General features: G+C 42.2%; 108 protein-coding genes, 1 tRNA gene, 1 other RNA gene and 2 riboswitches (1 of these 112 running past the window's edge). Of the genes, 88 read left to right on the top strand and 22 right to left on the bottom strand.

The annotated features are described in order from the left end of the window. Positions 1-317: 317 nt before the first annotated feature. The 5 genes from flgM (at position 318) to sinI (ending at position 2,735) form a co-directional block, all read left to right on the top strand. The gene (flgM, locus tag ACFX4H_RS17675) at positions 318-581 is read left to right on the top strand and encodes a flagellar biosynthesis anti-sigma factor FlgM (RefSeq protein WP_377435951.1); all 264 of its coding nucleotides are present in this window, start codon (positions 318-320) and stop codon (positions 579-581) included. 80 nt (positions 582-661) lie between these two features. Continuing rightward, positions 662-1,060, top strand: coding sequence for a flagellar protein FlgN (locus ACFX4H_RS17680; protein WP_377435952.1), 399 nt, complete (start codon positions 662-664; stop codon positions 1,058-1,060). A gap of 338 nt (positions 1,061-1,398) precedes the next feature. Beyond that, positions 1,399-1,956: a ribosome hibernation-promoting factor, HPF/YfiA family gene (gene hpf, locus ACFX4H_RS17685; protein ID WP_048684017.1), complete on the top strand. Its 558-nt coding sequence runs from the start codon at positions 1,399-1,401 to the stop codon at positions 1,954-1,956. A gap of 181 nt (positions 1,957-2,137) precedes the next feature. After that, the gene (locus tag ACFX4H_RS17690) at positions 2,138-2,320 is read left to right on the top strand and encodes a hypothetical protein (RefSeq protein ID WP_377435953.1); all 183 of its coding nucleotides are present in this window, start codon (positions 2,138-2,140) and stop codon (positions 2,318-2,320) included. A gap of 158 nt (positions 2,321-2,478) precedes the next feature. Next, a riboswitch (cyclic di-GMP riboswitch) is annotated at positions 2,479-2,564 on the top strand. Between the two features lie 30 nt (positions 2,565-2,594). Next, positions 2,595-2,735 (top strand): DNA-binding anti-repressor SinI, encoded by a 141-nt coding sequence (gene sinI / locus ACFX4H_RS17695; protein ID WP_377435954.1) that lies wholly within the window; start codon positions 2,595-2,597, stop codon positions 2,733-2,735. A gap of 131 nt (positions 2,736-2,866) precedes the next feature. Here the strand turns inward: sinI and ACFX4H_RS17700 are convergent, their stop codons facing one another. Continuing rightward, positions 2,867-3,190 (bottom strand): helix-turn-helix domain-containing protein, encoded by a 324-nt coding sequence (locus tag ACFX4H_RS17700; RefSeq protein ID WP_057278132.1) that lies wholly within the window; start codon positions 3,188-3,190, stop codon positions 2,867-2,869. A 419-nt stretch (positions 3,191-3,609) separates the two neighbouring features. Here ACFX4H_RS17700 and secA point away from each other — a divergent pair, with 419 nt between their 5' ends. The 9 genes from secA to ACFX4H_RS17745 all read left to right on the top strand — a co-directional run bounded on the left by secA (position 3,610) and on the right by ACFX4H_RS17745 (position 15,085). Beyond that, positions 3,610-6,123 carry a preprotein translocase subunit SecA gene (gene secA / locus ACFX4H_RS17705; RefSeq protein ID WP_034309885.1) on the top strand — a complete coding sequence of 838 codons (2,514 nt, stop codon included), beginning with the start codon at positions 3,610-3,612 and terminating at the stop codon, positions 6,121-6,123. A gap of 151 nt (positions 6,124-6,274) precedes the next feature. Then, positions 6,275-7,373, top strand: a protein-coding gene (gene prfB, locus ACFX4H_RS17710) for a peptide chain release factor 2 (RefSeq protein WP_223255851.1) whose coding sequence is annotated in 2 segments (ribosomal slippage) — positions 6,275-6,337 and positions 6,339-7,373 — 1,098 coding nt in all. Because the reading frame shifts where the segments join, the coding sequence is not laid out codon by codon here. 157 nt (positions 7,374-7,530) lie between these two features. Continuing rightward, positions 7,531-8,394, top strand: coding sequence for a YitT family protein (locus tag ACFX4H_RS17715; RefSeq protein WP_249598023.1), 864 nt, complete (start codon positions 7,531-7,533; stop codon positions 8,392-8,394). A 49-nt stretch (positions 8,395-8,443) separates the two neighbouring features. Continuing rightward, positions 8,444-8,785, top strand: coding sequence for a cytochrome c551 (cccB, locus tag ACFX4H_RS17720; RefSeq protein WP_249598022.1), 342 nt, complete (start codon positions 8,444-8,446; stop codon positions 8,783-8,785). 293 nt (positions 8,786-9,078) lie between these two features. After that, entirely contained in the window at positions 9,079-9,765 is a 687-nt protein-coding gene (ftsE, locus tag ACFX4H_RS17725) for a cell division ATP-binding protein FtsE (protein WP_034309898.1), read from the top strand. Further along, the gene (gene ftsX / locus ACFX4H_RS17730) at positions 9,755-10,648 is read left to right on the top strand and encodes a permease-like cell division protein FtsX (protein WP_034309901.1); all 894 of its coding nucleotides are present in this window, start codon (positions 9,755-9,757) and stop codon (positions 10,646-10,648) included. The genes ftsE and ftsX overlap by 11 nt, the downstream gene beginning before the upstream one ends. A gap of 93 nt (positions 10,649-10,741) precedes the next feature. After that, entirely contained in the window at positions 10,742-12,133 is a 1,392-nt protein-coding gene (locus ACFX4H_RS17735; RefSeq protein ID WP_241636571.1) for a murein hydrolase activator EnvC family protein, read from the top strand. Positions 12,134-12,274: 141 nt separating this feature from the next. After that, positions 12,275-13,699, top strand: a complete 1,425-nt coding sequence (locus tag ACFX4H_RS17740; protein WP_063589706.1) for a S41 family peptidase — start codon at positions 12,275-12,277, stop codon at positions 13,697-13,699. Positions 13,700-13,891: 192 nt separating this feature from the next. Then, positions 13,892-15,085, top strand: coding sequence for a PDZ domain-containing protein (locus tag ACFX4H_RS17745; protein ID WP_084738155.1), 1,194 nt, complete (start codon positions 13,892-13,894; stop codon positions 15,083-15,085). Between the two features lie 66 nt (positions 15,086-15,151). Here ACFX4H_RS17745 and ACFX4H_RS17750 read toward each other — a convergent pair whose 3' ends face one another. Continuing rightward, positions 15,152-16,141, bottom strand: a complete 990-nt coding sequence (locus tag ACFX4H_RS17750; RefSeq protein WP_034309908.1) for an ABC transporter substrate-binding protein — start codon at positions 16,139-16,141, stop codon at positions 15,152-15,154. A 190-nt stretch (positions 16,142-16,331) separates the two neighbouring features. Between ACFX4H_RS17750 and ACFX4H_RS17755 the strand changes: the two genes are divergently transcribed. Together ACFX4H_RS17755 and ACFX4H_RS17760 are read left to right on the top strand one after the other, a co-directional pair. Further along, complete coding sequence (locus ACFX4H_RS17755) at positions 16,332-17,336, top strand: FecCD family ABC transporter permease (protein ID WP_063589707.1); 1,005 nt, start codon at positions 16,332-16,334, stop codon at positions 17,334-17,336. Next, entirely contained in the window at positions 17,333-18,388 is a 1,056-nt protein-coding gene (locus tag ACFX4H_RS17760) for a FecCD family ABC transporter permease (protein ID WP_241636566.1), read from the top strand. The genes ACFX4H_RS17755 and ACFX4H_RS17760 overlap by 4 nt, the downstream gene beginning before the upstream one ends. Before the next feature lie 56 nt (positions 18,389-18,444). Here ACFX4H_RS17760 and ACFX4H_RS17765 read toward each other — a convergent pair whose 3' ends face one another. Together ACFX4H_RS17765 and ACFX4H_RS17770 are read right to left on the bottom strand one after the other, a co-directional pair. Next, entirely contained in the window at positions 18,445-18,978 is a 534-nt protein-coding gene (locus ACFX4H_RS17765; RefSeq protein ID WP_377435955.1) for a YceI family protein, read from the bottom strand. A 714-nt stretch (positions 18,979-19,692) separates the two neighbouring features. Beyond that, the gene (locus ACFX4H_RS17770) at positions 19,693-21,915 is read right to left on the bottom strand and encodes an MMPL family transporter (protein WP_483878268.1); all 2,223 of its coding nucleotides are present in this window, start codon (positions 21,913-21,915) and stop codon (positions 19,693-19,695) included. 255 nt (positions 21,916-22,170) lie between these two features. On the opposite strand from ACFX4H_RS17770, the gene ACFX4H_RS17775 reads away from it, so the two are divergent. From ACFX4H_RS17775 to ACFX4H_RS17820, 10 genes are all read left to right on the top strand, one after another. Continuing rightward, a complete protein-coding gene (locus ACFX4H_RS17775) occupies positions 22,171-23,754 on the top strand; it encodes a catalase (protein ID WP_142953137.1) in 1,584 nt (527 codons plus the stop codon). A 189-nt stretch (positions 23,755-23,943) separates the two neighbouring features. Continuing rightward, positions 23,944-24,174 carry a CsbA family protein gene (locus ACFX4H_RS17780; RefSeq protein ID WP_034309928.1) on the top strand — a complete coding sequence of 77 codons (231 nt, stop codon included), beginning with the start codon at positions 23,944-23,946 and terminating at the stop codon, positions 24,172-24,174. A gap of 219 nt (positions 24,175-24,393) precedes the next feature. Continuing rightward, positions 24,394-26,379 (top strand): excinuclease ABC subunit UvrB, encoded by a 1,986-nt coding sequence (gene uvrB / locus ACFX4H_RS17785; protein WP_034311616.1) that lies wholly within the window; start codon positions 24,394-24,396, stop codon positions 26,377-26,379. Positions 26,380-26,385: 6 nt separating this feature from the next. Next, complete coding sequence (uvrA, locus tag ACFX4H_RS17790) at positions 26,386-29,265, top strand: excinuclease ABC subunit UvrA (protein ID WP_377435956.1); 2,880 nt, start codon at positions 26,386-26,388, stop codon at positions 29,263-29,265. Positions 29,266-29,800: 535 nt separating this feature from the next. Beyond that, entirely contained in the window at positions 29,801-30,901 is a 1,101-nt protein-coding gene (locus ACFX4H_RS17795) for a DUF4097 family beta strand repeat-containing protein (protein WP_377435957.1), read from the top strand. 533 nt (positions 30,902-31,434) lie between these two features. Further along, positions 31,435-32,370 (top strand): HPr(Ser) kinase/phosphatase, encoded by a 936-nt coding sequence (gene hprK / locus ACFX4H_RS17800; protein ID WP_034309933.1) that lies wholly within the window; start codon positions 31,435-31,437, stop codon positions 32,368-32,370. A gap of 26 nt (positions 32,371-32,396) precedes the next feature. Further along, on the top strand, positions 32,397-33,209 hold the full coding sequence (lgt, locus tag ACFX4H_RS17805; protein WP_034309934.1) for a prolipoprotein diacylglyceryl transferase: 813 nt from the start codon (positions 32,397-32,399) through the stop codon (positions 33,207-33,209). 27 nt (positions 33,210-33,236) lie between these two features. Next, positions 33,237-34,181, top strand: a complete 945-nt coding sequence (locus ACFX4H_RS17810; protein WP_034309936.1) for a nucleoside recognition domain-containing protein — start codon at positions 33,237-33,239, stop codon at positions 34,179-34,181. Next, positions 34,171-34,842 carry a pyrophosphatase PpaX gene (gene ppaX, locus ACFX4H_RS17815; RefSeq protein ID WP_377435958.1) on the top strand — a complete coding sequence of 224 codons (672 nt, stop codon included), beginning with the start codon at positions 34,171-34,173 and terminating at the stop codon, positions 34,840-34,842. Before ACFX4H_RS17810 ends, ppaX begins: the two co-directional genes overlap by 11 nt. Beyond that, positions 34,839-35,357: an acyltransferase gene (locus ACFX4H_RS17820; protein ID WP_034309938.1), complete on the top strand. Its 519-nt coding sequence runs from the start codon at positions 34,839-34,841 to the stop codon at positions 35,355-35,357. Before ppaX ends, ACFX4H_RS17820 begins: the two co-directional genes overlap by 4 nt. A gap of 40 nt (positions 35,358-35,397) precedes the next feature. Here the strand turns inward: ACFX4H_RS17820 and ACFX4H_RS17825 are convergent, their stop codons facing one another. The 3 genes from ACFX4H_RS17825 to ACFX4H_RS17835 all read right to left on the bottom strand — a co-directional run bounded on the left by ACFX4H_RS17825 (position 35,398) and on the right by ACFX4H_RS17835 (position 37,312). Next, positions 35,398-35,541: a YwzD family small protein gene (locus tag ACFX4H_RS17825; RefSeq protein ID WP_161784862.1), complete on the bottom strand. Its 144-nt coding sequence runs from the start codon at positions 35,539-35,541 to the stop codon at positions 35,398-35,400. A 78-nt stretch (positions 35,542-35,619) separates the two neighbouring features. Then, on the bottom strand, positions 35,620-36,258 hold the full coding sequence (locus ACFX4H_RS17830; RefSeq protein WP_063589715.1) for a class D sortase: 639 nt from the start codon (positions 36,256-36,258) through the stop codon (positions 35,620-35,622). Continuing rightward, positions 36,254-37,312: a processed acidic surface protein gene (locus ACFX4H_RS17835; protein ID WP_377435959.1), complete on the bottom strand. Its 1,059-nt coding sequence runs from the start codon at positions 37,310-37,312 to the stop codon at positions 36,254-36,256. Before ACFX4H_RS17835 ends, ACFX4H_RS17830 begins: the two co-directional genes overlap by 5 nt. 470 nt (positions 37,313-37,782) lie before the next feature. Between ACFX4H_RS17835 and ACFX4H_RS17840 the strand changes: the two genes are divergently transcribed. From ACFX4H_RS17840 to ACFX4H_RS17915, 16 genes are all read left to right on the top strand, one after another. Further along, positions 37,783-38,967: an ATP phosphoribosyltransferase regulatory subunit gene (locus ACFX4H_RS17840; RefSeq protein WP_377435960.1), complete on the top strand. Its 1,185-nt coding sequence runs from the start codon at positions 37,783-37,785 to the stop codon at positions 38,965-38,967. Next, entirely contained in the window at positions 38,960-39,589 is a 630-nt protein-coding gene (hisG, locus tag ACFX4H_RS17845; protein WP_034311625.1) for an ATP phosphoribosyltransferase, read from the top strand. The genes ACFX4H_RS17840 and hisG overlap by 8 nt, the downstream gene beginning before the upstream one ends. A gap of 26 nt (positions 39,590-39,615) precedes the next feature. Continuing rightward, entirely contained in the window at positions 39,616-40,905 is a 1,290-nt protein-coding gene (gene hisD / locus ACFX4H_RS17850; protein ID WP_377435961.1) for a histidinol dehydrogenase, read from the top strand. 89 nt (positions 40,906-40,994) lie between these two features. Further along, a complete protein-coding gene (gene hisB / locus ACFX4H_RS17855; RefSeq protein WP_048688005.1) occupies positions 40,995-41,582 on the top strand; it encodes an imidazoleglycerol-phosphate dehydratase HisB in 588 nt (195 codons plus the stop codon). Continuing rightward, positions 41,583-42,215 (top strand): imidazole glycerol phosphate synthase subunit HisH, encoded by a 633-nt coding sequence (gene hisH, locus ACFX4H_RS17860; RefSeq protein WP_054398702.1) that lies wholly within the window; start codon positions 41,583-41,585, stop codon positions 42,213-42,215. It abuts the gene before it with no gap. Continuing rightward, on the top strand, positions 42,212-42,946 hold the full coding sequence (hisA, locus tag ACFX4H_RS17865; RefSeq protein ID WP_034309946.1) for a 1-(5-phosphoribosyl)-5-[(5-phosphoribosylamino)methylideneamino]imidazole-4-carboxamide isomerase: 735 nt from the start codon (positions 42,212-42,214) through the stop codon (positions 42,944-42,946). Before hisH ends, hisA begins: the two co-directional genes overlap by 4 nt. Next, complete coding sequence (hisF, locus tag ACFX4H_RS17870; protein WP_034309948.1) at positions 42,947-43,705, top strand: imidazole glycerol phosphate synthase subunit HisF; 759 nt, start codon at positions 42,947-42,949, stop codon at positions 43,703-43,705. Then, positions 43,702-44,358: a bifunctional phosphoribosyl-AMP cyclohydrolase/phosphoribosyl-ATP diphosphatase HisIE gene (gene hisIE, locus ACFX4H_RS17875; RefSeq protein WP_034309952.1), complete on the top strand. Its 657-nt coding sequence runs from the start codon at positions 43,702-43,704 to the stop codon at positions 44,356-44,358. The genes hisF and hisIE overlap by 4 nt, the downstream gene beginning before the upstream one ends. 39 nt (positions 44,359-44,397) lie before the next feature. After that, a complete protein-coding gene (locus tag ACFX4H_RS17880) occupies positions 44,398-44,577 on the top strand; it encodes a hypothetical protein (RefSeq protein ID WP_063589719.1) in 180 nt (59 codons plus the stop codon). Then, positions 44,570-46,072, top strand: a complete 1,503-nt coding sequence (locus ACFX4H_RS17885; RefSeq protein ID WP_034309958.1) for a tetratricopeptide repeat protein — start codon at positions 44,570-44,572, stop codon at positions 46,070-46,072. Before ACFX4H_RS17880 ends, ACFX4H_RS17885 begins: the two co-directional genes overlap by 8 nt. A 103-nt stretch (positions 46,073-46,175) precedes the next feature. After that, positions 46,176-47,123: a thioredoxin-disulfide reductase gene (gene trxB / locus ACFX4H_RS17890; RefSeq protein WP_034309960.1), complete on the top strand. Its 948-nt coding sequence runs from the start codon at positions 46,176-46,178 to the stop codon at positions 47,121-47,123. 558 nt (positions 47,124-47,681) lie between these two features. After that, positions 47,682-48,140, top strand: coding sequence for an NUDIX hydrolase (locus ACFX4H_RS17895; RefSeq protein WP_034309963.1), 459 nt, complete (start codon positions 47,682-47,684; stop codon positions 48,138-48,140). Positions 48,141-48,185: 45 nt separating this feature from the next. Then, a complete protein-coding gene (rapZ, locus tag ACFX4H_RS17900) occupies positions 48,186-49,085 on the top strand; it encodes an RNase adapter RapZ (RefSeq protein WP_034309965.1) in 900 nt (299 codons plus the stop codon). Beyond that, the gene (locus ACFX4H_RS17905; protein ID WP_034309967.1) at positions 49,075-50,061 is read left to right on the top strand and encodes a gluconeogenesis factor YvcK family protein; all 987 of its coding nucleotides are present in this window, start codon (positions 49,075-49,077) and stop codon (positions 50,059-50,061) included. The genes rapZ and ACFX4H_RS17905 overlap by 11 nt, the downstream gene beginning before the upstream one ends. Before the next feature lie 67 nt (positions 50,062-50,128). Beyond that, a complete protein-coding gene (gene whiA, locus ACFX4H_RS17910; RefSeq protein WP_034309971.1) occupies positions 50,129-51,082 on the top strand; it encodes a DNA-binding protein WhiA in 954 nt (317 codons plus the stop codon). 20 nt (positions 51,083-51,102) lie between these two features. Then, complete coding sequence (locus tag ACFX4H_RS17915) at positions 51,103-51,360, top strand: HPr family phosphocarrier protein (RefSeq protein ID WP_034309974.1); 258 nt, start codon at positions 51,103-51,105, stop codon at positions 51,358-51,360. A 101-nt stretch (positions 51,361-51,461) separates the two neighbouring features. On the opposite strand, the gene clpP is transcribed toward ACFX4H_RS17915, so the two are convergent. After that, positions 51,462-52,067: an ATP-dependent Clp endopeptidase proteolytic subunit ClpP gene (clpP, locus tag ACFX4H_RS17920; protein WP_034309977.1), complete on the bottom strand. Its 606-nt coding sequence runs from the start codon at positions 52,065-52,067 to the stop codon at positions 51,462-51,464. 289 nt (positions 52,068-52,356) lie between these two features. Here clpP and ACFX4H_RS17925 point away from each other — a divergent pair. The 9 genes from ACFX4H_RS17925 (at position 52,357) to eno (ending at position 61,647) form a co-directional block, all read left to right on the top strand. Beyond that, positions 52,357-52,428, top strand: a tRNA-Arg gene (locus tag ACFX4H_RS17925). A gap of 315 nt (positions 52,429-52,743) precedes the next feature. Then, positions 52,744-54,081 carry an RNA polymerase factor sigma-54 gene (gene rpoN, locus ACFX4H_RS17930; protein ID WP_222620024.1) on the top strand — a complete coding sequence of 446 codons (1,338 nt, stop codon included), beginning with the start codon at positions 52,744-52,746 and terminating at the stop codon, positions 54,079-54,081. 15 nt (positions 54,082-54,096) lie between these two features. Continuing rightward, the gene (locus ACFX4H_RS17935) at positions 54,097-54,339 is read left to right on the top strand and encodes a glutaredoxin family protein (RefSeq protein ID WP_241636559.1); all 243 of its coding nucleotides are present in this window, start codon (positions 54,097-54,099) and stop codon (positions 54,337-54,339) included. 139 nt (positions 54,340-54,478) lie between these two features. Continuing rightward, positions 54,479-55,513 carry a sugar-binding transcriptional regulator gene (locus ACFX4H_RS17940; RefSeq protein WP_034309980.1) on the top strand — a complete coding sequence of 345 codons (1,035 nt, stop codon included), beginning with the start codon at positions 54,479-54,481 and terminating at the stop codon, positions 55,511-55,513. 32 nt (positions 55,514-55,545) lie between these two features. Continuing rightward, positions 55,546-56,553: a type I glyceraldehyde-3-phosphate dehydrogenase gene (gene gap, locus ACFX4H_RS17945; RefSeq protein WP_034309982.1), complete on the top strand. Its 1,008-nt coding sequence runs from the start codon at positions 55,546-55,548 to the stop codon at positions 56,551-56,553. 247 nt (positions 56,554-56,800) lie between these two features. Beyond that, complete coding sequence (locus ACFX4H_RS17950) at positions 56,801-57,985, top strand: phosphoglycerate kinase (protein ID WP_098185503.1); 1,185 nt, start codon at positions 56,801-56,803, stop codon at positions 57,983-57,985. Positions 57,986-58,031: 46 nt separating this feature from the next. Continuing rightward, positions 58,032-58,793 carry a triose-phosphate isomerase gene (gene tpiA / locus ACFX4H_RS17955; RefSeq protein ID WP_048688041.1) on the top strand — a complete coding sequence of 254 codons (762 nt, stop codon included), beginning with the start codon at positions 58,032-58,034 and terminating at the stop codon, positions 58,791-58,793. Further along, the gene (gene gpmI, locus ACFX4H_RS17960; protein ID WP_377435962.1) at positions 58,786-60,321 is read left to right on the top strand and encodes a 2,3-bisphosphoglycerate-independent phosphoglycerate mutase; all 1,536 of its coding nucleotides are present in this window, start codon (positions 58,786-58,788) and stop codon (positions 60,319-60,321) included. Before tpiA ends, gpmI begins: the two co-directional genes overlap by 8 nt. A 30-nt stretch (positions 60,322-60,351) precedes the next feature. Next, a complete protein-coding gene (gene eno, locus ACFX4H_RS17965; protein ID WP_034309992.1) occupies positions 60,352-61,647 on the top strand; it encodes a phosphopyruvate hydratase in 1,296 nt (431 codons plus the stop codon). Between the two features lie 151 nt (positions 61,648-61,798). On the opposite strand, the gene ACFX4H_RS17970 is transcribed toward eno, so the two are convergent. Both ACFX4H_RS17970 and ACFX4H_RS17975 read right to left on the bottom strand, forming a co-directional pair. After that, positions 61,799-62,629 (bottom strand): M15 family metallopeptidase, encoded by an 831-nt coding sequence (locus ACFX4H_RS17970; RefSeq protein WP_063589722.1) that lies wholly within the window; start codon positions 62,627-62,629, stop codon positions 61,799-61,801. 54 nt (positions 62,630-62,683) lie between these two features. Continuing rightward, positions 62,684-63,226 (bottom strand): hypothetical protein, encoded by a 543-nt coding sequence (locus ACFX4H_RS17975; RefSeq protein ID WP_364278222.1) that lies wholly within the window; start codon positions 63,224-63,226, stop codon positions 62,684-62,686. A 176-nt stretch (positions 63,227-63,402) separates the two neighbouring features. On the opposite strand from ACFX4H_RS17975, the gene secG reads away from it, so the two are divergent. The 6 genes from secG to ACFX4H_RS18005 all read left to right on the top strand — a co-directional run bounded on the left by secG (position 63,403) and on the right by ACFX4H_RS18005 (position 69,105). Beyond that, positions 63,403-63,636: a preprotein translocase subunit SecG gene (gene secG, locus ACFX4H_RS17980; protein ID WP_034309999.1), complete on the top strand. Its 234-nt coding sequence runs from the start codon at positions 63,403-63,405 to the stop codon at positions 63,634-63,636. A gap of 141 nt (positions 63,637-63,777) precedes the next feature. Further along, positions 63,778-64,524 carry an alpha/beta hydrolase gene (locus ACFX4H_RS17985; protein ID WP_034310002.1) on the top strand — a complete coding sequence of 249 codons (747 nt, stop codon included), beginning with the start codon at positions 63,778-63,780 and terminating at the stop codon, positions 64,522-64,524. Between the two features lie 30 nt (positions 64,525-64,554). Next, entirely contained in the window at positions 64,555-66,912 is a 2,358-nt protein-coding gene (gene rnr, locus ACFX4H_RS17990) for a ribonuclease R (protein WP_241636556.1), read from the top strand. A gap of 67 nt (positions 66,913-66,979) precedes the next feature. Continuing rightward, positions 66,980-67,447 (top strand): SsrA-binding protein SmpB, encoded by a 468-nt coding sequence (gene smpB, locus ACFX4H_RS17995; RefSeq protein WP_034310006.1) that lies wholly within the window; start codon positions 66,980-66,982, stop codon positions 67,445-67,447. Positions 67,448-67,570: 123 nt separating this feature from the next. Continuing rightward, positions 67,571-67,932: a transfer-messenger RNA gene (gene ssrA, locus ACFX4H_RS18000) on the top strand. A 198-nt stretch (positions 67,933-68,130) separates the two neighbouring features. Beyond that, a complete protein-coding gene (locus tag ACFX4H_RS18005) occupies positions 68,131-69,105 on the top strand; it encodes a nuclease-related domain-containing protein (protein ID WP_377435963.1) in 975 nt (324 codons plus the stop codon). Between the two features lie 216 nt (positions 69,106-69,321). On the opposite strand, the gene ACFX4H_RS18010 is transcribed toward ACFX4H_RS18005, so the two are convergent. Both ACFX4H_RS18010 and fdhF read right to left on the bottom strand, forming a co-directional pair. Beyond that, a complete protein-coding gene (locus tag ACFX4H_RS18010; RefSeq protein ID WP_034310010.1) occupies positions 69,322-69,798 on the bottom strand; it encodes a helical membrane plugin domain-containing protein in 477 nt (158 codons plus the stop codon). Positions 69,799-69,816: 18 nt separating this feature from the next. Next, the gene (fdhF, locus tag ACFX4H_RS18015; RefSeq protein ID WP_377435964.1) at positions 69,817-72,756 is read right to left on the bottom strand and encodes a formate dehydrogenase subunit alpha; all 2,940 of its coding nucleotides are present in this window, start codon (positions 72,754-72,756) and stop codon (positions 69,817-69,819) included. 334 nt (positions 72,757-73,090) lie between these two features. On the opposite strand from fdhF, the gene ACFX4H_RS18020 reads away from it, so the two are divergent. From ACFX4H_RS18020 to ACFX4H_RS18100, 17 genes are all read left to right on the top strand, one after another. Then, complete coding sequence (locus ACFX4H_RS18020; protein WP_377435965.1) at positions 73,091-73,453, top strand: Na-translocating system protein MpsC family protein; 363 nt, start codon at positions 73,091-73,093, stop codon at positions 73,451-73,453. Positions 73,454-73,507: 54 nt separating this feature from the next. After that, positions 73,508-74,305, top strand: coding sequence for a formate dehydrogenase accessory sulfurtransferase FdhD (gene fdhD, locus ACFX4H_RS18025; RefSeq protein ID WP_377435966.1), 798 nt, complete (start codon positions 73,508-73,510; stop codon positions 74,303-74,305). A 145-nt stretch (positions 74,306-74,450) separates the two neighbouring features. Then, a complete protein-coding gene (locus tag ACFX4H_RS18030) occupies positions 74,451-75,323 on the top strand; it encodes a LysR family transcriptional regulator (RefSeq protein ID WP_249598397.1) in 873 nt (290 codons plus the stop codon). Positions 75,324-75,476: 153 nt separating this feature from the next. Next, entirely contained in the window at positions 75,477-76,403 is a 927-nt protein-coding gene (locus tag ACFX4H_RS18035) for an AEC family transporter (RefSeq protein WP_328137761.1), read from the top strand. 321 nt (positions 76,404-76,724) lie between these two features. Next, positions 76,725-77,747 (top strand): tripartite tricarboxylate transporter substrate binding protein, encoded by a 1,023-nt coding sequence (locus ACFX4H_RS18040; RefSeq protein WP_034310025.1) that lies wholly within the window; start codon positions 76,725-76,727, stop codon positions 77,745-77,747. A gap of 57 nt (positions 77,748-77,804) precedes the next feature. Beyond that, positions 77,805-78,260, top strand: coding sequence for a tripartite tricarboxylate transporter TctB family protein (locus ACFX4H_RS18045; protein ID WP_377435967.1), 456 nt, complete (start codon positions 77,805-77,807; stop codon positions 78,258-78,260). Between the two features lie 18 nt (positions 78,261-78,278). Further along, positions 78,279-79,805: a tripartite tricarboxylate transporter permease gene (locus tag ACFX4H_RS18050; protein ID WP_377435968.1), complete on the top strand. Its 1,527-nt coding sequence runs from the start codon at positions 78,279-78,281 to the stop codon at positions 79,803-79,805. Between the two features lie 79 nt (positions 79,806-79,884). Next, positions 79,885-81,477 carry an ATP-binding protein gene (locus ACFX4H_RS18055; protein WP_241636547.1) on the top strand — a complete coding sequence of 531 codons (1,593 nt, stop codon included), beginning with the start codon at positions 79,885-79,887 and terminating at the stop codon, positions 81,475-81,477. Continuing rightward, positions 81,474-82,181, top strand: a complete 708-nt coding sequence (locus tag ACFX4H_RS18060) for a response regulator (RefSeq protein ID WP_084737336.1) — start codon at positions 81,474-81,476, stop codon at positions 82,179-82,181. The genes ACFX4H_RS18055 and ACFX4H_RS18060 overlap by 4 nt, the downstream gene beginning before the upstream one ends. A 282-nt stretch (positions 82,182-82,463) precedes the next feature. Continuing rightward, entirely contained in the window at positions 82,464-83,516 is a 1,053-nt protein-coding gene (desA, locus tag ACFX4H_RS18065; RefSeq protein WP_063595801.1) for a Delta(5) desaturase DesA, read from the top strand. A 94-nt stretch (positions 83,517-83,610) separates the two neighbouring features. Continuing rightward, the gene (locus ACFX4H_RS18070) at positions 83,611-84,732 is read left to right on the top strand and encodes a sensor histidine kinase (RefSeq protein ID WP_377435969.1); all 1,122 of its coding nucleotides are present in this window, start codon (positions 83,611-83,613) and stop codon (positions 84,730-84,732) included. Positions 84,733-84,744: 12 nt separating this feature from the next. Then, positions 84,745-85,353 carry a response regulator transcription factor gene (locus tag ACFX4H_RS18075; RefSeq protein WP_249598394.1) on the top strand — a complete coding sequence of 203 codons (609 nt, stop codon included), beginning with the start codon at positions 84,745-84,747 and terminating at the stop codon, positions 85,351-85,353. A 104-nt stretch (positions 85,354-85,457) separates the two neighbouring features. After that, positions 85,458-85,979 (top strand): peptide-methionine (S)-S-oxide reductase MsrA, encoded by a 522-nt coding sequence (gene msrA, locus ACFX4H_RS18080; RefSeq protein WP_377435970.1) that lies wholly within the window; start codon positions 85,458-85,460, stop codon positions 85,977-85,979. Between the two features lie 158 nt (positions 85,980-86,137). Then, positions 86,138-86,833: a response regulator transcription factor gene (locus tag ACFX4H_RS18085; RefSeq protein ID WP_377435971.1), complete on the top strand. Its 696-nt coding sequence runs from the start codon at positions 86,138-86,140 to the stop codon at positions 86,831-86,833. Then, positions 86,830-88,185 (top strand): sensor histidine kinase, encoded by a 1,356-nt coding sequence (locus tag ACFX4H_RS18090; protein WP_377435972.1) that lies wholly within the window; start codon positions 86,830-86,832, stop codon positions 88,183-88,185. Before ACFX4H_RS18085 ends, ACFX4H_RS18090 begins: the two co-directional genes overlap by 4 nt. 64 nt (positions 88,186-88,249) lie before the next feature. Next, positions 88,250-88,798, top strand: coding sequence for a PepSY domain-containing protein (locus ACFX4H_RS18095; RefSeq protein ID WP_048688116.1), 549 nt, complete (start codon positions 88,250-88,252; stop codon positions 88,796-88,798). A gap of 249 nt (positions 88,799-89,047) precedes the next feature. After that, a complete protein-coding gene (locus ACFX4H_RS18100; protein ID WP_377435973.1) occupies positions 89,048-89,530 on the top strand; it encodes a tetratricopeptide repeat protein in 483 nt (160 codons plus the stop codon). Between the two features lie 227 nt (positions 89,531-89,757). Here ACFX4H_RS18100 and shc read toward each other — a convergent pair whose 3' ends face one another. The 7 genes from shc to ACFX4H_RS18135 form a co-directional block, all read right to left on the bottom strand. Continuing rightward, on the bottom strand, positions 89,758-91,653 hold the full coding sequence (shc, locus tag ACFX4H_RS18105; protein WP_377435974.1) for a squalene--hopene cyclase: 1,896 nt from the start codon (positions 91,651-91,653) through the stop codon (positions 89,758-89,760). 280 nt (positions 91,654-91,933) lie between these two features. Further along, positions 91,934-93,472, bottom strand: a complete 1,539-nt coding sequence (locus ACFX4H_RS18110) for an AcpB/EbpR/MafR family transcriptional regulator (protein ID WP_377435975.1) — start codon at positions 93,470-93,472, stop codon at positions 91,934-91,936. 413 nt (positions 93,473-93,885) lie between these two features. After that, a complete protein-coding gene (locus ACFX4H_RS18115) occupies positions 93,886-94,569 on the bottom strand; it encodes a response regulator transcription factor (RefSeq protein WP_328130388.1) in 684 nt (227 codons plus the stop codon). 186 nt (positions 94,570-94,755) lie between these two features. Next, on the bottom strand, positions 94,756-97,080 hold the full coding sequence (locus tag ACFX4H_RS18120) for an L-type lectin-domain containing protein (protein ID WP_377435976.1): 2,325 nt from the start codon (positions 97,078-97,080) through the stop codon (positions 94,756-94,758). Continuing rightward, positions 97,067-98,092 (bottom strand): WxLIP family cell surface protein, encoded by a 1,026-nt coding sequence (locus ACFX4H_RS18125; protein ID WP_377435977.1) that lies wholly within the window; start codon positions 98,090-98,092, stop codon positions 97,067-97,069. Before ACFX4H_RS18125 ends, ACFX4H_RS18120 begins: the two co-directional genes overlap by 14 nt. A 95-nt stretch (positions 98,093-98,187) precedes the next feature. Next, positions 98,188-98,883 (bottom strand): WxL domain-containing protein, encoded by a 696-nt coding sequence (locus tag ACFX4H_RS18130; RefSeq protein ID WP_377435978.1) that lies wholly within the window; start codon positions 98,881-98,883, stop codon positions 98,188-98,190. Between the two features lie 28 nt (positions 98,884-98,911). After that, positions 98,912-99,601 (bottom strand): WxL domain-containing protein, encoded by a 690-nt coding sequence (locus tag ACFX4H_RS18135; RefSeq protein WP_241636536.1) that lies wholly within the window; start codon positions 99,599-99,601, stop codon positions 98,912-98,914. A gap of 609 nt (positions 99,602-100,210) precedes the next feature. Between ACFX4H_RS18135 and ACFX4H_RS18140 the strand changes: the two genes are divergently transcribed. The 3 genes from ACFX4H_RS18140 (at position 100,211) to ACFX4H_RS18150 (ending at position 101,568) form a co-directional block, all read left to right on the top strand. Then, positions 100,211-100,405 (top strand): hypothetical protein, encoded by a 195-nt coding sequence (locus ACFX4H_RS18140; RefSeq protein ID WP_377435979.1) that lies wholly within the window; start codon positions 100,211-100,213, stop codon positions 100,403-100,405. Positions 100,406-101,041: 636 nt separating this feature from the next. Continuing rightward, positions 101,042-101,287, top strand: coding sequence for an HD-GYP domain-containing protein (locus tag ACFX4H_RS18145; protein WP_377435980.1), 246 nt, complete (start codon positions 101,042-101,044; stop codon positions 101,285-101,287). A gap of 29 nt (positions 101,288-101,316) precedes the next feature. Then, positions 101,317-101,568 (top strand): hypothetical protein, encoded by a 252-nt coding sequence (locus tag ACFX4H_RS18150; RefSeq protein WP_249598381.1) that lies wholly within the window; start codon positions 101,317-101,319, stop codon positions 101,566-101,568. A gap of 409 nt (positions 101,569-101,977) precedes the next feature. On the opposite strand, the gene ACFX4H_RS18155 is transcribed toward ACFX4H_RS18150, so the two are convergent. Then, positions 101,978-102,319 carry a DUF1450 domain-containing protein gene (locus ACFX4H_RS18155; protein WP_323602455.1) on the bottom strand — a complete coding sequence of 114 codons (342 nt, stop codon included), beginning with the start codon at positions 102,317-102,319 and terminating at the stop codon, positions 101,978-101,980. Positions 102,320-102,584: 265 nt separating this feature from the next. Here ACFX4H_RS18155 and ACFX4H_RS18160 point away from each other — a divergent pair, with 265 nt between their 5' ends. The 5 genes from ACFX4H_RS18160 to ltaS all read left to right on the top strand — a co-directional run bounded on the left by ACFX4H_RS18160 (position 102,585) and on the right by ltaS (position 109,434). Then, positions 102,585-103,535 (top strand): ABC transporter permease, encoded by a 951-nt coding sequence (locus ACFX4H_RS18160; RefSeq protein WP_377435981.1) that lies wholly within the window; start codon positions 102,585-102,587, stop codon positions 103,533-103,535. Beyond that, positions 103,528-104,475 (top strand): iron chelate uptake ABC transporter family permease subunit, encoded by a 948-nt coding sequence (locus tag ACFX4H_RS18165; protein WP_034310068.1) that lies wholly within the window; start codon positions 103,528-103,530, stop codon positions 104,473-104,475. The genes ACFX4H_RS18160 and ACFX4H_RS18165 overlap by 8 nt, the downstream gene beginning before the upstream one ends. Beyond that, on the top strand, positions 104,469-105,227 hold the full coding sequence (locus ACFX4H_RS18170; RefSeq protein WP_034310071.1) for an iron ABC transporter ATP-binding protein: 759 nt from the start codon (positions 104,469-104,471) through the stop codon (positions 105,225-105,227). The genes ACFX4H_RS18165 and ACFX4H_RS18170 overlap by 7 nt, the downstream gene beginning before the upstream one ends. 214 nt (positions 105,228-105,441) lie before the next feature. Further along, positions 105,442-106,386 carry a siderophore ABC transporter substrate-binding protein gene (locus tag ACFX4H_RS18175; protein WP_483878269.1) on the top strand — a complete coding sequence of 315 codons (945 nt, stop codon included), beginning with the start codon at positions 105,442-105,444 and terminating at the stop codon, positions 106,384-106,386. Positions 106,387-107,466: 1,080 nt separating this feature from the next. Then, the gene (gene ltaS, locus ACFX4H_RS18180; protein WP_072272276.1) at positions 107,467-109,434 is read left to right on the top strand and encodes a lipoteichoic acid synthase; all 1,968 of its coding nucleotides are present in this window, start codon (positions 107,467-107,469) and stop codon (positions 109,432-109,434) included. 54 nt (positions 109,435-109,488) lie between these two features. Here the strand turns inward: ltaS and ACFX4H_RS18185 are convergent, their stop codons facing one another. Beyond that, positions 109,489-110,109 (bottom strand): RraA family protein, encoded by a 621-nt coding sequence (locus ACFX4H_RS18185; RefSeq protein WP_377435983.1) that lies wholly within the window; start codon positions 110,107-110,109, stop codon positions 109,489-109,491. A 203-nt stretch (positions 110,110-110,312) separates the two neighbouring features. Here ACFX4H_RS18185 and ACFX4H_RS18190 point away from each other — a divergent pair, with 203 nt between their 5' ends. Beyond that, positions 110,313-110,537, top strand: a complete 225-nt coding sequence (locus ACFX4H_RS18190; RefSeq protein WP_072272278.1) for a hypothetical protein — start codon at positions 110,313-110,315, stop codon at positions 110,535-110,537. A gap of 659 nt (positions 110,538-111,196) precedes the next feature. Here ACFX4H_RS18190 and ACFX4H_RS18195 read toward each other — a convergent pair. After that, entirely contained in the window at positions 111,197-111,376 is a 180-nt protein-coding gene (locus ACFX4H_RS18195; protein ID WP_034310080.1) for a hypothetical protein, read from the bottom strand. A gap of 118 nt (positions 111,377-111,494) precedes the next feature. Between ACFX4H_RS18195 and ACFX4H_RS18200 the strand changes: the two genes are divergently transcribed. From ACFX4H_RS18200 to ACFX4H_RS18220, 5 genes are all read left to right on the top strand, one after another. Next, positions 111,495-111,824, top strand: a complete 330-nt coding sequence (locus ACFX4H_RS18200) for a DUF948 domain-containing protein (protein ID WP_063574734.1) — start codon at positions 111,495-111,497, stop codon at positions 111,822-111,824. Positions 111,825-111,864: 40 nt separating this feature from the next. Beyond that, positions 111,865-111,963, top strand: a riboswitch (guanidine-I (ykkC/yxkD leader). Between the two features lie 48 nt (positions 111,964-112,011). After that, complete coding sequence (gene sugE, locus ACFX4H_RS18205) at positions 112,012-112,332, top strand: quaternary ammonium compound efflux SMR transporter SugE (protein ID WP_034310082.1); 321 nt, start codon at positions 112,012-112,014, stop codon at positions 112,330-112,332. Between the two features lie 54 nt (positions 112,333-112,386). Beyond that, positions 112,387-112,920 (top strand): YhcN/YlaJ family sporulation lipoprotein, encoded by a 534-nt coding sequence (locus ACFX4H_RS18210; protein WP_377435984.1) that lies wholly within the window; start codon positions 112,387-112,389, stop codon positions 112,918-112,920. A gap of 143 nt (positions 112,921-113,063) precedes the next feature. After that, on the top strand, positions 113,064-114,575 hold the full coding sequence (locus ACFX4H_RS18215; RefSeq protein WP_048688155.1) for a spore germination protein: 1,512 nt from the start codon (positions 113,064-113,066) through the stop codon (positions 114,573-114,575). 24 nt (positions 114,576-114,599) lie between these two features. Then, positions 114,600-115,343: the 5' portion of a GerAB/ArcD/ProY family transporter gene (locus ACFX4H_RS18220; RefSeq protein ID WP_377435985.1), read on the top strand. It continues 357 nt past the right edge of the window; the window shows 744 of its 1,101 coding nt (coding positions 1-744); the start codon lies at positions 114,600-114,602; its stop codon lies off the right edge, out of view.

The following is a 115,343-nucleotide window of genomic DNA, read 5'->3' on the forward strand; positions in this document are numbered from 1 at the left end:
CAGGCATTTGAAAATGAAGAAATGCGCCTGACTGAAATTCAAGGAAATGATAAAAAAAATACGTACTACATGAAGGATGAGCAAAAAGGGTAATTCATTCATGGAAACATGATGACGTTTTTGTTAAAATATTCGATATTGAGAACAATGTTCGACAATGGGTATCGAAGGAATGATTACAGCAAACAATTAAAGAAATCCGTTCCTTGTCGATAATAAAGATAGGGAGAATAACACAGTCCAGAGCCATTTTCATGTGTTAAGGATTCGAAACATAATGGGATTTATAAAATCGACCGAAGGAGAGGATCTGGAATATGAAAATCAATAACGTTGGTATGGCAGGTGTTAACCCTTATAATCTTCAAGCCAATAAAACGGGGAATATCAAAGAATCCAATGTCAAATCCTCGGATAAAGTTGAAATTTCTTCAGCGGCAAAAGAAATGCAGCAATCATCTCCGATTCTTGCTGCAAGACAAGCAAAAGTGGATGAACTGAAAATCCAGGTTGAAAAAGGAAATTATAAATTGAATGCACAAGCAACGGCTAAGGGTCTCATCGATTTTTACCGGAAATGAATTTTCCATGAAAAAGAAGCTTGAATGAAGTGGACTGAGCCAGTTTCCGTCCTTCATTTATGAGCGGAGGAGGCAACGAAATGACTGCACGGAACATCATCGGATCGCTTGAAAAATTGTTCAAGCTTCATAAAAGCTTCAATCAATTGGCGATAAGAAAAACGGCCATTTTGAAAGCGAATGATACCGAGGCGAATACTGCCCTGCTGATTTCGGAACAAAAGCATATTAAAGCGATCAGTCAGACGGATAAGGAAAGAGAAAGGGCAGTCGAGGAATTTCTTGCAGCCAATGGAACGGCGGGACAGCCTGCCTCCATCGATACCGTGACGGAACTGACAGGACCAGAAGAAACGGAAGTCCTTGAAATGCTAAAAGCGGCATTGATCGGTGAAGTGGCAAAGCTGAAGGAGCGGAACGGTTTAAATCAGCAATTGATCTATCAGTCCCTTCAATTCATCTGGATATCCAGGAAATAAATAAGAAGAAAAAATCTTCCAATAAATACACGAATCCGTATGAAAGTCTATCAGTGGATGGTGTGTTCTATGATAAAAGAAATTGATTTCCTTACCTTTTGGAGTCCAAACGGTTTTTATGTTAAATGTTTTTAAATTTTCTGTAAATAAAATAGGCTTAATTTTTTCTTTCTAGCATAGCATTTGATATAATGAAGCTAGGGCAGACATCAACCCTTTCCAAACCTCCCGATAATTGTTTCATTATTTCGACATATTTCATGATGTGTTTCTAAAAGGAACCGGAGGGGTATTGTAGAATCTAACTGTATAGTCTTAATTTAAGGAGGACTCACTTTATGAATTACAACGTACGCGGTGAAAACATTGAGGTAACTCCAGCAATTCGAGAATACGTCGAAAAGAAAATTGGCAAGTTAGAACGATATTTTAACAATACACCAGATGCAAATGTGTTAGTCAATTTAAAAGTGAACAATAATACATCAAAGGTCGAAGTGACGATTCCCATGCAGAATTTGGTTCTTCGCGCTGAAGAGGAAAATGCGGATATGTATGCTGCCATTGACTTGATCAATGATAAGCTTGAACGCCAAATTCGTAAACATAAAACGAAGGTCAATCGCAAGTTCCGAAACAATCTATCGACTACACCCGATGCATTCGCCTTCAATACGGAAGCTGACGAAGTGGTGGATGAATTCGAAGACGATAATGATATTGAAGTAGTCCGCAATAAACGCTTTGATTTAAAGCCAATGGACAGTGAAGAAGCGATTTTACAAATGAATATGCTTGGTCACAGTTTCTTCGTTTACACGAATGCGGATACTAATACAACAAACGTAGTGTACCGCCGAAAGGATGGACGCTATGGATTGATTGAACCTAGTTAATTATTATTCTAATATCAAAAGCACAGCCCAGCCTCTGGGTTGTGCTTTTTTGCATGAGTTAATTTCACCTATTCAAATACCTATATCTTTTGCACTACACTCGAATTGTCAGTTCTTTAAAAAGAACAATGAATTATTTGTAGAAAACAATTTGATCAAGGTGCAGAGGGGGTTGGATTATTTGTATCGAAAGAATTGCCATACATGCCAAAGGGCTTCTTTTAGCAGTGCGGAATATGGAAAGTGGCTATGTCCTACCTGCGGTGAGGACTTAACTTCGCAAAAAGCCCACGATGCACTTACAATCGAGAGAATCAATACACCCCAAAGAAATTTTAAGAAGAGTAAAACGAAATTGAATTAGTCTATGAAAAATCACCTGAACTTCAAATTTTCTTAATATTGTAATATTTTGTCGGATGAAAGTTTTTGCATTTATGTGGATTACCGACATAAAATAGCAATATATGGAGTGCGTATCCGTTATAATATGATTATAGGTAATGTATTTGGTAATAAATACCACGACAAAGGCAAACTCCTTGAAAAATGAGGGCGCAAAGGCACAGGTCTAAGGTCCTTGTGACTATGATGGCTGGTCTGCCTGAAATACAAGAGTATTTTAGGAGGTAGAAGAGGTGGCTAATGTGGAAATGGATCAAGAATGGGTGAAATTGATTTCTGAAGCAAGAAGCTTGGGTTTCAAAAAAGAGGAAATCATTGCTTTTTTTAAACGGGAAAGCCCTGAGGCAATATTTGAGGAGAGCGATGGAAAATAGGTTCCGAACAAATTCGAGAACATCCCTATAAACAGTGGTTCGATTCATTGGCTGTTTATAGGGTTTATTCTTCCTTGGGACTCTTGTGAGTCTAGCTTAGGATTATGTAGGTAAACTAGTGCACTACCACTCTACTCTTCTTTATCTTTTCTCCATTTATTAAACTCGATGAATTCCCTGAATTGTTGTTTTGAGACACCCGAATTCATGGCTTCCTCAACGATTCTCATCCAGTCATTGTCCAAGGTTTCCTTATTTGGTGCATCGTAAAGCAGGGCATCAACAGGGATGTTAAGTACGGAGGAGATTTTTTCAAGAAATTGAATAGAAGGATTCGTTTGTAAGTTCCGCTCGAGCGAACTTAAATAAGACTTTGCAACGCCTGCTTTATCGGCAAGTTCAGTCATCGACATTTTCTTTTCTTCTCGCAGTTTTTTTACACGTTCACCAATCATCAATACCACCTCGAAACATGTTCTATTTATCTTCCGCTAATAAGTTTCGGCAGCCCACCTTATCATTCAAAACATGACGCCTGTAAGGTTGGATTACCTTGACATGCTATCTCTAGAGAGGACACAGCATCTAGTGATGGAAGGTTGTGGATAATTCACATTTGCATATGGAATAGTGGGGAGTTTGCAACATATTTTTTATACTTCCTCCTATTTTAACAGTTTTCCTCCTCATTTATCCATTGTTTTTCGCAAGAATTGCATTCAGGTCTATACCAGCGAAGTGACATGAAGTTGTACCTCTATGATAGAAGTGGTAAAATTAAGCGTGCATTAGTAATAATAGAAGGTGTGTTTCTTCTTACTTATATGAATTTTGTCATTGAACGATCATTACCATAATAGAGGAGCGTTATTGAATGCTTAATATATTAAATAAAGTTTTTGATCCGAATAAGCGAGAAATCAAACGTTTAGAAAAAATCGCCGATCAGGTCGAAGCGCTGGCTGATGAGACTGCTGCGTTATCGGATGAACAGTTGCGTGCCAAAACGGAAGAGTTTAAAGAGCGTTATCAAAATGGGGAAACCGTTGATGATTTGCTTGTCGAGGCTTTTGCGGTTGCGCGTGAAGGGGCAAAGCGTGCTCTGGGCTTATATCCTTACCGTGTTCAAATCATGGGTGGGGCATCCCTTCATGATGGAAATATCTCCGAGATGAAAACAGGGGAAGGTAAAACCTTAACATCCACGATGCCGGTTTATTTAAACGCGCTTACCGGTAAAGGTGTACATGTCGTTACCGTCAATGAATACTTGGCACACCGTGATGCCACCGAAATGGGTGTTTTGTATGATTTCCTCGGTTTGACCGTCGGGTTGAATTTGAACAGTCATTCTAAAGAAGAAAAGCAGGCAGCGTATAATGCTGATATTACGTACAGTACGAATAATGAGTTAGGTTTTGATTATCTTCGTGACAATATGGTGTTATATAAAGAACAAATGGTACAGCGTCCGCTGCACTTCGCTGTCATCGATGAGGTCGATTCGATTTTGATTGATGAGGCGAGAACGCCATTGATCATTTCCGGTTCGGCACAGAAATCGGCTCAGCTCTATATCCAGGCCAATGCGTTTGTAAGAACCTTAAAGAAAGATACGGACTACACATATGATGAAAAGACAAAAGGTGTTCAGCTGACGGAAGATGGGATGAATCGAGCTGAAAAAGCGTTTAATATCGATAATTTATTCGATATTAGTCACGTTACTTTGAATCATCATATCAATCAGGCGTTAAAGGCTCATGTTTCCATGCATTTGGATGTGGATTATGTCGTCCAGGAAGGCGAGATAGTCATCGTTGACCAATTCACTGGCCGTTTGATGAAAGGCCGCCGTTACAGTGAAGGTCTCCACCAGGCGATCGAAGCGAAAGAAGGACTCGAAATTCAAAATGAAAGCATGACTCTTGCGACGATTACATTCCAGAACTATTTCAGGATGTATGAAAAACTTTCAGGTATGACCGGTACAGCCAAAACGGAAGAAGAGGAATTCCGTAATATTTATAATATGAATGTCATTGCGATCCCGACAAACAGGAATATCATCAGGGATGACAGGGCAGATCTTATATATGCGACAACTGATGGGAAATTCAAGGCTGTTGTGGAAGATATCGCCGAACGTTATACAAAGGGTCAGCCTGTGCTTGTCGGTACGGTTGCCATCGAAACATCTGAGGTCATATCTGCCTATTTATCCAAAAAAGGCATCCCTCACGATGTTTTGAATGCAAAGAACCATGAGCGTGAAGCGGAAATCATTGCGAATGCGGGTAATCAAGGCTCAGTTACGATCGCTACTAACATGGCAGGTCGCGGTACGGATATCAAGCTTGGTGAAGGTGTCAAGGAGCTTGGGGGCCTTGCTGTCATCGGCACGGAACGTCATGAAAGCAGGCGTATAGATAACCAGCTGCGTGGCCGGTCCGGCCGTCAGGGAGATCCAGGGGTCACTCAATTCTATTTATCAATGGAAGATGAATTGATGCGACGCTTCGGTTCGGATAACATGAAAAACATGATGGCACGCCTAGGTATGGATGATTCCCAGCCAATTCAAAGTAAAATGGTGACAAGGGCCGTTGAATCCGCACAGAAACGGGTCGAAGGCAATAACTTCGATTCACGTAAGCAATTACTGCAGTATGATGATGTTCTCCGTCAACAACGGGAAATTATCTATAAACAGCGTTTCGATGTCATGGAAAGTGAAAACTTACGTGAAATCGTCGAAACGATGATCACGGCATCCATCCAGCGAAATGTTGTCGCGTTTGCACCAATGGGCGATGAGGAAGGCTGGAATTTACAAGGCCTTGTCGACTATCTGAATGGTAACCTATTCAATGAAGGTTCAATCACTGTGGCTGATTTGGAAGGAAAAAACGAATCGGAATTGGTTGAGTTCATTTTAGCAAAAGTGAAAGAAGGCTATGACCAAAAAGAAGAAGAGCTATCTGAAGAACAAATGCGTGAATTCGAAAAAGTAATCGTTCTTCGTGCAGTCGATAGTAAGTGGATGGACCATATTGATGCAATGGAGCAGCTGCGACAAGGGATCCACCTTCGTGCTTATGGCCAAATCGATCCGCTTCGTGAATATCAATCTGAAGGTTTTGCAATGTTTGAAGCGATGATTGCTTCAATGGAAGATGAAGTCGCGAAATACATCATGAAGGCTGAAATCCGCAACAATTTGGAACGCAAGGAAGTCATAAAAGGACAAGCGGTCAATCCGAAGGAAGAAGACGGGGGAAAAGTGAAAAAAGCCCCAGCCCGTAAAAAGGAAGACGTTGGAAGAAACGCGTTATGCCCATGCGGCAGCGGTAAAAAATATAAGAATTGCCATGGCAATTTAGGCTAAAGTTAGGTGTATAATGAAGATGAGACGGTTAAGTCCAAGGCTAGCCGCCTCTTTTCATGTTTAGTTTGCATATAGTTTAAAGAGGTTTATTGTAATGAAGGGAATCCCTCTTCAGGGATTTTTTTTAACATACTTAATGAGGTGAAGAGAAATGGAATTAGCAGAAATAAGAAATGAACTTGAACGGACAGCGCAGCGATTAACGGACTTTAGGGGGTCTCTTTGACTTAGATGAAAAAGAGGCACGAATCGCACAGCTAGAAAATGAGATGACACATCCCGATTTTTGGAATGATCAGCAAAAAGCACAAACTGTCATCAATGAAACGAATGCTTTGAAAGAACAAGTCAATCAATTGTCCGACCTGAATGAATCATATGAAAATCTGGATTTGACATATGAATTAGTGAAAGAGGAGAATGATCAAGAACTTTTAGCTGAGCTGGAAGAAGAAATCACGGTTCTTGCACAAAAGATGAATGACTTTGAACTTCAACTTTTATTAAGTGAAGAATATGACTCGAAAAATGCCATTCTTGAACTGCATCCTGGTGCAGGCGGTACCGAGTCCCAGGATTGGGGTTCCATGCTGTTGCGCATGTATACAAGATGGGGTGAAAAAAGAGGCTTTAAAGTGGAAACCCTTGATTACCTACCAGGTGATGAAGCTGGGATCAAGAGTGTCACTTTAATTTTCAAAGGCCATAACGCCTATGGTTATTTGAAAGCGGAAAAAGGGGTACACCGTCTTGTCCGTATTTCTCCTTTCGATTCCTCAGGACGACGCCACACTTCATTCGTTTCATGTGAAGTCATGCCGGAATTCGATGAGACGATCAATATAGAAGTACGAACGGAAGATTTGAAAATCGATACGTACCGGGCAAGTGGTGCAGGTGGTCAGCATATCAATACAACGGACTCTGCGGTCCGGATCACCCATTTACCTACGAACACCGTGGTGACGTGCCAAAACGAGAGATCTCAAATCAAAAACAAGGCCCAGGCCATGAATATGCTGAAAGCCAAATTGTATCAACGTGAAATTGAACAGCAACAAGCTGAATTGGATGAAATCCGCGGGGAGCAAAAGGAAATTGGCTGGGGAAGCCAAATTCGTTCTTATGTTTTCCATCCGTATTCCATGGTTAAAGATCACCGTACTAGTGCGGAGACCGGAAACTTGGGAGCTGTCATGGATGGGGATATCGATATGTTCATTGATGCGTACTTGCGTTCAAAATTATAAGATCAGCCAGTCGGACCGGTTTCCCCGGTCCGGCCTTTTTTTATGGTTTCCCTTTTTAATGAATCTTCTGGCTGACATTTACAGGATTGAAAAGGGATGCTCTACCTCGTTCGGCCAATACTAGATAATAATGATGGTTCGAGGAGACTTATGCAAAATGAAGAGAAGATACAGGGAGCGGAGGCACCCTTTCGTTCAAAAGTTAACGGAGTATGGATTGGTGATTGTCGGTTCGTCCATAATTGCCATTGGTTTTAATGTGTTTTTACTGCCTAACCAGGTCGCATCCGGAGGGGTCAGCGGGATTAGCACGATTCTCGATTCAACTCTCGGTTGGGAGCCGGCTTATGTTCTTTGGGGTTTTAATATCCCTTTGTTCATTGCGGGGCTTATTATCCTCGGAAGGCATTTCGGAGCCAAAAGCCTGATTGGAACCTTGTTTCTGCCTTTAGTGGTATTTCTGACAAATGATTGGGAAGCATGGACGAATGATGCATTGCTTGGTTCGATTTGCGGGGGGATGATGGTCGGGCTTGGGCTGGGGATCGTCTTTCGCGGCAAGGGTTCCACTGGGGGGACCGATTTGGCGGCACAGATTTTCCATAAATATACCCATCTGTCATTGGGGACCTGTGTGGCTGTCATTGATGGAATCATCGTTTTAAGTGCTGCCATCGTTTTTGATATTGAAAAAGGCCTTTATGCATTGATTGGACTATATGTGACAAGCAAGACGATCGACCTTGTCCAGATTGGATTGAACCGTTCGAAGATGTCACTGATCATCACGAATAAAGAAATGGAAGTAAGGGATGCTATCATACATGAGCTGGACCGGGGTGTAACAGGCATATCCGGGTATGGCGGCTATACGGATGATACTCGTCCAATTTTGATGTGTGTAATAGACCAGTCGGAATTCACCAAATTGAAACAATTGGTGAAACTCGTTGACCCTAAAGCGTTTGTAATTGTAATGGACGCATCGGAGGTACTTGGGGAGGGTTTTAAACTGGATTGAAATTGGTATAATGTTCTTGTGCTGGTATAAATCAGAGGGGGTAAGTTCAATGAAAATGAAGTGGTTAGCCTTAATTCTGGGTACTTCTTTGGCCTTGGCTGCATGCGGTGGGAACGATGATGCTGCAGATAAAGAGCCTGCAAGTGAAAATAGCGAAACGTCTACGGCAGGTGCCGGTGATGCCGCAAAAATTTATGAAAACAAATGTTCAAGCTGCCATGCAGTGAATCTTGAAGGCGGCGTGGGACCGAACTTGACGAAGGTAGGTTCCAAGCTATCAAAAGAAGACATTGAAAAAGTCATTGCGAATGGTCAAGGCGGAATGCCAAAAGGTATAATCAAGGGCAAGGAAGCGAGCATGGTCGCTGAATGGCTTGCTGGACATAAATAATGATTAATGAAACGTTCTGCTTAGCGGGACGTTTCATTTAGCCTCCATTAAACCCTCAAAATAACTCGCGAATCAACCACTTATCAAGCAATCAAATCCTGGAATTATTACATAGATGTTGATATATGTCTAACTGAAATGAAACTGTAATATTTTTTATGCTTAATTTGACAAAATATGATGTTATAATGTTTCTGTGCTCAAGTAAGGAAGATTCCTGTCAGATTTCAGTGAAAATTGTCGAAAAGCTGTAGATACATAGTGATAATCCAAGCAAATTAGGTGGTTTTAGAATGATAGAAATGATAGATGTGAAAAAGACATACCCAAATGGCGTAATTGCCATTAATGGAATCAATGTGAAAATAAAGCCAGGCGAATTCGTTTATGTAGTGGGTCCGAGCGGTGCCGGAAAATCGACCTTCATCAAAATGATGTATAGGGAAGAAAAGCCTACAAGCGGTAATATTTTGGTCAATGGCGTAAGCCTGCCAAGTATCCGCAATTCGAAAGTTCCTCTATTCCGCCGTAATATCGGTATGGTATTCCAAGATTTTAAACTCCTTCAAACATTCACTGCATATGAAAATGTTGCTTTTGCCATGGAAGTTATTGAAAAGGAACCAGAAGAAATCAAAAAGAGAGTCATGGAAGTTCTTGATCTGGTTGGCATTAAACATAAAGCGAGAATGCTTCCTTCCGAGTTATCTGGCGGGGAACAGCAAAGGGTTGCAATAGCCCGTTCGATCGTCAATGATCCCAAGGTAGTCATAGCCGACGAGCCTACAGGTAATCTTGATCCCGAAACATCATGGGAAATCATGAACATATTCGAAGAAATTAATAAACGCGGAACTACACTGGTCATGGCTACACATAATAGGGACATCGTCAACAATATTAAACGACGTGTCATTGCCATTGAAAGTGGAAAAATAGTTCGCGATGAACATCGAGGTGATTACGGATATGAAATTTAGAACATTGCTCCGTCACTTCCGTGAAAGTTTTAAAAATATTGGCCGTAATGGATGGATGACGTTTGCTTCAGTCAGTGCAGTAACGGTCACTCTAACTTTGGTTGGCGTCTTTTTAGTGCTCATGATGAATTTAAATCATATCGCGGGAAATGTGGAGAAAGATGTCGAAGTTCGTGCACATATTGATAATGCGGCGAATGATGACGATATAAAAGCTATCGGTAAGCAAATTACGGAGATAAACGGTATCGAATCAGTGATTTTCTCTCCAAAAGATGAAGAGCTTACTAATTTAATAGATGATTTAGGAGATAATGGTGAGGCTTTTAAACCATTTGAACAGGATAACCCATTAAGGGACGTTTATGTTATCAAAACGAAATCTCCGCAAGATGTCATCAAGGTGGCAAAGAAAATCGAAGGTATGGAATATATCCAAAGTGTTAAATATGGACAAGGCTACGTCGAGAAACTATTCAGCTTTGTTAATATTGCTAGAAACATAGGGATCGTTCTTATTGTAGGCTTACTATTTACTGCAATGTTCCTGATTTCGAATACGATTAAAATTACCATTGTAGCCAGAAGAAAAGAAATTGAGATCATGAGATTGGTAGGAGCGACGAATACATTCATCCGTTGGCCATTCTTCTTGGAAGGACTTTGGTTGGGAGTCCTCGGTTCCATCATTCCGATAGGACTGATTGCAGTACTCTACTATAATCTTTATAAATATGCAGCACCGCAGATTACGTTCAAATTCATAGATTTCCTGCCTGCAAATCCGTTTATTTATCAAGTATCGGCCATCCTCATCGTAATTGGTGCGGTTATCGGAATATGGGGCAGCTTGATGTCCGTCAGGAAGTTCTTGAAAGTTTAAATTGTATCTTTACTCGAAAGCCAAAAGTAGCCAGACATAAATAGAGAGACGTTACAAGGCAAGGATGTAACGGGTTGAAAGGGGAAATGAAACGTGAAAAAAAATATCATTGCCATGAATGCCTCCATCATGATCGGGTTGGGAAGCATTCTAGCGGCACCTTCGGTTTATGCTGAGTCTATATCGGATTTAGAGAAACAGAAAGAATCCATCCAGGAAAAACGTTCAGGTGTTGAATCGAATATTTCCGAGACGGAAAAGAAAATCGATAGCCTGCAGGATAAGCAAATGACAGCAGAAGACCAAATCGCTGCCATTGAAGCGAAAATCGAAGAGTCCGCAAAAAAAATCGATGCTAAAAATGCTGAAATTACACAAACGAAAAAAGAAATCGAGGCATTGAAAGAAGAGATTAAAGTATTAAAAGAGCGGATCGCGAAACGTAATGAAGTATTGAAGGAAAGGGCACTTTCTTTCCAGGAGACTGGCGGGGACGTGAACTACCTTGAAGTATTATTCGGATCATCAAGTTTTGGGGATTTAGTTGACCGTGTCGGAGCTGTAGCGACAATCGCTGAAGCCGACCGCGATATTTTAAAGCAGCATGAGCTGGATAAAAAAGATCTCGAAGAAAAGCAAAAAGCCGTTGAAACGAAGCTTGCCAGTTTAGAAGTGGCAAAAGCTGAACTATTGGAAATTCAAAAGCAACAAAAAAAGCAGAAGCAAGAAAAGGATGCATTGGTTAAAAAATTAAAGCAACAAACTGAAAAGCATGAACATGAGAAGATGGGTCTAGAGGAAGAAAAAGCGAATCTTGCTGCTCAAGAAAGAGCCATCAAATCAGCCATCAGCTTGGAACATCAACGTCTTGCCGAATTGGAAGCAGCTCGTAAAAAAGCGGCAGCCGAAGCGAAAAAACGTGCAGAGCAAGAAGCTGCACAAGCGGCTGCACAAGCAGCATCACAAGCATCACAGGCAACCGAAACAAAAAAACAATCCACTTCTTCAGGATATAGTGCAAAAAGCAACAGTTCATCATCATCTTCACCCGCTTCGTCTAATGTAAGTCAAGCGCCAGCCGTATCATCGGGTACTTTCACTAGACCTAGTGCAGGATATGTATCTTCAACAATGGGTGAACGCTGGAATAAACAGCATGCCGGCATCGATATAGCTGCTAGTGGAACGGTTCCGGTTGTAGCGGCAGCCGACGGGGTCGTAAGCCGTTCTTACTTCTCAAGTACATACGGTAACGTCGTCTTCGTTACCCACTCGATCAGCGGTCAGCAATGGACTACTGTGTATGCACACTTAAGTTCTAGACAAGTAGGCGAAGGTGCTGTAGTTGCCAAAGGTCAACAAGTGGGCATCATGGGTAACACAGGACATTCATATGGTCAGCATTTACACTTTGAGCTACATAAAGGCTCATGGAATTATAGCAAGTCAAATGCTGTTAATCCATTAAACTATATACCTAATTAATACCCAATATATCAAATGAAAAACAGACCAGGATAAATTCCTTGTCTGTTTTTTTATGTGGTGTCATCATTTTCTATAAGCATATTCTTTTCATTCCCCTCATATAGTGAAATACATATCAGGTCAGAAATGGGGATAAATATGGTCAAAAAATGGGTACTTCCTCTAGCAATCATCATGTCACTAGCCATTGGAGCAGTGGGGGGCATATATTGGACAAGCCTTCCGGCCAAGAATGAAGCAAAGGATGAAAGCCAAGAAATATCGAAGGATAAGGAATGGGCAAAAGTGGAACAAGCTTACGGCTTAATCGTAAGTCAGTATGTAGAGCAGGTGGACGGCTCCAACCTGGTGGAGGGTGCCATCCAAGGCATGCTGTCAGCACTGAAAGATCCTTATTCCGTATATATGGACAAGGAGACCGCTAAGCAATTCAATGAAACCCTGGACTCCTCTTTTGAAGGGATCGGGACTGAAATCGGAATGGAAGATGGTAAGGTCATAATTGTTTCTCCTTACAAAGACTCACCTGCAGAAAAAGCTGGATTAAAGCCGAAAGATCAAATCCTCAAGGTGAATGGTGAAAGTGTAGAAGGGCTGGATCTGTATGAAACACGCCTGAAAATCCGCGGCGAAAAAGGGTCACCCGTCAAAATGGAAATAAAGCGGGCAGGGATTGATAATCCACTTGAATTCAATATGGTGCGCGCCGAAATTCCATTGGATACCGTATTTTCATCAATTAAGGAAGTCGGCGGAGAACAAATCGGTTATATCGAGTTGACCACATTCTCGGAAAATACTGCAAGTGATTTCAAAAAGCAGATTAAGAAGCTGGAAAAGACGGGAATCAAGGGCTTGGTCATAGATGTACGCGGCAATCCAGGCGGCCTTCTTTCCAGTGTGGAAACGATTCTTGGCGAGTTCATCACAAAAGACAAGCCCTATTTGCAAATTGCAGAAAGAACGGGGGAAACACAATCGTTTTTCACAAGCCTTAAGAAAGCGAAAAGTTATCCCATTGCCGTCTTGACGGATAAAGGGAGCGCATCTGCCTCGGAAATCCTGGCTGGCGCCATGCAAGAGGCGGGAGGCTATCCATTGGTTGGCGAGAAGACTTTCGGTAAAGGCACAGTACAGCAAGCTGTACCAATGGGTGATGGCAGTAAGATTAAACTTACGTTATATAAGTGGCTGACTCCTTCAGGGAACTGGATCCATAAAAAAGGGATCGAACCGACGATCAAAGTCAAGCAACCGGAGTATTTTGATGCCCATCAGCTGGCGATTGAGAAGGTGTTGGAGCGGGATATGAATGATGAACAAATCCAGTATGCCCAAAGCATTCTGAAAGGACTCGGATTTGAACCGGGGCGTGAGGATGGATATTATGATTGGAGTACAGAAATCGCAGTAAAGGCATTCCAAAAACAATTCGGCCTGGAAGTGACCGGTAAGCTGGATGCTAAAACCGCAGCGCATCTGGAATCCGCCATTCTGGAAAAGATCCAGGATGAAGATAATGATATCCAGTTACGCACGGCTTTGAATTATTTAGTGAAGTAACTTGATGGCATCGTTCCCCTTGGAGCGGTGCCTCTTTTGCATTTAATCGTTCCTTGCCTGCTAACTTGAGATAAACCTAATTTTTCTGCATCTTAATAGGCATGGAGGCTACATTTTTGATAGAATAGGAGGTAACTGACCAGAACGAAGTTTGACAAAATTTTGATTACTTTTGAGGATGGTGGAAAGAAATTGACAACGGATTGGCTGATTGCATGCTTAATGGGATTAGGAAAACTTTTCCTTCACCCTTTGCTTTATGTTTCGATTGCCTATTGCTTATTCATCGGCTATCTTCGCGTTAAACGGGAACGCCATGATTTTAATACGAAGATCTACAGTTTTTCCATGGAGCTGCGTTCCATGCTGCCTCAAGGATTGATAGGGGGATTGATCCTTTCCTTCCTCACGCTGGCCACCGGACTTGCCATTCCTTTGGCGGCAATGTCCATCATGGCAGTGGTTACGGTTTTGGCGATGCTATCCATGAAAAAGAGGTTTGTTTCCCCCGTTTATACAATGGGGCTCACTTTCTTTATCCTGTTCTTTCTTTATGATAGAGATATCGAGCTGACGTTATTTCAGGATGCCCTTAATCAGCTAGATCGGTCCGTATATCCGACACTTGTTATTTTAATGGGGTTATTACTGATTGCTGAAGGGTTTTTGATCGTTGCTAATGGAAGTAAAAAGGTCTCTCCTCACTTGGAGGTATCCAAAAGGGGGCAGCCGATAGGTGTGTATGTTTCACAGCGGGTATGGCTAATTCCCATGTTCGTTATGATTCCTGGAGGAGAACTTCCAGCGCCTTTCGAATGGTATCCGGTTTTTACAATCGGGGACATGTCCCTGTCGCCGATCGTACTGCCCATTTTAATCGGCTTTAAGCAACAAGTTCATGGGACGCTCCCGGAACTGGCAATTAAGGCGCAAGGCAAAAAGGTAGGGGCATTGGGAATTGTGATTACGGTATTGGCTGCAGTTGGTTACTGGTACCCTCCATTGGCAATCATAACGGTTGTTTTGGCAATCCTTTGCCGTGAATTCCTGCATCATTCCCAAAAGGCAATGGATCAAAAGCTTCCTTTTTATTTTTCGAAAAGTAAGCTGGGTGTCCAGATCTTAGGCGTTATCCCTCAATCTCCGGCAGATAAAATGGGGTTGCAAAAAGGCGAGGTCATTTCGAAAATAAATGGGGTCGTCGTCAGGGAAGAAGAAGAGCTATACAGGGCGCTACAAATAAACCGGGCACATTGCAAGCTCGAGGTCATCGATAATAATGAACAGATTCGTTTTGTGCAAAGAGCTCTATTTGACGGGGAGCATTACGAACTGGGCCTCTTGTTCGTTGACGATCAATTGAAGGAAAGCGGACAAGTGGGTTAATGATATAAAATAAAAGGCCTTTCTCGAATTATATCGAGAAAGGCCTTTTTCAATGGAAACGTGTTATTACTTTTCAAGCATGATTTTTTCTATATCTTCCAGCATTTTATTAGCTGCAATTACTCCGCCAGCTGTATTCCATGTTGCGTCGCTGACCTCATGGGCATTTCCGTTTTTGACTGCATCAAGGTTTTTCCAAAGTGGATCATTCGTCCACTCTTTTGCTGTGCTTAGGGCTTGTTTGTCGCCTTCAGGAGCGTAGGTGAAGTAGAAGAGAATATCTCCATCCATTTTAGGGATGACTTCTTTTCCAACCTCAATGGCAAGGTTGCCTAATTTATTATCTGCAGTGAAAAGTTCCTTCTGTTGTTCTGCACGTTTAAATCCTAATTGATCGAAAATCACTCCAGAGAATGAATCTGTGTAATAAATACGAGTAGTTCCAGCCATGAAACGAACAATGGAAACTTCTTGATTTACTTTATCACCCAATTTAGCTTTAAGATCTTCAGTATTTTTATCGAATTCCGCAATTACATCGTTACCTTTTTCTTCAAGGTTCAAGGCTTTTGCATAAAGTTTGAAGTTCTCTTTCCAATCTCCTCTTAGCGTTTCCGAGAAAACGGTAGGGGCGATTGCATTTAATTTATCATAAACAGCTTCTTGGCGTATCTTGCTTCCGATAATCAAGTCAGGCTTCAGTGATGCGATTTTCTCTAAGTTAACTTCATGTTCAACACCAACAACTTCGACCCCATCCATATCATCTTTAATATGGTCATACCAAGGGTCACCAAGCCATGATTGAACGGCACCAACAGGTTTAATTCCTAAAGCGATCAATGCTTCAGTACCTTCATTTGTTAAAACGACGACTCTTTTAGGCGTTTCTTTCAACTCGGCAGTGCCCATGGCATGCTCAATTGTGTAGCTTTTCTCCTCTTTCTTGTCTTCAGCTTTATTTCCATCGGCCTTTTCATCCGAGTTCCCGCAAGCTGCTAGAAGGAAGACTGCAAATATTGTGAAAAGCGTTAATAAAGACTTAAATCTAAACATCTATGTATCCCTCCCAATTTGTCAGCAAATGATAATCATTCGCACTTAACAGCATCATCATAAAATGAATATACTTTTCTGTCAATATATAATTGAAAATGATTCTCAAATTCGTTGACATAATCCTGTTAACGCCAGTACAATTGAATTAAATACTGATATACAAACGTGACTGGAAAGGTAACTGGATATGTTATTAAAAAATTCATGGCAGAAATGGATGGGGCTGTTCATTACCATTCTTTTGCTGCTGTTTTTACTGTGCTCAAGCATTGTATACGGTTATACGGATACAACATGGAAAATGGCCATCGATGCTTTTACCGATTTCAATGGGACGAACGAACACATTGTCATTCAATCAGTCAGACTTCCGCGTGCCCTGATCGCTTCGGCCATCGGTGCAAGTTTAGCCATCTCCGGGGTTTTGATGCAAACGCTAACTAAAAACCCCCTCGCCTCCCCGGATATATTCGGGGTCAACGCCGGGGCGGGATTGGCGGTGGTCACCGGTGTCACCGTTTTTGGGATAAGCAATCTTCAAGTATTCACATGGCTTTCATTCCTTGGGGCCGCCATAGCCGCGATAAGCATATTTATGATAGGAAGCATGGGACGCGGCGGCTTGACACCGATGAAGCTGACATTGGCAGGTGCAGCCATGACGGCAATGGTAGCCTCACTTACACAAGGCCTTCTTGTTTCTAATGAGGCTCTTTTAGAGCAAGTCCTATTCTGGCTTGCCGGATCCGTTTCCGGTAGAAGCCTGGACAATTTAGTTGCCGTCCTGCCTTATCTTGCCGCAGGCTGGGCCCTTGCCTTGATCATGTCCGGTAAAATGAATGTGTTATCCATGGGTGAAGATGTTGCAAAGGGTCTTGGACTGAATATAGCATTCCTTAAACTGGTCCTGGGGCTGGCAATCATCCTGCTCTCTGGCGGATCAGTAGCGGTTGCGGGTCCGATTGGCTTTATAGGAATCGTCGTTCCGCATCTTACCCGTTCTATAGTTGGCATCGATCATCGCTGGTTGATTCCCTTCTCTGGACTTTTCGGGGCGGTGCTTTTGATTGCAGCCGATGTCATTTCCAGGTATATCCTGATGCCTCGAGAAGTTCCGGTTGGAGTCATGACAGCCATAATCGGGACCCCATTCTTTATTTATATAGCTAGAAAGGGGTTCAGCGGTCGATGAAGTCATATAAGAGCTTTCGTTTGTTTAATGAAAAAATATCATTCTTGATGGATAAAAAAGCCATGATCGTGATTTTCATATTATTTTTAGTCACTTCACTAGTGTTTGTGATCAGTACTGGAGTGGGTGAAATGAATATAAATCCGCTAAGCGTTCTCCAGGTCTTTATCGGAGGGGGGACGGAGAGCGACCGGCTTATTATCCACTCTTTCCGCCTGCCTAGAATAATTGTTGCCCTGTTGGTAGGGATGGGCCTTGCTGTAGCTGGGGGAATCCTTCAAGGGATGATTCGAAATCCACTTGCTTCGCCTGATATCTTGGGGATTACGGGAGGAGCGACTGTAGCGGTCGTTGGATTCTTGGCCATTTTTAGCGATAAGAACCATTCATTAACGGTGAGCATCAATTGGCTGCCGTTAGCTGCATTCATTGGGGCGACAGTCGTGGCCTTACTCGTTTATTCATTAGCCTGGAAAAATGGGGTTCCCCCGATCAGGCTTGTGTTGATCGGGATTGGGGTGATGGCTTTAATGAAGGCGCTCACTACGATGATGATGATTCTTGGCCCCGTCTTTCAAGCGAGCCAGGCAAACCTTTGGATCACCGGGTCAGTGTCCACCTCCACTTGGAATAATATCGCTGTACTGGCACCATGGACTATTCTATTCCTGTTAATTGCCTTCCTGTATGCCAGGAATATTAATTTACAGGAGCTAGGCGATGACCTGGCAACGGGGCTTGGGGGGCATGTCCAAAAACAGCGGTTTACATTATTGATGATCAGTACGGCCTTGATTGGCGGTTCCACAGCTTTTGCTGGGGGAATAGGGTTTGTGGGATTAATGGCACCGCACATGGCCAGAAGGCTGGTTGGTTCTAGTTTTGGAGTGTTACTGCCGACTTCGGCTTTGCTTGGCGGCATCCTGGTTATGGTGGCGGATTTGATTGGACGGACTTTATTCTCACCTTTGGAAATACCGGCTGGTGTCTTCACAGCGAGCATCGGGGCACCATACTTCATTTATTTACTATATAAAACGAGAAATTCGTAATTTCGGTAAATGCAAAAAGAAGCAGTCATCCTAGGGATGGCTGCTTCTTTATTTCTTTAAGCTTCTTTAGCTGCTTCGATTTCGATGGTAAGCGTGATTTGATCGCCGATCAGTACGCCACCTGTTTCTAATGCCGCGTTATAGGTTAGACCATAATCACTGCGTTTGACTTTCCCTTTTCCGCTGAAGCCTGCTTTTTCATTTCCCCATGGATCTTTCCCTTGGCCTTCGAAGGTGATGCTGAAAGTTTCTTCTTGTGTAACTCCATTAAGAGTCACATTTCCAGTTACATCGTATTCATCTTCATCCGTTTTCACGATTTTCGTTGATTTGAATGTTAATGTAGGGCTTTTTTCTACATCAAAGAAGTCAGCGGAACGTAAGTGATTGTCCCTGTCTGCATTGCGTGTGTCGATACTGGCCACATCAACGGTAAAATCAATCTCTGCAGTCGTTAGATCCGATGGGTTTGCTAGAATGCTTGCCTCGAACTTATTAAAACTTCCTTTTACTTTGGCGATCATCATATGTTTTACGGAAAATTCAATAGTGCTGTGAGTCGGGTCGACTATCCATTTTGTATTTGTCATATTTATTCCTCCTGTTTATTAATCTTGAATTTATATATCTTTAATTTGAGATATCTTAACTTAATGTAATTATAAGAGCTGAAAGCAATAGTGTCAACTGAAAGTTTTCCTTAATTTTGAAAACATGAAAAACCCTGTGCATTTATGGGGCACAGCTTTTTCAGACTGTAGACAAACTCGAATGATGATTTCAACTCCAGGCACTCGCTTTCCGCGGGCGGTCCGGAAGCCTCCTCGGCGCCTTGCGCCTGCGGGGTCTCCCCTCGACGCGCTTTTCCCGCAGGAGTCTCGCACCTTCCGTTACAATCGACTTTGTTTTGAAATTTTAGGTAAAAACCCTTTTGTCTACAAACTCAAACCCTGTGCATTTATGGGGCACAGGTTTTTCAGACTGTAGACAAACTCGAATGATGATTTCAACTCCAGGCACTCGCTTTCCGCGGGCGGTCCGGAAGCCTCCTCGGCGCGNNNTGGGGCACAGGTTTTTCAGACTGTAGACAAACTCGAATGATGATTTCAACTCCAGGCACTCGCTTTCCGCGGGCGGTCCGGAAGCCTCCTCGGCGCGCTTTTCCCGCAGGAGTCTCGCACCCTCCGTTACAATCGACTTTGTTTTGAAATTTCAGGTAAAACCCCTTTTGTCTACAAACTCAAACCCTGTACATTTATGGGGCACAGGGTTTTTAATGAAGAAGGGTAAAGCGGACATCTTTATTAATTGGCCTGTTCTTTCTCTTCTTGATTGGTCACTTTACCCGGCCAAAAAGCACGGCGGCCAAGGAGGGAGGTGATTGCAGGAACAAGGAACGGGCGCACAATGAATGTGTCCATTAAAACACCAAGGGCGGTAATGAGCCCGAATTGGACCAATACTTGAATCGGAAGTGTGGCTAGAACGGAAAAAGTGGCTGCCAAGATTATTCCGGCGGAGGTGATGACACCGCTAGTTTCGGCAACGCCCTTTCTGATGGCCTGCTTGATTGGCATCGTTTCTTTCTTACGCCAAATGCTTGAAACCATGAAAATATTATAATCTTCTCCAAGTGCGACCAGGAATACGAAAGAATAAAGTGGAATTGTCCCCTCTATCGCATCGACACCCATGAAATGGTGCAGGATAATCCAACCTAACCCCATAGCTGCAAAGAATGAGAGAATGACTGTCCCCATTAAATACACCATGGCTGTCACAGATCGCAAGTAGGCTAAAAGGAGCAGGGAAATCAGGACGATGATGATCGGGATGATCAAGAATTCATCGGATTTGACGGTATCCCTTTTATCGAATTGAGTCGCAGTCTGCCCTCCAACCCAAACCTTTTCATCTACGGAAGATATATTGGCGGCTTTCAATTCTTTCTCCGCCATTGTGCGGATATCCGGAATGGAATCTATGGCCTCGATATCATATGGGTTGATGTTGAATGTGACCTCATAGGATTGTAGATCTTCATTCGATTTACTTGAGACTGGATCGGCAACAGTTTCCACAATATCCATCCCTTTTAATGCCGGTGCTAAATCAATATCTTCACCATCCGTATCGACAACCACTGTCGCCGGTGCCAGTTCGCCTGGTGAATACGAGTCGGAAATGACAGAATAGCCTTCACGGGAGTTCATATCTTCAGGGAAGGAAGAGAGAATATCATATGAATATTTTATTTGTGAAGAATATCCAGCTAAAACACTGAAGATGATCAGGCATGTAAGAATGACGGTCCATGGCTTGGTTGTGACGATATGGCCAATCCAGTTACCGATGCGGCCTTCTTTATGCTTTTTGACGGCTTTTCCCTTTTTCTTGGCCCGTGCTTCTGCCATTTCAGGTGTACGCGGGACGATTGGGAAGAAGGAAGCCCTTCCGAATACAGAAAGCAATGCAGGTACAAGTGTTAAAGCTGCCAGCATCATGATTAAAATCGACAAGCTGAATGGTACAGCGAAACGGTGGTAGGCTCCGTATTTGGCTACAAGCAATGTTAGCAGGGAGATGACGATCGTTAGGCCGCTCATCGCAATGGCGCCTGATGAATCTTTAAATGCGGCGATCATGGCTTCCCGTTTGTTTTCATGATTCCTTAATTCACTTCTGTAGTGAGAAATTAAAAATAGGCAATAGTCCGTTCCGGCACCGAATAATAATACGGTCATGATTGAAATGGCCTGTGAATCGACTGTAATCCAACCATGATCTGCCATGAAGCCAAGGATCGGGCTTGTGACAATATAGGCGAAGCCTACTCCGATTAAAGGAATTATGGCTAAAAGCGGAGAGCGGTAAATGAGTAATAATACGACAAGTACAAGTATTACTGTCGCTAAAAGCAATTTGAAATCAGCACCTGAAAATAAACCCGTTGCATCGACTGATATTCCTACAGGGCCTGTCACTCGAAGGGATAATTCATCTGAATCGGTCGGGACCTTGAATGGGTCCGTTCCAATGCGCTCCGTTACTGCTTCATTAAGGCTTTCAAGATTTTTTTCGAGAATTTCAGTCTCGGTCTTTTCTTTAAAGAAAAGCGGCTGTACGAAAGTCGTTCCATCTTCTGAAACCGATCCTTTAAGAGCAGGCAACGGAATTTCATGAAGCGGCGGTAAGAAAGATTGCTGTGTCAATGGATTATCTGTCAGTTCCTTGGAAAGATACTGGATTTCAGCCAAGTCGGCCTCTGTCAGTCCACCTTTCCGATGCCATGTAAGCAGGGCAGGTATTCCGGAGGAATTTGGAAACTCTTCTTTAATAAGTTCATCAGCCACGACAGAAGGTGAGTCTTCAGGCAAGTCTGAGGCATTATTTGCTGTTCGATCATTAACGGCAGGCAATGTGAAGGTTAATGCGATTGCTGCAATTATCCATGCGGCAATGACAACCCAACGACTGGTTTTTCCAGTCATCATCCTGCCAAGTCTTCCTATTATTGATTCGTCCAATGTAGGCACCCCGCTTTTTAAATTTTTTATCCTCATTTCATTATAGTGGTGTGATGTTGACTTATACAAAAATGGGTATGCTCACTCCAACTACTAAACTCTTCAAGTCGTTAATGACATGAAAATAGGCTCATCGATATATAGGGGAAAAGTACTTATTTACCTAATTTCAATTAAATTTTGAAGATCGGGGAGTTAAATATAGGAAATGGGGGAAAGTATAGTAGTATTGTGGCCTTTATTAACAAAGGAGGGATTTTTTTGTCTGATAAATCCAAAAAAACAAATGATGAAACGAATGAAACATTAACGAACAGGCAAGGGCACCCGGTAACGAATAACCAGAGTCTAAGAACTGTAGGGAACAGAGGTCCTAGTACACTTGAGAACTATGATTTCCTGGAAAAGATCAGCCACTTCGATAGGGAGCGCATCCCTGAACGAGTTGTGCATGCCCGCGGTGCAGGTGCGCATGGTTATTTCGTTCCGACAGGTAAAGCGGGGGACGAGCCGATTTCAAAATATACGAGAGCGAAGGTTTTTCAGGAAGAAGGTAAAAAAACCCCGGTATTCGTGAGGTTTTCATCTGTTATTCATGGAGGGACGTCCCCGGAAACGTTACGTGACCCAAGGGGATTTGCCGTTAAATTTTATACGGAAGATGGAAACTGGGATCTTGTAGGCAATAACCTGAAAATTTTCTTTATCCGTGATGCCATGAAATTCCCGGATTTGATTCATGCATTCAAACCGGATCCGGTCACGAATATTCAGGACGGCAGGAGGATTTTCGATTTTTGCTCGAGTTCACCTGAAACATTCCATATGGTTACCTTTGTGTTTTCCCCATGGGGCATCCCAGCTAACTACCGCATGATGCAAGGATCAGGGGTCAATACTTATAAATGGGTGAATGAGGAAGGGAAAGCGGTGCTCGTCAAGTATCATTGGGAACCGAAACAAGGGATCAAGAACCTGACGCAGCAAGAGGCCAATGAAATTCAAGCTACGAACTTCAATCATGCCACACAGGATCTATATGAAGCGATCGAACGCGGGGACTATCCGGAATGGGATCTCAACGTACAGATCATGAGTGATGATGATCATCCTGAGTTGGATTTCGATCCGCTGGATGATACGAAGATCTGGCCGAAAGATGAGTTCCCATGGCTGCATGTCGGTACGATGGTATTGAATAAAAACCCTGAAGACTATTTCACTGAAGTCGAACAGGCTGCATTCGGTACCGGTGTCCTAGTGGATGGACTGGATTTTTCTGATGACAAGATGTTACAGGGACGTACATTCTCTTATTCCGATACACAGCGTCACCGTGTTGGCGCGAATTATTTGCAACTGCCGATCAATGCTCCAAAGAAACGAACTGCCACGAATCAGACTGGCGGACAGATGCAATATGAAGTTGGCAGAGGCAGCCAAAGCCCCCACATCAACTACGAACCATCCACTGTCGGCGGCTTGAAGGAAGCCAATCAAACGGGCAAAGAGTATACACCTATGGTGGAAGGGAAACTTGTCCGTGAGACAATCGATCGCCAAAACAATACGAAACAGGCTGGGGAAACGTTCCGGGAATTCGAGGATTGGGAAAAAGACGATTTAATTTCCAATTTAGTGGCGGCATTGGCTCCTGCCGACAAGCGCATTCAGGAAAAAATGATAGCACTTGCAGAAGAGGCCGATGAAGAGTATGGCCGCAGGTTGAAAGAGGGACTGGCCGCGGCCTCTGAACATACGGAATCTTCAAAACCACTGGGTGGGACGGATAACCCTGAGGATGCCGTTAGAAAAGGACATGAAGCGGATCCATATTGATTGAACTGAAAAGAAGCAAACTTCCTTATAAAGGGGTTTGCCTCTTTTTTTTATGGGCATAATTAATGGATGTGTGGATGCTCTTCCAAGGATGCCTTTTAAAATCAAGCAGGAAATTGATTGGCAAAAAACTTCATAATCATTTAAACTGAAACTACTCTATTTTTCTCTTATAAAGGAGATGAAAAAATGATTAAAATTCTTTCTGCCCTTTTCCTTCCTTGTCTACTTGTCATGCTATTTTCAAGAGTCACCTATAACAATGTCGTAGGCCTTGTTTTAACTGTTGCCTTGATTACAGCGTCCGCATATAAAGGTTATACGCATACAAACTTATTGATCATCGTCGATGCCTTATCCCTGACAGTGGGATTCTGGTTATCAAAAAGAATGATGAAACGTACATCCAAGAGCGCCTGACATCAAAGGTGCTTTTTTTGTACTCAAACCTGTCATTCCCCTCAACACATCATGAAGTTCATTAAAACAAAAATCGAATGGATGTTCGCTTATTGCTGGTTTGTTTTAAGGCTATTGTGGTAGAATGTGTATATATGCTTTATTAAACCGGAATAAATAGAAGGGATATAGGCATGTCCCGTTTTCATATAAAAATATTTCAATAGGAGGCCATGCTTGGTGAAGGATAAGTTTGAGTTAGTCTCAAAATACTCTCCTCAAGGAGATCAGCCGGCAGCAATTGAAATGCTGGTCGAAGGGATTAAGGAAGGCAAGGAAATGCAGACGTTATTGGGGGCAACGGGTACAGGGAAAACGTTCACCGTTTCCAATGTGATCCAAAAGATCAATAAACCGACTCTTGTCATTGCCCACAATAAAACGTTGGCAGGGCAGCTTTACAGTGAGTTCAAAGAGTTCTTCCCTAATAATGCCGTCGAATACTTCGTTAGCTATTATGATTACTACCAGCCAGAGGCTTATGTTCCATCCACGGATACATTCATCGAAAAAGATGCAAGCATCAATGATGAAATCGATAAACTGCGTCACTCGGCCACATCATCTTTGTTCGAAAGGAAAGATGTCATCATCATTGCCAGTGTTTCGTGCATATATGGACTCGGTTCTCCTGAAGAGTACCGGGAGATGGTCGTTTCCCTCCGAACTGGTATGGAAATAGACCGGAATGCCTTGCTGCACAGACTCGTGGATATTCAATATGAGAGGAATGATATTGCTTTCCAACGGGGGACCTTCCGCGTTCGCGGCGACGTCGTCGAAATTTTCCCGGCCTCCCGTGATGAACATTGTGTACGGGTCGAGTTTTTCGGGGATGAGATTGACCGTATCCGTGAAGTCGATGCCCTGACCGGTGAAATTACCGGTGAACGGGAACATATCGCCATTTTTCCGGCTTCCCACTTCGTAACCCGCGAAGAGAAAATGCGGATAGCCATTCAAAATATCGAAACGGAACTGGAAGAGAGACTGAAGGAATTAAGGGAAGATGAAAAGCTCCTTGAAGCACAGCGCTTGGAGCAGCGTACCCGCTATGATTTGGAAATGATGCGGGAAATGGGCTTTTGTTCTGGGATCGAGAACTATTCCCGTCATTTGACGCTTCGTCCCTCAGGTGCGACACCATACACTTTAATAGATTACTTTCCAGAGGATTTCCTATTGGTCGTGGATGAATCACATGTAACCCTTTCGCAAATCCGCGGAATGTTCAATGGAGATCAGGCGCGGAAGCAAGTGCTCGTCGACCATGGCTTCCGTCTGCCGTCCGCGAAAGATAACCGCCCGCTAAGATTTGAAGAATTTGAAAAAAAGGTCCATCAATCCATATTCGTTTCGGCAACTCCGGGACCATATGAACTCGAACATACACCAGAAATGGTTCAGCAAATCATCCGTCCTACCGGATTGCTGGATCCGACGGTAGAAGTGCGGCCGATTGAAGGGCAGATAGATGACCTGATCGGTGAAATACAGGAGCGCGTCAAAAAGAACGAGCGTGTGCTCATAACGACCTTGACGAAAAAGATGTCTGAAGATTTAACTGATTATTTAAAGGAAATCGGCATCAAGGTCCAATATCTTCATTCGGAAGTGAAGACCTTGGAAAGGATAGAAATCATCCGGGAACTCCGAATGGGCAAATATGATGTACTCGTTGGAATCAACCTTTTAAGGGAAGGCCTGGATATTCCGGAAGTGTCGTTAGTGACCATTCTGGATGCCGATAAGGAAGGGTTCCTTCGCTCGGAACGTTCGCTTATTCAAACGATGGGCCGTGCAGCCCGTAATGCCAACGGCCATGTCATCATGTATGCAGACCGCATCACGAATTCGATGGAACTTGCCATCAATGAAACGAGGCGGCGCCGTGAAATCCAGGAGAAGTATAATGAAGAGCATGGAATAATGCCTCAAACCATTCAAAAGGATATCCGTGACTCCATAAGGGCGACGCATGTAGCCGAAGAAGGAGAAGAGTATAAGGAAGATCTTGCACCAAGCCTTGCGAAGCTCCCTAAAAAAGAGCGTTTAAAAGTGATGGCAAGCATGGAAAAAGAAATGAAGGAAGCGGCAAAGGCACTGGACTTCGAGCGAGCTGCCGAGTTGCGTGATTTATTACTAGAGTTAAAAGCGGAAGGGTGACGAAACATGGCAATGGATAAAATTGTGATAAAAGGCGCCAGGGCCAACAATTTAAAGAATATTGATATCACGATACCGAGAGACAAACTTGTTGTGCTGACCGGATTATCCGGATCTGGAAAGTCTTCCTTGGCTTTTGATACGATTTATGCAGAAGGGCAAAGACGTTATGTGGAATCACTGTCCGCTTATGCTCGTCAATTCTTAGGCCAAGTGGATAAACCGGATGTCGATGCGATCGAAGGTTTGTCACCAGCCATTTCCATAGACCAGAAAACGACCAGTCGGAATCCTCGTTCAACTGTAGGGACTGTTACGGAGATCTATGATTATTTAAGGCTGTTATTTGCACGGGTCGGCAGGCCGACCTGTCCGATCCATAATATAGAAATCACCTCACAAACGATCGAACAGATGGTGGACCGCATTCTTGATTACCCTGAGAGAACCAAGCTTCAAGTATTGGCACCGGTCGTCTCAGGCAGAAAAGGGACACATGCGAAGGTTTTGGAGGATGTTAAGAAACAAGGTTATGTCCGCATTCGTGTGAACGGGGAAATGCATGATCTCAGTGAGGAAATCACTCTCGAAAAAAATAAGAAACATTCGATTGAAGTCATCATTGACCGGATCGTCATTAAAGAGGGGATCATGGCAAGGCTTGCAGATTCATTGGAAAGTGCTTTACAGCTTGGCGAAGGCAAAGTCATCATTGACGTAATGGGTGAGGAAGAGCTGCTTTTCAGTGAAAATCATGCTTGTCCATACTGCGGATTTTCGATTGAAGAGTTAGAGCCGAGGATGTTTTCCTTCAATAGCCCGTTCGGGGCCTGTCCGGATTGTGATGGCTTGGGGGCGAGGCTTGAGGTGGACCGTGATCTCGTCATCCCGAATAACGAATTAAGCCTCCGTCAACATGCGATTGCGCCATGGGAGCCGACGAGTTCTCAATATTATCCTCAGCTCCTTGAAGCGGTAGCCAACCATTATGGAATAGATATGGATGTGCCCGTTAAAGATTTACCGGAAGAGAAGATGGATAAGGTCTTGCTTGGTTCAGGTAAAGATAAGATATATTTCCGTTATAAAAATGATTTTGGAAGAGTGCAAGAAGGATATATTCCATTTGAAGGAGTTTTAAGAAACATCGAAAGGCGCTTCAAGGAGACGAGTTCAGACTATATTCGTGAGCAAATGCAGAAATACATGTCAGAACATCACTGTCCAACCTGTAAGGGTCACCGTTTGAAGAAAGAGAGTCTTTCCGTGCTCATTCAAGGGGTCCATATAAGTGAAACGACAGCTTTATCAGTGGAAGATGCGTTAGTATTTTTCGATGAGCTTGATTTGACTGAAAAGGAAGCGGCAATTGCGAGATTGATTTTACGTGAAATTCGTGAGCGGCTCGGTTTCCTGGCTAATGTAGGTTTGGAATATTTGACGTTGAGCAGGGCAGCGGGAACATTATCCGGCGGTGAAGCGCAGCGTATAAGATTGGCGACGCAGATCGGTTCCCGTTTAACGGGAGTCCTCTATATTTTGGATGAACCTTCAATAGGGCTGCATCAGAGGGATAACGACCGTTTGATCGAAACATTGAAGAATATGCGCGAAATCGGGAACACCCTGATTGTTGTCGAGCATGATGAAGATACGATGATTGCTGCGGATTATTTGATTGATGTTGGTCCAGGAGCCGGAGCGCATGGAGGGGAAATAGTGGCCGCCGGTACTCCGGAAGAGGTCATGAATGATCCTAAATCCTTAACGGGTCAATATTTGGCAGGGAAGAAATTCATTCCATTGCCATTGGAACGCCGGAAAAATGATGGCCGTGTCATTGAGATAAAAGGTGCCAAGGAAAATAATCTGAAAAACGTTAATGTGAAATTCCCACTTGGGGTCTTTACAGCGGTTACAGGAGTATCTGGATCAGGGAAAAGTACATTAGTGAATGAAATCCTCCATAAATCTTTGGCTCAAAAGCTGAATCGGGCAAAAGCCAGACCAGGTGATTTCCGCGAGATTAAGGGAGTTGAGCATTTAGATAAAGTCATTGATATTGACCAATCACCAATTGGCAGGACCCCACGATCGAATCCAGCTACCTATACGGGTGTATTCGATGATGTTCGTGACGTATTTGCCTCGACTAATGAAGCGAAGATACGCGGTTATAAAAAAGGCAGGTTCAGTTTCAATGTGAAGGGCGGCCGCTGTGAAGCATGCCGAGGTGATGGCATTATCAAGATTGAAATGCATTTTCTCCCAGATGTATATGTCCCATGTGAAATCTGTCATGGTAAGCGTTATAACCGGGAAACACTTGAAGTGAAATATAAAGGGAAAAATATATCCGACATCCTCGATATGACAGTCGAGGAAGGCGTTAGTTTCTTTGAAAATATCCCAAAAATCAAACGGAAGCTGCAAACGATTTATGACGTTGGTTTGGGTTACATCAAGCTTGGACAGCCTGCCACCACTTTATCAGGCGGTGAAGCGCAAAGGGTGAAACTCGCTTCCGAATTGCATCGCCGTTCCACTGGGCGCTCATTTTATATCTTGGATGAACCGACTACCGGACTTCATGTCCACGATATAGCAAGGCTGCTCCAGGTGCTTCAGCGGCTGGTTGACAATGGGGATACAGTTTTGGTGATCGAACATAATCTGGATGTCATCAAGACGGCGGACTATATTATTGACCTGGGACCGGAAGGCGGAGATAAGGGCGGTACGATCGTCACTTATGGAACACCTGAAAAAATATGTGAAGTTTCCGAATCGTATACGGGAAAATACTTAAAACCTGTACTTACCCGTGATCAAATTCGTATGGAAAATTGGATTGAAGAAAAAGAAACAGAGCATGAACATGCTTAAAAGAACAAGCCATCAGGCTTGTTAAGGTTTTAGACAAAAAGGGTTCGGAACGGTCTAATGCCGAACCATGATTTTAAAACAAGACTAGATTAACCTTAATGGTTTTTTACAGTAATCCTTATTGGATTGAAGAAATTTGCGACACTCCTGCCGAATAACTGGCTAGCCAAGACCCCACAGCCGCTTGCGGTGAGGAGGCTTGGCGAACAGCCGGCGGAAAGGGAGCGGATTTCTGAAATCAATTGGCACGTTTTTAAATAAAAACTGCAGGCAAACTGGCTTTTCTTCGAAGTTTATCTACAGTCTGGAACAAGCCATCGGGCTTGTTTTTTTGTAGAAAAATGACAGTGTGTATTTAATCAATCATTTGATTAAAGAATGGGAAAACAAGATATTTCCGGGGAAATCAAACATCTTCCTTTTCGGAAATTGTCATTTTCGTTTGTCGAATGATGGGAAAAACGGTATTTATGAAACTTTTTAGATATCTAGGCGTATGTATGAATAAAATGATAGAAGAAAGCGAGGAATGTTCATGCAGGAGGAAAGAAAGAAAATTTTGGAAATGATTCAGGATGGAAAGTTATCAGCGGAAGAAGCCATGGGCCTATTGGAAGAATTAGATAAAGCCAGTCAGGAAAGTGAAGCTAAAGAGCAGAAATTGCAAAATGAATTATCGACGGTAGTCGTGGATAAGAAAAGCGAAGGAAGCAATCAGGATACGTTTAAGAAGAATATCCAGTCATCAAAAGAAAAGATTATGGATTTCGTTGAAAGTGCTTTTAAGAAAATCAAAGAAACGGATCTTGATTTCAATTTTGGGAAATCTGTGGAGGTCAGTCATATTTTCCAGCATGATCAAGATTTCCTGAATGTAGTTGATGTAGATATAGCAAATGGGAAAATGAAAATCGCCGCATGGGACCATGATGATGTCCGGGTGGAATGCCAAGCTAAGGTATACCGTGTGGAAGATATAGAAGAAGCCAGGAAAAACTTTTTGGAAGAAGTCGATTTCACGATTGAAAATGGAAAATTGAAGTTCAAGGTTCGTGAAAAATCAATAAAGGTTGATACGACCATGTACATTCCAAGAAAGGAATATGAGGACATTCATGTAAGGATGTTCAATGGAGCAATCATGGCTGAATCATTGAAATCAGAGAACTTTAAAGCGAAAACGGCGAATGGTGCCATTCATATCATGCAGGGTACGGGTGATTTCTGTGAGCTTGAAACTGGTAACGGGATGATCACCATTTCAGATACCAATTTTAATGACCTGGAAGCCGAGACCTTGAATGGAGCAATTAATGCCGATGGGTACTTCAAGAAATTGGATGTTCAAACGTTCAATGGTGAAGTCATCTGTACGAATTCAGGAATGGATTGCGATTCGATCCATGCTAAGTCAGTCACTGGAAAAGTCCAGCTGACCCTGCCTCCAGGCAAGGCGATCGAAGGAGAGTTGAAATCCAATTTAGGAAGCTTTAATGTAACTTTGGAAGGGATGACCATCATCGAAGAGAAAAGTGATGTGGTTCAGAAGGTCCTTAAGTTCAAGACGGTTAAAGAAGAAGTTCCTGTGCTTCATGTTTTTGCAGAAACGAAGACTGCAGCAATAACGGTTTCCTGAAGAAAGGGAAAGACTGTTGATATCACTGACGGAGCAAACTGCAGGGAAACTCTCTGAAAACGAGTTTGCCTGCAGTTTTTTTATGAATTGTTCTAATTTAAAAATAAGGTTGATTGGAGCGGGTGTACGAGACTCCTGCGGGAAAAGCGCGTCTAGGGGAGACCCCGCAGGCGCAAGCCGAGGAGGCTCCACGACCGCCTCTGGATAAGCGAGTGACTGGAGCGGAAATCAACATGCAATTTTTAGCGAAACCACACCTAAGGGGGTGCTTGGGAGTTGGTTCGGGAACATCATTTGATGAAAGATGCGTTTTCCTATCCCTTTTGTCTCCAAAGTGAGCCGGCCAATATAAAATGGCGGGCTTTCTTTTATTTATGTTCATCCTCATCTCTTTCCTGTTCACGTGGCAAATCCGTGCGGAGTGAATAAAAAAACGATAAATCGATAATGCATTGTTTGGTTATTAACAGAAAAATGCTAAAATAGAAAAAGTATCTCAAAAAATAGCATCGCTCCAAAAGGAGGAAAGATATATGGCAAAAGTCCGTACAAAGGATATAGTAGAAGCGTTCGGTCTAGAACTTATCAGTGGGGAAGAAGGAATTAACCGACCGATCGTCACGAGTGATTTATCTCGTCCCGGACTTGAAATAGCCGGTTTTTTTGATTATTATCCAGCAGATCGAGTACAGCTGTTAGGTATGACGGAGATGTCCTTTTTTAATCGGTTGAATGAACCGGATCGAATACAGAGGATGGAAGAGTTGTGCCGGGACTTCACTCCAGGCATCATCATTACGCGTGGTCAGGAAGTGCCGATAGAATTGATCGAAGCTTCTGAGCGGGAATCCGTTCCTGTGATGAGATCCAATATGAAGACGACAAGGTTATACAGCCGTCTGACCAATTTCCTTGAAAGCAGGTTGGCACCAACCACTGCCGTTCATGGTGTATTGGTGGATATCTATGGTTTAGGTGTGTTGATCACCGGTAAAAGCGGAGTCGGTAAAAGTGAGACAGCCCTGGAATTAGTGAAACGGGGTCATCGTCTCGTAGCCGATGACTGCGTCGAAATCAGGCAGGAAGATCAAGATACGCTAGTCGGGAATGCCCCGGATTTAATCGAACATCTTCTTGAAATAAGGGGATTGGGAATCATAAATGTAATGACACTTTTTGGAGCTGGTGCAGTCCGCAGCAATAAAAAGATCTCAATCGTCATCAATCTGGAACTATGGGAAAAAAATAAGCAGTATGACCGGGTTGGCCTTGATGAAGAAAAAATGAAAATCATCGATACGGAAGTGACAAAAATTACCGTACCTGTCCGTCCAGGGCGAAATTTAGCCGTTATCATTGAAGTGGCAGCCATGAATTACCGCCTGAAACGAATGGGAGTAAATGCTGCAGAACAGTTTTCAGATCGCTTGAACCATGCCATTGCAGATCCGGAACATGATGAATTTTAAAAGGTTATAGGAAAAGAGGGGACAAAATGGAACAAGGAATACAGCCGCTGAATCCGATAGCGATTGATCTAGGGCCCATCCAGGTACATTGGTATGGGCTAATCATCGGTTTCGGTGTGTTATTGGGACTAATTATCGCATTAAGGGAGTCTGAGCGAAGAGGTCTTGATAAGGAAATATTTACTGATTTGATTTTGTTTGCTGTCCCGATCGCGATCATTAGTGCCCGTATTTATTATGTGATCTTCCAATGGGAGTACTATTCACAAAACCCGGGGGATATCATAAAAATATGGAATGGCGGAATTGCCATACATGGTGCGTTGATCGGATCGGTGCTGACTGCAATCGTTTTTGCAAAGGTCAAGAAGGTCTCATTTTGGAAGCTGGTGGATATTGCTGCACCGAGCTTATTGCTGGGGCAGGCGATTGGCCGTTGGGGTAATTTCATGAATCAGGAAGCGCATGGGGGAGAAGTAACAAGGTCATTCCTTGAAAATATGCATTTGCCTGAATTCATCATAAATCAAATGTACATAAACGGTACTTACTATCACCCGACCTTCTTGTATGAATCGATTTGGAATATCCTCGGAGTCATAATTCTCTTAAGTTTACGGAAAGTGAACTTGCGCAGGGGGGAACTGTTTTTAACCTATGTAATATGGTATTCCATCGGACGTTATTTCATCGAAGGATTGCGGACGGACAGTTTGATGCTGACGGAGTCACTGCGGATCGCACAAGTGATTTCGATAGTGTTGATAGCTGTAGCCATTGCTTTAGTGGTCTATAGAAGGGTCCGCGGGCATGCAGACAAAAGATATTTAGATGCATAGGTAATATGTGAAAAGGGAGAGGGCATAGTGATAGTAGATTCGGTTAAAAAGGGACTTCTTTCAGGCTTGGATACAACCTGGTCTTTGGGGAAAGTGATATTTCCGGTTACTCTGATCGTCACTGTGCTTCAATATACGCCTGTGTTGCCGTTCATCATCAACTTGATAGCGCCTTTGATGAATCTCATCGGTCTTCCAGGGGATGCTGCAATTCCTCTTGTATTAGGGAATTTCCTGAATTTATACGCAGCGATTGCTGGCATATTAACGCTTGATTTGACTGTGAAAGAAGTTTTTATCATCGCTATGATGCTATCTTTTTCACATAATTTATTGATTGAGTCAGGTGTGGCGATGAAAACCGGTGTCAAGCTGTGGGTCATTCTAACAGTACGGATCGGGCTTGCGCTTTTGTCCGCGGTCGTCATCAATCTTGTTTGGCAGGGCGGATCTGAAATGGCCCAAGGAACGGCTATCGGGGAGGCTGCAGAGATTAACGGAACGGGAGCAATCCTTTTGCATGGGGTCATCCAGGCCCTTTCAGGAATTGGCCAGCTTGCGGTCATCGTTATTCCGCTCATGGTGGCGGTTCAAATCATGAAGGATTTAAAGTGGCTGGAAGCCTTCTCGAAGAGCCTTGCTCCTTTCATGAAGGTCCTGGGGATGAAGCCGAATGCTTCCATGCCTTTCGTTACAGGCCTGACTCTTGGTTTGGCATATGGCGCGGGCGTAATGATTCAAGCGGCTAAAGAGGATAATGTTTCGAAGAAGGATATGACGATTGCATTCATCTTTTTAGTTGCCTGCCATGCTGTTGTAGAAGACACACTGATTTTTATTCCGCTGGGGATTCCGGTCTTGCCGCTGTTACTTATTCGGCTGCTCACTGCCATTGTTTTAACGATGGTCGTTGCGTATATATGGAATCGGACTGATAGGGTACAGAGAAAGGAAGCTGTATATGAACAGTAACATAACTACATTATTATTTGATCTTGATGGTACGTTGATTAATACAAATGAATTGATCATCGCCTCTTTTACAGAAACTTTAAACCACTTTTGTCCTGGAAAGTACAAGCGGGAAGATATCATTCCATTTATCGGACCGACTTTGGTCGATACGTTTTCTTCCATTGATCCAAAACGTGTGGATGAAATGATCGCATACTATCGGGAGCATAATTGGAGGAACCATGATTTGCTTGTCACACAATTTGACGGGGTGTTCGAAACCGTTCAAACGCTGAAGCAGAGCGGTTATAAATTGGCAGTCGTTACGACAAAGAAGCGTGATGTCGTCGAAAAGGGCCTGCGTTTAAGCAAACTGGATCAGTTCTTTGAAGTGGTGGTCACACTGGATGAGGTGGAAAAGGCAAAGCCGGACCCAGAGCCTTTGGTAAAAGCTTTACATCAACTCGGTTCGGTCCCTGAGGAAGCGATCATGATTGGCGACAATTATCATGATATCATGGGCGGGAAAAATACAGGTACAAAAACGGCAGGGGTCTCCTGGTCCATTAAAGGCCGTGAATTCCTGGAAAGCTATCACCCTGATTATATACTTGAGCAGATGGCGGATTTATTGAATATCGTTGAGGTTGAAAAACTCACGGAGGCTAGAAAAAAATGAGGCGCACGTCCCGCTATCCAGTTGAAGGGGCCAATTCACTATGGCATGTATTTAAGACCGTTCCATTCTGGAAAGTCGTCAAGAATTTTGTGGTGATACAGATAGCGCGTTACACGCCTTTTCTGGGCATGAAGAATTGGCTATACAGGACTTTTTTACATATGAAGGTCGGGAAGCATACTTCGTTTGCCTTGATGGTCATGCCTGATGTGATGTTTCCGGAAAAAATATCGGTCGGAATAAATACTGTCATTGGCTATAATACGACGATCCTTGCTCATGAATATTTGATTCATGAATATCGTTTAGGAGAAGTGGTCATTGGCGATGAAGTATTGATTGGCGCGAATTCGACCATTCTTCCAGGACTTTCAATTGGTAATGGGGCGATTGTCTCTGCGGGGACGCTTGTCCATAAGGATGTTCCGGAGGGAGCTTTCGTTGGGGGGAATCCAATGAAAATCATATATACCAAAGAGGAAATGCTTGAGAGAGAGCAGCAAACTTCCTTATGATAAAAGAAAGGACTTGCCCCTATATGCGGCAGGTCCTTTTTTAATGGCAATTTGGGTATAACGGAGTCAGTTCATTCTTTAGATGATCTATCACTTCGTTGATTGATATATTTTCCTGGTTCACCGTCGCTTCATACGTTTCTTTTAAAATTTGAAAAAACCTTTCCTGTGCCTGTTTTTCCATATTGAGCTTGTCCTCCCATCATCTAGTAAAGATTTATGTAGAGGGAGCTGAACGACTTCAGCCCCGCATCTCATTTATCTATTCCGATTTCAATAAATCGGCAACCAATACGTACCGTTCCGGTGCACTACCAATATATGAAAAAGGGTAGCAGGTTGTTACTGTAAGTGTGGCTTTAGGCTTGGGAACGATCACGGTACGGTCATCCGCATCGACGATACGGACCTTCCTCACTTTATATGTAAACGAACCTGCTTCTGTCTTGGCAATCAGCAAGTCACCCTCGCCGACTTCACCTAGATCTCTGAAAATTGTATCTCGATGACCGGATAAAACGGAATTATCCTTTTCACCGGGAAGGACGGACCCCGCATAGTGACCGACGCCCTTTTCGAGTTCATCTTCGTCCGTTCCGTGATAAATTGGGAGTGTTGCCTCGATTTTTGGGATATAAAGCTCACCCATCAAATCACCTGTCTCCGGTCGTTCTTCATATAGTTCAAGCTCATCGGGACTATTTGCTTTCGTCTTCGGTTCGGGGAGCTTAGCCGTCGCTTCCGTCGTGTCAGATTCATTCCATTTATATAGGGCATAGCCTTTTAACAGCGTATAAGCGTTTGTCGTTGTAAAATAAAAACCTAAGGTTAAAAAGAAAACAGCAGTGATAAGCAACGATTTTTTCTTATGCCTGGATTGCCTATTTTTGCTCATCTTAATTAGTGAGTCTCGCTTTTCTAATTAATCCGAAAGCGATACCCATCAACACTAAACCGCATAAAGCACCGAATAAATAATTACCTGCCGTTTTAGGAAGCACTCCGCCTTTTTCCGTTTTATGCTCAGGTTTCGAAGGTTTCCTCTTTTCTTTTTTTACCTCAGCCACTTTAGAAATGACCTCGGTGGACTGTTTCATGTCATTGCCGGTTTCTTTCACTAAATCGGAACCGATCATTTCACCAGTCAATGTAAAATCTAGAAGGAAATGTCCGTTTAAATCATAAATGGAAACTAGTAAACTAGCATTCGTCAATTCCTTAAGCTGGAATAATGCCTCAAGGGATAGGTTTGTCGTGACACCATCCTGAATTAAAGAAAATTTGAATTGAATTTGCAGCAAGCTTTGAAGATCATTATATATCGAAAGCAATTCTGCCACTTGTTCTGCAGATAATTCATCAATTGTTTCAAAATACTCTAGTTGATTCATCCTATCGGAGATCGCCATTAAACGAGATTCAAAAGAAGGGCCTTCGACGATAGGCAAAAGGTGGTTCATGAATCTGTCGAGCTCTTCGTCCGTAAGGCCGATCTCAGTAAAGAGACCATCCATTAAATCGCTGATCTCTTCCTCGTCATATTCCATCTCTTCCTCATCATAATCCATTTCTAAATCGATGATATCCTCAATGTCGTAAATGAAATGGAAGGTATCGATGATGGAATCACCCTCTTCCAGTTCGCCGTATTCCATTAATAATTCAGTAAGTTCAGCTTCTGTCATTTCATATTGTTTAAGTAGATTCTGTAAGGTCTCGGGAGTGACGGCAGGTCCTAATGTTTCACGCAACTCTTCTGCCGATTTCAGTTCATTCAATGTTAAGTCGTAATAGGATAAATACTCTTCCAATTCTTCTTGCGTCATTCTAACTTCAGAAAGGTATGCATTAAGCTCATCCTGGTTGATCTTAGTTGCCGCAAAACCCTTCGTTCCGCTTGATCCCAGTGAAAAAAGAACGATAAGTGCCATAAAAAACGAAAAAAATTTCTTCATTCCCATATCCCCCTAAATTTCTCTAATATTGCCAAACCCCTATGTATTATAAAACAGCTAAACCAAAAGGTACACATTAATAACAATGAATGGCTAAAGACAGGAAGAAGTATTCGGGGAAAAGGGCTTAAACCAATCATGGAGAATATCCAAGACCGACGTGGTAGGAAGGAATGGGATTAGGCATATTTTCCTTGACGTGAGGTGGGGGCGGGGGTAAACTATTAATAACTTCAACCTGCTACCATATTAGCGAACTAAAGTGATTTAATAGATTATTGCGATTATTTATAGGATTATGTCATTTAATTTGATACTATTTTTATATGTTATCCGAAAATTGGATTTAAGCGTGAAAACCTTGGAAAGATAAAGGATAAACAAAATAGGGAATGGGTGCATCGGTTTTTGCCTATAGGCGGACCGATTGGATATAGATAGTAATCAATATTGCAAAAGGATGTGCAGTCGTGACAAAGCCATTTATGTTTGAAAAACCATTAGGCATGAGAGATACATTGCCGGTGCTGTATGAAACGAAAGTGTCGGCTAGAAATAAAATGAGTGATGAAATCAAGAAGTGGGGCTATCAATTTATTGAAACGCCAGCTTTGGAATATTATGAAACAATTGGCGAGGCTTCAGCAATATTGGATCAACAGTTGTTTAAACTTCTTGATTCCCAGGGGCATACGCTCGTACTCCGTCCCGAGATGACAGCGCCCATTGCACGGGTCGCAGCATCCAAGCTGCTAAAACAGCAAATTCCGCTTCGCCTGGCCTATTCCGCGAATGTATACCGGGCACAGCAGCGTGAAGGAGGCAAGCCGGCAGAATTCGAACAGATTGGCATTGAATGTATCGGGAATAAGTCAATAAGTGCCGATGCTGAAATGATTGCCCTGCTTGCGGATGCTCTAAAGGCTGCAGGGCTTCAGGAATTTAAAATTTCCATTGGACATATCGGATTTCTGCAAGAGTTTTTCTTGAGCATTCTAGGTACGGAGGAAAGGGCCTCTATATTAAGGAAGTTTTTGTATGAAAAAAATTATGTTGGTTATCGGGAGCATGTTAAATCACTGCCGCTTTCATCCATTGATAAACAACGGCTTATCGAATTTACCTCCTTACGTGGCAGTGAAGGAACCATGGAAAAGGCGCTAGGGTTGGTTGAAAATAATAAAGGGCAAGATTCTTTGGCTGAACTGAAGGAATTGTCTGCGCAGCTAAAAGAATTTGACGTTGAACAATATGTGAGCTTCGACCTAACATTGGTCAGTCATATGAGTTATTACACGGGAACTTTATTTGAAGTGTATGCCGGACAAGTCGGTTCTCCAATCGGCAATGGCGGCCGGTATGATAACCTGCTTGAGAAGTTCGGCTGGAATGCTTCGGCCACAGGTTTTGCAATCCGGGTGGATCGTCTTGCAGAAGCTCTTGGGGAGCCGATTCAGCCTGTCCCGCCAGAATGTATTTTATTCAGTCCCGAACGAAGATTGGAAGCGATCGGTTTTGCAAGGGAAAAACGCTCCGAAGGGAAATCGGTAACGATTCAAGATATTACAGTCGTCCAAAATGTCGATGCTTTTACACGGACATTTTCTGAAGTTCATTTATTCGTGGGGAACGGGGGGAATGGAAAAGATGAATAATAGCTTTTTAACGATTGCCATGCCGAAAGGGAGAATATTTGAAGAAGCGGCAGAGCTATTAAGAAGGGCCGGTTTTCGTCTCCCTCCCGAGTTTGATGATTCCCGGAAATTGATCCTTGAGGTGGAAGAAGAGAATCTGCGGTTCATTTTAGCTAAACCGATGGATGTCGTAACCTATGTGGAACACGGTGTCGCTGACATTGGAATTGCAGGGAAGGATGTCATGCTTGAGGAAGAACGTGATGTCTATGAGTTACTTGATTTGAAAATCAGTGCCTGCTACTTGGCTGTAGCTGGACTGCCTGGTACGAAAATAAGTGACATCGCCCCCAAAATAGCCAGTAAATACCCGAATGTTGCTTCCAGTTATTTTCGCGAGCAGGGGGAGCAAGTCGAGATTATAAAGTTGAATGGGTCTATTGAGTTAGCACCGTTAATTGGTTTAGCTGAACGAATCGTCGATATCGTTTCAACCGGGCGGACATTGAAGGAAAACGGTCTTGTGGAATATGCGAAAATCGCCAATGTGACTTCGAGGCTGGTAGCAAACCCTGTCAGCTATCGAATTAAAGAAGCAAGGATTACCGAAATCGTGGAACGGCTAGCAGAAATTATTGAATAGTAAAGAATCGCTAATGAGGTGAAGGTATGAAAATAGAACGGTTTGCTGAAGGGATTTCCCTGAAACGCTCGGTTGAAGCAGGTACTGCCGATCAAAGAAAAGCGGTTCAGGATATTATTTATGATGTCAGGAAACGCGGAAACGCGGCTTTACATACCTATACTGAACGTTTCGATGGTGTCAGTCCAGGGGAATTGCTTGTATCGGAGCAGGAAATGGAAGAAGCGACAGCGGCATTGACTGCTGAGCAGCTTGATATTATTCAAGAAGCTGCGAATAATATCCGAATGTTTCACGAGAAACAAATTCGAAATTCATGGTTTACGACTGATGATACAGGAACGATGCTAGGACAAAAATTGACACCTCTTGATGCTGTAGGTGTTTATGTACCTGGAGGCACAGCGGCCTATCCTTCGTCAGTATTGATGAATGCACTGCCTGCGAAGGCCGCGGGGGTGGAACGGATCGTTATGGTATCTCCTCCAGGGAAAGATGGGAAATTATCGCCAGCGGTTTTGGCAGCCGCCAAAATTGCCGGAGTTAAGGAAATCTATAAAGTTGGCGGGGCTCAGGCCATAGCTGCCCTCGCTTACGGGACGGAAACAATTAAGAAAGTGGATAAAATAGTGGGTCCGGGAAATATATATGTGGCGTTAGCGAAGCGCGAAGTATTCGGGGATGTCGCCATTGATATGATCGCAGGTCCAAGTGAAATAGCGGTATTGGCGGACGAAACGGCCATCGCTGCAGAAGTAGCGGCAGACTTGTTATCACAGGCGGAGCATGATGCCCAGGCTTGCAGTGTTTTGGTCACGACTTCTACGTCTCTTGCAGAAGAAGTGGCATCAGAAGTGACCAAGCAGGTGGCGTTGCTTCCGCGTCATGATATTGCTGCAGCATCGATAAGGGATTATGGAAGAATCGTTGTATGCGGGAATATGGCAGAAGCTGTTGAAGCGATTAATGAACTTGCACCGGAACATTTGGAAATTGTGACCAAAGATGCACTTGAAATCATGGCTAAAATCCGTCATGCCGGTGCAATCTTCATTGGCCGTTTTAGCTCGGAGCCCGTCGGGGATTACTTTGCAGGCCCCAATCATGTGTTGCCTACCAATGGAACCGCCCGTTTTTCCAGCCCGCTGAATGTGGATGATTTTCAAAAGAAATCGAGCATCATCATGTATAGTGAAACGGCCTTCCGCAAAAATGCAGAAAAAATCGCAGCATTTGCCCGAATGGAAGGACTTGAGGCCCATGCCCGTGCCATCGAATCACGTGGTGTGAATGAATCGGGAAAAGGTCCTGAATGATTAAATAAGTGAAATCAGTGATATAAAGACTTTAGACATGCTTTTACATCTTGGGAAAAGGGGTCGTACCCCGTTGAGGAGGAGCTGTAATGGAACGTTTTGCTAGTGTGGAGCGAAAGACGAATGAAACGGAAATAAGTTTGAAGTTTGATGTGGATGGGGAAGGTAATTCCTCCATTAAGACCGGCGTTCCGTTTATGACGCATATGCTGGATTTGTTCACGAAACACGGGAAGTTTGATTTGACAGTAGATGCAAATGGGGATACAGACGTGGATGATCACCATACAACTGAAGACATTGGCATCTGCTTGGGTCAGACGTTATTGGAGGCCCTTGGAGACAAGCGCGGGATAAAGCGTTACGGAAATGCTTTCGTACCTATGGATGAAGCACTCGCCCAGGTTGTCATCGATTTAAGCAACCGTCCGCATCTGGAGTTCCGGGCTGAATTTCCGTCGCAAAAGGTCGGTACTTTCGATACTGAACTGGTGCACGAGTTTCTTTGGAAATTCGCTCTTGAAGCCAGGATGAACCTTCATGTAGTCGTTCATTACGGTCACAACACACATCATATGATCGAAGCAATATTCAAAGCGCTTGGCCGTGCATTGGATGAAGCTACGACAATCGATCCACGTGTCAAAGGCATCCCTTCGACGAAAGGAATGTTGTAAATGATCGGGATCGTCGATTATGGCATGGGGAATTTATTTTCTGTAAGTAAAGGTCTTGAGCGCCTTGGTGCCGATTCATTCATTTCCGATGACCCAAAAGAACTTTCAAAGTCGAAAGGGATCATACTTCCCGGCGTTGGCTCTTTCAGGGATGCCATGAGTCTTTTGGAAAAACAAAAGCTTGATGAATTCCTGCGGGGATATGTAGCGGATGGGGGATACCTATTAGGCATCTGCCTTGGTATGCAGCTTCTCTTTGATGAAAGTGAGGAAAATGGACCGGCAAAAGGATTATCCCTCATCCCGGGGAAAGTCGTTCGTTTTAAGGGAGTGGATGCGAATGACCAGGTTTATAAAGTGCCGCACATGGGCTGGAATCGACTTGAATTCAAACACGCATCACCAGTGAATGAGGGGCTGGAAGAGGAACATGTTTATTTCGTCCATTCATACTACGTCGATACAGATGAATCATTCGTTACCGCTTCGGCGACGTATGATGTGGAAGTTCCGGCGATCGTCGGTAAAGGGAATGTGTTCGGCATGCAGTTCCATCCGGAAAAAAGCGGGAATATGGGCATGTCACTCTTGAGAAATTATCTGTCATTAGTAGAAGGGAAGGAAGAAGCATGAGCAACTTTACTATTTACCCGGCGATTGATATGCGCGGAGGCAAATGCGTCCGCTTAATCCAGGGAGATTACAATCAGGAAACCGTTTATGGTGATTCCCCCTTCGATATGGCTAAAAGCTTTGCGGACCAAGGAGCCGGTTGGATACATATGGTCGACCTTGACGGAGCTAAAGAGGGAGTAAGAATCAATGATTCTTACGTAATTAAAGCGGCAAGTGAGTTAGGCGCCCGCATTCAAATCGGCGGCGGCATCCGAACGGAACGGGATATAGCCCATTATCTGGATAATGGAGTGGAACGTGTCATTCTAGGCAGCTCGGCCGTTTCAGACCCTGATTTCACTAAAGATATGATTAGGAAATATGGAAGCCATATCGCTATCGGGATCGATGCGAAGGATGGCAAGGTTGCCACTCATGGCTGGCTTCAAACGTCTGGAACCCTTGCGGTAGATCTTGGCAAACTACTGGCCGATGCTGGTGCCGAGACCTTTATCGTGACTGATATTGCGACGGATGGCATGCTTTCAGGGCCGAATGTGAAAGGAATATTGGCCATGGCGGAGGCAACTGGTAAAAACGTGATTGCTTCAGGAGGCATTAGTTCACTCGAAGACCTTATCACCCTCAAGGAGTTTGAAGCCCAAGGCATTGCAGGGGCTATCATCGGCAAGGCACTTTATACCAACCGCTTTACTGTAGAAGAAGCACTAGAAAAGGTGCGTGGTTAAATGCTCACTAAACGAATTATTCCATGTCTCGATGTAAAAGATGGGCGCGTAGTCAAGGGCATACAATTTGTTTCCCTTAGGGATGCTGGAGATCCGGTCGAACTTGCAGCCTTTTACGATCAAGAAGGTGCCGATGAGCTTGTCTTCCTGGATATTTCCGCATCACATGAAGGCAGGGAAACGATCGTCGACGTCGTTCAAGCGGTAGCGGGCAGCTTGGCAATCCCGTTCACGGTGGGCGGCGGCATTAATTCATTGGCGGATATGAAGAAGATCCTGCGGGCTGGTGCCGATAAAGTATCCCTAAATACAGCAGCCATCCTGCGTCCTGAGTTAATTAATGAAGGTGCTGATTATTTTGGTTCCCAATGTATCGTGGTTGCCATAGACGCCCGATATGATGAAGGGCTTGGGTCATGGCGCGTATATACCCACGGCGGCCGGAAACCGACTGAATGGGAAGTGACCGAGTGGGCGCAGGAAGCCGTATCCCGCGGTGCTGGGGAAATTTTATTGACAAGCATGGATTGTGACGGCGAGAAACAAGGGTTTAATATCGCTTTGACAAAAACGGTATCTGAAGCCGTTTCAGTTCCGGTCATCGCATCTGGCGGGGCAGGCAACGCTGAACATTTCCAGGAAGCCTTCCAAGAAGGTAAAGCCGACGCAGCATTAGCGGCATCGATTTTTCATTATAAAGAAACATCCGTTAAAGAAGTCAAAGCGTTTCTCAAACAACAAGGAGTGGTTGTACGATGAATCTTGAAACTATTAAATACGACGAAAAAGGTCTGGTACCGGCAATTATTCAAGATGCAGGAACAGGCGAAGTGCTGACACTTGCTTACATGAATCAAGAATCTCTGCAATTGTCGATTGAAAAAGGGGAAACGGTTTTCTTCAGCCGTTCGCGCAATGAATTATGGCATAAAGGAGCAACCAGCGGCAATATCCAGAAAATCACCGAAATGAAGTATGACTGCGATCAGGATGCATTGGTCGTGCGGGTCGTGCCTGCAGGACCTGCGTGCCATACTGGTGCAACAAGCTGTTTTAGCGAAACGATTTACCAAAACGGGGAAGCCGGACAAGCCGTGAAGGCGAATGTGACTTTCTTGACGGAATTAGAAAGATTGATTGAAAAAAGAAAATCGGAAATGCCTGAAGGTTCATATACGACCTACCTATTCGATAAGGGCGTTGATAAGATCCTGAAGAAAGTCGGTGAAGAAGCGGCAGAAGTGATCATTGCTGCTAAGAACCGTGATGCAGAGGAACTTTCGATGGAAAGTGCCGATCTCCTCTATCACTTATTCGTTCTTCTTCAAGAGCAGGAGCTGCCTTTCCAAGCAGTGCTTGATGTATTGAAGGCTAGACATGCCGAAAAGGATGAACCGAAAGAAACCGAATGAAATGGTGATTGCCCTCCGTCAATAGGAGGGCTTTTGTGTGTGTTTACGATGGCGGGCAGTGATCCTGAATCAACATATGACAAGGAAAATGCTTCAATTTTTCTTGAAGAAAGCATGATGATTCCTGTTTTCCATTTTCTTGAATTGTTCGGCAAATTTTCTCCAATATGTTATAATACTATGGTTAATCAACTTGTAGATGGAGGATTACATGAGTAAAGACTCTAAATTTGGCCAACAGGCAAAAATTCTAACCTTTCACCCAACAGGTGAGTATTATTTCACCAAGGGTTTAAAAGCTTATCATAGACGGGAATTACCTAAATCAAAGAAATACCTGGAACGTGCGTTGGAACTTGAACCTGCTGAACCGATGATAGCTTGTCAATTGGCTATCACTTGCTCGGAAATCGGTGAATATAATTATTCAAACAACCTTTTGGAAAACATCTTGGATGTGATGGATCCTTATATGTCGGAATGTCATTACTTCCTGGCGAATAATTATGCCCACTTAGGCATGTTCAAGGAGGCTTATCGTCACGCCAGTGCTTATCTTGATAAAGAAGAAGACGGGGAGTTCAGCGATGACGCAGAGGATTTGCTTGAATTGATAACTTTTGAGTCGGATGAGTCAGAAGAAAATCCCTTTAAGCATGATGGGCTCATTACCAAACAGGAACAAGCCCGCGAGTACCTGGAATCAGGCAATTTCCCGAAGGCGATCGAAGTGCTGAAAGAAACGATTGCCGAGTACGAGGATTACTGGTCCGCTTATAATAACCTGGCACTTGCCTATTTCTATCTTGGTCAAGTGAATGAAGCTTTTGCAACACTTGATGAGGTACTGGAAAAAAGTCCGGGAAACCTGCATGCGCTTTGTAACCTTGTTGTATTTCATCATTATCAACAGGATGAGGCAAAGGTTGAAGAGCTCATACAGATGCTGGAGAAAATTAGGCCCATGCTATCCGAACACCGTTTCAAGCTTGGAGCGACCTTCGCTCTGATCGGAAATTATGCTTCTGCATATAATTGGCTTAAAGGACTTCAAAAGCAAGGGTTCGAAGGAGATGGAACCTTCTACTACTGGCTTACCATTTCAGCTTACCACCTAGGCCACGAACAGGCTGCCAAAAAGGCATGGAAAAAGGTCGTGGAAATGAACCCGGAAAAGGAAGGCATGGAGCCTTGGGGAGATATGAATGCAACTTCAGATGGTTTTGAACATCATTTTCCTTCTATTATAAAAAGGCTGGAAAGTGAATTCATCGAAGAAAGGCTTTTTGCCATTTTCCTTCTGAAACATTCGGTTCATAAACAGAAGCTATTGAAAAACCAGGTCCTCAACCTAAACCAGAATTTCACTGAATTGGAACGTGATTATGCCGAACTTGTTCAAGGTCCTGCTAAAGAGCGCCAATTAACACCGATTGATTTTGCCGATCGCACAGCTGAGTTATTATATCAGCATTTCCAACCGATACAATTAAATGAAGCCGGGCTCTATTTAATGTGGTTTTCCGTTTTCATCGAAGCGGTGAAATCCGAGCAGAAGCTAAATAATCCGGCAGGATGGGCATCTGCGGTGGAGTACGTGTGGATTCAGCTTAAAAGTGAGAAGGCGAGCAAACAGGCAATCGCAGACAAACATTTCATTTCGGTGTCCACCTTATCTAAGTACGTGAAGTTGGTTCAAAACTTACTCGGATGAGCAGATATTTGGACGAAAAATTATTTGTTATATAGGATAATAGGTAGGGAACACTAACCGTAGTGAAGGTTCCATTTGTAATGGAATATGGAGGAGTGAAAACATGTCTGAAAAAATTTATGACGTTGTTATTATTGGAGCTGGTCCTGCAGGGATGACGGCGGCTGTCTATACATCACGTGCGAACCTTTCAACATTGATGTTAGAACGCGGAGTACCGGGCGGGCAAATGGCCAATACGGAGGAAGTTGAAAACTATCCTGGATTCGACACTATACTCGGACCTGAACTTTCAACGAAAATGTTTGACCATGCAAAGAAGTTCGGTGCGGAGTATGCCTATGGGGATGTTAAGGAAATCATCGACGGTGAAGAGTATAAAACGATCAAAGCCGGTTCAAAGGAATTCAAAGCACGTTCAATCATCATTTCATCTGGTGCCGAATATAAGAAAATCGGCGTTCCAGGCGAAAAAGAATTGGGCGGCCGCGGTGTATCGTATTGTGCAGTTTGTGATGGTGCATTCTTCAAGCAAAAGGAACTGTTCGTTATCGGCGGCGGAGACTCTGCTGTTGAAGAGGGTGTGTACTTAACCCGCTTTGCTTCGAAAGTGACGATCGTTCACAGACGTGACGAACTTCGTGCTCAAAAGATTCTTCAAGATCGTGCATTTGCCAATGAGAAAATTAACTTCATCTGGAATCACACTTTGAAGGAAATCAATGAAAAAGGCGGCAAGGTCGGCGGTGTCACACTAGTTTCCACTGAAAACGGAGAAGAGACAGTGATGGACGCAGACGGTGTATTCATTTATATCGGAATGCTTCCGCTAACGAAACCATTTGAAAACTTGGGCATCTTGAACTCAACAGGCTATATTGAAACGAATGATCGGATGGAAACACGCGTACCTGGTATTTTCGCTGCAGGTGATGTTCGTGAAAAAACATTGCGCCAAATCGTTACAGCTACAGGCGATGGAAGCATTGCCGCCCAATCCGCTCAGCATTTTGTTGAGGAACTTCAAGAAAAATTGCAGCCAAAGGCTTGATTTCACAAGAATATACAATCGTAATTCCGTTTTAACGATGTTGTAACATGCGTGAAATAATGATTCGGTATAGTAGGGGGTAGAAGTTGACCCCCTTTAATTATAAACGTTTAAAGACACAGAATAAGTTTCTGTGTCTTTTTTTTGTTTTCCTGCTTTGAGACTATATCTTTAGTTCCAATTTTTAGGATGTATCCAGCGGTTTTTAATGTGAAACAAGTCGTTCCTTTGCATTTAGGAAGCGAAAGTGGAGAAGAATAGGAGGTAAGCAGGATAAAGGCTTACCTATGTGATTCCTTGCAATTGAAGATTCCCCCAATGCAGGAAGTTTACTTTATTGTTAGCTTATTTTAAAAATAGTATAATGATAAGATATACTAAACATATATATATCTTTCATAATGGTAAGAAGATGAAAAATACAACTTGTTTGAACTATTAGCATTTGTAGATCGCCAAATGGATATCTAGCGGCGGTTTAAGGATATAAACTGAATCTCTTCAACACGGGGGGTGAAGGTTTCTATTAGTCGAGCAGAGCCAATCGAGGTGAAGAACGTGCAACGTGTCACAAACTGTGTATTGATCAGAGATAATCAAATCCTCTTATTGAAAAAGCCTAGACGCGGATGGTGGGTAGCTCCAGGCGGCAAGATGGAACCTGGGGAATCTGTTCGCGATGCTTGCATTAGGGAATATCGCGAAGAAACGGGCGTTTATTTAAAAAACCCTTCCATCAAAGGTATTTTCACCTTCATCATGAAGGACGGAGATAAAGTTTTATCAGAATGGATGATGTTCACCTTCTTTGCAACGGATTCCGATGGTGTAAATGTGGATGTTTGTGAAGAAGGGGAACTTAGCTGGCATCCGGTTGAAGATGTTAAAAAGCTGATGATGGCTGAAGGTGATTTTCACATCCTGGATTATATGGTTCATGGCAGTGGGATCATCTATGGAACCTTTACCTATACGCCAGAGTTCAAGCTGCTTTCTTACCGGTTGGATCCAGGTTAATTTTTAGAGATAAAAAAGATTGCTATACATGGGGGCGGAGAAACTATGAGTACAGGGCAGATGAGTGAAACGCAATTGGTCATCATTACCGGAATGTCCGGAGCAGGTAAGACAGTGGCGGTTCAAAGTTTTGAAGACCTCGGCTTTTTTTGCGTCGATAATTTGCCGCCCACGCTGTTGCCAAAGTTTTTGGAGTTAATGAAGGACTCCGGGAATAAGATGAATAAAGTGGCTCTTGTCATGGATTTAAGGGGAAGGGAATTTTTTGATTCCTTGTTTCTTGCACTGGATAATTTATCGGATGCAGCTGCAGTATCACCAAGAATCCTTTTTCTTGAAGCTGATGATGATTCCTTGGTACGCAGATATAAGGAAACGAGAAGGACCCACCCCCTTGCTCCATTAGGCCGGCCATTGGAAGGCATTAAAATGGAACGGGAACTTTTGGACGAATTGAAGGGAAGGGCCCAGTTGATCTTTAATACTTCCCAACTGAAACCGCGCGAATTGAGGGAGAAAATCGCTTCGGAGTTTTCTGCTGATAAAAGTGTCGGTTTTACAGTCAATGTCATGTCGTTCGGGTTCAAGCATGGTCTGCCGATAGATGCCGACCTTGTATTTGATGTACGGTTCCTGCCAAATCCATATTATATTGACCATATGAGGCCAAGGACTGGCTTGGAACAGGAAGTGTCTAGTTACGTTTTAAAATGGAGTGAGACGCAAAAATTCTTGGAAAAAGTGACCGATCTGCTCGCTTTCATGCTTCCGTATTATAAACGTGAAGGGAAAGCGCAGCTTGTTGTTGCGATTGGGTGTACAGGCGGCCAGCATCGTTCTGTAGCATTGACGGAGTATATTTCAAACCACTTCAAAAAGGATTACAGGGTTCAAGTATCACATCGCGATATCGAAAAAAGTAAGGGGAAAGCAGATGTTAGATAAAAAGAAACAGCCTAAGGTTGTGATCATCGGTGGAGGAACCGGCCTTCCTGTTTTGTTGAGAGGGTTAAAGAAGCATCCGGTAGATATAACGGCAATCGTAACGGTAGCTGATGATGGTGGAAGTTCAGGCCGCCTTCGCGAGGATATGGATATTCCCGCTCCGGGTGATATTCGTAACGTGCTGGCTGCGTTATCGGATGTAGAGCCCCTTGTTGAACAAATGTTTCAGCATCGCTTTCAAAGTAAAAATGAGTTGTCCGGGCATTCGCTGGGGAATTTGATACTGGCGGCAATGACTTCGCTGACCGGGGATTTCGTCCATGCGATCCAGGAAATGAGTAAATTCCTTAATGTCCGCGGTAAAGTGCTTCCGGCTGCGAATCAAAGTGTGGTTCTCCATGCAGAGATGGATGACGGCACGATTGTTACAGGAGAGTCCAAGATTCCCTTCTCAGGAAAGAAAATAAAAAAAGTGTTCCTGTCTCCTCATCATATAAAGCCGCTTAGTGAAACTCTCCAGGAAATCAAGCAGGCAGATCTTATAGTCATAGGTCCAGGAAGCCTATATACTAGCATTCTGCCTAACTTACTTGTCCCTGGTTTAGGAGAAGAGGTTGCCCGCTCCAAGGCGAAGAAGGTGTACATTTGCAATTTGATGACACAAGCCGGCGAGACTCTGGATTATAGCGCGAGTGATCATATAAAAGCGATATATGACCATATGGGAAATGCATATATTGACAGGATACTTGTTAATAATGAGGAAATACCAACCGAGATTCAGCAGCGCTATCAAGCTGAATATGCCAAACCGGTCATGTATGATGTGGAAAGCTTAAAAATGATGGGTCTTGAAATCATACAAGAACGCATTTTCAGCTTTGAAGGGAATGTAATACGCCATGATACGAAAAAAGTGGCGGATTTGCTTTATAATATGCTTGTAAATGAAACAAAAAGCCACATAGAACCGTAGATATAAGCGGGGACGGTTTTTTGATTGATAAAAATAGATTACCTGCGTTCGATTGGGGGTGAAATGGATGTCTTTTGCTTCAGAAACAAAAAAAGAGCTTACAACATTAGAGGGAAAGGATTGCTGCGGTAAAGCGGAATTGTGTGCGCTTATCCGGATGAACGGATCCCTTTCATTTTCTAATCGGAAGCTTGTTGTGGATATTCAAACTGAGAATGCTGCGATTGCCAGAAGGATTTATACGCTGCTTAAAAAAAGTTATGAGGTCCAGGTCGAGCTGTTGGTCCGTAAAAAGATGAAGCTTAAAAAGAACAATGTATATATTGTCAGGATGTCATCCGGAGGGCAGCGGGTTTTAACCGATTTGGAAATTTTAGGCGATGGCTTTGAAATTCTCCATGATATATCCGATACTATTGTTGGGAAGAAATGCTGTAAGCGTTCTTATCTAAGAGGTGCATTTCTTGCAGGGGGTTCGGTAAACAATCCGGAAACGTCTTCCTATCACCTTGAGATTTTCTCACTTTATAAAGAGCACAATGATGCCCTATGTGAGCTAATGAATAAGTTTGGCTTGAAGGCCAAGACACTTGAACGCAAGAAGGGGTACATCATTTATTTGAAAGAAGCCGAAAAGATTGCCGAGTTTTTAAGTATAGTTGGCGCCCATTCAGCTTTATTAAGGTTCGAGGATGTACGGATTGTCCGTGATATGCGTAATTCAGTGAATCGGCTTGTGAATTGTGAAACAGCCAATTTGAACAAAACGATCGGGGCATCATTGCGCCAGGTTGAAAATATCCATTATATCGAGGATACGGTAGGACTTAGCATTTTACCGGATAAGCTTCGGGAAATTGCGGAGCTTAGGATAGCGTTTCAGGATATAACCTTAAAGGAACTTGGGGAAATGGTATCCGGGGGAACCATCAGTAAGTCCGGGATTAATCACCGATTGCGTAAGATTGATGAAATAGCTGACAGGCTCCGTGGGGGAGAGGCTATTGCTGCGAAAAAATAAAGCTAACAGGGGAGATCAAGATGGTGGAGAAACAAGTTGAGGTAAAATTGAAAACGGGTTTGCAAGCTCGGCCGGCGGCTCTTTTTGTACAAGAAGCTAACCGCTTTCATTCAGATGTTTTTCTTGAAAAAGAAGGAAAGAAAGTGAATGCGAAAAGTATAATGGGATTAATGAGCCTTGCCATCAGTTCTGGAGTATCCGTGAAGTTAATCATCGAAGGACGCGATGAAAAAGAAGCATTAGAAGCATTGGAAGAGTTCGTTCAGCAAGAGGGTTAAAAAAGAGGATGCCTAAATGTGCATCCTTTTCTTTTATCATGTAAAAAAAGGCTCCGGAAGTCGCTTATGGCGATGTCCGGAGCCTTTCTTTTGTTGCAGGATTACTTAGAGTTTTTATCATCAAGAACGCTGCGCGTGATGACTTTGTCAATCAAGCCATATTCAAGAGCTCTTTCGGAAGTCATGAAGTTATCACGTTCCGTATCTCTTTGAAGGACTTCGATAGGTTGTCCCGTACGTTCTGCCAAGATTTGGTTCAGCTTATCTTTCAAGTGAAGGATACGGCGGGCAGCAATTTCAATTTCCGTTGCTTGACCTTGAGCTCCTCCAAGTGGTTGGTGAATCATGACTTCGCTGTTTGGCAATGCATAACGTTTGCCTTTTTCGCCAGCGGCCAATAGGAAAGCACCCATGGAAGCGGCCATACCGATGCATACTGTCGAAACATTAGGTTTGATATATTGCATAGTATCGTAAATGGCCATACCGGAAGTGATGCTTCCGCCAGGGCTGTTGATGTATAGAGTGATATCTTTTTCAGGATTTTCCGCTTCTAAAAATAGTAATTGAGCAACAATGGAGTTGGAAACATTATCGTCAATTGCACTTCCTAGCATAATGATCCGGTCTTTTAATAAACGGGAGTAAATATCGTAGGCACGCTCCCCACGACTTGTTTGTTCGATAACTGTAGGAATTAAATTCATGTTCATTTCCTCCTTCGATTAAGAGAATCATTTAAATTCTTTATGTATGTATGATACACTTTTTGGTCAATTTAGGTCAAACAAAACAAACCCTATTATGGATAATTTGTTCGACAATTTTCTGGCTAAGGCTCCTTCCTGATAGAATGTTTTATATATTATGCCGCACAGGGATGAATTTCCACACTACCCATAATACCCAAATGATAAAGTTTTAAACATGATAACCCTTGCAAAGGAGGGTATTCTATCATATAATGAAGTCTGTTAAAAAAATATTTTCTATTACGCCCTCGTAGTGCAACGGATAGAACGCAAGCCTCCGAAGCTTGAAATGCAGGTTCGATTCCTGCCGAGGGCATTACCAATCTTCTGCTTAATAAAGTGGGGGATTTTTTATTGGTCTTTTTTAGGAGAGTTAAAATTTTTGCCGAATTTGCGCGTTTTCCGTAATATTCCATCGAATCCTGTAATGTCGGTCCTGTCTTGAAAATATTCGCCCACACTATTGAAAAATGGTGATTTTTCAATAAAAGTAGTTGTTAAATTTGCGTTTCTAACATATAGTATTTAAAACAAATAAACTATTCAGAAAAAAATCGTAAGCGTTTTCATGGGTTTTTGTGTAGAATTTTCTCCTGATAATGTAAAATGGAGTGGGGGGAGGGATGAATCGATGAGTATGAATATGAAAGCAGGACTTTTTCAACAGCAAACATTAAAGATGGCAATGACCCAGGAGCTCATGCAAGCTATTACATTGCTGCAATACTCCTCGCAGGAGCTATCGGCTTTTTTAGAAAATAAAATGGTGGAGAACCCATTACTGTCAATAGATCAGCCAACATCTTCTTTATTTCAGCCAACTTTTGACCGCAAAAAAGGTAAACGGACTCTTAAAAATACGTATGATGCAAACTATTGGATTGAACAGATCAGTGAAGATACCATATCGCTGGAACAGCATATCATGTCCCAAGTGAATCACCAGCAGTTTTCCGGTGAGCAGCAAAAGGCAATGCTTCTATTAATTCATAACCTTGATGAAAACGGTTACTTAAGGACTCAGCTGGATGATATATGCATCCCAGGCATATCTCCGGCCGTTTTGGAAGAGTGTCTCTCGATTTTACAGGAACTCGAACCGCATGGCATCGGAGCGAGGAATCTTCAAGAGTGCCTTTTGCTTCAAGTGAAAGCAGAAGGGGAGAATCTGCTGGCAGAATCGATCATAGAAAACCATTTCCTCGATTTTGCTGAAAAGCGCTGGAAAGACCTAAGTAAGAAAATCGGTGTTACACTGAAGGAGATTCAAGAGGTCTTTGATTATGTCCAGACGTTGAACCCGCGTCCGGCATCACTCTTTTTTCAGGAAAAACCTTCTTATATAGTGCCTGATGTGGTCGTGGAAGTTCGGGATGGCATGCTGCTTGTCGGGAATTATGATGGTAACACACCCAATCTTAATGTGGATAAAGGGTATTTAAACCGAATGAAGAGCCATAAGGATCAGGGAGTTCAGCGGTTTATCCAGGATAAGTGGCAGGAATACCAATGGATCTCCAGGGGAATCCAACAGAGAAAAGAAACGATATTGAAAGTTATTCAGTGCATCGTCGAAAAACAGCCGGCGTGCTTTCATCATGGCCTGAACTATTTGAAGCCGATGACGATGAAAGAAATCGCAGACGAACTTGGCATACATGAGTCCACAGTGAGCCGGGCGGTTAAGGGGAAGTACGTACAGACACCATTTGGAACGATAGAGATGCGGATATTTTTCACCACTTCTTTACAGTCGGTCGGCCTTGATGAGGATATGTCGGGCATGCAAGCGAAAAAGAGCCTCCAGGCAGCCATCAATGGGGAAAATAAACAAAAGCCGCTTTCGGATCAAGACTTGGCAGAACGGCTGAAGGAAGAGCATGGAATTATCCTGGCACGCCGAACCGTTGCCAAGTACCGGGAACAATTAGGGATCCCTTCTTCATCTAAACGAAAAAGATATGATTGAAAAGGATGAGTGGTTTTGGAAACGAATGCGTTTGTTTTATATAGTAGGGATAAATGCCCGTTATGTGATAAAGCCAAACAGGTACTCGAAGAAGTGAAAGTGGAGTCAGGCATAGGCTATAAGGAAATCGATATCCATACCGATGATGATTTGCTTGAGAAATTCGGGCTGATGATTCCTGTCGTTGAATGGAAAGATGAAATCGTTCAGTTCGGAAACGTTGATAAATCAGCTCTAAATAGGCTTTTTGAAAAATAATTTTTCAAATCATTTGAAGAAACATTCCGTTCCTGCTAGAATAAAATATGTAGCAGGAATATTTTTTTGTTTTAAGTGGGACAGAAAATGACTACGCGGGACGTTAAATGTCCAACTTAACTTTTTAGGAGTTTTAAATATGCGTACATTACTCGAGGTACAAAGAAAATTATTGCCCGATTTCCTTTTGGTTATGCAAAAAAGATATGATATCCTGCGTTATATCAAAATGATGCAGCCGGTTGGAAGGCGCAGTCTGTCCGTGAGCCTTAATTTGACAGAGCGGACGCTTAGAGGCGAGGTTGATTTTCTGAAAAGTCAGAACCTGGTTAACATCTTCAGCTCTGGCATGACGCTGACTGATGAAGGGATTGAAATCCTGGATAAGTTAGAAGGAATAATGCGTGAAGTAATGGGTATAGACATAATGGAAAAGCAATTGCAGGATTTGTTACAAGTGGATGAAGTCATAATTGTCTCAGGAAATTGTGATGAAACCCCATGGGTGAAAAAAGAATTGGGTAAAGCTTGTGCAAACCGTATGAAACGAGAATGGAACTCAAAGAATATCATTGCGGTTACTGGCGGATCGACAATGGCAGAAGTGGCTAATTCGTTGTCACCTGATGAAGCATCCAGGAAATTGACATTTGTCCCAGCCCGCGGGGGAATTGGTGAAGCGGTGCAGAATCAGGCCAATACGATTGTCGAAAAAATGGCACAGAAGGCTCAAGCCTCTTACAGAGTGTTATATGTACCCGATCAATTAAGCGGTGAGGTTTATGCATCATTTCAGAAGGAACCTGCAATTAAAGAAGTGATTTCCCAAATCAAGTCTGCCGATATGATCATTCATGGAATCGGTGATGCCATGGCGATGGCAGAGAGAAGAAATTCTTCGCCAGAAATGTTAAAGAAGCTGTTAGATGGAAATGCTGTAGGAGAGGCATTCGGTTATTACTACGATGAAAATGGCAAAGTTGTTCATAAAGTTTTGACAGTCGGCATCCAGTTAGATGATCTTAGCCCTGAAAAGCGAGTGATAACTGTGGCAGGTGGCAAAACTAAAGCAAAGGCTATCCGTTCCTACATGAAAGGCGCACCTTCATCGACCGTTTTGATCACGGATGAAGCTGCGGCACAAGAGTTAATTCAGGGGAATTACACCCCTTAATATATTTGCGAACTTAAAAGGAGGAATTTTTCATGGCAGTAAAAGTTGGTATTAATGGTTTTGGACGTATTGGACGTAATGTATTTCGTGCAGCATTGAGTAATCCTGGGGTAGAGATTGTTGCTATTAACGACTTAACGGATGCTAATATGTTAGCGCACCTTCTTCAATACGATACAATTCATGGATCTCTTAATGAAAAAGTAGCAGTTGATGGGGATTACCTTGTTGTTGATGGTCACAAAGTAAAAGTATTGGCTGAACGTGATCCTGCACAATTAGCATGGGGTGAACTGGGAGTAGAAGTAGTTGTTGAATCTACTGGACGTTTCACAAAACGTGCGGATGCAGCTAAGCATTTAGAAGCTGGCGCGAAAAAAGTAATCATCTCTGCTCCTGCATCTGATGAAGATATCACGATCGTCATGGGTGTAAACGAAGACAAATATGATGCAGCAAACCACCATGTAATCTCTAATGCTTCTTGTACAACGAACTGCTTAGCTCCATTTGCTAAAGTGCTTCATGAACAATTCGGAATCAAACGCGGTATGATGACAACTGTTCACTCTTATACAAATGATCAGCAAATCCTTGATTTGCCTCATAAAGATTACCGTCGTGCACGTGCAGCTGCCGAGAATATCATTCCTACAACAACTGGGGCAGCAAAAGCTGTTGCACTTGTCCTTCCTGAACTTAAAGGGAAATTGAATGGTATGGCTATGCGTGTACCTACTCCAAACGTGTCTGTTGTCGACCTTGTTGCTGAACTTGAAAAAGACACAACAGTTGAAGAAGTTAATGCAGCATTCAAAAAGGCTTCTGAAGGTGAATTAAAAGGAATCCTTGAGTACAGCGAACTTCCGCTAGTATCAACTGACTATAACGGTAACCCATCATCATCTACAATCGATGCCCTTTCCACAATGGTAATGGAAGGAAACATGGTTAAAGTATTATCTTGGTATGATAATGAAACAGGATATTCAAGCCGTGTTGTTGATTTGATCGACTATTTGGCTAAAAAAGGATTGTAATTAGAATAATAAAAAAACCTCACCAAGGTGAGGTTTTTTTTATCACAGCTCTAAAAAAACTTGGCAGAAGATGATATTATTAGTAAGTCATTAATCAGTCAAGCGTTTACATTTCTTGTTTTTGGATAATTTCCTGGAAACCGACTATAATGAAAAAGAGAAAAGGGGAGTTGGGAAATTTACCCTCTCCCTTTTTGGCTAAAAGAATCAAAAATATGATAACAATATCTAAGGAGGTTCTTGGATTATGAATAAAAAGTCAATTAAAGATATTGAATTAAAGGGGAAACGCGTATTTTGCCGTGTTGATTTCAACGTGCCGATGCAGGACGGAAAGATCTCGGATGATACGAGAATCAAGGCTGCACTGCCGACGATTTCCTATTTGACAGAACAAGGCGCAAAAGTCATCTTAGCCAGCCATCTTGGCCGTCCTAAAGGACAAGTCGTAGAAGAATTGCGTTTAGCACCTGTTGCGGAAAGACTAAGCGAACTTAGCGGCAAAGATGTGCAAAAGGCAGAAGAAGCATACGGCGAGACCGTTCAATCAATCATTGAAAACATGCAAAATGGCGAGATCCTGTTGTTGGAAAACGTTCGTTTCTATCCAGGAGAAGAGAAGAACGATCAAGAATTGGCGAAGTCATTTGCGGCACTGGCTGATGTTTATGTTAACGATGCATTCGGAGCTGCGCACCGTGCACATGCTTCAACTGAAGGAATAGCTCACCATCTCCCGGCCGTTGCTGGATTACTGATGGAAAAAGAGCTTTCTGTACTTGGAAAAGCCCTTTCCAACCCAGAACGTCCTTTTACAGCTATAATTGGCGGAGCAAAAGTAAAGGATAAGATAGGCGTTATCGAAAACCTTTTGGAAAAAGTCGATCACTTGATCATTGGTGGTGGATTGGGTTACACATTCATTAAAGCGCAAGGTCATGAAATCGGTAATTCTTTATTGGAAGAAGACAAAATAGAATTGGCCAAATCTTTCATCGAAAGTGCAAAAGAAAAAGGCGTAAAACTTCACTTGCCTATCGATGCAGTCGTAACTGCTGAATTTTCACCTGATGCTGAGACGGATAATGTCGATATCGATGCTATTCCAAGTGATAAAATGGCTCTTGATATCGGACCAAAAACAAGTGAATTATTTGCGGATGTAATCAAAAGTTCCAAGCTTGTCATTTGGAATGGACCAATGGGTGTATTCGAGTTCGATAAATTTGCGAATGGAACGAGAACCGTTGCTCAAGCCTTGGCGGAAGCAAATGATACGTACAGCATTGTTGGCGGAGGGGATTCGGCCGCAGCTGCAGAAAAGTTTGGACTGGCAGAAAAGATGTCCCATATTTCAACTGGCGGCGGTGCATCTCTTGAGTTCATGGAAGGCAAAGAGTTGCCTGGCGTTGTAGCCTTGAACGATAAATAAGATTGAACCGTTACATATTTCAACATTAGAAGGGATGAGAAACCAAATGCGTAAACCGATTATTGCAGGAAACTGGAAAATGAATAAAACACTATCTGAAGCGACTGCCTTTTTAGAAGAAGTGAGCAATTTGATTCCGAAGCAAGATGTAATCGATACGGTTGTATGTGCTCCAGCTTTATTTTTGGATCAGCTCGTTCAAGCAGCAAAAGGAACCGATGTGAAAATCGGGGCACAGAACATGCACTTTGAAGAAAGCGGTGCTTTCACAGGAGAAATCAGCCCAATCGCCTTGGCTGATCTTGGGGTATCCTACGTCATACTTGGTCATTCTGAGCGCAGGGAAATGTTCAACGAAACGGATGAAGCCGTTAATAAAAAAGCTCATGCCGCTTTTGCCCACCAATTGACCCCGATCGTTTGCTGCGGTGAAACACTTGAGCAAAGGGAAGCTGGCGAAACGAATGATTTCGTAGGCAGCCAGATTGAGAAAGGCCTAGCAGGATTATCTGACGATCAATTGAAACAAGCCGTTATTGCTTATGAGCCGATTTGGGCGATTGGAACCGGAAAATCGTCATCAGCTCAAGATGCTAATGAAGTTTGTGCGCATATCCGCTCAGTCGTTGCCGACAAATTTTCAAATGAAGCAGCTGCAGCCATCCGCATTCAGTACGGTGGCAGTGTAAAACCTGAGAATATTAAAGAGTACATGGCACAACCTGATATAGACGGTGCATTGGTTGGCGGTGCTAGTTTGAAATCCGATTCATTTTTACAATTGCTGGAGGCTGGTCACTATGAGTAAGTCGCCTGTGGCACTTATCATCTTAGACGGTTTTGGCTGCCGTAACGAAGAAAAGGGTAATGCTGTTTTTCATGCGAAAAAACCGAACTTTGACCGATATTGGGAACAGTATCCGCACTCCCATTTAACTGCAAGCGGGGAAGCGGTCGGCTTGCCTGCCGGTCAAATGGGGAACTCGGAAGTGGGCCATTTGAATATCGGGGCAGGACGGATCGTTTATCAAAGCCTGACCCGTGTGAACCTGGCAATACGTGAAGGTGAGTTTGCACAAAACCCAACTTTGGTCGATGCCATGAGCCATACCAAGAAAAAAGGCACGGACCTTCATCTTTTTGGTCTTCTTTCAGATGGCGGCGTGCATAGTCATATCGATCATATGTATGCCCTTTTGAAATTGGCCGCTAAAGAAGGAGTTAAAAATGTATATGTACATGCATTTTTAGATGGCCGTGATGTCGGACCGAAAACGGCACAGGGTTATATTAAGGAAGCGGAAGCGAAAATGAAGGAAATCGGTGTTGGTCAGTTTGCGACCATTTCCGGAAGATATTATTCGATGGACCGTGATAAGCGCTGGGAACGTGTGGAGAAATCCTACCGTTCGATGGTGTATGGTGATGGCCCTGCTTACTCTTCTGCGATGGAATGTGTCGAGGATTCGTATGAACATGGAATTTTCGACGAGTTCGTGATACCTTCAGTCATAACGGCGGAAGACGGTAAACCGGTGGCAACGATTAAAGATGATGATGCCGTAATCTTTTATAACTTCCGTCCAGACCGGGCGATCCAGATTTCCAATACGTTCACGAATGAGGATTTCCGCTCATTTGACCGCGGTCCTGGACATCCGAAGCATCTCCATTTTGTCTGCTTGACACATTTTTCAGAAACAGTTGACGGATATGTTGCATTTAATCCGACAAATCTTGATAATACATTAGGGGAAGTACTTTCCCAAAACCAGCTTACCCAGCTTCGTATCGCTGAAACTGAAAAATATCCGCATGTGACGTTTTTCATGAGCGGCGGACGTGAAGAGAAGTTTCCTGGTGAAGAGAGGATTTTAATTAATTCTCCGAAAGTCGCTACATATGATTTACAACCGGAAATGAGTGCTTATGAAGTGACGGATGCATTGGTGAAACAAATTGAGGCTGACCGTTTTGATGCCATTCTCTTGAATTTTGCCAACCCGGACATGGTTGGTCATTCAGGGATGCTTGAGCCTACCATTAAAGCGATTGAAACAGTGGATGAATGCCTAGGCAGGATTGTCGATTTAATCGTCTCAAAAGGCGGTACAGCGATCATCACCGCTGACCATGGGAATGCTGATGAAGTGGTAACGCTAGAAGGCAACCCGATGACAGCCCATACTACGAATCCCGTTCCTGTCATTATCACTAAAAATCAGGTAACATTAAGAACAGGCGGTATCTTAGGCGATTTAGCTCCAACGATGCTCGATTTGCTTGGAGTCGAAAAACCTGTTGAAATGACAGGGAAATCCCTATTATCTAAATAAAATTGTGAATAGGAAAAGGAGAGATTTATAATGCCGTACATCGAACATGTATATGCACGCGAAGTGCTAGATTCACGTGGTAACCCAACAATAGAAGTAGAAATCCAAACAGAGTCCGGATACTTCGGACGTGCAATCGTACCATCAGGTGCTTCAACAGGAGAACACGAAGCGGTTGAGCTTCGTGACGGGGATAAATCTCGCTACCTGGGTAAAGGGGTACAAAAAGCAGTCGATAATGTAAATGATATCATTGCTGAAGCTGTCATCGGTTTGGATGTAACGAACCAAGCAGGCCTTGATCTTACTATGATTGAATTGGATGGCACTGAAAACAAAGGAAACTTGGGAGCTAATGCAATCCTTGGCGTATCAATGGCTGCTGCCCATGCCGCTGCGGAATTTTCTGGACTGCCATTGTATCGTTACCTTGGTGGGTTCAATGCGAAACAACTTCCGACTCCAATGATGAATATCATTAACGGTGGATCACATGCCGATAACAATGTTGACTTCCAGGAATTCATGATCCTTCCTGTAGGGGCTCCTAGCTTCAAAGAAGCAGTTCGTATGGGTGCGGAAGTATTCCATGCCTTGAAATCTGTCCTTTCAGCCAAAGGCTTAAATACGGCAGTCGGCGATGAAGGTGGCTTTGCGCCAAACCTTGGTTCAAACCGTGAAGCGCTTCAAGTCATCATCGAGGCAATTGAAAAAGCTGGCTACAAAGCAGGCGAAGATATCTACCTTGGCATGGACGTGGCTTCATCTGAATTCTATAACAAAGAAACAGGCAAATATGATCTTGCAGGCGAAGGCCGCAATGGTGTTACATCCGAAGAAATGGTTGCTTTCTATGAAGAGCTAGTGAATGAATTCCCTATTATCTCCATCGAGGACGGCCTGGATGAAAATGACTGGGATGGCCACAAGCTTCTAACGGAACGCATCGGTTCTAAAGTTCAGCTTGTTGGTGACGATCTTTTCGTAACGAACACGAAAAAATTGGCTGAAGGCATCGAAAAAGGCATCGGTAACTCCATCCTGATCAAAGTGAACCAAATTGGTACACTGACAGAAACGTTTGATGCAATCGAAATGGCTAAACGCGCAGGCTACACTGCAGTCGTTTCCCACCGTTCAGGTGAAACGGAAGATGCAACGATCGCTGATATCGCCGTTGCAACAAACGCAGGACAAATCAAAACCGGTTCCATGTCCCGTACGGACCGTATCGCTAAATACAACCAACTTCTTCGCATCGAAGACCAACTTGGTGACTTGGCTGTATATGGCGGCTTGAAATCTTTCTATAACTTGAAAAAGTAATCTTACAAAAATTTTCCCTCCTATTCAATGTGGCCATCCACATTGAATAGGAGGTTTTTTATACCCAGAAACCAGTCACTGCTTCCAGCTTGAAAGGATTTAATCAAACGTTTGATTAATAAAAAAAGGTGCCGCATCAGGGCACCTTTTTTCATTTATCCGATACAGCTTCCACTGGTACGGCATTATAGTATTCTTCTAATGTAATCTTCGCTTCAAAGATTTCAGTTGCGGCATCGACACCAACATAGCGGATATGCCATGGTTCGTATTTATAACCCGTGATGTTTTCCTTGCCTTCAGGGTAACGGATGATAAATCCGTATTCATGTGCATGTTCAGCAAGCCAGGCCGCTTCATTCGTATCACCGAAGCAGTCTTGGGCAGCGCATGCCCCATCGTGGGTCGTGACATCGATCGCCAGGCCCGTTTCATGCTCGCTTGTCCCAGGCATTGCACTGTAGGTTTTCGCCTTTTCTTCCCCGTCCTTAGCCACATAGTTATTGAAGACCGTGATTTGTGTTTGGTGTGAGCGGTAAGCGGAAACGCCGGCAAAGTGCATATTGTCTTTTTCGGCAGCTTGGAACATTAATTCAAGAGCCTTTCCCGCTTCTTCGCGCATCATTCTTTTTTCGATTTTATCTTCAAAGATGAAATCCACATTTGGGTAGATAAGGTCAGCAGGTTTGTAATCTTCAGGCAGGCTGTATTGTTTATTGACAAGTACAGGTATGCTTTCCGGATGGGCCAACGTCTGAAGGCCAGCCTGTGCGGGTGTAGCCGCTTCATCAATCTCCACCTGGCGCTGGGCCGATTCTTTTGAATCATTATTCTTGTCGGTCTCAGTCTCCTTCTCAGTCTCCTGGGAGCTCGGTTGTTCTTCTTTTTGCTCTTTTTCATGCTCACTGGTCAGGTCGGATGAACAGCCAGCCATCAGAATGAAAGATGATAGAGCGGTTGCTGCAAATATAGGTTTTAACATATGAAAGGCCCCTTGCTTTTAATATAAGATTTCCAATAAAAGTAGTTTTGAAAATTATCGTGATAAGTAATCCCTTGTTAATTCACTTTGATATTTATCAAGAAATAAGCCAATCCAGACGACCATCAGTAAAAATGGATAATCGTTGCGGATTGCGGTTTCCACGACGGGATCAGACCAAAAGCTCGAAAGGAAACCGGATGACATCCTGATTGTCTCGAATGTGACAAGGGCGTGAAGCGCTAACCAAAGAATCGTAAGGGTATTGGTCCCGAACCCAATGACCGCCGCTATGACGCTCAGCAAGGCGGCGGCTGCCCCGATCAGGAGGACATGGAAGCTTGATTGGAAAAAGTCGATACCGCTATTGGAAAGTCCATTATAAATAATAGCAGTAAAATAAACGGTTGTCGTGATATATGCAGCAAATAATAAGTATCGATTTCCGTGATACTTTGCCAGCAGCAATAGAAGCGGTGATAGGATGATTAATAGGACGCTGATGAAATTGCTTCCGCCTGCCCATAAAGAATAGCCGGCAACCGCCGAGAATAGGATGGTCAGGAGATCAAGAATCCGTAGTATGGACTTAAACATGTTGACACCTCTTTCTCTATTTATGCAAATTATCTCAAACTTTGATTCAAAAAGAAATAAATGACTATGGGTTTTTAGGAATTCTTACCATCATAGTATAACAAAGATTGTGGATATTTATTGGGTGTGGTAAAGTTAAAGTAATTGTTTATTGGTTCTTCAGGAGGTGTAATTGCATGCATGCATTTCTCATAACGCTTTTAGTGATTGTCAGTATCGCCCTCATTGTGACGGTATTGCTTCAATCAGGTAAGAGTGCAGGTTTATCAGGTGCGATTGCCGGCGGTGCTGAGCAGTTATTCGGAAAGCAAAAGGCACGCGGTTTGGACCTGGTTTTACATCGTGCGACAATAGTATTGGCGATTCTATTCTTTGCTTTAACTTTACTTGTTGCATACTTTGATGTGTAATGGATCAAAAATGAGTCTAGCTAAATAGCTAGGCTTTTTTCTTTGCACAATAGTTGCATGAATAGATATAGTGATTTTAGTACTTAATTATAGGATAGGGATTTTTTAAAATTCTATTTACTGATAAAGGAGTTTAAGGTCATGAAAATCAAGCTGCAGCAGCCCTTTACTTTTGAAGGCGGAAAAAGGGCTGTCTTACTTTTACATGGGTTCACGGGAAATTCAGCGGATGTACGGATGCTGGGCCGTTACTTGGAGAAACAGGGATACACCTGCCATGCCCCCCACTATGAAGGGCATGGCGTTCCCCCAGAGGAGCTGGTGAAAACAGGTCCGGAAGATTGGTGGAAAGATGTCATGATGGGCTATGATTTCCTGAAAAGCAAAGGCCATGAAGAAATTGCTGTTGCCGGACTCTCATTAGGAGGCGTATTTTCTCTTAAATTAGGTTACACTGTACCTATAAAGGGTATCGTAACAATGTGTGCGCCTATGTATATCAAAAGTGAAGAAATGATGTTTAAAGGAGTATTGGAGTACGCCAGAGAATTTAAGAAGTATGAAGGAAAAACTCAAGAGCAAATAGAGCTTGAAATGGACCTCCTTGCCGATAAACCAATGAATACATTGAAAGCCCTTCAGGAATTGATAACGGATGTACGGGAGCACGTCGATCTTATTTACGCTCCGACATTTGTCGTGCAGGGCCGGCATGATGATGTTATCAATCCAAAAAGTGCCGATATTATTATTGATTCCATAGAATCACCGGTCAAAAAAATCAAGTGGTATGAAGAATCCGGTCATGTCATAACCCTTGATAAAGAAAAAGACGAGCTGCATGAAGATGTATTGGAATTTTTAGAAAGCCTGGATTGGTCCGAATAACAAAAATATACCCTGAATAGGAGGGTTTTCATGGAAGATAACATTCAAGAACATATTAATAAGCTTCTGACATACATGACGGATGAAGCGTATAAGCCGCTAACGGTACAAGAACTGGAAGAGGCTTTGAAAATCGAAGACTCGGCAGATTTCAAGAATTTCGTTAAGGCTTTAGTAAAAATGGAAGAAAAGGGATTGGTGGTCAGAACGAGGAGCAATCGTTACGGCCTGCCGCAAAAAATGAATTTGTTCCGCGGTAAATTAACGGGGCACGCAAAGGGGTTTGCCTTTGTCACACCTGAAGACAACCCGGGAATGGATGATATTTTCATTCCGCCAAATGAAACGGGCACAGCGATGCATGGAGATGTCGTCATGGTACGGGTATCTTCGGAAACATCCGGCTCAAGGCAAGAAGGCACGGTCATCAGAATACTTGAACGCGGAATTACACAAGTGGTCGGTACATACTCCGAAAGTAAAAGTTTTGGTTTCGTCATCCCTGATGATAAAAAGATCGCAAACGATATCTTCATTCCACAGCATGCTTCACATGGAGCGGTAGAGGGACATAAGGTTGTCGTCAAGCTTACTTCTTATCCTGAGGGACGCATAAGTGCCGAAGGTGAAGTCATTGAGATTCTTGGCCATAAAAATGATCCTGGTGTGGATATTCTTTCCGTGATCCATAAGTATGGTTTGCCGATGGAGTTCCCGGATGACGTCATGGAGCAGGCCAATGCCGTTTCCGATACCATTCAAGAAAGTGAAATTGGCAACCGCAGGGACTTGCGTAATGATGTTTTGGTTACGATTGATGGAGCGGATGCAAAGGATCTGGATGATGCCGTCACTGTTTCCAAGCTCGAGAATGGCAATTACAAGCTGGGCGTTCATATAGCTGATGTCAGTCATTACGTGAAGGAAGGTTCTCCAATCGATAAGGAAGCCCTGGAAAGAGGGACGAGCGTGTATTTGGTGGACAGGGTCATCCCGATGATCCCGCATCGTTTATCGAATGGCATTTGTTCCCTGAACCCACAAGTCGATCGTTTTACACTCTCATGTGAAATGGAAATCACGCCGGATGGCAAAGTCGTCAACCATGATATATTTGAAAGTGTCATTAAGACGACGGAACGTATGACATATGGCAATGTGAACAAAATCCTTGTCGATAAAGATGAAGAACAGCTTGAACGCTATGAAGCGTTGGTGCCAATGTTCCAGGACATGGAGAAGTTAGCGGCCATCCTTCGTAAAAACCGGATGAACCGCGGCGCGATCGACTTTGATTTCAATGAAGCGAAAGTCATCGTTGATGAAGAGGGCCATCCGACTGATGTGGTTTTACGTGAAAGGTCGGTTGCGGAAAAGCTGATTGAAGAGTTCATGCTTGCAGCTAATGAAACCGTTGCTGAGCATTTCCACCGTCTTGACCTACCGTTCATTTACCGTATTCATGAAGATCCAAAGCCGGAAAAACTGCAGCGTTTCTTTGAATTCATTACGAACTTCGGATACATTGTAAGGGGATCGGCCAATGACGTCCATCCTAAGGCGTTACAGGAAATCATTGAGGCGGTTGCCGGTAAGCCGGAAGAAACGGTCATATCCACCGTCATGCTTCGTTCCATGCAACAGGCGAAATATGATCCGGAGAGCTTAGGCCACTTTGGTTTATCTGCTGAGTTTTATACACATTTCACATCTCCGATTCGCCGTTACCCGGATTTGATCGTGCACAGGCTGATCAGGACCTACTTGGTGGAAGGTAAACTGGATGAAGCTACGAAGGAGAAATGGAATGCCAATTTACCTGAGATTGCCGATCATACATCGAAACGCGAACGTCGCTCAGTCGATGCCGAGCGGGAAACGGATGATCTGAAAAAAGCGGAATATATGCTGGATAAAATCGGCGAAGAATATACCGGGATCATTGGTTCAGTCACCAATTTCGGGATGTTCGTCGAGCTGCCGAACACGATTGAAGGACTTGTCCATGTCAGCTTCATGACGGATGATTATTATCGCTTCGATGAGCGTCAGCTAGCAATGATCGGGGAACGTACCGGTAATGTGTTCCGGATTGGCGATGAGATCGACGTACGGGTTTCCAACGTCAATAAAGAGGAACGCGCCATCGATTTTGAAATTATCGGCATGAAGGTAAGCCGTCCGCGTCCATCCGGCGAGAAGAAAATATTCAAAGCCAATTCAGGTGAACGCAAACGCGGCCGAGGCGGCAATGGAGGACGTAATGAAGGAAAAGGCGGCGGCCGTAATGGAGATTCGCCTTCTACTGGAAGAAAACCGAAAAAGAAGAAAAAATTCTTTGAAAATGCGCCAGCTGCCAAGCGCAAGAGAAAACCAAAAAAGAGATAAAGATTCAGGCGGGGGGATGATTCTTTCATCCTCTTGCCGCGATTGGATGTAAAAAGGGGAGAGTTAGATGCCAAAAGGCTCAGGTAAACAACTAGCACAAAATAAAAAAGCGTATCATGATTTCTTTATTGAACAAACGTTTGAAGCGGGAATCGTTTTAAAAGGGACCGAAATCAAAGCAATCCGTGCGGCCCGGGTAAATTTGAAGGATGCCTTTGCTAAAATAGAAAATGGTGAAGTTTATCTTCATAATATGCATGTCAGCCCTTATGAGCAGGGAAACCAGTTTAACCATGATCCGTTACGGACACGGAAGCTTCTTTTGCATAAGAAAGAAATCAGTAAACTGATCGGGGAAACAAAGGTAACAGGTTACACCATCGTCCCGTTGAAAATGTATTTAAAGAATGGCTTTGCCAAAGTTTTAATCGGACTTGGAAAAGGGAAGAAACAATATGACAAGCGTGATGACCTGAAGAAGAAGGAAGCGAAGCGTGATATTGAACGTGCTTTCCGTGATCGTCAGAAGATGTAAAAATGCCAAGACCTTACAATTGATTTTTTGAACCAATCTGTTATAATTAATCCTGTACCGATGACAATTGAATATCAGCCAACTTGCTGACTATTCTTCTCTCGTACGCTCCATTTCTATCATGGGGACGTTACGGATTCGACAGGGATAGTTCGAGCTTAAGTTGCGAGTCGAGGGGATCGGCCTCGTTAAAACGTCAACGCCTATAACTGGCAAACAAAACAACAACCTAGCTTTCGCTGCTTAATAACAGTCGATAGCTGTTCCTCCCTCCATGGCCCACGTGGTAGGGTAAGGGACTCACTCTAAGTGGGATACGCCGGAATCCACCGTCTGAGGATGAAGGAAGAGACCAATCAGACTAGCTGCTCTGCCGCCTGTCGATAGGCTAATGAGTTCGCGAAATGCGAATATATCGACTACACTCGTAGAAGCTTAAGTGCCGTTATGTCTGGACGTGGGTTCGACTCCCACCGTCTCCACCAATACATATATTGGTGGTTTTTTATTTGGTTTTTTTTCGTCGTTTTTGTCGAAAAATCGATAAATCGAATAATTCGCAGATATATCAGGAGTTTTCGTTGATATATCTCCAATTTCGAAGATATATTCCCGATTTCGCAGATAAACTGTACAATTTCCATCATTTGCTGTAGAATCCTTTTGAAAATAGGATTGGAGCGATGAAATTGATTGTGAAAAAACGAAAAGTTCCTCTTGCCGTCCGCAAATTACGTGCATTAGCGTGCAGGCTTCCTCCGAATCACCCTAAAGTTCCCTTAATCATGAACGATCTCAAAAAAAGGGAAGCGGGCTATAAAGGGGAATGTTCCATTGATTTTCCATTAAGCTTTCTTGAACCGAAAAGCTATTTCATCTTCCACGATTTAAGGCTTCAGGATCAATCCCGATTTTTTCAACTGGATACCTTATTAATCTCCAAGAAATATGCGCTTATCATTGAAGTGAAGAACATGGCAGGGTCGATCTATTTTGATCCGCATTTCAATCAGCTCATTCGAACGATAGAAGGAAAAGAAACGGCCTTTCCAGATCCCATCATACAAGTCAGCCGCCAGGAATCACAATTGACCAATTGGTTCTTGAAAAACGGTTTTCCCTCACTGCCCATCCTTTCATTGATTGTCATCAGTAATCCCCAAACCATCATCCGTACAGCTCTTGAAAACCATGAACTCCACTATAAAGTTATCCATCGCGATGCACTTCCCGCTAAAATTAATCAAATGGAGCATTCCATAACAGAATCCAGTTTTAGTGAGAAAGATTTGAAGAAAGCAATTCGCGTAATGAATAAACACCACATCGATGCGGACTTTTCCATCCTGGAACGATACAATATTACCGAAAAGGACCTAATTAAAGGAGTGATTTGTGAGAATTGTAATGGCAATAAATTATTTAGAAGGCATGGCACATGGCTTTGCAATCAATGCCAACTCTCCAGTAAAAAAGCACATATCCCGGCTTTACGAGATTATTTTTATCTATTAGGCTCGACCATAACGAATCGGCAGTTGAGGGATTTTTTAAGCATTTCCTCTTCTTCCAGTGCAACACGGATTTTGCAATCATTGAATCTGACAAGCAGCGGTGTGAATAAGGGAAGGGTGTACAGACTGAATTTTGATGAATGACTTTAACTCATTTCTTTATATTCACATCAACATTTTGGAAATTTTTACTGAGACTAGATGTAATTCTTTTGCCCTAAATTTATTCTTCTTGATTCATTACACATCCACTCCAATGCTAATCTTATCCAACGCTGCACTTTCAGCAGTTTTGCAGCAACTAAGCCCTATGATAGAAAAAGACTCAAAAGAAGCTTCTCTTGAGTCTTTGTTCCGAGTCTATTCTTTTAACTCCTTGCCCATTCCCTTGAGGAAGTGGACGCCAAAGCCGATCGCCCTGTTTATGTCTGGATCATTCAATGTTTTCATTAATTCCAGAACGCCGATCTTCTTATCGGCCTGAAGGAATTTGTTTCCTTCATCGATTCCTGCAAGTGCACTGTTCAGCAGTTTCGTGGATTGTGCGGCATCGGCGTTCATCAAGGCTCCTGTTGCCCCCATAAGGGTATTGATCAGGTTTGTTACAGGTTGCCTTGTGATTTGTTGAAGTGCGATTTTCGCAATTTGTTCTTTTCCTTGAAGCATGGAGGTCGCGGCTTCGAATACTCCCGAGTCATTCAGTTCATTGACGATTTTAAACATATTGTTCAAGGCATCTTCATTATCGGTGATCAGCGTTTTCAGTTCCTCCAGTTTTTGTAGCTTTATTTCTTCCTCAGTAATGGGATTATGGATTTCCGTTATAGGAGCTGCCATGATCTTCACCCTCCTTGTTTATTTATCCGTTAAGTGAACATACCCTGGACGGGCCCACTTACGTTCGACCTCGACACCATTTTGAGGATGACGCTTTTTGTTCCGTGGATTGGTACCTGGTAATGGAACGTCTCCGCTTGCGCTTAATACTTCCATGCGGACCATCGTCTGTTTGTAAGCAGGCGTGCTTGTGCGCCGATCATAGATGGGACCGGTCAGGAAGTTAATGGCAGAGTCTTTATCGACGGAGTTCATCGGTAAAAATAGCTCATTATTTTTAACACGGTCTGTGATCAATGCTTTTAACTTAACGGCCCCGAATGGAGAGACCAAGCGAACGAGTCCGCCATCACTGACTTTACGTTCTTTGGCAAGTTCTGGTGAAACCTCGACGAAAATATCAGGTACTTTCGATTGGATTCCATTGGACTTGTTCGTCATATTGCCTTCATGGAAATGCTCCAGCATGCGTCCATTATTGATATGAAGGTCATATTCTTCCGGGAATTTATGAGGTTCCACCCAGTCAGCCAGTGCAAAGCGCGCTTTTTTATCAGGGAAGTTGAAGCCATCTACATAAAGAAGGGGCGTGCTTGATCCATCATGGCTCCCCCAGAGGAAGCTGTTCCATCCTTCCAGCACTTCGTAATTCGCTTGGCTGAATATCGGTGACAGGCTTGCCATTTCGTCATAGATTTCACTAGGGTGAGCGTAATTCCAATTCGCACCTAAGCGGTTGGCGATTTCTTGGGTGATTTCCCAGTCCGCCTTAGAATCTCCCATAGTGGGAAGGGCTTTATATAATCGCTGTACACGGCGCTCCGTATTGGTGAACGTTCCGTCTTTTTCAAGAGATGGAGCTCCGGGCAATACCACGTCGGCATATTGGGCTGTCCTTGAAAGGAAAATATCCTGGACAACAAAGAAGTCCAATCCTGATAACACTTTATCAACATGGTTGGCATCCGCGTCAACTAGTGCCATATCTTCACCTACAAGATACATCGCCTTCATGTCGCCTTTTTCTATCGCTTTAAGCATTTCAATATTGTTCAAGCCTGGTTGGCCAGCGATTTTCACTCCATAAGCTTTTTCGAATTTAGCACGTGCCACGTCATCGGTAACATGCTGATATCCCGGAAGCCATGTTGGAAGGGTACCCATATCGCAAGCGCCCTGTACATTGTTGTGGCCGCGAAGCGGATAGGCTCCTGCTCCTGGACGACGGTAGTTACCCGTAGCCAATAGCAGGTTGGAAATTGCCGCCGAAGTATCGGAGGCACCGGTGTTTTGTGTTACGCCCATACCCCAAAGAATGCATGTACCGTCTGCATCGCGAATGGCCTCAGCTATTTGGATCAATGTTTCTTTAGAAATACCTGTATGTGTTTCTGCATATTCCAGGGTATATTTCTCAAGTACTTCTTTATAATCGTCGAAGAAGTTAACATTTTCATTGATGAATTCTTGATCATGCCAGCCTTGATCGATCATATATTTTGTAACCGCCATCAACCAGACTTGATCCGTTCCTTGTTTTGGGCTGATATGGATGTCGGAACGTTCGGCCATTTCGTTTTTACGGATGTCAGCTACAATCAGCTTTTGTCCGTGAAGCTTATGTGCCCGTTTAACGCGCGTCGCCAGTACGGGATGTCCTTCTGCCGGGTTAGACCCAACGATGATGACAAGTCCTGCTGCGGCGATATCCTTGATCGTACCAGCATCTGCGCCCGTGCCGACTGTACGGAACAGTCCGTCTGTTGCCGGGGATTGACAGTAACGCGAGCAGTTGTCGACGTTATTCGTTTCGAACATTTGCCGTGCCAGTTTTTGTATGACATAGTTTTCTTCGTTCGTGATCTTGGATGAGGAAATGAAGCCTACTGAATTTCCGCCGTATTGCTGTTTGATCGAACCCAGTCTGGACGCAACCAAATCAAGTGCTTCATCCCAGCTTGATTCAACGAATCTTCCGTTTTTCCGAATCAGGGGCTTTGTCAAACGTTCTTCCGAGTTCACGAAGTCCCAACCGAATTTCCCTTTGACACATGTGGATATCGCATTGACGGGTGCTTCATGAGTAGGTTGGACTTTAAGGATTTTACGGCCTTTTGTCCAGACTTCGAATGTGCATCCTACCCCACAGAACGTACAGACCGTTTTTGTTTTCTTCGTCCGTGTCTCTCGCATTGCCGCTTCAATCTCCGAAATGGCAAAAATCCCGCTGTATCCAGGTTCCACTTCTTTGACAAGGTCGATCATCGGTTCCAGCATATCGTTTTTCAAGCCTGACATGAAACCAGCTTCGCCAAGCATCGATTTTTCCATTAATGCATTACATGGACAAATCGTTACACACTGCCCGCAGCCTACACAAGATGAGTTATTGATTTCCGTTCCTTCATCCCATATTACCCGTGGGCGTTCTGCTTCCCAGTCGATGGACAGCGTCTCGTTGACCTGAAGGTTTTGGCACACTTCAACACATTGCCCGCATGCGATGCATTGATTGGCATCATAGCGGTAAAATGGATGGGACATATCGACGGCACCCAATTCCACTTTCGGTGTATAAGGATATTTTTGGTGTTCAATTTCCATTAATTCTGCTGTGTTATGTAGTTTGCAATTTCCGTTATTATTATCACATACAGTACAGTATAAAGAATGGTTTTCCAGTATCCGGTCCATGGCCTCGGTTTGGGCTTCTTTTGCCTTGCTTGAGTCCAAGGCTATATCCATGCCGCTCACTGCTTTTGTCGAACATGACCGGACGAGTTTCCCATTAACTTCGACGATGCATGTGTCGCATGTTTGGATCGGATCCACTTCAGGAACATAACAAATCTGTGGATGGGCCATCTCATTTTGGTTGATGACCTCCAGTATTGTCGCACCTTCATTAGCGGTATAAGCCTTCCCGTTGATTGTGATGGTGATGTTTGAATCGCTCATTATATTTCCCCCTTTTATAGCCAAAAAGACGCAAAAAAACCACCATGATTACACCTCCGTCCCTGAACGGAAATGTAGGTCATGGTGGAATAGTTTAATAGCAAAGCTTGCCAATATACCAATCCATACCATAATGGATAATTTTAAAAAAGATAGGACACAACAGTACACTATTATGCTCCCAACTTTCATCATTGATATTATACCTTTTATCATGGAAAGAAACAATCCTGGAAAGAGGGTATCATTCCCAAATTCCTTTCGTTTTTCTTCGCGTTGATTTATGATAAGAAAATTGAGAACTTAATTTTTCTTGAAATGGAGTGACGCAACGGTGTCAAAAGTTATCCATGAATTCAATGATATGATTCGTAAGCTGCGCAAGGAACTATTCGGTAAAGGACCAGAACGCATACACACGGTTTTCGTCGAAAATATGGCCGTTTCTACGTTATATGGAAATTTGACTCCTACGGAAATGTTCATATCAAGATCGGAGGAAGGAAGGGATATGGTCCATTCTGCACGAACCAAAATGGTTCAGGATGTGTATTCGGAGAGTCCTCCTGATGGAATGGAAGATCTGGTTGGAGCTAAACTGCTCCATTTGTTTTCAGACATCAAAATCAAAGAGAACATAGCGATTTCCGTATTCGTATTTAATAAGAATATAGCGGACAAACTAAACGGGCATTGACCATGTTCCTTACATTTGGTCAATTGGCTCCTGGATAGTAAAAGGAGTGGGAACATGAAAGCGATTGAAATCAAGAGGGACATCATCCGGATAACCAAAGGTAGCATCGAGCGGACGGAAGATGCGATCGTAACGGAGCATCCCGTTACTGTCAAAATAAATGGCCAGGAATTCGTCACGATGGTTTGTACACCTGAATACATCGAGGATATGGTGATTGGTTATTTGGCTTCGGAAGGAATCATCAAAAAATATGATGAGATAAAAGAAATCTGGGTTCAGGAAAAAGAAGGCTTTGTTCATGTGAAGACGGATAAAGTGAATCCCTACTTCCAGGACTTTCAAAATAAGCGGTATATTACATCATGCTGCGGAATGAGCAGACAAGGTTTCGTCTTTGTTAATGATGCATTGACTGCCAAGAAAATGGATGATGTTTCGGTGAAACTGACTCCTGATGACTGCTTCCGCTTGATGAAGGATTTACAAAATTCTGCTGTCACTTTCCAGAATACGGGCGGAGTCCACAATGCTGCTTTATGTGATGCCAATGGGCTCGTATTAAGCAGGATGGACATCGGACGGCATAACGCCTTGGACAAAATATACGGCCATTGCTTGAAAAATGGCATTTCGATGGAAGGGAAGTCTATCGTTTTCAGCGGCCGAATTTCATCGGAAATTCTTTTGAAAGTGGCGAAAATCGGCTGTGAACTGATACTCTCTAAGTCCGCTCCAACTGAATTGGCTTTGGAGTTGGCTGAAGGATTGGGAATCACGACGGTCGGGTTCATTCGCAATGATTCGCTGAATATCTACACATGTCCTGAAAGGATTCTATTGAATGACTGAGCATCCTTCGCTGGAAGGATGCTCATCGGAAAGTCCTGCCGGTTTGGCCTGGGCTTTTTTGTATTTGTAAAAGGATATATCCAACAGGCCTTTTATGGTACAGTTTTTATAAAACATTCAAGGGAATTCGTATGGGGGAAGGGTTATGAACGAAAGGGATTGGCATATTTTAAAGGTGTTGCATGAACACAGGAATATTACTAAAACGGCGCAAAGTTTATATATCTCGCAACCTTCTTTAACGAAACGGATTCAACAAATAGAGAAGGAATTCAATCTAAAGATTGTGGAGCGGGGAACTAGGGGGGTGCAGTTCACCCCTCAAGGTGAATATTTGGCCATCTGTGCGGATGAGATGCTGATCAGGCTCCGGCAGATAAAAGAGACAGCATTCAATATGGGTCAGGAGATCAGTGGAACATTACGGCTGGGTGTTTCCAACTATATTACGCTGCATAAGCTGCCAGGCCTGCTGAGAATATTTCGTGAGCGATTTCCTAAAGTGGATTTCCATGTGACAACCGGATGGAGTAAAGAAGTGCTGAACCTCATTTATAAGGAAGAAGTGCATGTCGGGATTGTTCGGGGGGACTACCAATGGTCAGGATCAAGGCATCACCTTTTTGAGGAAACGATTTGCATTGCTTCCAAGGAAGAAATCGAAGTCCGGAACCTGCCTTTCCTGCCGAGGATCGATTATGGGACAGATGCCCTTTTGAAAACAATGATCGATAATTGGTGGAGAGACAATTTTTCCGGACCTCCTTTGGTGGGGATGGAAGTGGACAAAGGGGATACATGCAAGGAAATGGTCAAGAATGGCCTGGGATATGGCATCCTCCCCAGTGTTTTATTGGAGAATGACCAAAACCTCCGTCAAATGGACCTTAAGGACAAGCAAGGTAATCCCCTTATCAGGAATACATGGATGTTATATCATGAAAAGTCGCTGGAATTAAAACTGGTCAAAGAGTTTGTCGAATTTGTCAAAGGCGTCGATTTCATGAGGGATATTTGACTGAAGCGCAGAAACCTCTGTGCTTTTTTATCATTCCTTTTTTGAATGGCCAACGATAATTTATTGGTATTTTAATTATGGCTATCCCGGCATTATGATAGATGGGAGATGTAAATCATCAGGAATTTGCCTAAGGAATGGAGAGGAAGTCAAGTGAGTGTCCTGTTTCTGATCGTATTGAATGTGATTGTACCGGTTTTTTTCCTTATAGGGGCGGGGGCCATTCTGCATCGTAAATTCAAGTTGGATATGAATACGCTGTCTAAATTGAATCACTTCCTGCTCATGCCCGCCATTAGCTTTGTCAATATCTATCAAAGCAAATTGGGCGGGGGGATGATCGTCCAGATATTCAGCTTCCTTGCTCTTCAAGCAGTAAGCCTCATCATCGTGAGTACAGTGGTAGCGAAACTAGCCAGGTTTGATCAAAGTCTTTCGGCCACGTTTAAAAATAGTGTAGTCCTGAATAACTCGGCCAATTTCGGGTTACCTGTCAGTCAGATGGTTTTTAATGGGAATCCCCTTGGCCTGTCGATCCAAGTCATCGTGATCATTTTTCAAAACTTGTTGACCTATACCTATGGATTGATGAATTCCGTTTCCGTCCATACAAAAAGTGCAAAGGGTGCGATACGCGAGTTCTTGAAGAACCCCGTCATTTATGCATTATTGCTTGGTTTAATATTACATTCAGCTTCTTTCGAAATCCCTCTGTTCCTATGGACACCGATTGATAATATCGCGAGTGCCTTCATAGCCATTGCATTGATTACATTAGGGGCACAGAGTGCCTATTTGAAAATAACGCATTTCCCGCTTCCGCTTATCCTTAGCTTGGCGGGGCGTTTAATACTCTCACCATCCATCGCCTTCCTGATCATTCTCATGCTGGGCTTGGAAGGGACTGTCGCCCAAGGGTTGTTTATCGCAAGCTCATTTCCCACATCCAGAAACAGTGCATTATTCGCTTTGGAATATGACAACCATCCGGAGTATGCGGCACAGGCTGTTTTGATGTCGACTTTATTCAGCAGCATAACGGTAACGATGGTCGTGTATCTATCAAAAATACTATTCTAGCAGGGCTGCTCAAAAGTTTGTCTGCAGTTTAAAGTATTTGTAAAATCGAACCGCGCTTTCCGCGGCGTTCTTTACGCCTGCGGGGTCTCCCTTGGACACGCTTTTCCCGTAGGAGTCTCAATCACTTTGTTTCATTTAGATAGAACCCCTTTTGCCTGCAAACTGGGACTGCTCTGAAGGAGCAGTCTTTTCCCCTTTTCCCGCGATAAAACTTTATGAACAATATGAAGGTTTTGGAATTTATGCATTTTAGTTGGGCAATCATTGAAAGCGAAGATATTTTTGTAGAATTAAGAAAACGCTTTCAAAAGGGGGATTACTATGTTTTCTCGTAAAAAGATTTCAGCGGTACTATTGGCAGGTTCGTTAGCTTTAAGTTTAGGTGCATGCAGCAGTTCGGGGACATCAGGAGAAAAGAAAGAAGATACAGGCTATCCGAAAAAAGCGATAACGGTCGTTGCTCCTTCGGGTGCAGGCGGGGGATGGGATTTAACGGCTCGTTCATTTACAAAGGTCTTGGGTGAGACGAAACTGGTGAACCAGCCATTGACCGTCGAAAACAAACCCGGCGGCGGGGGCGCTGTCTTCATGGCGGACTATGCAACACAGCAAGCGGATAATAATGACATGCTGTTCGTTAATTCACCGCCTGTCATCATCAATAACCTTAAAAAAGAAGGCAACAGTCCATATGGATATAAAAATACGACACCTTTGGCGCAGCTGACAAAGGATTATGGGGCGATAGTGGTAAAGGCGGATTCTGAATTCAAGGATTTGAAATCCGTGCTGGAAGCGGTGAAGAAAGATCCACGTAAGCTGACCTTTGCAGGGGGATCTGCACCGGGATCCATGGATCATTTGATTTCCATTCTTCCAGCCTATGAATATGGCTTGAATCCAACCGAACTTAAATACGTTTCTTACGACGGTGGCGGGGAAGCGATTACGGCATTGCTTGGCGGAAATGCGGATGTGATCGGAACGGATGCATCCAGTGTCAGGGAATTTTTAAAAGCAGGAAAGATTAGAGTGTTGGCTGTAACCTCGAATGAACGTTTAGGTGGGGATCTTAAAGACATACCGACGGCAAAGGAACAAGGGGTCGATGCTGAATTCACGATTTGGAGAGGCGTTTTTGGACCTCAGAATATGTCTGGTGAAGCGAAAACCTTTTGGGACGGAACCATTGAGAAGCTAGTTGAAACTTCTGAATGGAAAAAGGAAGTGGAAGTGCAGGGATGGGAACAAGAATATAAAAATAGTGAAGAATTCAGCAAGTTTTTAGTAGAACAGGAGAAACAGGTGCAGCAATTATTGAAAGCTTTAGGCATGGAAAAATAATCGGGAAGAAGGGGGTGCTTTCACCTTCTTCTTATTTTCTGAAATGGGGGGATTGTGATGGATGTTAAATTTGATCGCTTTGCTTCTGCAGCCTTTCTGGCTGTCGGAGTGCTGTTTATGATAGGAAGCAGGAAACTGGCCAGTTCTTCTTATGGAAGTTCGGTAGGACCGGACATTTTCCCTTTTGTATTGGGGCTCGTCCTTTCTCTTTTAAGTATTCGCCTGTTCTATGAGGCATTTCGGGGCAAGGGGCAGGAATCGCGTAAGGAAAAGCTGCAATATAAACCTTTCATCATCATTCTGCTCTCCACCTTGATTTATATTTTGACGTTGGAAACGATAGGATATGTCATTACGACCTTTCTGTTTTTGTTTGTTTGCTTTCAAACGATGGAACGGAATAAGTTGGTGACATCGCTCATCATTTCCGCAGGTTTTTCCGGAATCATCTATTATTTATTCGTGAATGTGTTAAAGGGAACACTGCCGGGTTGGCCAATCTGGTTTTCATAACAGGAAGGGGGATGTGAAGTGGGCACTTTTGATTATTTAATGCATGGTTTTGAAACGGCACTAACTTGGTATAACATACTATTTGCATTTGTCGGAGTATTGATCGGTACGGCGGTCGGCGTTTTGCCGGGGATCGGGCCGATGAGCGGTGTGGCTCTTTTAATTCCGGTAACCGCTTCGATTACAGGTGGACTTCCTCCAGAGCAAGCGGCAACAAGCGCCATCATTTTACTTGCAGGTGTTTATTATGGAGCGATGTATGGGGGATCGACAACTTCAATCCTATTGAATACACCTGGCGAATCTTCTTCTGTTATCACCACATTGGATGGCTACCAAATGGCCAAGAAGGGAAGAGCCGGGAGTGCTTTATCCATTTCGGCGATCGGTTCCTTCGTCGGAGGGATCGTCACCCTTATCGCCATGATTGCCTTGGCTCAGCCATTATCGACGATTGCCATTAAATTCGGTCCGGCGGAGTATTTTTCACTCATGCTTCTAGGGTTGGCGGCAGTCAGCGGCCTTGCGGGAAAATCCGTAACCAAGGCACTGATCATGACGGTTTGCGGTTTGTTGATCGGGACGATAGGCATTGATAATGTTTCCGGGATCTCCCGTTTTACATTCGACATTCCTTGGCTGTATCAAGGGGTCGAATTCCTGACGATCGCTGTTGGTCTATTCGCCCTTGGGGAAGTATTCAAGACAATCTTGGAAAAGGACGAGGATGATGGGGAAATCGCAAAGATCAATAATTTGCTTCCTTCCAAAGAAGAATTCAAGGAATCTGCGGGGCCGATTGCGAGGGGGTCGATCTTAGGTTTCTTTGTAGGAATCCTGCCGGGTGCAGGGGCCACTCTAGCTTCCTTCTTCTCATACCTTATGGAAAAACGGATTTCAAAAAAACCTGGGAGATTCGGCACAGGGACAATCGCTGGTGTGGCTGGTCCTGAAACTGCCAATAACGCGGCTTCCGGCGGAGCGATGATACCATTATTGACGCTGGGAATTCCGGGTTCCGGTACAACGGCGATTTTAATGGGTGCGCTCATGATGTACAATGTTCAGCCAGGTCCATTATTATTCGAGGACCATCCCCAGGTGGCTTGGGGACTTATCGCCAGTATGTTCATCGGGAATCTGATGCTCCTCATCCTTAATCTCCCGCTCGTTAAGGTTTTTGCGAAAATCATTGAAACGCCAAAGAAATATTTGATTCCGATCATTATCGCGATTTCCATTTTTGGTGTTTATGCGGTACAAGTATCGACTTATGATTTATTGCTATTACTAGGGTGCGGGGTCTTGGGATACTTCTTAAGTAAAAATGATTATCCAATCGCCCCGTTGGTATTAGGCCTGGTTTTGGGGCCGATGATAGAAAACAATATGCGCAGGGCACTGACGATATCCGATGGTGATTACAGTATGTTTTTCACTCGGCCGCTTTCGCTGACCTTCCTGATCGTAACAGCATTATGGCTGCTCATTCCGGTTTTACTTAAGAAGAGAGGGAAGGATGTTGTCATCAATATTGAAGGTTAATCGATATTTTCTGAATGTTGTGAAATAACCCCTTTTTTAAAGGGGTTATTTTTTATATGATGTAAGTAGAGGTGATTGAATGCGTTTACACACCAAGTTGATGCTAGGCATCTGTACGTTAATCATCTTAATGGGTGGAATCTTTGAAGTTATCTTCATAAATATCCTGGAAAATAACCTGAAGCAGGAAACAGGGGAAAAAGCATTGTCCGTAGCCCAGACCATTTCTTTGCTGCCTGAAATTAAACAAGCTTTTCGAACGGATCATCCCTCTGTAATCATCCAGCCCATCGCGGAAAGAATTCGCAGGCAGATCGATGCGGAATTCATAGTAATAGGAGATGAGAATGAAACACGGCTGTCCCATCCAAATCCCGACTTGATCGGAAAGAAAATGGTTGGGGGAGATAACGCCGAGGTTTGGGATGGGGAATCCATCATCACGGAGTCCACTGGCACATTGGGACCTTCCATAAGGGGGAAATCCCCGATAATCGCCAATGAAAAGGTCATTGGTGTCGTCTCCGTTGGCTACCTACAGGATGATATTGAAAAAGAAGTGTCCAGTATACAAAGAAAGATCGTCTTGATCATCTCTTTCATATTAATCGGCGGTTTGTTGGTGGCCTTTTTCATTTCATTCAATATAAAAAAGGCGATATTGGGTCTGGAGCCGAAAGAGATCGCTTGGATGTTTCAAGAGAAGCATGCCATTTTGGAATCCATTCATGAAGGCATCATTGCCATTGATGTTCATGGGAAAATCACGATCGTCAATGAAACGGCGCATAAAATCCTTCATATTCCTAAGGACGTCATGCTTCGCGGACAAAAAATCGAAGAAGTCATAACGCATACACATTTGCTTGATGTAGTAAGCACGGCACGGGCCGAATATGACCAGGAATTCATGATTGACGGTGAAGTTTTTTTGGCAAGCCGGATTCCCATTTTGAATGGACAGGGGGAAATCATCGGTGCCGTTGCAAGTTTGAGAAATAAATCGGAGCTATCCAATCTCCTTCAGGAACTGTCACATGTAAAGGCGTATGCAGAGGGGCTGAGGGCCCAGACACATGAATATTCCAATCGGCTTTATACACTGCTGGGCTTGATTCAACTCGGTTCATATAAAGAAGCGATGGATTTCATATCGAAGGAAGTCGATGTCACCCAGGGCTTCATTCACTTTCTGATGAAGGAAGTGCCTGATCCGATCATTGCGGGGTTCATCTTAGGGAAGGTAAGTTTGGCCAGCGAGATGAAAATTGATTTTACCATCGATAGAGAAAGCAGTTTTAAAGATATTCCGTCCGAAATAGATCGGGATTTATTAGTGACGATCATCGGCAATCTCATCAATAATGCCTTCGAAGCTGTACGGGAAAACGAAAGGGAGGAAAAAAGGGTATCGTTGTTCGTCACGGACTTGGGTAAAGAGTTGATCATAGAGGTTGAAGATAATGGAAAAGGGATGAGCTCAAATGTTACCGAACTGATTTTCCGGAACGGTTTTACGACGAAAAGCCATCAAACCAATTCGGGTATAGGTTTGAGCCTTGTTCAGGAAGCAATTGATGGATTAGGGGGTTATATCACTTTTTCGACGAAAGAAGGGGAATATACGATCTTTACCGTAGCTATACCAAAAAACAGAGGGGGGATTAAATGATGGCCCATCGCGCTATAGAAGTTCTGATCGTCGAGGATGACCTGCGGATTGCCGAGATACAAAAGCTATTCATCGAAAAGCTTGAGGGGTTTCAAACAATCGGGATCGCTTCAAGCTATGACGAGGCTAAAAGCTTCATTGAAATCATGCAGCCGGATCTATTGCTGCTCGATATGTATTTTCCGGATATGAATGGGCTCGATATCCTGAAAGAAATCAAGCAGCAAAGCAAACAAATGGATGTCATCATGATAACGGCGGCTAAAGAAATCGAAAAAGTCCAGGAAGCCATCAAGATCGGCATATTTGATTATATAATCAAGCCTGTTGCATTTGAACGTTTCAAGCAGTCCTTACGCCGGTATCAAGAGTATCACATTAAACTGTCTGAATTGGAAAAGGGCAATTTTCCCGTAACGCAGCAACAGGTGGACAAGCTTTTGCGAAAGGAAATGAAAGAAAAAGAGAGGGAACGAACTTCACTGCCAAAAGGAATCGATCGGATGACTTTGGAGAAGGTGATGGTTGTGTTGGGGAAATCCTCCCCGGGGTTAACTGCAGAAATAGTGGCGAAGGAAATCGGGGTGAGTAGGACAACGGCAAGGCGGTATCTGGAGCACTTAATGTCAGAGGAAAAGATTGATGCCGATTTAACATATGGCACGGTAGGACGACCTGAACGGGTCTATGCCATCAAGATATAATGGGTTCGCCAAAGGCGGATCTTTTTTTATTTGATCGAATAAATGCAGGCGATTTCTTGGTATAGAATTGATGGGAAATTCACGTTTTTTGAAGTTTAAAAATGATGAATGAGGAAAAAATACATGTGAAAAGTTTTGATGCAGACAAGTATATGACAAGTGTCATGGCAAGGATTTGACGTTTATGACTATAGAAAATCGGTTATTAATCCTATACTTAAAGCAGAGATACCGGCGAATTAATACATTCAAACACTCCATATATTTTAAGAGGAGGAAAACATGAGTAACCATAATCAAAAACAATTGAGAAAAGATATTGCCCCTTTTGAAAAATCCAATACTAAATCAAGCGTGAAACAGCTCATAAATACATTTCCGCCATTTTTCCTGTTATGGTTTTTAGCTTATCAAAGCTTAACCATTTCATACTGGCTGACACTTGCATTGGCCGTTCTTGCTTCTGGATTCGTAGTCAGGATTTTCATCATTTTCCATGATTGCTGCCATCAATCGTTTTTCAAAAGCAGGAAAGCGAATAGCGTTCTGGGTACAATCAGTGGGATCGTTACATTATTTCCGTATGAGCAATGGAAGCATAGCCACTCCATACATCATGCAACAAGCAGTAATTTAAACAAACGCGGTACAGGGGATATTTGGATCATGACCGTTGATGAATATATCGCCGCTTCATTCTGGGGGCGTCTTGCTTACCGTTTATATAGAAATCCGATCGTCATGTTTGGATTGGGCCCATTTTATCTATTTCTTGTATCGAACCGTCTGAATAAAAAGGGCGCTAAAAAGAAAGAACGGATGAATACGTATTTGACAAATGCTGCAATCGTGGCAATTTATGGCCTTTTATGCTTGGCTATCGGATGGCAGGCATTCCTGATGATTCAGGTACCGATGCTTTTTGTAACGGGATCACTGGGCATCTGGCTGTTTTATGTACAGCATCAGTTCGAAGATTCTTATTTCGAAGAGGAATCTGAATGGGATTACGTGAAGGCTGCCATTGATGGAAGTTCTTATTATAAACTTCCGAAGGTCTTGCAATGGGTAACCGGTAATATCGGTTTCCACCATGTGCATCACCTTAGTCCAAGAGTGCCAAACTATAACTTGGAAAAAGTCCATGATTCCACCCTGCCATTGCAGCAGGCAACGACAATCACCCTTAGTTCAAGTTTAAAATCGCTTCGCTTCCGCCTTTATGATGGAGAAAACAAGACGTTTGTAAGTTTTAAAGAGATTAAGGAACGTCTAAATGAAACAAAATCCAAGGTGGAAATCAATAATAAACGTCCAAGTCTTCAAGAAAAATAAATAGTTCATCAAAAAACCATTCGATTTCCATTGGATGGTTTTTTGATGAAACTCCTTAGTATATACTAGGGTAAAAAGAAATAGAGGCGGCGCCATGCAAAGTTGGTATCATATCTTTCCGAAAAACACAGGGCTGAGCCCTTATGTCTGGATCATTTTTTGTATCCTTCCTTTTTATTTCATCTTCAAATCTTCTTCGATGTTGGAGATAGTCTTTGGAATCGTCATGATCATTTTGTTTTTCATATCATATGGTCTCTCATTCGTTTCGAAGGGATGGCCCGTATACGTATGGACGGCGATACAAATAATCATTTCCATATCGATGACCATATTTTTCAGCTATATTTACTTTTCACTCTTTTTGGCATTCTTTATTGGGAATGTTCAAAATAAGGTTGGATTTTTCGTATTATATTCAATCCAGCTATTGGCTACCATTGTGTCTGTCAATATTGGCTTCATCATGAAAGACCCTACCTTCTTTTCGCAATTTCCCTTTATGCTCATTTGTGTGGTAGGCGTGATCCTTCTCCCTTTCAACACTTATAATCGGAACAAACGGGGTATGCTGGAAGAACAATTGGAGGATGCCCATAAACGAATATCAGAGCTTGGAAAAATGGAAGAACGTCAGCGGATTGCCCGTGACCTACATGATACACTTGGACAAAAGCTGTCTTTGATTGGCTTGAAAAGTGACCTTGCAGGGAAATTGATCGATTTGAATCCGGAGACGGCCAAGAAGGAAATCAAGGATATCCGGCAAACGGCGAGGACGGCACTCAAGGAAGTACGTGAAATGGTGTCGGAAATGCGTGGGGCGAAGCTAAGCGATGAAATCATCCGGGTCAAGCAAATATTGAAAGCGGCAGAGATAGAATTCAATTTGGAAGGCACCGCGGAATTGCGGGATACCCCATTGCTGGTTGAAACGGTTTTGAGCATGTGCCTGAAGGAAGCTGTTACCAATATCGTCAAGCATAGCGGTGCCGACTGCTGTAATATCGTCATCGATGAATTACAAACAGGAGTGACGATCACAGTACAGGATAATGGAGTGGGACTTTCACATCGATCAGAGTATATTAAAGGAAATGGACTTCAAGGAATGAAAGAAAGGCTCGAATTCGTTAATGGAAGCCTGGATATTAAATCAACAGATGGAACGACACTGTATATAAGGGTTCCGAATGCTATAAAAAATAATGGATAGGTGGGATTAACCTTGATTCGAATCGTAATTGCCGAAGATCAGCGGATGCTGCTTGGCGCTTTAGGTTCCATCCTTGATTTGGAAAGTGACATGGAAGTTGTCGGAAAAGCGAGCAATGGGGAAGAAGCAATGAATCTCGTCAATCAATTAAAGCCGGATATCTGCATAACCGATATTGAAATGCCAGTTAAAACCGGGCTTGATGTAGCGGAGGAGATCAAGGATCAGGGCCACCAATGCAAAGTCATCATTTTGACCACCTTTGCACGTCCTGGGTATTTTGAAAGAGCAAGAAAGGCCGAGGTGGGCGGATATCTTCTCAAGGATAGCCCTAGTGAGGAACTGGCGAACTCGATCCGTGTCATCATGGATGGGCGGCGCATTTATGCTCCCGAGCTGGTGGATATGGCTTTCGAAGAAGAAAACCCTTTGACTGAAAGGGAGAGCCAAGTGCTCGAATTGATCGCAGATGGTAAGACCACAAAGGAAATCGCAAGCCAGCTTTATCTGACCAATGGAACGGTCCGTAATTATATATCAGTCATCCTTGATAAATTGGATGTAAGCAATCGCGTTGAAGCGATCGTAAGATTCAAGGAAAAGGGCTGGTCAAAGGATTGAACAAAGCGTAAATCCCTGGAGGCTTTGCAAATCAAAAAAGCAAAGTGTCAGGATTGAATTATGGTATATTAATTTCTATTACATAAGGAAAGGGGATGACCATTATGCAAAAGGCTACATTTGCTGGAGGCTGTTTCTGGTGCATGGTGACACCATTTGAAGAACAACCGGGGATTGGGGGAATCGTATCCGGTTATACGGGAGGACATGTTGAAAACCCGACTTACGAGGAAGTGAAGACGGGAACTACTGGGCATTATGAAGTCGTGGAAATCACTTTCGATCCTCAGTTATTTCCTTATGAAAGATTGCTGGAACTATATTGGCAGCAAATCGATCCAACCGACGAGGGCGGTCAATTCCATGACAGAGGAAGCCAATATCGGACGGCCATCTTCTATCATGATGAAGCTCAAGAAAAACTGGCCCTTGAAGCGAAAGAAAAGGTAGCGGCCAGCGGGAAATTCCAGAAACCAATCGTAACGGAAATCCTTCCGGCCCAAACCTTTTACCCTGCCGAAGAATACCATCAAGGCTATCATAAAAAAAACAAAGATGATTATAAAGCGGACCGTGCGAAATCGGGACGCGATGAATTCATTGGCCAGCATTGGAACGGTGAATGAAGTGGATCGGGTGTGTTTTCACATCCGGTTCTTTTTATTGTCCTTTTAAAGGTACAAAAATTAAATTCATTATTTCATCGGATTTTTCTGCGGAGGGGGCAATTTCTCATGATATTTTCATATTTCTTCAGTACACTAAGGGGTAGGTGGTGATGATCATGAATAAGAGAATTTTAATAATAGAAGATGAAGAAAAAATAGCGAGGGTCCTTCAGCTGGAACTTAATCATGAGGGTTATCAAACAGAATCGGCTTTTACGGGAAAGGCAGGTCTGGAAAGGGCGGAAGCCGAAGAGTGGGATTTAATCTTATTGGATGTGATGCTGCCCGAGTTGAATGGCATAGAGGTACTAAGGCGTTACCGGAAAAAGAATGGATCGACACCGGTCATCCTTCTGACCGCAAGGGATGCTGTGCCAGACAAGGTGAACGGCCTGGACCATGGCGCGAATGATTATGTAACGAAGCCGTTTGAAATTGAAGAGCTGCTGGCACGGATCCGTGCTTGTTTTCGTACCCATGTAAGGGAGAGCCAATCAGAAGGGGAAGAGGATGAACTGAAGATCCATGATCTGAAGCTGAACCTTGGTACTAGGGACATTCACAGGCAAGGCAATAGGATTGAGCTGACTTCACGCGAATTCGATTTGCTGGTTTATCTTTTGCAAAATAAAAATCAAGTACTTTCAAGGGAGCAAATCCTGACACATGTATGGGGATATGACTTTGCAGGGGATACGAATGTGGTTGATGTGTATATCCGTTATTTGCGCAAAAAGATAGATTATCCCTTTGAGCTGCAGCTCATCCATACTTACCGCGGGGTAGGTTACAGCCTGAAGGAGCCAGTATGAAGATTCGGACGAAAATCCAATCGTATTCCAGTCTTTTTTTAAGCGTCATGCTCATATTGTTGAGTATCATCGTTTTAATCGCCTTCCTTTGGATATCGTTAGAGAGGGAACGGGATCTGCTTGAAGATCAAGCTTCATTAATCGAAGAAAATATCCTGACGAAAGATTTGATTTCCGGTGATTCCGATTTAATGGAGCCGTATATCCCGGACGATGGAATGGTGCGGATATTCGACACGGATGGAAGGCTGGTAAAATCATTTACGGATGAAGAGGACCTCAAGGGGCTTGCGGTTAAATCCATTAACGAGAAAGGATATGATTTTGCCAAAGCTGACGGTGAATATGTATTGACCTACCGTTATCCTTATCCTGATGAAGGGAAGAAATTGGGTATGATCGAGGTCACACAGCCGCAGGATACCCTCCTTGATAATTTATCGACGCTTGCCCTCGTTTTGGGCGGTGCATCTCTTTTTGTCATTCTGTTATCGATTCTTGCCGGTAAGTGGCTGGCCAACCTGATCCTCAAACCGATATCGGTCATGAGCGGAACGATGAAGGATATTGAGAAAAGCGGGGAATTCAAACGGATACCGCTATCGGATCAATCAAAGGACGAGCTGCAGGTGATGGGAGCGGCATTCAACAGGATGATGGAAAGGCTGGAGCGGAATTATAACCAACAGCAGCAATTCCTTTCAGATGCCTCACATGAATTGAAAACACCGATTACGGTCATCGAAAGCTACTCCTCTCTACTGAAACGTTGGGGAATGAAGGATCAGGCGATTCAGGAAGAGGCAGTGGAGGCAATCCATCATGAAGCCGTCCGGATGAAAAAACTGACGGAACATCTTCTGCAGTCAGCTTCCCAAAAGGAACCTTCAGAAGATGTGGAAGGGAAAATAGAACTCATTTCGTTTTGTGAAGGGATTGCCCAAACATTCAGAAGGACGGGAAATCGTGAAATAACGATAGAGTCAGAGTTTAAGGAAATCTATGCAATGACCATTTCCAGTAAGCTTGAACAGGTGATAGTCATCCTATTGGACAATGCAATGAAATATAGTGAATCAAGTATACAGATCATGATAAAACGGCAGGATAATGAAATTGTCATCGGTGTGAAAGATCACGGCGGAGGGATATCACCAGAACATCTCCCACATGTATTTGACCGTTTTTATCGCGTTGATTCATCAAGGGCAAGGAAAACGGGAGGCAATGGACTCGGGCTATCCATCGCCCGGACGCTTGTAGAGTCATTCGACGGTAAATTGGATATTCAAAGCGAGGTGGGAGAGGGAACGTTGGTGACTCTTACTCTTTCTCATCAAATTCTAATCTAACGCTCATGTTCATTTCATGAAGGGTGCTTATTATAAGGGTAACAACTTAAAGGAGGAATCATTCATGAAAAAACAATGGAGTACGATTAAAGAAGGTATCATTCAAAGGAAAAAGGTAATCATGACAGTGTCCATAGCGTCTGTATTGCTTTTCGGCGGTGCTGCTGGAACGGCGGTATATGCAGTCAATAAGGGGAACCTATCCGAGGATGAGGCTGTCAAAATGATTTCAGAAAAACTAGGCGGGGAAGTTACTCAATTTGAAAAGGATTGGGACCAGCCGATGACCTATGAGATGACCGTAAAAACGAAAGAAGGCTATCAGGACGTTGACGTTGATGCTGAAAAAGGAGAGATTCTTTCTCAGGAGATGGAAGACGGTGATGATGAGGATATGAGCACACAACAAGCCGTGGAAACTGCAAAAGTCAGCAGTGATCAAGCTGAAAAGATTGCCTTGAAAGCGGTGGATGGTCAAGTAACGGATATGGAGCTGGATTCAGAGAATGGCACCCTTGTGTACGAGCTGGAAATAAAACAAGGCCTAAAAGAATATGATGTAGTGGTGGATGCCACCACGGGAAAAGTATTGAAAAACCAATTGGATGATTAATCATATGTCATGTCGACAGTAATCCATGATATATGGAGATTGAAATGTATGAAAGGATTTGCCGGGAGGCAGATCCTTTTTTTATTTGCCAAGACAGTCGGGGAAGTGAAGCTACCAAATCCTTAACAACATATTAGTTCCTGGCTGCAGCATTGTTGGGAGATGGGCTGTTTATACATATAAGAAGGAATTGAAAAGAAGAATCGCGAATAGGGGCATTAAGGAATCATATACAATGGAGGAATGACAATGGGAAATTTGGAAATGGCCCTGCACTTAAGGGAAAAGAAAGAATTCGAAAAATCCAATCGTATATTGATGGATCTCGCAAAGCAAAATCCCGGTGATGCAGTCATACAGTATCAGTGTGCCTGGAGTTTGGATATTCTCGGACTTGAGGTAAAGGCGGTGCCCTTTTATGAAGCGGCACTCGAATTAGGTTTGCCGGAGGAAGATGCAAAAGGGGCCTACCTCGGGTTGGGGAGCACATATCGCACCATAGGGGAATATGAAAAATCAAGACGGACATTGGAATCCGGACTGGCGAAGTTTCCTGGGGATAAGGCTTTATTGGTATTCAGGGCCATGGCATTTTATAATTTGGGCCAACATGATCTTGCGATGGAATCTCTTTTGAAGATCATTGCCGAAACCTCGAGGGATCAAGAAATACAATCTTATGCTAAGGCGATAGAATTTTATAGTGATAACCTGGATAAAGTTTTCACATAAAATCGTGCTCATCCCCAAACTATCCACAAAACCTGTATAAACAAGTCATTTTTACATAGCAGAAATGAATGAATCAACAAATTTGATGGGGAAATTCTTGCTTTTGCCACTTTTACGGATAAATGAATGTGGATAACCTCGGATTGTGGATAACTTCCCGGTGTTATTCACTACTTTTCCACAGGTAATCCACATATTCACCTTTAATATGAAAAAAACACTGGCGATTAAGTTTCCAGGAATTTTTTATTGTAATGACTTAAGGCTAAAAGGGGATAAATATAGCGATAGCTATGATAATGGATATACAAAAAATCCGCCATTCCCTGGCCTGCAGGATAATCATTGGTCCAGCTTTCTTGTTGACCTGCACGGATGAGGTAGGCAATGCCTTTTTCAATCTCGGCTGTCGGCTTTTCTGATGCCGATATCAACGCATCCACAGCCCAGGCTGTATGTGTCAGTGTGCTTGTTCCGAGGGGGATATATCGTTGCTTGATATCACTGTAACAAGATTCACCCCAGCCGCCATCTTCATTTTGAATTTTCTTCAACCAAGTTAAGGCTTTTTGGATGGATGGATGTCCGGTGGCTTGCCCTGCTGCCTTCATGCCGGTCAGTGCAGACCATGTGCCATATAGATAGCAGATGCCCCAGCGCCCATACCAGGAGCCATCATGCTTTTGGTCTTCCAATAGCCAATCCACCGCTCTTTTACTGACTTCTTCCGGCTTTTTCATATTGGTATAGTTCCCCAGGAATTCCAGCGTCCTTCCTGTCAGATCAGCGGTGGAAGGGTCAGTCAGGAGATATTTCGAACCCTCTATAGGAAGAAGCTGCAGCCATTTATGGTCGTTATTCCGTTCGAAGGCTGGAAATCCACCATTATCATTTTGCATGGAAATCGTGAAGGCGACACCGCGCTGCCAGCTGTCCCGATTATCCGGTTTCGCTTGCAATTGCTTAGCCAGCGCCCGCAGTGACGCGGTCGTATCATCGACATCCGGATTCATGGTATTCAAATCCGAGAACCCCCAGCCGCCAGGAATTGCATCAGGATTATGGATCAGCCAATCTCCATACATATAATGCTGGCGTGACAGTAAGTACTGATTGGCGGCCTTGACCGTTTTGTCTTTGAAAGGCATTCCCGCTTCTTGAAGGGCGTAGCTTATTAAGGAGGTATTCCAAACATGGGGCGTCGTGAACTGGATATGTGTGTGTCCCTCAATGGAGCAGGCCATCCCCTTTAGACCGGCAATGGCCTTTAGAATCACTGGATCTCTTTTCGAATATCCAATTGAAAGGAGGGCAAAGATCATGAAAAAGGTAGAGCCGAAATAATTGTACAGTGTACCGTCTGGTTCCAGCCTGTCAAGCATGAACCTTTTCGTTGAATCCAAGGCCAAGGAATGCAAATAATCCGGATAACCAATCAAGGTTTTGACGCCTGTTTGAAGTTTGGAGAAGAAGGAACGATATTCTTCGGCACGGTATTCTTCCCACACTTGCTCTTCGGAACTGTCCTCCCTTGTTTGAAATAAATCTTTTAAACTTGGCGTGTCCGGGGTCGTGATCTGAAACTTTTTATGGCCCAGCAATAGCAATGGAATCATATTGACCCGCCCATATACGGAAAGGTCATAAATGCTGACGAAAAAGGTCGGAGGCAGTAAGACCACTTCGAGTGGAATGGGGAATAGGCGCGGCCATTGATATTGTCCGGTGACAGTAAGCATCATTTTCGTTAACATTTTGGCCTGTTTGATGCCGCCCTTGGAAAGAATGAATTGTTTGGCTTTCCTCATATGTGGATGATTCTTATTGCGGAGTCCACTAAAAAGAAGGCCATAGTAAGCCTCGATCGTAACCGTAACATTGCCGTCCTTCTCATCTTGGAATAGTTTCCATGACCCGTTTTCCGTTTGCTTGCTTTCGATTCTTTTTACTAAAGCCTCTATAAGAGGAGTATCTTCCATATCTAGAATTTTCAATAATATGATCATATAGGCATCTGCTGTTATCCCGGTGTCAAAGGGATAATTCCACGAACCATCAGCGGATTGGTCTTGTTTCAAGCGATGAACAAGGCGATTGATTTCCGATTGTACATCTTGGTTCAATGACTTTCCTCCTCTAAAAACACATTTCCGTTTATATGTATATTCAAAACTTGTCGTTGCATTCAAGAAATCATGTCAGGCGCATCGATAAAGGAGGGGGGAACTAAAAACGCTTTGGCAATGAAAGCTGCCAAAGCGTCATTTGAATCCTATCAGTAGTTCGGTTTGATTCAAAGAAGGTATGCTTTTAAATCACCTAACCCGAATTATGCGAGGAATTCGGGTTAGGTATATTGCTACCAGATATACTGATTTTCTTCTACTCGAGTTCTTATGTTCATTAACAAGGACATTCATCAATACCATATGGATAGATCAATTCAGGTTCTATACCTAAATTTCCATAAAAATGCTGTTCTATAAAATGTTTAATATTTATTAATTCTGAAGGGGTGGGAAAGGACGATACTTGAATGGTAGGGATGTGCTCAATTAACATATTTTTATGATCACCAATATCGGTAGAAATGAGCAGATCAAACTCCTCATATTTGAAGAGCAAATCAATACTGGATGGATCCAATGTTGAAATAGCCACTTTATTACCATAGTGATATTTTAATACTTCCCTAATATAATCTTTTTCGTTATAAGTTCTGCACATTAATGCAACCTGTATTGTATGTTGATTCCATTTTCTCAAGACAACAGACTGTAGAAGTGAAAATATCTCTAAAACATCAAGTTTCTTAATCGTTAAAGGCACTGAAGAAAAACTTTCAATTGCCAGTTCCTCAATTACCTGGAAAATCGGATTTGTTTCAAAATATGGAAGGAACTGCAACATTGAATTTCCTGCACTTTCCGTTTCAAATTCAGTTTCAACTTGTATCCTTTTTAATGTTTGGGATAAATGGAATAAAAAAATATCATCTTGTGATAGATTAAAACCAACATATTTAGAAAGACATTTTAAAAATTTAACCAAGGGAAAACCTTTTTTACTCCTCATTCTTTTTTTAATATAATTAATGTACTGTGATCTATTTAATGGTCGTTCCTCACTCATGATATAAATAGAAAAGAAGAGAATTTCCTGTAGTTGAATATCTCTTGTCGGGCATTTGGCCATATATTTTACCAATTCTTTCGAGAGCTCAAAATATTTACTACCTTCATAAGTATTTATTAGATTTTTAGGAAATGAGATATAATGCCCCATGGAGACACGAAAATTTGATATAAATAAAATCATTGTTAATCGCTGTAAGGCACCTGTTCTGCAAGACATTGAATATTTTGAAAACAGCTGTAATAAATCTGTTTGAAATTTTATCGTATCGATGGAATCATCTTTAATGGTATTGGCTTCAACTGACATAAAGTCCAAATATTGCGTGATGAATCTTCTAATCTTTTTTTCATCCCCTATGACTTTAAAGGGGCTTGCAGTTAATGTAACACCTGCCTCACTTACAACCTCTTGTAATTTTTCAAGGTGACGGTATGCAGTGGAACGACTAATATAAACCGCTTGGGATATCTGGGGAATATCAACACCATCGTTTAAAAGAATTAACTTTAATGTGTGTAAATAGGAATTCTTTTCTCTTATTTGTGTTAATAAACTTTCTAATGTACCATTTTCAGGTTTAATTAGACGAACTCCAAGGTTTTCATTTTTTTTCAAAATCCATCCGTCAGGGAAAATAGACTCCAGGGTTTCTAAATCACGCCAAATTGTACTTCTTGAATACTCTGTTTTCTCGGATAATTCAGCTATACTAATCCATTTGTTACTATTAAGTAAATGAAAGATCAAGTCTGAATAACGTTTATAAAATCGATTCATATTATCACCTATTTCGTAATCGATCATAGTCCATTCCTAAACCTAAGACTACAAAAGGATTCTCATTTTATTTTCCCTGTTTAAGGAATTTACATTATTAACTTAGAATATTTACATCGATCTCTTATTGATAGTAACTAAGTCCCGTTTTTTTAATAATACCTTTTCTCCTTGGTGAATATTCAGAAAATTATAAAAAAAGTCCCACTTTTGGCTCACACCCCGTTATTTAAGGTATTATTCTTTCTGACTAAAAAACTTAGAATAATCCCCAACTTTTAAGAAGATGGTGATCATGACTGAATGTGTAGCAAAAAGCACTTACATAAAGTAAGTGCTCAAATAGTCTTTTCTTTTTTTGTGGCCTGTTAAAGAGTAGGCAGGGGATTGTTACATTATTTCAACCATTAACTTTCGTAGTTAAAAGTCCTGATCTATTATTAAATTTTGACCCAGTTATTTTTAATCGCATGGATAACTGCTTCAGTACGGTCATTTACTTTTACTTTTTGGAGTATTCTGCTGACATGACTTCTTACAGTCTTTTCACTAATGAAAAGCGCTTCACCGATCTGGGAATTGCTTTTTCCATCTGTAAGCAATTGAAGGACTTCACATTCACGATTCGTTAACAGGTGGAGAGGGCGACAAAGCTTAAGAGATTGCTCAAAAGCTTCATCTTCTCTTAAGTGTTTTTCAGCTAATTTTCGATATTCATTCAGGATATTGTTGATTACCTTTGGATGCAAATAAGAACCGCCCTCCGCAACAAGATGAACAGCATCAATAAGTTCACTTGCGCTCATCTCTTTAAGCAGATAACCTATTGCACCGCTTTGAAGTGCTTCGGTTACATAATGTTCATCTTCACTTATGGATAAGATCATTACTTTTGTATTGGGGTTATTTTCGATTAGCCTGCGTGTTGCTTCGAGTCCATTCATTAGTGGCATACTGATATCGATTATGAAAACGTCTGGCTTATATTCTTTTTCAATAGAAGCTACTTCGATACCATCTACACCTTCGGCAATAACTTGAAAAGATTTTTCAATTTCAAGGATTCGTTTAAACCCTTCTCGGAAAAGTTGATGATCATCTATAATCGCAATTGTGGTAGTCATTTAGGCAGCTCCTCCTACCCTTCTAATTTTCTATATTATTAAAACGTTTATTAAACCTATTCGTAACAATGAAATGAAGCAAGTATACGGATTGTCCTAAGTATTAATTGGATGGAACCTATTCAGTTCATATCATTTCTTCAAGTTACGATTTAACCGAATAAGTATATCAATTTATCCTCTATATTATGGGGCATCAATTAGATTCCAATTAATTTTCCCGGTATAATTACCTATATAAACAAAAGGATCAATTTTTAGCAGTATACCTTTATCCGATTCCCAGTTAATCGATATATTTTGTTCATCCTGTGTAATCATTTCATAAACATTCGTCCCAGCTCCAAGCGCCATTGTTGTTTCAATTCCATCCTCATTAACAAACTTTAATGCATCCCTCAAAAAATGCCCTTGACTATCAGAGAATTCCTCCATTAATGTTGCTGTGAGACGCCATGAACTTCCCAATCCACGGGTATCTTTCACAAGGATCTCCCAATCATCATTTCTTTTTGAATAGGTTGGTTGATTTGGTACTTTCATATTTTCAAAACTAACATTTTCAGTTACACTCATGAAACTTAATTTTCCCGTTACATTGACGTTCACTACTTCAATATTTGATTTTCGACCCGTATCATCCACAGCATAAACTGAAACTTGATGCATGCCTATAGACAATTGATCTGCCGGAATGCTGTATTGATAGTTAATGTCTTCACCTTTGTTAGTAGAATTTGATACATTAGAAGCAAATTTTACAGGAGTATTACTGTCCACTGCATAATATAAATCAACTAGATTACTATCAAGGTCGTTCCAGCTGCCACTCATCGTATACTCAGTGCCAAAATCAACAGGAATTTCCCGATTAGCATCCGTTAACGTAATGGCTGGAGGACTTTCAACAATGATTTTCAACTTAGCGGAAACTGAATAAGCGCCTTTACCATCTTTTGCTGTGACTTGAAGATTATTTTCTCCTAATTTTAACTGATCTGATGTTATAAGATAGCTCCAATCTACCGGTTCAGTAGAACCTCCATTTTCTAGCACTTCGGATTTTAGCAACTCGCCATTTAAGTCATAATACAAGGTATTAGTGGAATCATCTGAATCTTTCCAAGTTCCTTTTGCATGATAATCTTCACCAACAGCTAAATGAATGGGACCTTCTTCAGTTATGGTCACTTCAGGTACATTGTTAGCTTGAATGACATAATCTACTGGATTCGTATTCGTTATATAGTTACTCCCCTCAAACTTAACTGTCTCAGTAACTGGCGTATTAACCTTTACTTGATTGACTTTCACTTTAAAGGAAATGGTCACATCGTTCCGATTGGTATTCATATTAGGAATACTAGCTGCTAAAGATTGTCCCGTCCAAAAACCATCATCCAATTCTCCTGAGCCGTCCCCTGATGATATTGCCATTGAGCCAGGAACATAGGAAACATGATCATTTAAAAAAGTCTTTACTATAATATCGGTCCAATCCTGTTTGCCGGAAAGATACTTCGCGTTTATCGTATAGGTTAGTTCCTCACCATTATTGGCCAGGGCACCATTGTCAACAACAGCACCATCTTTTCTCGTAATTGTTTCTTTCACTTCTGCATTTACTAGCCCTGGCACTTCTTCAAATGCAACACGATTGTTCTGATATCTAGATCCTGTTGAACCAGTAAACCCCCAATAGACTTGATCTGCACCAAAAATATCTTGTACATTTATTGGGATACTAACAGACGATAGACCTTCTAATTGATACGTAAGTGTTGAAGTTGTTGCATTCCAGTTAATGGTGAATTTACGCCAGGTATCATTCGATAAATTGCCAGGATATTGAGCACCATTATTTGGACCATCAATGTTATTATGTTTCATCGTTCTTCTATACTGAAAACTTGTGTAGTAATCGATATAAGTTTCAGCTTGACCTGGGTAGCTCCAAGCAACATGGGCCCCTTTGGTTGTATTTGTATCAAAATAACCATCGTTCACATTATTGTTTATAAAGGTATCAAACTCAACAGCAAAGCTTTTTTGAATGCCATCCGTTTTGGATGACCCGTGTGTCTGTCCAGCATAAACTCCAAGACCCGAACCACTGTGGGGGGATATGGCATTTGTGCCCCTTGAGTCATTATGCATAACAAAGGCCATACCATCTGCTGCGTTAGCTCCGCGATTCCCGAAATAGATATACATTGACGCTTTAAAATCTTTTGTTAAGTCCATTTTATTAGCTTCAGTCGACCAGATACCACCCTTTTGATTAGCAGTATCAGGGGTTACTTGAACGATATTACCTCCTATAACGGAGCTATTTGAACCGGTAGCGGGAGTAACGAATATACCAGTCAAATCAATTTTAAATGGAGGATTGCCGTTATTTGCTGCTTTAACATGCGCAGGGGCCAACCAACTGGGACTTGGTAGAATTAACCCCATTACTAACATCACGGAAAGGGCAGCACGAGGAAATTTCCTGTTACTCTTCTTCATTGTCTTCCCCTCTTTTTTTCTTTTTCAGCAAAATAATGATAATGATGATTAATGATAAAATGAACACAGCAAGTCCGATGAAAAGGAACGTATAATCTTTTTCTACTTCAATTGCTGTTTTATTTATCGCTTTTGCATCTGCACCTTTAATTTCAAAAATTTTATCAAATTTCCATGTTTGATTACCGTCTGTAATTGATAAATATAAATGGTATTTACCTGGTTCCAGTTTTTGATTATCCCAGGTAATAGGAAAGTCAAAATTAGAATTCGGTGCCATGGATAACTTACTTTTCTTCGTTGAGTGGAGCCTCTCTTTTTCTCCTTCCTTTGTAATACGTGCATTTACATCCAAGTTATTTATTATGACAGCTTCGGTATTTTGTAAATTCGCAGTAATAACCGTACGATAGTTCATCAACCCTGCTTGAACTTCATTTAACTTTAGTTTTGGCTTCACAACTTCATCCGTTCCGGTTAATTTCACGCCAATCACATACGAAAATTCATTTTTGATTTGAACTTTATTATTTTCTTTCTTTTTTTCCTCTTTATTTACTTCGTGAACATAGAATCCACCCAGAATAATTCCATCAAATGACTCTTTGGGCATTTGAATAGTAAAAGGCACTTTCTTTGTTTCTTTTCCTTTTATTACAATTTCTTGCTTTGGAGATATCAAATCAGAAAAAGCATATTTTAATGAGCTGTCTTTTTTGTGTCCATGTTTGCTATAGTCAATCACTCCATTTTGATTGGTAATAGCTGAATTGGGTTCGATCATTATCTTTTTTTCTTCACTAGAAGTGTTTTTAACGGTTAAAGATATCGTTTGTTTTGAACCTGGAGCCATCTTCAAGTCAAAATAGGTGAGCTTTTTATTAATTTGGTTTTTGGGGATATTGGCTTTTACTGAATACTCCATAGTACCAGCAAAGGCCACTTCATTAGTGGAAACAAATCCCAATCCAGTCAATAATATTAAAACCATAATGGATAACATATTTTTCATTTTTTCTATCCCTCACATCTCTAATTTCATGATGTTATTTTTCAAAAAAAACTTGGCTAAAATAATTAATTAAGCCAAGTTTTTTTAATTTAAATTTATTTCGGTGCGTCAGATAATTCCCATGTCATAGTAGCCGTATAGTTTTGAGCATCAGCGGATCCCGCCAAAACATTTAATTGTACGTTACTATTATCGCCTTCGGTACCTGAAAAAACATCTAGCCATGTTCCGCGACCTGCATCTACTTCAGCTAACATAAGTACTTTGGAATCTGAATTATCAATTACAACATCATTAGCAGTTGGTGGTGTGGAAACATTACTGGTTTGTGATTTCACTTGTCCATTTTTGAATGATAAAATAGCTCCTCTTAAGACTTCTCCAGAATCGCTTTTAAATTCTGAAGCCTTTGCTGTCAAAGACCATCCTTCCCCCGTTCCACGTTTATCTGAAACTTGTACAAAGGGATCCTTATTTTTAGCATTATAAGTCGTGTTTCCGCTCATGATTTTTTGTGTTCCAAATTGGATATTCGAGACATGGTCCAGAGTTAAAGCCCCAGCATTTCCAGTACCACCATTGCCTGGATCTTCCGGATCAATTGGACTTGGTGGATTAGGATTGTCCGGATTTGTAGGATCTACTGGATTAGTCGGTCCCTCATCTGCTATAAAGCCAATATAATTATTAGAAGTTGCGTCATTTATGACAGCCGCCTCTGCTGAACTTGTTGAAAGAAGTGTTCCGGCCATAATAATGCTGCCTACCGCTGATAGACTAAATGCTTTCATTTTTCTAATCTCCTATTTCGTTTATTTATTATTGTGGAGCGTCCACTAGACTCCAAGTTAAAGTCGATACATAATCCCCTGCTAAGTTTCCTGATGGAACAGAAATTTTAATTCTGCTTGGATCAAATTTATCTGCCCAAGTCCCTAATCCTGTGTTCATATCAGCTCTCATAAGGATTTGGGGATTAGTTGTTCCACTATCCGTACCTAATTGTACTTCCCTTAGTTCAGGTGGTGGAGAAACATTTCCTGGATTCGTCTCAGCAGTACCGATTGGTAATGTAACAATTGCACCTTTTAAAATTTTTGTGCCATCCGTTTGATCCATAAATGGTGAAGTTGCAACTTGCAAAGCCCACCCAACACCTGTTCCACGCTTATCGGTTACTTGTGCGTTAGGATCAATGGATGTAGTTGTATATTCTACGGCACCACTCGCTAATTGGTGGGTATCAAATTCTAAAGGTGAAACATTATCAATCGTTAATGAACCTTCGTTACCTGTTTCACCACCTGGTTCACTTGGGAAAATTGGATCAGTTGGTCCTGTAGTTTCGTCTCCTGGTGTTATCATAATATGACCATGAGAAGTTGCTCCAAGGCCATCTGTACTTCCTGTCACTGCATTGGGATCGATTGCTGCGAATGTAGGTGTCGCGAATAACAGTAATGCTGCTGAGGACATTAGTCCTTTAATTAAGGCTTTTTTGATACTCATTTTGTATTTCCCCTTTTAAATTTTAATATATGTTGAACATGACCATGCCTTTGATTTGGATGAAAAACCCAGTGCTTCGATAAAACACTGTTACCAATTCTACTAATAACTCCTCGTTTTCCCGTTGTTTTTCCCTCCTTGCAGTTATTTATGTTCAATGAAGAAATGAGTAGTATGTAGGGTAAAAGGAATGTCATGTGTTAATTACATTCTATAAAATAAATCGTTAGATCTAATTTCAAAAATGGGTTATGAGACTTCATATAAGAAATTAGACCTATAAATATTTACTTTGAATGGCTTAGGTCTGTTGTGATTTGTCGGGTTATGTAAATTTAACGCTAGAAGGCTAAAGAGGGAATAAGAAGCATATTTCACTTATTTAAATGAAATTTAGAATGATCATGATAAGAATGAAATTATTGTTTCAAAAAAGTTATATTTCAAGAGGAGGAAACACTATTAGAAGTTACGAAAAGGGGATTTGACATTAAATAATCAAAAGGGCTCATAGTTTCGATAAACGGCATATACTCTAGTCTAAATAAATTTATTGGGCTGTTTTTGTAAACGGAAATTTGTTGAAGTTGTTTTTGATGAGTTTTCCCTATGAAAATGCCGATTCGTATTGTGAATAAATATAAATTACCTTGTTTTGAAAGAGTTAAATGGATGCCTTATGAGAATGTTGAACAGAGCTTTAAAACGAAAGTTTTGAGATCATACTTGTCTGGTCAGGAGCAGCCCGAAAGATTTGCAGAAGATACAGCTGAAGGGGGGAGGGGGAGACACTTTTCCAATTAGCATAAGACTAATCGGAAAAAAGTACATAAGAGGACAATTGCTTTGGGACAAACTATCTTTAAAAATATATCTAATATGAAGTAGTATGCTCCAATAAAGAAATACTATAGGTATTTTCATGTCTTATACTTATTTCCACATACCCTCGACCCCTTATTTTTTTAGGTAAGTTTCACCGATTATTTTCGGCGGAACTTACCTATTTTTTTTAGAGGTTTTTAACTATGTGGGATGATGGGCAAATTTATATTGTAATTAGTATTAAATCAGAACAACAGAAACTTAACCAAAACTTCTCTACAGTTAAGATCATATATGTAAATTCTTTTTTGAGGTCTTGTTAGTACTAGCCCATAAAAACAGATGGATTTTTGGATTAGGTAATTCAATTATACTTCTTTTGCAAAAAAATACGTCCCAATTTTAATTTGTTTGGTTTCAACAAAGATATATTGTCTGAATTTTGAAGGGGTACTCTTTAAGAAGTGATGAATTTAATTGATGTATTATTTACTAACATTTAATAAATAATACTCAATTATTCTATCTACTTCATATTTAGATTATTAATAAGGAGAGTACGGAATGATATAAACTACACAAGAATTAGTATGTAATTTATATAAGCACTGTAAAGTGACAACTTGCCATTCATTTAGGGTGGGGAATGACTTATGTGGTTTCGGACGTTATTTGGGAATTGAAAATCAAGAATTTCTTTTTATTTTAGGAGCTCTTCATGATATTGGTAAATTAGAAATTCCTCAACAATTATTAAATAAAAAAGAAAGACTAACAGTACACGAATATGATGAGATTATGCACCATACAGTTTACGGAGCACAAATAGTACCAAGCATCCCCACTTCCCATCAGAAGTAAAATTACTTAAAGACAATGGAGCCCTTCAGATGGAATGGCTTCAATTTAGAGGGGGGGAAGAAGTTAATGTTAAACATAGGGGAACAAACAAAATTCCGGAATCTCCTCACAAGGCTCCGTTTGGTCCGGGTGTGCTATTAAAGAAAGGATTTCCTGATGAATCAGCTTCTCCTGTGTTGATTGATTACACTAGGGAATTTCACTATCTTAGCAAATATAATTTGATACTCATATTAACAAGCGAAATTAATTATTCTTTTCATTCCCTAGAGAGTAACTGAATGAAAAGCGCCTTAACCCCCCGTGCTTAACTCGTAGGACCATCCAATAGCAATACTTTCCCTTTGTATATAGAACTAGTTTAAAAATGGGAAGGCTGATAGCGATGGAGCATACATATACGGTGAAATTGAAGGTATGGGATTGTGGATTTTATAAGACTTACGAGGGAGTATTTCATAGGATTGGTGAGATAGGGTAATTATTAAACAAAAGCAGAAGTATGATTAGAATTGGCTTCGCTTTTGCAGCAATTGAAGTAGGTGAAATTGAAAACAGGAAGTAACGACCAGATTAATGATTCCATGGTAAAATTCGCAATCCTTTTAATAGATGTTCATCACCTGTATTCTGTATAATTACAGGTGGAAAGTCATAATGATACAGATTAAGCTATTTGCTTAACCCGTATCATTTTAATTCATCATATAACCTATTTAAAAGATCCTGTGAATCTTCGCCACTCATTATCTGGCCGTTCACTTTCGCATAGGGGGTTTTCTTACAAAGTTTACACTCACTCAAACATTCATATTCCTTATATTGAATCCTTGGATTCTCTAAGAACTTACCATAATCGGCAATTGTTTGTTCATTAAGGAAGCGGTCAAGATTATTTTGGCAAAATTCAATCTGGATTTTCGCCTTTTTTGAGAACACTTTGGATAACAAGTTTTTCATCATATCGCTTCTTTCATTATAAGAGTAAATATTTGTTATTTTGATTTTATCACTTCCTGAAACGAAATGCATGGTTGGTTCATCCGAATTCATTACAATTGGACTATCGGGAGAATATCAAGTAATTCCCTTGTATATATTGACACATGTCCAAGAAATGATAGAATAAGAATGGATGATAATGAATCTCATTATCACGAATGGAAGATCCTTGTAACTATTGCAACTTAATGAGTCCCATTTCAATAGGTGACTTAATGATAGTCTTTATTCAAATATATTTAATTAAAAATATTATCGCTGTATTAAAGTGAGATAGGAAGAGTAGGAAATGTAGATGAAGATAAGATATTTAGTCATGGCGTTAATTGTTCTATCGTTTACGTCATTATTCATTGGTGTAAAAGATATTACCCCCCTGGAATTATTGAATCTAAGTGATGATAAAGTGCAAATCATGCTGCAAAGCCGTTTCCCTAGAATGGTGACCATAGTCATTGCCGGTATTGTGATGAGTATAAGCGGTCTGATCATGCAGCAATTGAGCCGCAATAAGTTTGTGTCCCCGACGACTGCTGGTACCATGGACTCTGCAAGGCTGGGACTTCTTCTTGCCATTATCATTTTTCCATCGGCAGCACTTATTGAGAAAATGGCATTCGCTTTCATATTCGCTTTGGCAGGTACATTCTTGTTCATGAAAATTCTTGATCAAGTGAAATATAAGGATACGATCTTCATACCATTGGTTGGTTTGATGTTTGGTAATATCGTAGGATCGATCTCGACTTTCTTTGCCTATAAATATGATTTGATTCAAAGCCTCAACACATGGATGAATGGCGATTTTTCGATGATCATGTCGGGAAGGTACGAACTTATATATCTAAGTATCCCGCTAGTCATTCTCGCATACTTCTTTGCCAATAAATTCACTGTGGCAGGGATGGGTGAGGAGTTTGCTATCAATCTAGGACTCAATTATAAGTTTATAGTCAATTTTGGATTGATCATCGTGGCATTATCCTCCACTGTCGTTTTGTTAACGGTGGGAACGATTCCTTTCATAGGATTGATCGTACCGAATATTGTATCCCTTTACCTTGGTGACAATTTGAAAAAGAGTCTTTCTCATACAGCATTGCTAGGGGCAGTCTTCCTATTGATCTGCGATATTCTGGGCAGGATCCTTATATATCCATTTGAAATCCCGATCGGACTCGTGGTTGGTGTGATAGGAAGCGCCGTATTTATCTATCTGATACTGAGGAGAAAGGCATATGAATAATAAAAGTAGGATCATTGTATTGGCTGTTCTTGCAGCTGCTTTAACGGCAGGTTATATCTTTTGGGACCTTGGACCGAATTGGGATTATGCACTGCCGAGAAGGGTCATAAAAATCGTCGCCATCATCGTGGTAGGTTGTGCAATTGCTTTTTCAACAGTGATTTTCCAGACGGTCACGAATAATAAAATCCTTACGCCAAGCATTTTAGGGTTGGACTCCATGTATATGCTGATTCAAACGGGAGTGATTTTCATCTTCGGTTCAACGCATATCATGATCATGAATAAAAATCTCAATTTCCTGATTACACTTGCGGCCATGCTCATTTTTGCAAGCCTGCTGTTCAAGTTCATGTTCAAGAAAAACCGCAATATTTACTTCCTATTGCTGATCGGTATCATCTTCGGAACCTTATTCGGCAGCATGTCTTCATTCATGCAGGTATTGATTGACCCGAATGAATTCCAAATCATTCAAAATAAAATGTTCGCCAGCTTCAATAATGTCAACACGGACCTGTTAACCTTAGCTATTGTCCTCATGATTGCGGCAATGATATATTTCATGAGATTTTTGAAGTATTTAGATGTCATGTCCCTAGGGAGGGACCAAGCCATAAACTTGGGTGTGGATTATGATTTTGTCACGAAGCGGGTTTTAATCGTCGTTACGGTTTTAATTTCCATTTCGACTGCCTTGATCGGTCCGATCACGTTCCTCGGATTGCTTGTTGCAAATGTGGCTTATCAATTCATTAAGTCCTATCAGCATAAACATATCCTCCCGGGTGCAATGCTGATCAGTGTGATTGCCTTGGTCGGCGGCCAATTCATTGTAGAGAGGATCTTCACGTTTTCCACGACCTTAAGTGTCATCATCAACTTTGTCGGCGGTGTCTATTTCATCTATCTTCTATTAAAGGAGAATAAATCATGGTAGAAGTGAAAAATTTATTCAAAAAATATAATAATAAAACGGTTGTCGAGGATGTTTCCATTGAAATAATGAAAGGGAAAATCACATCCTTCATCGGTCCCAATGGAGCGGGTAAAAGTACCGTCCTTTCGATGATCAGCCGTCTCATTACCCGGGATTCAGGAGAAGTCCTTATCGAGGGTAAGGATATGGGGAAATTCAATAGCAATGAACTTGCGAAAAAGATTGCCATCTTAAAGCAGGCTAACCATATCAATATCCGTTTAACGATTCGTGAACTCGTCGCCTTTGGCCGTTTTCCTTATTCACAAGGAAAGCTGACGAAAGAGGATTGGAAATACGTCGATGAAGCGATTGAATATATGGAACTTGCTGACATGCAGGATAAGTTTCTTGACCAGCTTAGCGGCGGGCAGCAACAGCGGGCCTTCATTGCCATGGTCATTGCTCAGAACACGGAGTATGTGCTTCTTGATGAACCGCTGAACAATCTTGATATGAAGCATTCCGTCCAAATCATGAAGGTATTGAGGAGATTGGCCGATGAATTGGGGAAAACGGTCATCATCGTCATTCATGACATTAATTTTGCATCCTGTTATTCCGACTATATCGTCGCATTGAAGGATGGCAAGGTTGTTCATAATGGGCCAACCGAACAAGTCATCAATTCCAATGTTTTAAAGGAAATTTATGATATGGATATTGAAATCCAAAGTATCAATGACAATAAGATCTGTGTGTACTTCACATAAGACAATTCCAAAATTGGTTTTAAATTACTTCAGTATTCATAGCCGTCCAGAAGTCCCCCCGTACGCTTCTTAGGCAGTTAAGAGTTGGCGGGCGCCCAAGACTTTAGCCGCCTCCTGTTCATCTGGCAGGAAAAGTGATGAAGGTGAACTCTGTGATGGTGAGGATTCAATATGTAATTTTAAATAAAAAAATTTTTTCGAGGTGACCATAATGATCAAGAAATTATCCTTACTGCTTTTGGTTGCAATGCTGGCTGTAGTGGCTGTAGCTTGTGGAGCAGATAAAGAAAAAGAAGAATCAAGCACGAAAAAAGAAAGTGCTAAAAGCGAAGAAATTACGGTTAAGCACCAACTAGGCGAAACGAAAGTGAAAACAAACCCTGAAAAAGTCGTTGTATTCGATATGGGTACTCTTGATACTCTTGATAAATTAGGTGTGGAAGTAGCAGCTGTTCCTCATGATGGACTTCCGGAATACCTTTCTAAATATGAAGGTACAACTGAAAATGCCGGTGGATTAAAAGAGCCTGACTTCGAAAAAATCAACGAAATTGCTCCAGACCTAATCCTTATTTCTGGCCGTCAATCTGAAGCATATAAAGAATTAAGCAAAATTGCCCCTACTGTTTTTGTAGGTGTGGATACAACAAAGTATATGGAATCGTTTGAAGAAAACGTAACACTTTTGGGTAAAATCTTCGATAAAAAAGACGAAGCAGCTAAAGAATTGGCAAGTGTGGAAGAAAACATTAACGCTTTGAAAGAAAAAGCCCCGACTGACAAAACTGGTTTAATCGTTCTGGCAAGCGGCGGAAAAGTAAGTGCTTACGGACCTGATTCAAGATTTGGAATCATCCATGATGTATTCGGAGTACCTGCAGTGGATGATAAATTGGAAGTATCGACACATGGTCAAAGTATTTCTTTCGAATACATTGCTGAAAAAAATCCAGACTACCTATTCGTTGTAGATAGAGATGCGGTTGCCGGTGATGGAGCTGCAGCAAAAAAAACGATTGAAAATGACATTGTAAAAAATACAAAGGCATTTAAAGAAGGTAACATCATTTATCTAGACCCTAACTACTGGTACTTATCAGGCGGCGGTTTAGAATCTGTTGACGCTATGGTTAAAGAAGTTTCAGAAGGCATTAAGTAATAAATATGATGAAAGATGATCCTGTCCCCGATCGAGGGGCAGGATTTTTTATTTTTTATAATAAAGCTGGATGAAACAAATATACTAACAAAGGGGAAGGAAAGAATTTCGGCAAAACACAGGTAAGCTTATAATAAGGCGCCCACAACCCAATTAAGGGGGAATGGGAAAGGACAAGGTCTATATTCCGCCTGTTGCCCCTGCTATGGCTTATATGGGCTGCAATAGTCAGAATTTGACCCTTCAGCCAAAATGAAAAATTCAGTTTCTTCCTATTATACTGTCTTTTGCATCCTTTCCGGTTCCAGGAGCGATTTGAAATTGTGATTTATGTTAAATTTGGGAAATTGCATCTTTTATGGATGATAAAAATATTATGATCTCCACTTCAAATTATCGGGGGGAATTCGGTGGATTAATATTTTTTAGGAAAAATTATTTGAAAAAGCTGAATAAAAAAGCCGGAGGGGAATGATGTCGATACTTCGTGCAATCCATTTGTTATTTTATGGGATTTCAGAGTGGCTGGACGCTTATAATTAAAAGGTTAAACTTTTACAGGCACGGGGTTTCAAAAGTGCGGATGAGAAAAGCATCCATGTAACTGGCAATCCATTTTAAACTGTCGAATTATCGGGAAAAAAATCCTGGGATATAACCATAGCTTTCTATAATTGAAGGTTTATATCTTTACATATTTTGTAATGTACTGGTTTTTTTATAAAGAGTCGTTTATAATGGTAAAAGCCTGAAGGACGTTAAAATATTTAGTGACTGCCATCCGCAGTCACACCAAAAAATTACGGTAATATTTATTGGATTAAGACATGTAGTTCCTATATATTTGTTATAGGTGCGCTGAACATTCGAGACGGGCGAAACTCTGTTATTTTTTCAAAGGCTTGTTCATAAGCTAAAGAAGTATTCTGGATATAAGAGTTATGGATGTGACAAAAGGTGGTTTTCACAATCTTGACTATCCAAGTGAAAGAATGCTATTATAAGGTTTCCGATTTTCCGTCTTTTGTAAGTTTGTAAAAATTTATATAAATAAACCACTAGATTAATAGAGGTGAAAGCATGAATAATTTTCTTAAAAAAAGCCGGCATTTATTTGCAGATAACATACTAGGCTTTTTCTTTATTGCGGTAGTCTTGTTTTGGATAAAAACTTATATTGGATATCGAATTGAATTTAACTTAGGCCTTGAAAATGGCCTGCAACAGTTCTTACTGTTTATAAATCCGATTAGTTCAGCCATTTTATTCTTTGGCTTGGCACTATTGGCTAGAGGCAGAAAATCGTTTAAATGGATCATCAGGTTGAACCTATTGATGTCCTTATGGTTATTCTTCAATATTGTATATTACCGGTCATTTACCGATTTCATTACATTGCCAACCTTGACGCAAGTGCAAAATGCCGGGGATTTGGGACCGAGTATTTTAGAATTATTTAAAGGCCATGATGTATTTTATTTCCTTGATACGATACTTTTGATCGTATTGTACAGATTCAAAGACTTTAAAGCGGAAGACTTCAAAGTCAAACGCCGTACAGTTGGAATGGTTTACCTAGCGGGACTAGCAATTTTCGCCATCAATTTGGGACTTGCTGAAAAGGATCGCCCGCAATTGTTATCAAGAACATTCGACCGGAACTATATCGTCAAATACTTGGGCATGTTCAACTATACGGTTTATGACGCCGTTCAGAATACTAAAACATACGCCCAGCGTGCGACTGCAAACAGCACGGATATCGCCGAAGTCGTCAACTATACGAAGGCAACAAGCGCTGAGCCGAATCCTAAGTATTTTGGTGCAGCCAAAGGCAAGAATGTCATCTACTTGCATTTGGAATCGATGCAGAATTTCCTTATCGATTATAAGTTGAATGGGGAAGAAGTAACTCCATTTTTGAACTCACTTGCACATGATAAATCAGATTTCATGCACTTTGATAATTTCTTCCATCAAGTAGGCCAAGGGAAAACGGCGGATGCCGAATTCATGCTTGAAAATTCCCTGTTCGGCTTACCACAGGGGGCAGCATTCACAAACCGTTCCCAAAATACGTATCAAGCAGCACCAGCTATTTTAGGACAACAAGGATACACATCCGCTGTGTTCCATGGTAATTACAAATCCTTCTGGAACCGGGATAATATGTATAAGTCTCTTGGTTTTAATCAGTTCTTCGATGCAAACCATTATAATATGGAAAATAAAGAGGAAGTACTAAGTTATGGATTAATGGATAAGCCGTTCTTTAAGGAATCGATTCCAATGTTAGAAACGCTTAAACAGCCTTTCTATACAAAATTCATAACGGTATCCCATCATTTCCCATATGCGATGGACCAGGAAAAAGCAACAATCGGCAAGCATACGACAGGTGATGCTTCCGTTGATAGTTACTTCCAAACTGCACGCTATGCCGATGAGGCGCTTAAAGAGTTTTTCGATTATCTGAAGGAATCCGGTCTATATGATAACTCGGTAATCGTTATGTATGGTGATCATTATGGTATTTCCGAAAACCATAAAGAAGCCATGTCAAAAGTTCTTGGCGAGGATGTTGGCGCATTTGAGAATGCCCAATTGCAACGTGTACCATTATTGATCCATGTTCCAGGTGTTGAAGGTGGGGAAATGCACCAATACGGAGGACAGATTGACCTTCTCCCGACTTTATTGCATCTGTTAGGAATTGAATCTAAAGATTATGTACAATTCGGTTCCGATTTATTGTCAAAAGATCATAATGAAGTGGTACCTTTCAGGAATGGCGATTTTGTAACACCGGAGGTCACTTCCATTAAAGGGAAATACTACGATACTAAAACGGGAGAATTGGTCGAGGAAAATGATGCCATCCTCAATTATAAAACGAGAGCTGAAACGATGCTCAATTTATCCGACCAAGTAGTGAACGGCGACTTACTCCGTTTCTATACTCCAAACGGCTTTAAACCGATTGATCCTGCTGATTATGATTACACATATGATGAAGAAGGTTCTAAGGAAGAAAAGACCGATAAATAAGGCTAATGAAAGAACAGGCAGGAAGCCATCGCTTCCTGCCTGTTTTTTTATGCGTCATCCTTTATTGGTCATCTTGGCAATATACTTTCTGATTTCATCAGGCTTCCCTGCATATTTTTCAGCACGCTGTTCGTCTTTGGCGATTTTATCCTTTGCTTTGACCAGGATTTCTTCACCCTTATCTTTGGGCACGACCACGACCCCATCTATGTCCCCTATGATGATGTCCCCTGGATATACGGTGACACCTCCACATGATATGGGCACATTGGTTTCGCCTACACCTGCCTTGCCGCTTGAGGCAACCGTCGTCCCTTTGCTGAATACAGGGAAATTCAATTCTTTAATGGCTTCAAGGTCGCGAATGACCCCATCGACTACGAGGCCGCCTATTTCCATGGTCTGCATCATGCCGACAACAAAGTCTCCTGCTATTGCCCGGTATGTATCACCCTTGCTGTCAACGACAATTATATCCCCAGGCTTGGCTTCACCGATCGCTTTTAACACGGCTGAATTATCACCGACGGGAATCTTTACGGTCAAAGCTCGTCCGGCCAAACGAAATTCTTCCTTTAAGGGCTTTATTGCCGAATCCAGATTGCTCAACCCTTCCATTGCATCTGAAATCGCCGTGGTAGGCAAATTCCTGAACTGTTGAATAAGATTATCCATGACTATGATTCCTCCTTAAGAGTTAATGAATATAGCCTCATTATACACAAATTTCGTAATTTTCTAATAGTTTTCAGCTTGATAAAATGGTAAGTGTTGTTCACTGTCTGTTACGCCGGTTCATAACCGAACTGCGAATTTTTAAGAAATACAGGCACCCATTTTTTCATTTTTAATAGGATGTGCTTGAAGGAGTGATGACTATGCCATGGCAACAAAAAATTAGCTATTTAATAGGTCAGCCTGTTGGGATTTCATTAACGAATGGACAAGGGACGTCAGGTGTTTTGTGTGGTACTTCAGGTGAAAAGCTTCTTGTTATTGAATATATGTATCAAGCACAATTCGCCTTAAAACAATACGATTTTTATATGATTCAGGATATAAATGCATTTCCGCCCTGTCAGAACACACAACCATTATATTAATGAAAAGACCCATTTTAGAGGGGCTTCAGGCTTTAGATAAACTCGATGAAAATCGAATTTGCCTAAAGTTTTTTTACGGTTTGTACAATTTGAACGTTGCCATTCCAGGTGCCTCCTTGGCGGCTTCTGAGCCAGCGGGTTCTTTCTGGACACGCATTTCCGCAGGAGTCTCGCACACCCGCTCCAATTGTTATTACTCTTAGATAGAACCCTTTTGCCTACAGTCTTCATTGTTTGTTTAAAACTTCAGGTGATTGCTCAACCCTTCCATTGCATCTGAAATCGCCGTGGTGGGCAAATTCCTGAACTGTTGAGTAAACTAATAGTTTTCCGTTTGATAGTATGGTAAATGAGTGTAATCAATATCTGAAGGGGGAGGGAAGCTCAGCTGTCACAAGGGGGTTGAAGTCCAATTCCGTTTTAATCAAACGATTGATTAAACTGTATAGATCATCGCTATGAAGATTGAAATCCTGCATAGATACAGTCCGAGCAATATTAATGGTCGGGCCTCCATGGCAGTTTGATCCGTACAGGAGAACATTCTTCTGAAGCAAGGGTAGAATGCTGGTGCATATCCTCGGTTTTTTCTGATCTGGATGGGGGTGTCAGCGAAGAAATCCTTAACACAGCCAGTGTGCAGGGGATACTTGCAATCTTCAAAGCAGGAGCAGAATCAAGACGGATGTTGCCAATGTAAGCCAAAGGGGGCTGAAAACTTCTGGATGAATGATTAAAAAAATGATTCCTGCAATCGTGGCAGCCTGCTGTATGGTCATATGTCTAATGAAGTGGATTCCAGCTTTAAAACAGGCTTTAAGAAGAGGCATTTGATTCATTTTCATTCCTCCTTTTACTTTCAATAATATGACCAGGCATAAAAGAAAATACATGGGGATTCGTTTTCTGCTCAATTATTACGGGTATAGTAAAGGTAAAATAAAAGGAGGAATCTAGGTGATCATTGTATATATTAGTCTTGCCCTCTTTATCGGATCGATTATTTATTTAGCGTTTTTTGCTTTTAAAACATTTAAGGATTCCAAACCGACAATTGAAAATGTGACTCAAACCGTTACACGCATCCAGGCCAAAACGGACCAGATTAAATCGGAAACGGACCAACTCGCCATGACACAGCAGGAAATCACTGAAGATGTTGAATATAAAAAAGAGGCTGTCCAATATACGGTTGAGGCGGCTAAGGAAATACCTGAACCCTTTAAGAATATTTGGTTTTCAATAAAAGGTGACAAGTGGAAGCTTAGAAACAGAAGCGATGCATAAGTGTTTGACCGATCTGAAATGTACATGATATAGTATGGAAATACTATGTTTCTAGGGTTCCTCGGTTGAATGTTACCGGAATGGTCCAAGAGAAACGCGCAGGAATCTGCGTACACGGAGGGAAAAAAGCCCGGGAGGTTATGAAAGATGACCTCCCGGGCTTTTTCTGTAATTGGAGGGGGAAAAGATGGCTTGGATTCAATTGGTGATTGCAGGATTATTTGAAGTGGTATGGGCGACAAGTCTAAAGTATACCGAGGGTTTTACGAAATTATTACCTTCTATCATAACGATTGCTGGCATGGTTATTAGTTTTTATTTTTTGTCATCGGCGATAAAAACTCTGCCTATGGGAACAGCGTATGCAATCTGGACGGGAATAGGGGCTCTTGGGGCTGTTCTGGTAGGCATCATCGTTTTTAACGAGCCTAAGGATGCGATGCGATTGGTATTCGCCGGTTTTATTTTGGTTGGAATTATCGGCTTGAAGGTCACCTCTTCTGAATAATCTGCCCACTCCTCGCAAATAGTAATGTTAAATGATATTTGAGGAGTGAAGAATATGAACTATAAAGCGATAGTATCAAGTGCAATGATGGCTTTAGTGATTACAGGTTGTGCAACGAATGATAACGAAGACGCCAGTGATAATCTTGGCCTGAATCGCACTCATCAGGATAATTTGGATAATCCGATGAATGTAGGCGACACAAGGCAAAATGTTAATAATGTCAATAATGATAATAATGATAATGGCGTAAACGGTATGAGGGTCTCCGAGGATATCTCAAATCGAGTCGAAGCTTTGAAGGAAGTAAGTAACGCAAATGTCATCGTGACTGAAAATAATGCCTATGTAGGCGCAGTATTAAAAGACGGCGGGGATAAGGATATCTCGAATGACCTTAAAGAAAGGGTTGCTGATGCAGTAAGGGGAGCAGATCCATCTGTAGACCAAGTTTATGTGTCGGCAAATCCGGACTTTGTTCAAAGAATGGATGGGTATGCGAATGATATCGAGAATGGAAAACCCGTTGAAGGATTTGCTGAAGAGTTCCGTGAACTTGTAACACGGATCTTTCCAAGTCCAAGATAATTGGAAAATTAAGAAGTAAAGACCTATCCGGTGGATTCCGGATAGGTCTTTTCCTATTTTAAAGATATCCGTGGAACATGACTAACTTTAAATAGGGTGGTTACAATAATCGAATGAACGAAAAACTTTGTATTGGGGGTGGGATGGTGAGGTTTTTTAAGGACAAGAGGGAAACGGATTCAGCATCCTTTCAGGTTACTTCCAAGGATTTTCAGGAACTCCTTAAAAAGTTTAAAGCATCTAATGATTTTCTTACCTTCCAATTCCCGAATGATGATGGCTATATCATCTCCTACTTCAATTCACTGGTCAGTGTTCAACAGCTCCACGAACAAGTATTGGCGGTCATGTCGAATCAACCAAAGAAGGTCCTTAAGCAACTAAAAGGCGATATTCCGATGGAAGATATGAAATTGACGGCTGATTTAAAAGACATTCAAAGATTGGTTTTGGAAGGATCGATCATGATTCAATACAAGCAAGATGATGAAATGTGTTTGCTCATTCCGTGTGTTCACAGTGTGAAAAGGCAAATTTCCACACCTGAGTCAGAGTATACGGTCGTTGGATCCAAGGAGGCGTTTGTTGAATCGCTTGATTCGAATTTGAATCTGATCCGTAACAGATTGCCCACTCCTGAATTGCAGTCCAAGGAATTTAGGGTCGGGAGCATCTCGCAAACAAGGATAGCGGTACTCTACATAGATGGGGTGGTAAATCAACAGATCATCAAGACGGTCATACAGAGAATAGAAGATATAGAATATGATACGATCGTCGATATTTCGTTCGTAAGCCAGATGATCACGGATAATCGGAATTCGATGTTCCCGCAATTGATTGATACGGAGCGGCCTGATCATCTGGCCAGTGTATTATCGGAAGGGAAAATAGGGATCATGCTGGATGGATCTCCTCATGCATTGGTTGGTCCCAATACCATCATTTCATTCTTCTCGTCATTTGAAGATTATTTTCAAATTTGGAATCTCGGTACTTCATTCCGTTTGATTCGGCTTTTCGCCGTGCTGTTTTCCGTTTTGTCATCACCTCTGTATGTGGCCGTTTTAACCTATCATTATCAAGTGATCCCAACGGATTTGCTGCCAATCTTAATATCATCCAGGGGAGTGATCCCTTTTCCGCCGATCTTGGAAGCGATCGTGCTGGAAGGGACGATCGAATTGCTGAGGGAAGCGGCGGTCAGGCTGCCTGCCAAGGTTGGCTCCACCATCGGCATTGTTGGCGGTATAGTCATCGGTTCAGCCGCTGTGGAAGCGGGATTTGTCAGTAACGTCTTGTTGATGCTTGTCGCTTTGGCTGCCTTGGCTTCATTTACGGTGCCGATTTACCAAATCAGCAATACGATTCGCCTTATCCGCTTTCCCTTTCTAATTGCTGCCCAGTTATACGGGCTGTTTGGAATAGCTTTATGCAGTGCATTCATTTTAAGTCATTTATTGAAATTGACTTCGCTTGGCAGTCCTTATTTAGACCCGCTTTACCCGTTAAGAATTCATGACTTTAAAGATAGTCTGATCCGCCTCCCTTTTTCAAAGCAGAAAAAACGCCCGCAGTTTCTGCGGACGGAAAATCCACTAAGGATAAGGAAAGAGGCGGAAAAACGAAACACCCGTAATGATATCGATGAATAAGGAAGTAGAAAGCGGTGAGAAGGAATGGAAGTCAAACCAAATGAAACAAAACAAATATCTCCATTTTTTGTTTTTTTCCTCATGCCCGGCATGCAGATTGGAGTAGGGATATTGGGGTTTGAACGGATCATAGCGAAAGAGGCTGGCCAAGACGCATGGATATCGGTCCTGATATCAGGGTTGATCATAAATGTTCTGCTTTGGATGTGTTTCAAGCTTTTGGGCAGGGGCCCCCAAACACTTGATTTGGTTGCCATCCACAAGGATTTGTTTGGTAAATGGGTCGGAAATGCTTTCAATATATTATTCATCCTCTACTTTATAATGATTTCCATCATTCTTATCAGGACTTATTTAGAAGTCATTCAGGTTTGGATGTTCCCAGGTGTCAATGTCCTGATGCTGATAACCATCATTCTTATTCTCGTGTATAACTTTGTGGAGGGAGGTTTCAGGGTCATTACCGGTTTTTGCATAATCGGCCTTATAATCGCATCGCCATTATTCCTTTTGAATTATTTCCCTTTGAAGTACGCCCACTTTGAAAATTTGGGTCCTTTGCTTGATCATTCCTTTTTGGAAATCATGAAGGCCTGTAAGAGAATGACCCTGAATTACCTTGGTTTTGAATTAATCCTCATTTATTATCCTTTCATTAAAAATCGCGAAAAATCTCAAAAGTGGGCCCACTTAGGGGCGTTGTTCACTATGGTGATATATGTAGTATCCATACTTGTTTCATTAGCCTACTATCATCAAGAGCAGCTG

This window comes from Peribacillus sp. YIM B13477, assembly GCF_042787955.1.
GTDB lineage: Bacteria > Bacillota > Bacilli > Bacillales > DSM-1321 > Peribacillus > Peribacillus frigoritolerans.

What these genes read in the sequence shown, in the direction of transcription:
- flgM (WP_377435951.1), top strand. Translation starts at nt 318, where the DNA reads ATGAAAATCAATAACGTTGGTATGGCAGGTGTTAACCCTTATAATCTT.
- ACFX4H_RS17680 (WP_377435952.1), top strand. Translation starts at nt 662, where the DNA reads ATGACTGCACGGAACATCATCGGATCGCTTGAAAAATTGTTCAAGCTT.
- hpf (WP_048684017.1), top strand. Translation starts at nt 1,399, where the DNA reads ATGAATTACAACGTACGCGGTGAAAACATTGAGGTAACTCCAGCAATT.
- ACFX4H_RS17700 (WP_057278132.1), bottom strand. Translation starts at nt 3,190, where the DNA reads ATGATTGGTGAACGTGTAAAAAAACTGCGAGAAGAAAAGAAAATGTCG.
- secA (WP_034309885.1), top strand. Translation starts at nt 3,610, where the DNA reads ATGCTTAATATATTAAATAAAGTTTTTGATCCGAATAAGCGAGAAATC.
- ACFX4H_RS17715 (WP_249598023.1), top strand. Translation starts at nt 7,531, where the DNA reads ATGAAGAGAAGATACAGGGAGCGGAGGCACCCTTTCGTTCAAAAGTTA.
- cccB (WP_249598022.1), top strand. Translation starts at nt 8,444, where the DNA reads ATGAAAATGAAGTGGTTAGCCTTAATTCTGGGTACTTCTTTGGCCTTG.
- ftsE (WP_034309898.1), top strand. Translation starts at nt 9,079, where the DNA reads ATGATAGAAATGATAGATGTGAAAAAGACATACCCAAATGGCGTAATT.
- ftsX (WP_034309901.1), top strand. Translation starts at nt 9,755, where the DNA reads ATGAAATTTAGAACATTGCTCCGTCACTTCCGTGAAAGTTTTAAAAAT.
- ACFX4H_RS17740 (WP_063589706.1), top strand. Translation starts at nt 12,275, where the DNA reads ATGGTCAAAAAATGGGTACTTCCTCTAGCAATCATCATGTCACTAGCC.
- ACFX4H_RS17750 (WP_034309908.1), bottom strand. Translation starts at nt 16,141, where the DNA reads ATGTTTAGATTTAAGTCTTTATTAACGCTTTTCACAATATTTGCAGTC.
- ACFX4H_RS17755 (WP_063589707.1), top strand. Translation starts at nt 16,332, where the DNA reads ATGTTATTAAAAAATTCATGGCAGAAATGGATGGGGCTGTTCATTACC.
- ACFX4H_RS17760 (WP_241636566.1), top strand. Translation starts at nt 17,333, where the DNA reads ATGAAGTCATATAAGAGCTTTCGTTTGTTTAATGAAAAAATATCATTC.
- ACFX4H_RS17765 (WP_377435955.1), bottom strand. Translation starts at nt 18,978, where the DNA reads ATGACAAATACAAAATGGATAGTCGACCCGACTCACAGCACTATTGAA.
- ACFX4H_RS17780 (WP_034309928.1), top strand. Translation starts at nt 23,944, where the DNA reads ATGATTAAAATTCTTTCTGCCCTTTTCCTTCCTTGTCTACTTGTCATG.
- uvrA (WP_377435956.1), top strand. Translation starts at nt 26,386, where the DNA reads ATGGCAATGGATAAAATTGTGATAAAAGGCGCCAGGGCCAACAATTTA.
- ACFX4H_RS17795 (WP_377435957.1), top strand. Translation starts at nt 29,801, where the DNA reads ATGCAGGAGGAAAGAAAGAAAATTTTGGAAATGATTCAGGATGGAAAG.
- hprK (WP_034309933.1), top strand. Translation starts at nt 31,435, where the DNA reads ATGGCAAAAGTCCGTACAAAGGATATAGTAGAAGCGTTCGGTCTAGAA.
- lgt (WP_034309934.1), top strand. Translation starts at nt 32,397, where the DNA reads ATGGAACAAGGAATACAGCCGCTGAATCCGATAGCGATTGATCTAGGG.
- ppaX (WP_377435958.1), top strand. Translation starts at nt 34,171, where the DNA reads ATGAACAGTAACATAACTACATTATTATTTGATCTTGATGGTACGTTG.
- ACFX4H_RS17820 (WP_034309938.1), top strand. Translation starts at nt 34,839, where the DNA reads ATGAGGCGCACGTCCCGCTATCCAGTTGAAGGGGCCAATTCACTATGG.
- ACFX4H_RS17825 (WP_161784862.1), bottom strand. Translation starts at nt 35,541, where the DNA reads ATGGAAAAACAGGCACAGGAAAGGTTTTTTCAAATTTTAAAAGAAACG.
- ACFX4H_RS17835 (WP_377435959.1), bottom strand. Translation starts at nt 37,312, where the DNA reads ATGAAGAAATTTTTTTCGTTTTTTATGGCACTTATCGTTCTTTTTTCA.
- hisG (WP_034311625.1), top strand. Translation starts at nt 38,960, where the DNA reads ATGAATAATAGCTTTTTAACGATTGCCATGCCGAAAGGGAGAATATTT.
- hisD (WP_377435961.1), top strand. Translation starts at nt 39,616, where the DNA reads ATGAAAATAGAACGGTTTGCTGAAGGGATTTCCCTGAAACGCTCGGTT.
- hisB (WP_048688005.1), top strand. Translation starts at nt 40,995, where the DNA reads ATGGAACGTTTTGCTAGTGTGGAGCGAAAGACGAATGAAACGGAAATA.
- hisH (WP_054398702.1), top strand. Translation starts at nt 41,583, where the DNA reads ATGATCGGGATCGTCGATTATGGCATGGGGAATTTATTTTCTGTAAGT.
- hisA (WP_034309946.1), top strand. Translation starts at nt 42,212, where the DNA reads ATGAGCAACTTTACTATTTACCCGGCGATTGATATGCGCGGAGGCAAA.
- hisF (WP_034309948.1), top strand. Translation starts at nt 42,947, where the DNA reads ATGCTCACTAAACGAATTATTCCATGTCTCGATGTAAAAGATGGGCGC.
- hisIE (WP_034309952.1), top strand. Translation starts at nt 43,702, where the DNA reads ATGAATCTTGAAACTATTAAATACGACGAAAAAGGTCTGGTACCGGCA.
- ACFX4H_RS17885 (WP_034309958.1), top strand. Translation starts at nt 44,570, where the DNA reads ATGAGTAAAGACTCTAAATTTGGCCAACAGGCAAAAATTCTAACCTTT.
- trxB (WP_034309960.1), top strand. Translation starts at nt 46,176, where the DNA reads ATGTCTGAAAAAATTTATGACGTTGTTATTATTGGAGCTGGTCCTGCA.
- rapZ (WP_034309965.1), top strand. Translation starts at nt 48,186, where the DNA reads ATGAGTACAGGGCAGATGAGTGAAACGCAATTGGTCATCATTACCGGA.
- ACFX4H_RS17905 (WP_034309967.1), top strand. Translation starts at nt 49,075, where the DNA reads ATGTTAGATAAAAAGAAACAGCCTAAGGTTGTGATCATCGGTGGAGGA.
- whiA (WP_034309971.1), top strand. Translation starts at nt 50,129, where the DNA reads ATGTCTTTTGCTTCAGAAACAAAAAAAGAGCTTACAACATTAGAGGGA.
- ACFX4H_RS17915 (WP_034309974.1), top strand. Translation starts at nt 51,103, where the DNA reads ATGGTGGAGAAACAAGTTGAGGTAAAATTGAAAACGGGTTTGCAAGCT.
- clpP (WP_034309977.1), bottom strand. Translation starts at nt 52,067, where the DNA reads ATGAATTTAATTCCTACAGTTATCGAACAAACAAGTCGTGGGGAGCGT.
- rpoN (WP_222620024.1), top strand. Translation starts at nt 52,744, where the DNA reads ATGAGTATGAATATGAAAGCAGGACTTTTTCAACAGCAAACATTAAAG.
- ACFX4H_RS17940 (WP_034309980.1), top strand. Translation starts at nt 54,479, where the DNA reads ATGCGTACATTACTCGAGGTACAAAGAAAATTATTGCCCGATTTCCTT.
- gap (WP_034309982.1), top strand. Translation starts at nt 55,546, where the DNA reads ATGGCAGTAAAAGTTGGTATTAATGGTTTTGGACGTATTGGACGTAAT.
- ACFX4H_RS17950 (WP_098185503.1), top strand. Translation starts at nt 56,801, where the DNA reads ATGAATAAAAAGTCAATTAAAGATATTGAATTAAAGGGGAAACGCGTA.
- tpiA (WP_048688041.1), top strand. Translation starts at nt 58,032, where the DNA reads ATGCGTAAACCGATTATTGCAGGAAACTGGAAAATGAATAAAACACTA.
- gpmI (WP_377435962.1), top strand. Translation starts at nt 58,786, where the DNA reads ATGAGTAAGTCGCCTGTGGCACTTATCATCTTAGACGGTTTTGGCTGC.
- eno (WP_034309992.1), top strand. Translation starts at nt 60,352, where the DNA reads ATGCCGTACATCGAACATGTATATGCACGCGAAGTGCTAGATTCACGT.
- ACFX4H_RS17970 (WP_063589722.1), bottom strand. Translation starts at nt 62,629, where the DNA reads ATGTTAAAACCTATATTTGCAGCAACCGCTCTATCATCTTTCATTCTG.
- ACFX4H_RS17975 (WP_364278222.1), bottom strand. Translation starts at nt 63,226, where the DNA reads ATGTTTAAGTCCATACTACGGATTCTTGATCTCCTGACCATCCTATTC.
- secG (WP_034309999.1), top strand. Translation starts at nt 63,403, where the DNA reads ATGCATGCATTTCTCATAACGCTTTTAGTGATTGTCAGTATCGCCCTC.
- ACFX4H_RS17985 (WP_034310002.1), top strand. Translation starts at nt 63,778, where the DNA reads ATGAAAATCAAGCTGCAGCAGCCCTTTACTTTTGAAGGCGGAAAAAGG.
- rnr (WP_241636556.1), top strand. Translation starts at nt 64,555, where the DNA reads ATGGAAGATAACATTCAAGAACATATTAATAAGCTTCTGACATACATG.
- smpB (WP_034310006.1), top strand. Translation starts at nt 66,980, where the DNA reads ATGCCAAAAGGCTCAGGTAAACAACTAGCACAAAATAAAAAAGCGTAT.
- ACFX4H_RS18005 (WP_377435963.1), top strand. Translation starts at nt 68,131, where the DNA reads ATGAAATTGATTGTGAAAAAACGAAAAGTTCCTCTTGCCGTCCGCAAA.
- ACFX4H_RS18010 (WP_034310010.1), bottom strand. Translation starts at nt 69,798, where the DNA reads ATGGCAGCTCCTATAACGGAAATCCATAATCCCATTACTGAGGAAGAA.
- fdhF (WP_377435964.1), bottom strand. Translation starts at nt 72,756, where the DNA reads ATGAGCGATTCAAACATCACCATCACAATCAACGGGAAGGCTTATACC.
- fdhD (WP_377435966.1), top strand. Translation starts at nt 73,508, where the DNA reads ATGAAAGCGATTGAAATCAAGAGGGACATCATCCGGATAACCAAAGGT.
- ACFX4H_RS18030 (WP_249598397.1), top strand. Translation starts at nt 74,451, where the DNA reads ATGAACGAAAGGGATTGGCATATTTTAAAGGTGTTGCATGAACACAGG.
- ACFX4H_RS18040 (WP_034310025.1), top strand. Translation starts at nt 76,725, where the DNA reads ATGTTTTCTCGTAAAAAGATTTCAGCGGTACTATTGGCAGGTTCGTTA.
- ACFX4H_RS18045 (WP_377435967.1), top strand. Translation starts at nt 77,805, where the DNA reads ATGGATGTTAAATTTGATCGCTTTGCTTCTGCAGCCTTTCTGGCTGTC.
- ACFX4H_RS18055 (WP_241636547.1), top strand. Translation starts at nt 79,885, where the DNA reads ATGCGTTTACACACCAAGTTGATGCTAGGCATCTGTACGTTAATCATC.
- ACFX4H_RS18060 (WP_084737336.1), top strand. Translation starts at nt 81,474, where the DNA reads ATGATGGCCCATCGCGCTATAGAAGTTCTGATCGTCGAGGATGACCTG.
- desA (WP_063595801.1), top strand. Translation starts at nt 82,464, where the DNA reads ATGAGTAACCATAATCAAAAACAATTGAGAAAAGATATTGCCCCTTTT.
- ACFX4H_RS18070 (WP_377435969.1), top strand. Translation starts at nt 83,611, where the DNA reads ATGCAAAGTTGGTATCATATCTTTCCGAAAAACACAGGGCTGAGCCCT.
- msrA (WP_377435970.1), top strand. Translation starts at nt 85,458, where the DNA reads ATGCAAAAGGCTACATTTGCTGGAGGCTGTTTCTGGTGCATGGTGACA.
- ACFX4H_RS18085 (WP_377435971.1), top strand. Translation starts at nt 86,138, where the DNA reads ATGAATAAGAGAATTTTAATAATAGAAGATGAAGAAAAAATAGCGAGG.
- ACFX4H_RS18090 (WP_377435972.1), top strand. Translation starts at nt 86,830, where the DNA reads ATGAAGATTCGGACGAAAATCCAATCGTATTCCAGTCTTTTTTTAAGC.
- ACFX4H_RS18095 (WP_048688116.1), top strand. Translation starts at nt 88,250, where the DNA reads ATGAAAAAACAATGGAGTACGATTAAAGAAGGTATCATTCAAAGGAAA.
- ACFX4H_RS18100 (WP_377435973.1), top strand. Translation starts at nt 89,048, where the DNA reads ATGGGAAATTTGGAAATGGCCCTGCACTTAAGGGAAAAGAAAGAATTC.
- ACFX4H_RS18110 (WP_377435975.1), bottom strand. Translation starts at nt 93,472, where the DNA reads ATGATCGATTACGAAATAGGTGATAATATGAATCGATTTTATAAACGT.
- ACFX4H_RS18115 (WP_328130388.1), bottom strand. Translation starts at nt 94,569, where the DNA reads ATGACTACCACAATTGCGATTATAGATGATCATCAACTTTTCCGAGAA.
- ACFX4H_RS18120 (WP_377435976.1), bottom strand. Translation starts at nt 97,080, where the DNA reads ATGAAGAAGAGTAACAGGAAATTTCCTCGTGCTGCCCTTTCCGTGATG.
- ACFX4H_RS18125 (WP_377435977.1), bottom strand. Translation starts at nt 98,092, where the DNA reads ATGAAAAATATGTTATCCATTATGGTTTTAATATTATTGACTGGATTG.
- ACFX4H_RS18130 (WP_377435978.1), bottom strand. Translation starts at nt 98,883, where the DNA reads ATGAAAGCATTTAGTCTATCAGCGGTAGGCAGCATTATTATGGCCGGA.
- ACFX4H_RS18135 (WP_241636536.1), bottom strand. Translation starts at nt 99,601, where the DNA reads ATGAGTATCAAAAAAGCCTTAATTAAAGGACTAATGTCCTCAGCAGCA.
- ACFX4H_RS18140 (WP_377435979.1), top strand. Translation starts at nt 100,211, where the DNA reads ATGAAAATGCCGATTCGTATTGTGAATAAATATAAATTACCTTGTTTT.
- ACFX4H_RS18150 (WP_249598381.1), top strand. Translation starts at nt 101,317, where the DNA reads ATGGAATGGCTTCAATTTAGAGGGGGGGAAGAAGTTAATGTTAAACAT.
- ACFX4H_RS18155 (WP_323602455.1), bottom strand. Translation starts at nt 102,319, where the DNA reads ATGCATTTCGTTTCAGGAAGTGATAAAATCAAAATAACAAATATTTAC.
- ACFX4H_RS18160 (WP_377435981.1), top strand. Translation starts at nt 102,585, where the DNA reads ATGAAGATAAGATATTTAGTCATGGCGTTAATTGTTCTATCGTTTACG.
- ACFX4H_RS18165 (WP_034310068.1), top strand. Translation starts at nt 103,528, where the DNA reads ATGAATAATAAAAGTAGGATCATTGTATTGGCTGTTCTTGCAGCTGCT.
- ACFX4H_RS18170 (WP_034310071.1), top strand. Translation starts at nt 104,469, where the DNA reads ATGGTAGAAGTGAAAAATTTATTCAAAAAATATAATAATAAAACGGTT.
- ltaS (WP_072272276.1), top strand. Translation starts at nt 107,467, where the DNA reads ATGAATAATTTTCTTAAAAAAAGCCGGCATTTATTTGCAGATAACATA.
- ACFX4H_RS18185 (WP_377435983.1), bottom strand. Translation starts at nt 110,109, where the DNA reads ATGGATAATCTTATTCAACAGTTCAGGAATTTGCCTACCACGGCGATT.
- ACFX4H_RS18190 (WP_072272278.1), top strand. Translation starts at nt 110,313, where the DNA reads ATGCCATGGCAACAAAAAATTAGCTATTTAATAGGTCAGCCTGTTGGG.
- ACFX4H_RS18195 (WP_034310080.1), bottom strand. Translation starts at nt 111,376, where the DNA reads ATGAATCAAATGCCTCTTCTTAAAGCCTGTTTTAAAGCTGGAATCCAC.
- sugE (WP_034310082.1), top strand. Translation starts at nt 112,012, where the DNA reads ATGGCTTGGATTCAATTGGTGATTGCAGGATTATTTGAAGTGGTATGG.
- ACFX4H_RS18210 (WP_377435984.1), top strand. Translation starts at nt 112,387, where the DNA reads ATGAACTATAAAGCGATAGTATCAAGTGCAATGATGGCTTTAGTGATT.
- ACFX4H_RS18215 (WP_048688155.1), top strand. Translation starts at nt 113,064, where the DNA reads ATGGTGAGGTTTTTTAAGGACAAGAGGGAAACGGATTCAGCATCCTTT.